At 32.9% G+C, this 115,343-nt stretch carries 100 protein-coding genes and 1 pseudogene (2 of these 101 cut by a window edge); 51 read left to right on the top strand and 50 right to left on the bottom strand.

Translation table 11 applies throughout. From position 1 onward, the window contains the following. Both ACHRVZ_RS03925 and ACHRVZ_RS03920 read right to left on the bottom strand, forming a co-directional pair. Positions 1-60, bottom strand: partial view of an RNA polymerase sigma factor gene (locus tag ACHRVZ_RS03925; RefSeq protein WP_395420874.1) — the 5' portion only. It extends 435 nt beyond the left edge of the window; 60 of the gene's 495 nt are visible here — the first part of the coding sequence; its start codon is at positions 58-60; the stop codon falls past the left edge of the window. A gap of 44 nt (positions 61-104) precedes the next feature. Next, positions 105-1,166: a DUF3810 domain-containing protein gene (locus ACHRVZ_RS03920; RefSeq protein ID WP_395420873.1), complete on the bottom strand. Its 1,062-nt coding sequence runs from the start codon at positions 1,164-1,166 to the stop codon at positions 105-107. 238 nt (positions 1,167-1,404) lie between these two features. Here ACHRVZ_RS03920 and ACHRVZ_RS03915 point away from each other — a divergent pair, with 238 nt between their 5' ends. Then, the gene (locus ACHRVZ_RS03915) at positions 1,405-2,865 is read left to right on the top strand and encodes an aminoacyl-histidine dipeptidase (RefSeq protein WP_395420872.1); all 1,461 of its coding nucleotides are present in this window, start codon (positions 1,405-1,407) and stop codon (positions 2,863-2,865) included. Between the two features lie 261 nt (positions 2,866-3,126). Here the strand turns inward: ACHRVZ_RS03915 and ACHRVZ_RS03910 are convergent, their stop codons facing one another. From ACHRVZ_RS03910 to ACHRVZ_RS03895, 4 genes are all read right to left on the bottom strand, one after another. Next, a complete protein-coding gene (locus tag ACHRVZ_RS03910) occupies positions 3,127-4,440 on the bottom strand; it encodes a TIGR00341 family protein (RefSeq protein ID WP_395420871.1) in 1,314 nt (437 codons plus the stop codon). 204 nt (positions 4,441-4,644) lie between these two features. Beyond that, the gene (locus tag ACHRVZ_RS03905) at positions 4,645-5,418 is read right to left on the bottom strand and encodes a carboxypeptidase-like regulatory domain-containing protein (protein ID WP_395420870.1); all 774 of its coding nucleotides are present in this window, start codon (positions 5,416-5,418) and stop codon (positions 4,645-4,647) included. Positions 5,419-5,626: 208 nt separating this feature from the next. Further along, entirely contained in the window at positions 5,627-7,552 is a 1,926-nt protein-coding gene (locus ACHRVZ_RS03900) for a DEAD/DEAH box helicase (protein WP_395420869.1), read from the bottom strand. Between the two features lie 204 nt (positions 7,553-7,756). After that, positions 7,757-8,335 carry a non-canonical purine NTP diphosphatase gene (locus tag ACHRVZ_RS03895; protein ID WP_395420868.1) on the bottom strand — a complete coding sequence of 193 codons (579 nt, stop codon included), beginning with the start codon at positions 8,333-8,335 and terminating at the stop codon, positions 7,757-7,759. Between the two features lie 83 nt (positions 8,336-8,418). Between ACHRVZ_RS03895 and ACHRVZ_RS03890 the strand changes: the two genes are divergently transcribed. Then, positions 8,419-10,197 carry an ABC transporter ATP-binding protein gene (locus tag ACHRVZ_RS03890; RefSeq protein WP_395420867.1) on the top strand — a complete coding sequence of 593 codons (1,779 nt, stop codon included), beginning with the start codon at positions 8,419-8,421 and terminating at the stop codon, positions 10,195-10,197. Here the strand turns inward: ACHRVZ_RS03890 and ACHRVZ_RS03885 are convergent. Further along, the gene (locus tag ACHRVZ_RS03885; protein WP_395420866.1) at positions 10,178-10,564 is read right to left on the bottom strand and encodes a DUF2809 domain-containing protein; all 387 of its coding nucleotides are present in this window, start codon (positions 10,562-10,564) and stop codon (positions 10,178-10,180) included. The two genes, ACHRVZ_RS03890 and ACHRVZ_RS03885, sit on opposite strands and share 20 nt — an antisense overlap. 136 nt (positions 10,565-10,700) lie before the next feature. Between ACHRVZ_RS03885 and ACHRVZ_RS03880 the strand changes: the two genes are divergently transcribed. Next, positions 10,701-11,108 (top strand): hypothetical protein, encoded by a 408-nt coding sequence (locus ACHRVZ_RS03880; protein ID WP_395420865.1) that lies wholly within the window; start codon positions 10,701-10,703, stop codon positions 11,106-11,108. 79 nt (positions 11,109-11,187) lie between these two features. Here ACHRVZ_RS03880 and ACHRVZ_RS03875 read toward each other — a convergent pair whose 3' ends face one another. Next, positions 11,188-12,699, bottom strand: coding sequence for an FMN-binding glutamate synthase family protein (locus ACHRVZ_RS03875; RefSeq protein WP_395420864.1), 1,512 nt, complete (start codon positions 12,697-12,699; stop codon positions 11,188-11,190). A 34-nt stretch (positions 12,700-12,733) separates the two neighbouring features. Then, positions 12,734-13,528 (bottom strand): NYN domain-containing protein, encoded by a 795-nt coding sequence (locus ACHRVZ_RS03870; protein WP_395420863.1) that lies wholly within the window; start codon positions 13,526-13,528, stop codon positions 12,734-12,736. 200 nt (positions 13,529-13,728) lie between these two features. On the opposite strand from ACHRVZ_RS03870, the gene ACHRVZ_RS03865 reads away from it, so the two are divergent. The 5 genes from ACHRVZ_RS03865 to ACHRVZ_RS03845 all read left to right on the top strand — a co-directional run bounded on the left by ACHRVZ_RS03865 (position 13,729) and on the right by ACHRVZ_RS03845 (position 19,102). After that, entirely contained in the window at positions 13,729-14,178 is a 450-nt protein-coding gene (locus tag ACHRVZ_RS03865) for an RrF2 family transcriptional regulator (RefSeq protein WP_395420862.1), read from the top strand. Positions 14,179-14,199: 21 nt separating this feature from the next. Beyond that, the gene (gene azu / locus ACHRVZ_RS03860) at positions 14,200-14,721 is read left to right on the top strand and encodes an azurin (RefSeq protein WP_395420861.1); all 522 of its coding nucleotides are present in this window, start codon (positions 14,200-14,202) and stop codon (positions 14,719-14,721) included. Between the two features lie 91 nt (positions 14,722-14,812). Continuing rightward, complete coding sequence (locus tag ACHRVZ_RS03855) at positions 14,813-17,050, top strand: nitric-oxide reductase large subunit (RefSeq protein WP_395420860.1); 2,238 nt, start codon at positions 14,813-14,815, stop codon at positions 17,048-17,050. A gap of 15 nt (positions 17,051-17,065) precedes the next feature. Beyond that, a complete protein-coding gene (gene ric / locus ACHRVZ_RS03850; protein WP_395420859.1) occupies positions 17,066-17,788 on the top strand; it encodes an iron-sulfur cluster repair di-iron protein in 723 nt (240 codons plus the stop codon). 78 nt (positions 17,789-17,866) lie between these two features. Further along, positions 17,867-19,102: a hypothetical protein gene (locus tag ACHRVZ_RS03845; protein WP_395420858.1), complete on the top strand. Its 1,236-nt coding sequence runs from the start codon at positions 17,867-17,869 to the stop codon at positions 19,100-19,102. Positions 19,103-19,134: 32 nt separating this feature from the next. Here ACHRVZ_RS03845 and ACHRVZ_RS03840 read toward each other — a convergent pair whose 3' ends face one another. From ACHRVZ_RS03840 to nirK, 3 genes are all read right to left on the bottom strand, one after another. Continuing rightward, a complete protein-coding gene (locus ACHRVZ_RS03840) occupies positions 19,135-19,737 on the bottom strand; it encodes an SCO family protein (protein ID WP_395420857.1) in 603 nt (200 codons plus the stop codon). Positions 19,738-19,754: 17 nt separating this feature from the next. Next, positions 19,755-20,453, bottom strand: coding sequence for a formylglycine-generating enzyme family protein (locus ACHRVZ_RS03835; protein ID WP_395421288.1), 699 nt, complete (start codon positions 20,451-20,453; stop codon positions 19,755-19,757). Positions 20,454-20,538: 85 nt separating this feature from the next. Then, on the bottom strand, positions 20,539-21,963 hold the full coding sequence (gene nirK / locus ACHRVZ_RS03830; protein ID WP_395420856.1) for a copper-containing nitrite reductase: 1,425 nt from the start codon (positions 21,961-21,963) through the stop codon (positions 20,539-20,541). 315 nt (positions 21,964-22,278) lie between these two features. On the opposite strand from nirK, the gene ACHRVZ_RS03825 reads away from it, so the two are divergent. Together ACHRVZ_RS03825 and ACHRVZ_RS03820 are read left to right on the top strand one after the other, a co-directional pair. Then, entirely contained in the window at positions 22,279-23,541 is a 1,263-nt protein-coding gene (locus ACHRVZ_RS03825) for an aminotransferase class I/II-fold pyridoxal phosphate-dependent enzyme (protein WP_395420855.1), read from the top strand. A 120-nt stretch (positions 23,542-23,661) separates the two neighbouring features. Further along, a complete protein-coding gene (locus ACHRVZ_RS03820; RefSeq protein ID WP_395420854.1) occupies positions 23,662-24,144 on the top strand; it encodes a hypothetical protein in 483 nt (160 codons plus the stop codon). A gap of 264 nt (positions 24,145-24,408) precedes the next feature. Here the strand turns inward: ACHRVZ_RS03820 and ACHRVZ_RS03815 are convergent, their stop codons facing one another. Continuing rightward, a complete protein-coding gene (locus ACHRVZ_RS03815) occupies positions 24,409-25,527 on the bottom strand; it encodes a GNAT family N-acetyltransferase (protein ID WP_395420853.1) in 1,119 nt (372 codons plus the stop codon). Between the two features lie 54 nt (positions 25,528-25,581). Further along, complete coding sequence (locus tag ACHRVZ_RS03810) at positions 25,582-26,580, bottom strand: transporter (RefSeq protein WP_395420852.1); 999 nt, start codon at positions 26,578-26,580, stop codon at positions 25,582-25,584. An 89-nt stretch (positions 26,581-26,669) separates the two neighbouring features. Here ACHRVZ_RS03810 and ACHRVZ_RS03805 point away from each other — a divergent pair, with 89 nt between their 5' ends. The 8 genes from ACHRVZ_RS03805 to ACHRVZ_RS03770 all read left to right on the top strand — a co-directional run bounded on the left by ACHRVZ_RS03805 (position 26,670) and on the right by ACHRVZ_RS03770 (position 35,298). After that, positions 26,670-26,990, top strand: coding sequence for a DUF4834 family protein (locus ACHRVZ_RS03805; protein ID WP_395420851.1), 321 nt, complete (start codon positions 26,670-26,672; stop codon positions 26,988-26,990). Positions 26,991-27,041: 51 nt separating this feature from the next. Next, positions 27,042-29,477: a YfhO family protein gene (locus ACHRVZ_RS03800; protein ID WP_395420850.1), complete on the top strand. Its 2,436-nt coding sequence runs from the start codon at positions 27,042-27,044 to the stop codon at positions 29,475-29,477. Between the two features lie 73 nt (positions 29,478-29,550). After that, the gene (locus ACHRVZ_RS03795) at positions 29,551-29,718 is read left to right on the top strand and encodes a hypothetical protein (RefSeq protein ID WP_395420849.1); all 168 of its coding nucleotides are present in this window, start codon (positions 29,551-29,553) and stop codon (positions 29,716-29,718) included. Next, on the top strand, positions 29,715-30,176 hold the full coding sequence (locus tag ACHRVZ_RS03790; RefSeq protein WP_395420848.1) for a DUF6036 family nucleotidyltransferase: 462 nt from the start codon (positions 29,715-29,717) through the stop codon (positions 30,174-30,176). The genes ACHRVZ_RS03795 and ACHRVZ_RS03790 overlap by 4 nt, the downstream gene beginning before the upstream one ends. A 44-nt stretch (positions 30,177-30,220) precedes the next feature. Beyond that, a complete protein-coding gene (locus ACHRVZ_RS03785; protein WP_395420847.1) occupies positions 30,221-31,510 on the top strand; it encodes a glycosyltransferase family 4 protein in 1,290 nt (429 codons plus the stop codon). 31 nt (positions 31,511-31,541) lie between these two features. Next, a complete protein-coding gene (locus tag ACHRVZ_RS03780; protein ID WP_395420846.1) occupies positions 31,542-33,011 on the top strand; it encodes a lipopolysaccharide biosynthesis protein in 1,470 nt (489 codons plus the stop codon). Positions 33,012-33,107: 96 nt separating this feature from the next. Continuing rightward, positions 33,108-34,760, top strand: a complete 1,653-nt coding sequence (locus ACHRVZ_RS03775; protein ID WP_395420845.1) for a mechanosensitive ion channel family protein — start codon at positions 33,108-33,110, stop codon at positions 34,758-34,760. 238 nt (positions 34,761-34,998) lie between these two features. Beyond that, positions 34,999-35,298, top strand: coding sequence for a hypothetical protein (locus tag ACHRVZ_RS03770; protein WP_395420844.1), 300 nt, complete (start codon positions 34,999-35,001; stop codon positions 35,296-35,298). A gap of 96 nt (positions 35,299-35,394) precedes the next feature. Here ACHRVZ_RS03770 and uvrA read toward each other — a convergent pair whose 3' ends face one another. Next, complete coding sequence (gene uvrA / locus ACHRVZ_RS03765) at positions 35,395-38,190, bottom strand: excinuclease ABC subunit UvrA (protein WP_395420843.1); 2,796 nt, start codon at positions 38,188-38,190, stop codon at positions 35,395-35,397. Positions 38,191-38,596: 406 nt separating this feature from the next. Here uvrA and ACHRVZ_RS03760 point away from each other — a divergent pair, with 406 nt between their 5' ends. From ACHRVZ_RS03760 to ACHRVZ_RS03725, 8 genes are all read left to right on the top strand, one after another. After that, on the top strand, positions 38,597-41,398 hold the full coding sequence (locus ACHRVZ_RS03760) for a triple tyrosine motif-containing protein (protein WP_395420842.1): 2,802 nt from the start codon (positions 38,597-38,599) through the stop codon (positions 41,396-41,398). A gap of 241 nt (positions 41,399-41,639) precedes the next feature. Further along, positions 41,640-44,705, top strand: a complete 3,066-nt coding sequence (locus tag ACHRVZ_RS03755) for a SusC/RagA family TonB-linked outer membrane protein (RefSeq protein ID WP_395420841.1) — start codon at positions 41,640-41,642, stop codon at positions 44,703-44,705. A gap of 11 nt (positions 44,706-44,716) precedes the next feature. Then, on the top strand, positions 44,717-46,216 hold the full coding sequence (locus tag ACHRVZ_RS03750; protein ID WP_395420840.1) for a RagB/SusD family nutrient uptake outer membrane protein: 1,500 nt from the start codon (positions 44,717-44,719) through the stop codon (positions 46,214-46,216). A gap of 11 nt (positions 46,217-46,227) precedes the next feature. Beyond that, positions 46,228-47,829 carry a hypothetical protein gene (locus ACHRVZ_RS03745; RefSeq protein WP_395420839.1) on the top strand — a complete coding sequence of 534 codons (1,602 nt, stop codon included), beginning with the start codon at positions 46,228-46,230 and terminating at the stop codon, positions 47,827-47,829. A gap of 57 nt (positions 47,830-47,886) precedes the next feature. Further along, positions 47,887-49,545 (top strand): family 16 glycosylhydrolase, encoded by a 1,659-nt coding sequence (locus ACHRVZ_RS03740; RefSeq protein ID WP_395420838.1) that lies wholly within the window; start codon positions 47,887-47,889, stop codon positions 49,543-49,545. An 82-nt stretch (positions 49,546-49,627) separates the two neighbouring features. Next, positions 49,628-50,386 carry a family 16 glycosylhydrolase gene (locus tag ACHRVZ_RS03735; protein WP_395420837.1) on the top strand — a complete coding sequence of 253 codons (759 nt, stop codon included), beginning with the start codon at positions 49,628-49,630 and terminating at the stop codon, positions 50,384-50,386. 319 nt (positions 50,387-50,705) lie between these two features. Next, positions 50,706-51,290 (top strand): RNA polymerase sigma factor, encoded by a 585-nt coding sequence (locus tag ACHRVZ_RS03730; RefSeq protein ID WP_395420836.1) that lies wholly within the window; start codon positions 50,706-50,708, stop codon positions 51,288-51,290. A 777-nt stretch (positions 51,291-52,067) separates the two neighbouring features. Continuing rightward, positions 52,068-53,132, top strand: a complete 1,065-nt coding sequence (locus ACHRVZ_RS03725; RefSeq protein WP_395420835.1) for a tetratricopeptide repeat protein — start codon at positions 52,068-52,070, stop codon at positions 53,130-53,132. 16 nt (positions 53,133-53,148) lie between these two features. Here ACHRVZ_RS03725 and nth read toward each other — a convergent pair whose 3' ends face one another. Further along, the gene (nth, locus tag ACHRVZ_RS03720) at positions 53,149-53,802 is read right to left on the bottom strand and encodes an endonuclease III domain-containing protein (protein WP_395420834.1); all 654 of its coding nucleotides are present in this window, start codon (positions 53,800-53,802) and stop codon (positions 53,149-53,151) included. 245 nt (positions 53,803-54,047) lie between these two features. On the opposite strand from nth, the gene bcp reads away from it, so the two are divergent. Continuing rightward, positions 54,048-54,500 carry a thioredoxin-dependent thiol peroxidase gene (gene bcp, locus ACHRVZ_RS03715; protein WP_395420833.1) on the top strand — a complete coding sequence of 151 codons (453 nt, stop codon included), beginning with the start codon at positions 54,048-54,050 and terminating at the stop codon, positions 54,498-54,500. 146 nt (positions 54,501-54,646) lie between these two features. On the opposite strand, the gene ACHRVZ_RS03710 is transcribed toward bcp, so the two are convergent. Beyond that, positions 54,647-56,107, bottom strand: a complete 1,461-nt coding sequence (locus ACHRVZ_RS03710) for a TonB-dependent receptor (RefSeq protein WP_395420832.1) — start codon at positions 56,105-56,107, stop codon at positions 54,647-54,649. Positions 56,108-56,197: 90 nt separating this feature from the next. Here ACHRVZ_RS03710 and ACHRVZ_RS03705 point away from each other — a divergent pair, with 90 nt between their 5' ends. From ACHRVZ_RS03705 to ACHRVZ_RS03695, 3 genes are read left to right on the top strand one after another with little or no spacing between them, the layout of a single operon-like run. After that, positions 56,198-56,962, top strand: a complete 765-nt coding sequence (locus tag ACHRVZ_RS03705) for an MBL fold metallo-hydrolase (RefSeq protein WP_395420831.1) — start codon at positions 56,198-56,200, stop codon at positions 56,960-56,962. Positions 56,963-56,975: 13 nt separating this feature from the next. Next, positions 56,976-57,479: a hypothetical protein gene (locus tag ACHRVZ_RS03700; RefSeq protein WP_395420830.1), complete on the top strand. Its 504-nt coding sequence runs from the start codon at positions 56,976-56,978 to the stop codon at positions 57,477-57,479. Positions 57,480-57,529: 50 nt separating this feature from the next. Then, positions 57,530-57,961: a hypothetical protein gene (locus ACHRVZ_RS03695; protein WP_395420829.1), complete on the top strand. Its 432-nt coding sequence runs from the start codon at positions 57,530-57,532 to the stop codon at positions 57,959-57,961. 50 nt (positions 57,962-58,011) lie between these two features. On the opposite strand, the gene ACHRVZ_RS03690 is transcribed toward ACHRVZ_RS03695, so the two are convergent. From ACHRVZ_RS03690 to ACHRVZ_RS03665, 6 genes are all read right to left on the bottom strand, one after another. Next, positions 58,012-58,605, bottom strand: a complete 594-nt coding sequence (locus tag ACHRVZ_RS03690; RefSeq protein WP_395420828.1) for a hypothetical protein — start codon at positions 58,603-58,605, stop codon at positions 58,012-58,014. Continuing rightward, positions 58,598-58,735 carry a hypothetical protein gene (locus ACHRVZ_RS03685; protein WP_395420827.1) on the bottom strand — a complete coding sequence of 46 codons (138 nt, stop codon included), beginning with the start codon at positions 58,733-58,735 and terminating at the stop codon, positions 58,598-58,600. The genes ACHRVZ_RS03690 and ACHRVZ_RS03685 overlap by 8 nt, the downstream gene beginning before the upstream one ends. Positions 58,736-58,805: 70 nt before the next feature. Beyond that, on the bottom strand, positions 58,806-59,450 hold the full coding sequence (locus ACHRVZ_RS03680; protein WP_395420826.1) for an alpha/beta hydrolase: 645 nt from the start codon (positions 59,448-59,450) through the stop codon (positions 58,806-58,808). 107 nt (positions 59,451-59,557) lie between these two features. Beyond that, the gene (locus ACHRVZ_RS03675; protein ID WP_395420825.1) at positions 59,558-59,884 is read right to left on the bottom strand and encodes a hypothetical protein; all 327 of its coding nucleotides are present in this window, start codon (positions 59,882-59,884) and stop codon (positions 59,558-59,560) included. A gap of 5 nt (positions 59,885-59,889) precedes the next feature. Next, positions 59,890-61,146, bottom strand: a complete 1,257-nt coding sequence (locus tag ACHRVZ_RS03670) for a dihydroorotase family protein (protein WP_395420824.1) — start codon at positions 61,144-61,146, stop codon at positions 59,890-59,892. Positions 61,147-61,320: 174 nt separating this feature from the next. Further along, positions 61,321-63,249, bottom strand: coding sequence for a BatA domain-containing protein (locus ACHRVZ_RS03665; RefSeq protein WP_395420823.1), 1,929 nt, complete (start codon positions 63,247-63,249; stop codon positions 61,321-61,323). 287 nt (positions 63,250-63,536) lie between these two features. On the opposite strand from ACHRVZ_RS03665, the gene ACHRVZ_RS03660 reads away from it, so the two are divergent. Next, positions 63,537-64,649: a lactonase family protein gene (locus ACHRVZ_RS03660; RefSeq protein ID WP_395420822.1), complete on the top strand. Its 1,113-nt coding sequence runs from the start codon at positions 63,537-63,539 to the stop codon at positions 64,647-64,649. 145 nt (positions 64,650-64,794) lie between these two features. Here ACHRVZ_RS03660 and ACHRVZ_RS03655 read toward each other — a convergent pair whose 3' ends face one another. The 3 genes from ACHRVZ_RS03655 to ACHRVZ_RS03645 all read right to left on the bottom strand — a co-directional run bounded on the left by ACHRVZ_RS03655 (position 64,795) and on the right by ACHRVZ_RS03645 (position 67,803). After that, positions 64,795-66,147, bottom strand: a complete 1,353-nt coding sequence (locus ACHRVZ_RS03655) for a DEAD/DEAH box helicase (protein WP_395420821.1) — start codon at positions 66,145-66,147, stop codon at positions 64,795-64,797. Between the two features lie 102 nt (positions 66,148-66,249). Further along, the gene (locus ACHRVZ_RS03650) at positions 66,250-67,014 is read right to left on the bottom strand and encodes a TIGR02757 family protein (RefSeq protein ID WP_395420820.1); all 765 of its coding nucleotides are present in this window, start codon (positions 67,012-67,014) and stop codon (positions 66,250-66,252) included. 123 nt (positions 67,015-67,137) lie between these two features. Further along, the gene (locus tag ACHRVZ_RS03645) at positions 67,138-67,803 is read right to left on the bottom strand and encodes an ABC transporter ATP-binding protein (protein ID WP_395420819.1); all 666 of its coding nucleotides are present in this window, start codon (positions 67,801-67,803) and stop codon (positions 67,138-67,140) included. Positions 67,804-68,120: 317 nt separating this feature from the next. On the opposite strand from ACHRVZ_RS03645, the gene ACHRVZ_RS03640 reads away from it, so the two are divergent. Next, positions 68,121-68,417 carry a hypothetical protein gene (locus ACHRVZ_RS03640; RefSeq protein WP_395420818.1) on the top strand — a complete coding sequence of 99 codons (297 nt, stop codon included), beginning with the start codon at positions 68,121-68,123 and terminating at the stop codon, positions 68,415-68,417. 58 nt (positions 68,418-68,475) lie between these two features. Here ACHRVZ_RS03640 and ACHRVZ_RS03635 read toward each other — a convergent pair whose 3' ends face one another. From ACHRVZ_RS03635 to ACHRVZ_RS03605, 7 genes are all read right to left on the bottom strand, one after another. Beyond that, the gene (locus ACHRVZ_RS03635; RefSeq protein ID WP_395420817.1) at positions 68,476-71,235 is read right to left on the bottom strand and encodes a T9SS type A sorting domain-containing protein; all 2,760 of its coding nucleotides are present in this window, start codon (positions 71,233-71,235) and stop codon (positions 68,476-68,478) included. Between the two features lie 470 nt (positions 71,236-71,705). Continuing rightward, complete coding sequence (locus ACHRVZ_RS03630; RefSeq protein WP_395420816.1) at positions 71,706-72,008, bottom strand: DUF6787 family protein; 303 nt, start codon at positions 72,006-72,008, stop codon at positions 71,706-71,708. A gap of 33 nt (positions 72,009-72,041) precedes the next feature. Beyond that, complete coding sequence (locus ACHRVZ_RS03625; protein ID WP_395420815.1) at positions 72,042-72,482, bottom strand: DUF6146 family protein; 441 nt, start codon at positions 72,480-72,482, stop codon at positions 72,042-72,044. A gap of 223 nt (positions 72,483-72,705) precedes the next feature. Further along, positions 72,706-73,263: a hypothetical protein gene (locus ACHRVZ_RS03620; protein WP_395420814.1), complete on the bottom strand. Its 558-nt coding sequence runs from the start codon at positions 73,261-73,263 to the stop codon at positions 72,706-72,708. A gap of 102 nt (positions 73,264-73,365) precedes the next feature. Further along, on the bottom strand, positions 73,366-74,316 hold the full coding sequence (locus ACHRVZ_RS03615; RefSeq protein WP_395420813.1) for a D-2-hydroxyacid dehydrogenase: 951 nt from the start codon (positions 74,314-74,316) through the stop codon (positions 73,366-73,368). 108 nt (positions 74,317-74,424) lie between these two features. Further along, on the bottom strand, positions 74,425-75,495 hold the full coding sequence (gene serC / locus ACHRVZ_RS03610; protein ID WP_395420812.1) for a 3-phosphoserine/phosphohydroxythreonine transaminase: 1,071 nt from the start codon (positions 75,493-75,495) through the stop codon (positions 74,425-74,427). Positions 75,496-75,587: 92 nt separating this feature from the next. After that, positions 75,588-76,661: an acyl-CoA reductase gene (locus tag ACHRVZ_RS03605; RefSeq protein ID WP_395420811.1), complete on the bottom strand. Its 1,074-nt coding sequence runs from the start codon at positions 76,659-76,661 to the stop codon at positions 75,588-75,590. Between the two features lie 136 nt (positions 76,662-76,797). Between ACHRVZ_RS03605 and ACHRVZ_RS03600 the strand changes: the two genes are divergently transcribed. After that, positions 76,798-77,148: a 4Fe-4S dicluster domain-containing protein gene (locus ACHRVZ_RS03600; protein ID WP_395420810.1), complete on the top strand. Its 351-nt coding sequence runs from the start codon at positions 76,798-76,800 to the stop codon at positions 77,146-77,148. Between the two features lie 170 nt (positions 77,149-77,318). Next, complete coding sequence (locus ACHRVZ_RS03595) at positions 77,319-78,482, top strand: hypothetical protein (RefSeq protein ID WP_395420809.1); 1,164 nt, start codon at positions 77,319-77,321, stop codon at positions 78,480-78,482. Between the two features lie 89 nt (positions 78,483-78,571). Here ACHRVZ_RS03595 and ACHRVZ_RS03590 read toward each other — a convergent pair whose 3' ends face one another. Continuing rightward, on the bottom strand, positions 78,572-81,274 hold the full coding sequence (locus ACHRVZ_RS03590; RefSeq protein ID WP_395420808.1) for a TonB-dependent receptor domain-containing protein: 2,703 nt from the start codon (positions 81,272-81,274) through the stop codon (positions 78,572-78,574). A gap of 316 nt (positions 81,275-81,590) precedes the next feature. On the opposite strand from ACHRVZ_RS03590, the gene ychF reads away from it, so the two are divergent. From ychF to ACHRVZ_RS03550, 8 genes are all read left to right on the top strand, one after another. Beyond that, positions 81,591-82,685 carry a redox-regulated ATPase YchF gene (gene ychF / locus ACHRVZ_RS03585; protein WP_041518049.1) on the top strand — a complete coding sequence of 365 codons (1,095 nt, stop codon included), beginning with the start codon at positions 81,591-81,593 and terminating at the stop codon, positions 82,683-82,685. Between the two features lie 298 nt (positions 82,686-82,983). Further along, positions 82,984-83,661 carry a TIGR02117 family protein gene (locus ACHRVZ_RS03580; protein WP_395420807.1) on the top strand — a complete coding sequence of 226 codons (678 nt, stop codon included), beginning with the start codon at positions 82,984-82,986 and terminating at the stop codon, positions 83,659-83,661. 134 nt (positions 83,662-83,795) lie between these two features. Continuing rightward, positions 83,796-84,710 (top strand): YihY/virulence factor BrkB family protein, encoded by a 915-nt coding sequence (locus ACHRVZ_RS03575; RefSeq protein ID WP_395420805.1) that lies wholly within the window; start codon positions 83,796-83,798, stop codon positions 84,708-84,710. 7 nt (positions 84,711-84,717) lie between these two features. Then, on the top strand, positions 84,718-85,242 hold the full coding sequence (locus ACHRVZ_RS03570) for an NADPH-dependent FMN reductase (RefSeq protein ID WP_395420804.1): 525 nt from the start codon (positions 84,718-84,720) through the stop codon (positions 85,240-85,242). Between the two features lie 3 nt (positions 85,243-85,245). Then, positions 85,246-86,226, top strand: a complete 981-nt coding sequence (locus ACHRVZ_RS03565; RefSeq protein ID WP_395420803.1) for a transglutaminase domain-containing protein — start codon at positions 85,246-85,248, stop codon at positions 86,224-86,226. A 77-nt stretch (positions 86,227-86,303) separates the two neighbouring features. Then, positions 86,304-87,479: a nicotinate phosphoribosyltransferase gene (gene pncB / locus ACHRVZ_RS03560; RefSeq protein ID WP_395420802.1), complete on the top strand. Its 1,176-nt coding sequence runs from the start codon at positions 86,304-86,306 to the stop codon at positions 87,477-87,479. Positions 87,480-87,640: 161 nt separating this feature from the next. Continuing rightward, the gene (locus ACHRVZ_RS03555) at positions 87,641-89,509 is read left to right on the top strand and encodes a DNA topoisomerase IV subunit B (RefSeq protein ID WP_395420801.1); all 1,869 of its coding nucleotides are present in this window, start codon (positions 87,641-87,643) and stop codon (positions 89,507-89,509) included. Between the two features lie 49 nt (positions 89,510-89,558). After that, the gene (locus tag ACHRVZ_RS03550; protein WP_395420800.1) at positions 89,559-92,276 is read left to right on the top strand and encodes a DNA gyrase/topoisomerase IV subunit A; all 2,718 of its coding nucleotides are present in this window, start codon (positions 89,559-89,561) and stop codon (positions 92,274-92,276) included. Positions 92,277-92,327: 51 nt separating this feature from the next. Here the strand turns inward: ACHRVZ_RS03550 and ACHRVZ_RS03545 are convergent. The 7 genes and pseudogenes from ACHRVZ_RS03545 to ACHRVZ_RS03515 form a co-directional block, all read right to left on the bottom strand. Then, positions 92,328-93,032, bottom strand: a pseudogene (locus ACHRVZ_RS03545) (AAA family ATPase); the annotation flags it as partial. Between the two features lie 78 nt (positions 93,033-93,110). Next, a complete protein-coding gene (locus tag ACHRVZ_RS03540) occupies positions 93,111-93,737 on the bottom strand; it encodes a PolC-type DNA polymerase III (protein ID WP_395420799.1) in 627 nt (208 codons plus the stop codon). A 2-nt stretch (positions 93,738-93,739) separates the two neighbouring features. After that, a complete protein-coding gene (locus ACHRVZ_RS03535; protein ID WP_395420798.1) occupies positions 93,740-95,659 on the bottom strand; it encodes a DUF294 nucleotidyltransferase-like domain-containing protein in 1,920 nt (639 codons plus the stop codon). A gap of 200 nt (positions 95,660-95,859) precedes the next feature. Next, positions 95,860-96,633 (bottom strand): TerC family protein, encoded by a 774-nt coding sequence (locus ACHRVZ_RS03530; RefSeq protein ID WP_395420797.1) that lies wholly within the window; start codon positions 96,631-96,633, stop codon positions 95,860-95,862. Positions 96,634-96,667: 34 nt separating this feature from the next. Continuing rightward, on the bottom strand, positions 96,668-97,039 hold the full coding sequence (locus ACHRVZ_RS03525; protein WP_395420796.1) for a DNA topoisomerase IV: 372 nt from the start codon (positions 97,037-97,039) through the stop codon (positions 96,668-96,670). Positions 97,040-97,170: 131 nt separating this feature from the next. Further along, positions 97,171-97,746, bottom strand: coding sequence for a DUF1572 family protein (locus ACHRVZ_RS03520; protein ID WP_395420795.1), 576 nt, complete (start codon positions 97,744-97,746; stop codon positions 97,171-97,173). A gap of 12 nt (positions 97,747-97,758) precedes the next feature. Beyond that, complete coding sequence (locus ACHRVZ_RS03515) at positions 97,759-98,109, bottom strand: winged helix-turn-helix transcriptional regulator (protein WP_395420794.1); 351 nt, start codon at positions 98,107-98,109, stop codon at positions 97,759-97,761. 157 nt (positions 98,110-98,266) lie between these two features. On the opposite strand from ACHRVZ_RS03515, the gene ACHRVZ_RS03510 reads away from it, so the two are divergent. Next, positions 98,267-99,070 (top strand): DNA alkylation repair protein, encoded by an 804-nt coding sequence (locus ACHRVZ_RS03510; protein ID WP_395420793.1) that lies wholly within the window; start codon positions 98,267-98,269, stop codon positions 99,068-99,070. A gap of 4 nt (positions 99,071-99,074) precedes the next feature. On the opposite strand, the gene ACHRVZ_RS03505 is transcribed toward ACHRVZ_RS03510, so the two are convergent. The 3 genes from ACHRVZ_RS03505 to murQ form a co-directional block, all read right to left on the bottom strand. After that, positions 99,075-99,647 (bottom strand): pentapeptide repeat-containing protein, encoded by a 573-nt coding sequence (locus ACHRVZ_RS03505; RefSeq protein ID WP_395420792.1) that lies wholly within the window; start codon positions 99,645-99,647, stop codon positions 99,075-99,077. A 72-nt stretch (positions 99,648-99,719) separates the two neighbouring features. Then, a complete protein-coding gene (locus ACHRVZ_RS03500; protein ID WP_264529601.1) occupies positions 99,720-99,941 on the bottom strand; it encodes a DUF6095 family protein in 222 nt (73 codons plus the stop codon). Positions 99,942-100,038: 97 nt separating this feature from the next. Further along, the gene (murQ, locus tag ACHRVZ_RS03495) at positions 100,039-100,863 is read right to left on the bottom strand and encodes an N-acetylmuramic acid 6-phosphate etherase (protein WP_395420791.1); all 825 of its coding nucleotides are present in this window, start codon (positions 100,861-100,863) and stop codon (positions 100,039-100,041) included. Between the two features lie 182 nt (positions 100,864-101,045). Here murQ and ACHRVZ_RS03490 point away from each other — a divergent pair, with 182 nt between their 5' ends. The 3 genes from ACHRVZ_RS03490 to ACHRVZ_RS03480 all read left to right on the top strand — a co-directional run bounded on the left by ACHRVZ_RS03490 (position 101,046) and on the right by ACHRVZ_RS03480 (position 106,031). Further along, complete coding sequence (locus ACHRVZ_RS03490; RefSeq protein ID WP_395420790.1) at positions 101,046-102,191, top strand: helix-turn-helix domain-containing protein; 1,146 nt, start codon at positions 101,046-101,048, stop codon at positions 102,189-102,191. Between the two features lie 156 nt (positions 102,192-102,347). After that, complete coding sequence (locus ACHRVZ_RS03485) at positions 102,348-103,493, top strand: helix-turn-helix domain-containing protein (RefSeq protein WP_395420789.1); 1,146 nt, start codon at positions 102,348-102,350, stop codon at positions 103,491-103,493. A 153-nt stretch (positions 103,494-103,646) separates the two neighbouring features. Further along, a complete protein-coding gene (locus tag ACHRVZ_RS03480; protein ID WP_395420788.1) occupies positions 103,647-106,031 on the top strand; it encodes a TonB-dependent receptor domain-containing protein in 2,385 nt (794 codons plus the stop codon). 72 nt (positions 106,032-106,103) lie between these two features. Here the strand turns inward: ACHRVZ_RS03480 and ACHRVZ_RS03475 are convergent, their stop codons facing one another. Together ACHRVZ_RS03475 and ACHRVZ_RS03470 are read right to left on the bottom strand one after the other, a co-directional pair. Then, a complete protein-coding gene (locus tag ACHRVZ_RS03475; protein ID WP_395420787.1) occupies positions 106,104-106,772 on the bottom strand; it encodes a ZIP family metal transporter in 669 nt (222 codons plus the stop codon). 111 nt (positions 106,773-106,883) lie between these two features. After that, a complete protein-coding gene (locus ACHRVZ_RS03470) occupies positions 106,884-107,648 on the bottom strand; it encodes a class I SAM-dependent methyltransferase (RefSeq protein ID WP_395420786.1) in 765 nt (254 codons plus the stop codon). Positions 107,649-107,782: 134 nt separating this feature from the next. Between ACHRVZ_RS03470 and ACHRVZ_RS03465 the strand changes: the two genes are divergently transcribed. The 4 genes from ACHRVZ_RS03465 to ACHRVZ_RS03450 all read left to right on the top strand — a co-directional run bounded on the left by ACHRVZ_RS03465 (position 107,783) and on the right by ACHRVZ_RS03450 (position 110,355). Beyond that, positions 107,783-108,001: a hypothetical protein gene (locus ACHRVZ_RS03465; RefSeq protein ID WP_395420785.1), complete on the top strand. Its 219-nt coding sequence runs from the start codon at positions 107,783-107,785 to the stop codon at positions 107,999-108,001. A 97-nt stretch (positions 108,002-108,098) separates the two neighbouring features. Beyond that, positions 108,099-109,262: a class I SAM-dependent RNA methyltransferase gene (locus tag ACHRVZ_RS03460; protein ID WP_395420784.1), complete on the top strand. Its 1,164-nt coding sequence runs from the start codon at positions 108,099-108,101 to the stop codon at positions 109,260-109,262. Positions 109,263-109,408: 146 nt separating this feature from the next. Further along, the gene (locus ACHRVZ_RS03455; RefSeq protein ID WP_395420783.1) at positions 109,409-109,645 is read left to right on the top strand and encodes a hypothetical protein; all 237 of its coding nucleotides are present in this window, start codon (positions 109,409-109,411) and stop codon (positions 109,643-109,645) included. Between the two features lie 17 nt (positions 109,646-109,662). After that, positions 109,663-110,355, top strand: a complete 693-nt coding sequence (locus tag ACHRVZ_RS03450; protein WP_395420782.1) for an aspartate/glutamate racemase family protein — start codon at positions 109,663-109,665, stop codon at positions 110,353-110,355. A 75-nt stretch (positions 110,356-110,430) separates the two neighbouring features. On the opposite strand, the gene ACHRVZ_RS03445 is transcribed toward ACHRVZ_RS03450, so the two are convergent. From ACHRVZ_RS03445 to rlmD, 3 genes are read right to left on the bottom strand one after another with little or no spacing between them, the layout of a single operon-like run. Next, positions 110,431-111,243 (bottom strand): DUF6048 family protein, encoded by an 813-nt coding sequence (locus ACHRVZ_RS03445; RefSeq protein WP_395420781.1) that lies wholly within the window; start codon positions 111,241-111,243, stop codon positions 110,431-110,433. Beyond that, positions 111,215-111,772: a DUF6452 family protein gene (locus ACHRVZ_RS03440; protein WP_395420780.1), complete on the bottom strand. Its 558-nt coding sequence runs from the start codon at positions 111,770-111,772 to the stop codon at positions 111,215-111,217. Before ACHRVZ_RS03440 ends, ACHRVZ_RS03445 begins: the two co-directional genes overlap by 29 nt. Before the next feature lie 7 nt (positions 111,773-111,779). Continuing rightward, the gene (gene rlmD / locus ACHRVZ_RS03435; RefSeq protein ID WP_395420779.1) at positions 111,780-113,192 is read right to left on the bottom strand and encodes a 23S rRNA (uracil(1939)-C(5))-methyltransferase RlmD; all 1,413 of its coding nucleotides are present in this window, start codon (positions 113,190-113,192) and stop codon (positions 111,780-111,782) included. Positions 113,193-113,377: 185 nt separating this feature from the next. On the opposite strand from rlmD, the gene ACHRVZ_RS03430 reads away from it, so the two are divergent. Continuing rightward, the gene (locus ACHRVZ_RS03430) at positions 113,378-114,391 is read left to right on the top strand and encodes a sensor histidine kinase (protein WP_395420778.1); all 1,014 of its coding nucleotides are present in this window, start codon (positions 113,378-113,380) and stop codon (positions 114,389-114,391) included. 86 nt (positions 114,392-114,477) lie between these two features. Here ACHRVZ_RS03430 and ACHRVZ_RS03425 read toward each other — a convergent pair whose 3' ends face one another. Beyond that, on the bottom strand, positions 114,478-115,343 hold the 3' portion of the coding sequence (locus ACHRVZ_RS03425) for an aldo/keto reductase (protein WP_395420777.1). Its footprint extends 121 nt past the window's final position; 866 of the gene's 987 nt are visible here — the last part of the coding sequence; its start codon lies off the right edge, out of view — the gene reads right to left on this strand; it ends in the stop codon at positions 114,478-114,480.

Genomic DNA, 115,343 nt, shown 5'->3' with positions numbered 1-115,343 from the left:
GATTATATTCTGATTTGACTGCAATTGCGCAACAAATGACTGCTCTAGATTTTCGCTCATATTTTATTAGTAGTATTGCAACCAGTTTTGTTACAAAAGATAAGTTATAAATTTCGGGTTTTATAATAATTCACCATCAAATCAATGAATTTGCTGTAGCTATCCATTCCGTCTTTTTGATTGTTTGATTTTAAGAAACTATCATAGACAAAATGAAAACCTTCATCAATAACAGTATCATATTGTTTCCAAAAATCTTGGCTTTCCTGATAGTTTTTTAAGATTCCAATGTGTACCGATTTCTTTAGTTGATTAAAAATTTTTTCGTTCTTGACTTGCCAAATTGCTAAGCAATAACGCAAAGCAAAACTATAACCGGAATATTGATAATATAAATTTTCGTTTTTAATAGAAGCTAAAACGCCAATAAAATTGCATTCATTTTCACTGGCAAAACCAATCTGATGAGCCATTTCATGAGTGGTTGTAACTGGAAAATTGTACATTGGTAATAAATCATTAATCTGAGCCTCGTTGGTAAATGGATTCAAATAACCACCAAAACCCATATAAGTAAGAGGTACGCTGAAAAGTGATTTTTTAACGCTTGGAATTTCATATTTAAAAAAAGGATATTCTTTGGCTAGATTGTCATAACCGTTCAAATTCATCTTGAAAGCTTCTTTTTGAGAATAAGGAAAAACAATTTTTGCACTTTCGTTTTTGGTGATTTTAAACTGAATTTCGTTAGTTTTTACTATTAATCTCTTTGTAAAGGCTAAAAGATCAGCATCAGAATATTCTCTTTTGATTTCCATTTTTTCAAAAAGAGGTTCCCGATAGTAATTGAAAGCCCAAAGCAGATGAAAGAAAAAGTAAAAAACGGAAACTTTACCTAAAATTTTTAAAAGATGATCTTTCCAATCTGTTCTCCATGTTTTTTGTATTTTCCAAAACCAGATTATTATAGATAAAATGAGTACCGCATATATGCAATCGCCTACAGAAAATGGAACTTTGCCTAAAAGTTTTCTTGATAAGTGCGAAATCCTAACAAATAGATTGTTGCTGTAAAAGCCTTCAACAAAATCAGGAAAAAAGGGTAGAAGTTTTAAAATAAAAATCTGTACAAGAAGTAATAAAGGTAAAATGTATTTTGATTTCACAGTATAAATTTTGGATAGGTAAATATAAATACAATATTGATTGATAAAAAAAGTTAGCTGCGAATTCCGCTAATTTTTACTAATTATTAATTTTCTAAATATAGAAAAGAGGTAGGTGTTTGTAAAATTGTATTTTAATTCAATATGATTATTGCTAATTCGTGAAATTCGTGGCGAAAAAAAAGATAAACTTTGTAACTTTGACAATCTTAATTGTTAAACTTCAAACAAAATATAAATGAGTCAAGAAATAAGAAATCTGGAGCCAAAAGCACTTTGGAATAAGTTTGCTGATTTGAATGCCGTTCCACGTCCGTCAAAGAAAGAAGAGCGTGTAATTGAGTTTATGAAAAACTTTGGAAACAGCTTAGGTTTAGAAACTTTTGAAGACGAAATTCGAAATGTAATCATTCGTAAACCGGCAACTCCGGGAATGGAAAATCGCAAAGCAATTGTAATGCAAGGGCACCTTGATATGGTACACCAAAAAAATGCAGACACTGTTTTTGATTTCGATACGCAAGGAATCGATATGTATGTAGATGGTGACTGGGTTCGTGCTCGTGGGACAACGCTTGGTGCTGATAATGGGCTGGGAGTAGCGACTATAATGGCAATTTTAGAAAGTAAAGATATCCCGCATCCTGCAATCGAAGCTTTGTTTACAATTGATGAAGAAACTGGAATGACAGGTGCTTTAAATCTAAAAGGAGGAATACTTCAAGGTCAGATTTTATTGAATTTAGATACTGAAGAAGATGATGAAATTGATATAGGCTGTGCAGGTGGAATCGATGTAACGGCGACAAGATCTTATAATGAAGAAGAAGTTCCGGAAGGTTCTGTTGGGCATATTATTACTGTAAAAGGTCTAAATGGCGGTCATTCAGGAATGGATATCAACAAAGGTTTAGGGAATGCTAATAAAATTATGAACCGTTTATTGTTTGATGCTTTTGAAAACTTTGGTTTGCAAGTGGCAGAAATTAACGGAGGAAGTTTACGTAATGCAATTCCGAGAGAAAGCGTTGCGAAAGTAATTATTTCTGAAATGTTTGATGAAGCCTATATTTTTGATATGCAGGAAATCATCAATGATATTAAAACAGAATACAAAACGACTGAACCAAACCTTACTATTGAAATAGTAAAATGTGATACGCCTGAAAAAGTAATGGATTTAGGAGTTCAGGAAGGAATTATCAGAGCGATTTATGCTGCTCATAACGGCGTTTACAGAATGAGTGCTGATATGGATGATTTGGTTGAAACTTCAAATAATATCGCTCGTGTTATTGTAAAAGATGGTGAAATATCTATTGGATGTTTGACACGTTCCTCTGTTGAAACGTCAAAATTTGATTTGGCAAATGCATTACGTTCAGCTTTTGAATTAGTGGGCTGCGAAGTAGAGCTTTCAGGTTCTTATCCGGGTTGGACACCAAATGTTAATTCCGAAATATTAGATACTTTGGTAGGTATTTATGAAAAACAAAATGGTGAGAAACCAAAAGTTGTGGCTTGTCACGCTGGTTTAGAATGTGGGATTTTAGGAACAAACTATCCTGATATGGATATGATTTCTTTTGGTCCAACGATTCACGGTGCGCACTCTCCAGACGAAAGAGCTAGTATATCATCGGCTCAGAAATACTGGAAGTTTGTTTTAGAAATTCTTTCTAATATTCCAGTAAAATAAAGTAATCAGTTTTCAGTCACAGTTTTCAGTTTCTTAGAGGCTGAAAACTGTGACTGCGACTGAAAACTAAAAATTAATCTCTTTTAGGAGAGTTTTTCTTTTCTCTTTTTTCTTCTTTCTTTTCTTTAGCAGTTTTTAACGGTTCTTTTTTAACCGTTTTTTTTGCGTCTTGACTTTTTGACATGAGTTCTGGTGTTAAATAATTAATTTACAAGTAAATGTAATCACTAATTTGGTTAGTCGATTAAAACAAGTGTGTTTTTATTTGTCATTTTGTTGATAGACTTCAATCGAATCTTTTTCGAGCCTTTCTTTTAGCCACATTTTCATTTTGTGTTTGGTTTCTAAATCTATTCTTTTCTTGCTTTCAAAAAGAATTACAGGAATTATTTTAGATTTATTGGCTTCGTTTTCAATGCTATAATTTCCAATTTTTAGCGAAGTGATAGCAGGGAAAAGTATCTTAGCTTCATTGCTAATTTGATTGTTGTTGAATTGAAATTGTGCTAATTGATTTCGGAGATTATTGATTATAATATCTTTTTGGTCTATTAGGCTCTGGTTATTATTAACCTGATTCATTATATCCTTTCTTAAATTAACCGTATCCTGTCTGATGATTAATTTTGTATTTGGTAAATCGTAAGTGATCAGTTTTTTATTGAGATCAATGATTTCGTTGTCATCAAATTTTTTAGCTAAAAAGGCCAATTCAATTCTTTTTGGATTAGTATTGTATCTTATTTTCTTATAAATAATGGGGTAATCTTTATCTAGGAATTCTTTTTGGATAAAAACTTCGGTTTTAGAATTATAACTTTTTTGAATGTACAATTGATAAGCAAAATAAATACTTGGTACAATTAAAAGTAAAATTAGGATCGTAACAATATATTTGACTCTTTTTTGATGTTTAAAATCCAATTGCTGAGTAATAGGATAATTTAAATATTTCACGATTACAAAAGTTGCAATACAAATAAACACACAATTGATTGTGTAGAGATATAAAGCACCAAAAAAATAAATATAATTACCTAATGCCAAACCATAACCGGCGGTGCAAAGTGGTGGCATCAAAGCAGTCGCAATGGCGACACCTGGAATTGGGTTTCCTTTTTCAACTCGTGTTACAGCAATGACTCCAACCAAGCCTCCAAAAAAGGCAATTAAAATATCATAAATGTTAGGAGATGTTCTGGCTAATAATTCAGATTGCGCTTCTTTAAAAGGGCTTATATAAAAGTATATTGCCGAAGTGGCTAAGCTAACCAATGTTGCAATCAGCAGATTTTTAGCCGATTTTTTTAAAAGTTCAAAATCGTACATTCCTAAACCAAATCCTGCCCCTACAATTGGTCCCATTAAAGGAGAAATTAACATTGCTCCAATAATTACCGCAGTTGAGTTTACGTTTAGACCTACAGATGCTATAATAATAGCACAAGCTAAAATCCAAATATTGGAACCTCTAAATGATACAGCACTCGTTATGTTTTCGATTACCGATTTTTTGTTTTCTTCACCTTTATGAAGATCAATAAAACTTAAAACTTTTTGAGTAATATCTTTCATGCTTTTTACTGGAATTATGTTCGAAATATTAAGTTTCGATCGAAGTAAGGATGTCTAATTTACTTGAAAAAAGATGAAAATACTTATTTTTTTGAAAAAGTATTTATGATAGTTGTTGTAAAAACTTCAGTCGCAGGCAGGTAAATAAAAAAATCCTCAATTTTTGAAATTGAGGATTTTGAATTTTTATCTGAAAGTAATTTTTTAATTCCTTTTAAGTACTTTATATTGTTCGTAACATCCGCTAATGGCATCCATAATCTGCAAGTCATTTGCAGTTTGGATAAATGAATCTGAGTAATTACAGCGTTGTAAAATATCTGGAATTTCATCTTTACTGATTCCTAAAAGTACCGAAATAGTTTCACGATCGTATTTTGATTCTAATAAATTTCTCACTGTATCATCCTTTCGCATTTCTTTAAGCTTCTTGAGTTCTTTTCCGTTCTTGCCAAAGAAACCATAGAGGACATCTGCAGGATTAAAAATAGAACCTAATACTTTTCCAAAAGCATTTGGAGAATATTCACCAGCTTCGTAGCCTTGTGTAAGGCCGGAAATACTGTAGCGATAGTTTTCTTTGGTAGGAATTAATTTTGAGTCAACTTCGAGATATCCGGTTAGATTAAAAGGAGCAATAATAACTTCTTCAAGCGCGATTGCCTTTTCAGTAAGTTGAATTCTTGTTACTTTGTTTTTTATCCAGTCATTTGTTACTCTAACTCTTAGGGATTGAAAACCTAAAATAGAGAAGTGAATGGTATCATTTGGTTGAACATCGATCTCAAAATATCCTTTTGCATCAGATTTTGCACCACGTACTTTGTTCGTGTTGATGATATTTACGTTTGCAAGAGGTTGCTTCGTATTATCGTTAATAACATAACCTGAAACTCTTTGTGGTACAGTAGACTCAACGTCTTGTGCAAAAGTTACGGCTGATAGTAATGTAAAAAAGAAAACTGCGAAATATTTCATATCCTGATTTAAAGCACTAAAAGTAGTAAATAGGGATTAAATATTTCGCAGTCTTCGAATATAATTATAAGAAAATTAACAAAGGATAGAAGTGTTGCTTTTAGTATTTAACTAAAAAGCGGTAAGGAGGAAGATTATTGGTATAAAAAAATCCCAAATTCCAATTATGTCTGGAATTTGGGATTTTGTATTTTAAGATATTGACTTATTAGTCTCTTCTTGGTCTTCTTGGTCTTGGTGAATCACCAAAGCTTTCAGAACGTCTTGGTGCTCTATCAGAACTACCTTCGCTTCTTGGAGCTGAGCTTCTAAAACCACCTTCTCTTTTAGGAGCAGATGAATTTCTGTCGCTTCTGAAACCACCTTCTCTAGGAGCAGAGTTTCTGTCGCTTCTGAAACCTCCACCACCAGAACCTTCACGTCTTGGTCCGAAACTTCCTCCGCCAGAACCTTCTCTTCTTGGTCCGCCAGAACTTCTTCCGCCACCAGAACGTCCGTTATGGTCACGTCTTCCGCCACCATCATTTTTAGAAATTTCAACATTAATACGACGTCCTTCTAATTGTACGTTGTTTAATACTTCCATTACTTTTTCAGTGTGCTCAGGATCTGTGTTAAAGAAAGAGAAACCTTCTTTTACATCTACTTTGAAAACGTCATCACGACCTAAGTCTAATGTTTCTTTCAAGTAATCTTTAAGTGTCATCCAATCGAAGTTGTCTCTTGAACCGATGTTTACAAAATAACGAACTGCTCCATTATTATTGAATTCTCTTGGCTCAGAATCACTTCTTTCACGTCTTTCACCAGCTTGAGATGAAATATCTCTATTCTTTTTATAGTAAGCAATAAAACGGTTAAATTCTACTGAAACCATTTTCTTAATCAACTCTTCTTTAGATAAACCTTCAAGAACATTGTTGATAGCTGGTAAATAGTTGTCAATTTCGTGATCAACTTCAGTATCTTTAATTTTGTTTGCTAAGTGCAATAATTGAATTTCGCAAATCTCAATTCCAGATGGAATAGTTTTTTCTTCAAATTTTTGTTTGATAATTCTTTCGATAGAAGAAATTTTACGCAACTCACTTTTTGTAACAATTACAATAGAAGTTCCTAATTTTCCAGCTCTACCAGTACGTCCTGAACGGTGATTGTATGTTTCAATTTCGTCAGGAAGTTGGTAATTTACTACGTGAGTAATATTATCAACGTCAATACCACGTGCAGCAACGTCAGTAGCAACAAGCATCTGAATTTGTCTTCCACGGAAAGATTTCATTACACCATCACGTTGCGCCTGAGATAAATCTCCGTGCAATGCAGCAGCGCTGTATCCATCTTCAATTAATTTTTCAGCTACAGCTTGTGTGTCTCTTTTAGTACGACAGAAAACCACAGAGAAAATATCTGGATTTGCATCGGCTAAACGTTTTAAAGCTTCGTAACGGTCACGTGCATTTACTAAGTAAAATTCGTGAGAAACTGTTGCAGAACCTGAGTTCTTAGCTCCAACAGTAATTTCAACCGGTTCGCTCATGAATTGTTTTGCAATTCTGGCAACCTCTTGTGGCATAGTTGCAGAGAACAACCATGTACTTTTTTGATCTGGAGTATCTGATAAAATAGATACGATGTCTTCATAGAATCCCATGTTCAACATCTCATCAGCTTCATCAAGAATACAGTAATCTATATTTTTAATGTTTACTAAACCTCTGTTGATCATGTCTTGCATTCTCCCCGGAGTAGCCACAATAATTTGTGCTCCTCTTTTAATCTCTCTAGCTTGCTCTGTAATACTAGCCCCGCCGTAAACTGCTACCACATTAATACCTTTTTCGTATTTTGAGTAGTTTTTAAGTTCGTTGGTAATCTGTAAACAAAGTTCTCGTGTTGGCGATAAAACTAATGCTTGTGTGTTTCTATTGTCAGCATCAATTTTTTGAATTAGCGGAAAACCGAAAGCTGCCGTTTTCCCTGTCCCTGTCTGAGCCAACGCAACCATATCTGTGTCTTTTTCCAATAATAGGGGAATCGCTTTCTCCTGTACCTCTGACGGATTTTCAAATCCTAGATCTAAAATCGCCTTCAGTAACGATTCATTCAATCCTAATTGTTCAAATTTATTCATATATGTATTTAAAATAGGGTGCAAAATTACTGTTAATTATTCATATAAACTAATGCAATTTTAAGAATTATGTATTTGTTATGATTTGATTATCAAAAAGTTATGTTTATGATAAAATCATTTGAGCAACAAATGGAAAAATTTTTAGAAAAAAAACGTCGTGAAATATCAATTTAGCGCTCTAAAATGTTGTATTTTAAACAATTATTTGGTTGTGTTCAGAAAATCAATTAGTTGCTGAGTTGCTTTTCCGCGATGACCAATTTTATTTTTTATTTCTAAAGGCAATTCGGCAAATGTCTCCGTGTAATTTTCAGGTTGAAAAATAGGATCGTATCCAAAACCATGATTTCCAGTTTTATTTAGCGTAATTTCTCCTTTTGCAATTCCGGTAAAAAGGTGTTGTTTGCCGTTTAAGTTTAGAGCAATAACGGTCTTGAACTGAGCGCTGCGATCTGATTTGTCTTTTAATGCCTCTAAAAGTTTGTTCATATTATCATCTGCATTGCGTTGTTCTCCGGCATATCTTGCTGAGTAAACTCCGGGTTCACCATTTAAGGCCATAACCTCGAGACCTGTATCATCTGCAAAACAATCGTAACCAAATTTTTCTGTCACGTAATTAGCTTTCAAAATTGCATTTCCTTCAATAGTATCAGCTGTTTCAGGAATTTCTTCGTGGCAGCCTATATCATCAAGACTTAATAATTGGATCGATCCGTTTAGGATACTTTGAATTTCTTTGATTTTATTAAGATTGTTTGATGCGAAAACAAGTTTCATAATAATAAGTTTAGTTGTAAGAGTAATTTGAAACACAAATTTAGAATTCTTATATTTGATATGTTGCCAAAAACAAAAAATAAATGGAGATATCTGTATTGTATAAAAAAATAACGCCTTTTGTTAAGCCTTATCGGAAAATGGTAATTGCGACATTATTGCTTACTTTTTTAGGTTCATTTGCAGCACAGGTAAATGCTTTGATATTAAAATATACTGTTGATACTATTAGTAATTTAATGGTTGCACATGAGCCATTGTCAAAAGGATTTCATTTATTAGGTATAATAAGTATTGTTTTACTTTCCAAAGAATTGATTTATTCGGTAGTACAATTTGGGCAAAAGTTTTATGGTGAGAAGTTGAGGATCTTTATCACCAGAGATATTTCTCAAACGATAGTCGAGAAAATTCTAAGCTACAGAATGGAATTTTATACTTCAAATGAAAATGAAAGCGGAAAACTTCAAACCAGAATCGATTTAGGTATAAGCAGCTTGACAAGATTAGTTCAGAACTTTTTTATAGATATCCTGCCTTTGTTTGCAAATGCTTTTGTCGCGTTGATATTGATGTTCTACGCTAACTTTTATGTTGGTTTAGTGAGTTTATGTATTATTCCTATTTATTTTTATGTAAGTCAATTGCAAGCTACTAAATTAAGTGGCTTTAGACGAAGAATGCGTAATTATCGAGAAACAAAGAATAACGGAATCATTAGTTTGATTGAATCGATAACGGTAATAAAATCTTTTGTTAGGGAACCAATGGAGGCTGATCGGCATAAAGAAATTCAGTTCGAAATGACCGAAAATCAGTTAGCGACCAGAAAAACGAGCTTTATTTTTGAAAGCATAAAAGGCTTTATAGAACAAATAGGTGTCGTAATTATCATTATTCTTACGGCATATTTTGTGTTGAATAATACAATGACTATTGGGGCAATTATGTTTCATATCATGTTGTTTAATAATGTTTCGTCTCCCATTAGACAGTTGCATCGTATTTATGATGAAGTAAATGATGCTTTAATTTATTCTGAAGGTTTTTTTGATATTTTAGAATCCGATAAGGAAAAAGAAACAAGCGGCAGTTATATTCCTGAAAAAATCGTTGGACTTATAGAAGTGAAGAATGTAGATTTTGCTTATCCAAACGGAACTAAAGCGCTTTCAGACATAAATTTCACAATTAGACCAAATGAAACGAGCGCATTGGTAGGATTAAGCGGTGCTGGAAAAAGTACAATTATAAACTTATTAGACAAGTTTTATTTGCCTTCATCAGGACATATTTACTTGGATGGAGTTGATTTAAATGATTATGATACTGACTTTCTGCGTAAAAACATTGGATTGGTATTGCAAAAGAATCACATTTTTAAAGGAACTATTGCAGAGAATATTCTTTACGGAGATCCTGACGCCTCAGAATCTGAAATTATTGATGCCGCAAAACAAGCTTATATTCACGAACAAGTAATGCAATTGCCAAAAGGATATGATTCTGACGCACACCTGCTTTCAGGTGGGCAGCAACAACGAATTGCTATAGCGAGATTATTCTTGAAGAATCCGCCAATTATTTTTTTAGATGAACCTACAGCCAGCTTGGATGCAATTGCAACCGAACAAATAAAAAAATCACTTGATGCAATTAAGAAAGACAGAACAGTAATTATTATTTCGCATAGTATTTCTCAAATTATTGACGCTTCTCACATCATAGTTTTAGAAAAAGGGAATTGTGTCGAACAAGGAACGCATGATGAATTGTATGATAACAAATCTGTATATTATGAGATATTTACTGCGATGGCAAATAGTTTAAATATTGATAAAATTACGCAGACACTTGATTAGTGGTGTATTTCAAAGTAATTTTTTCAATACTAAAAGCAAAGGCAATTCCAAAAGTGTAAGCTATAATGTCACTCCACAAAAAGCCTTGTCCTAAAACAGATCTTCCAAAAAGAGTATTTCTCAATTCGATCATCCAGTTTCCTTGGTAAAGCTGTAAAAACTCGATACAATAACAAGTTATTAAGGAAATCAGAAATATTAATTGGGCTTTTTTACTTGGATTGAAAATTCTGATCAGGAAATAAATCATTACCGCATATAGAAAGTCACCAATCCATAACGGAATTTGTGGAATTTTCCTTGAAAGTATTCCAAGAAAAATAATGAATACAAATACGAAGAAGTAATAGATTCTTGATTTTTTCAAACTTTAAATTTTGATTGTAAGTGTTACATTTTTTTAGCGAACAAAAATACAAAGTTTCGGATTGCTTGTACTTATTTCATAAATTTATCGGCTCTATAACTTTACTAATACTAATTAAATTAAAAACTAAGAGATTATGATGAAGAAATTAAGCCAAACTTTATTTGCAATTGTTCTTGTATTGATGTTGGTAAGTTGTAAAAATACCAAACAAAAACTTCAGGAATATGTTACTGAGTATAATAAAACAGCTGTAAATTTCAAAAGTGAAAATGTTACGCTTACCACCGCCAGAGGATATATTAATGACGATAAAATTGAATTGCGATTTGAAACTGATTTAGAACAAAACGAACCTAATAAACAGGAAGCTCAAAAGAAATTTCCTAAGTTGTTGAAAGAAATGATAAATAAGGATCAAAATCTAAAAGAATTAATTGATGAAGGAGTACAATTTGATGCTTATTTTTTGGCTAATGATAATACAGTTTTAGAGAAAAAGATAATTAATAAAGAAGAAATGTCTGAATTAATGAAGGAGTAATTTGAATTTATCGTGTAAATTTAAATATAGATTGTAAAAAAAGGCTTTTTGAATTATTTCAAAAAGCCTTTTTTTTGTTTTAATGTTTAGTGACACTTGTTAGATTATCAGGAAAATAAAGATCTGATAAATGCGCAAATTCATCACCACGCATAAAAATATTAATATCAACATCGGCAAAGTTTTTCTTGCCTGCTGCGGCTAAAAGTTCATTGGCTGAATGTAATGTGTTTTTATGAAAATGATAAACACGATCTGATTTATCGGTGACAACCAAACCTTTCATAAGCATTTTGTTTTGAGTTGCAACTCCTGTAGGACATTCGTTATTGTGGCAGCGTAATGCCTGAATACATCCTAAAGAGAACATAAAACCTCGTGCGCTATTGCACATATCTGCTCCAAGAGCAATTGCATGCAAAATAGAATAACCTGAGATAATTTTTCCACTACCAATGATTCGTATTTTGTCGCGAATATTTAGTCCTATTAAAGTTTTATTTACAAATATTAAGGCAGGTTCAAAAGGCATTCCAACGCCATCTGCAAATTCTAGAGGAGCTGCTCCGGTTCCTCCTTCAGCGCCATCAATAGTTATAAAATCAGGATAGATATCTTCTGCAATCATTTCGTGACAAATCGCTTCAAATTCTTTTGTATTTCCAATACAAAGTTTAAAACCAATTGGTTTTCCATTTGATAATTCACGCAATTGAGCAATAAAACGTATAAGTCCTTTAATGTCTGAAAATGCATGATGACCAGGAGGAGAGAGTATCATAGTATGAGGTTTAACGCCTCTTATTTTAGCAATTTGCTCCGTGTTTTTAGCGGCAGGAAGTACACCTCCATGGCCTGGTTTTGCACCTTGCGAAAGCTTAATCTCGATCATTTTGACATTTGGAAGATTCGCTTTTTCGGAGAAGTTTTCCGGACTGAAATTTCCTTCAGCATCACGACATCCAAAGTAGCCTGTACCAATTTGCCACGTAATATCGCCACCGCCGGCAAGATGAAATTCGGTCAAACCACCTTCTCCGGTATTTTGATAAAAATTTCCTTTTTTGGCACCAATATTTATTGCACGAACGGCATTTTCACTTAACGAACCAAAGCTCATTGCCGAAACATTGAACAAAGAAGCTAAGTAAGGTTGTTTGCAATCTTTTCCGCCAACAAGAATACGAGGTAATTCTTCGTTAACTTTTGCCGGAAAAATAGAATGTTTTATTCCTTCGTAACTATCGTGATTTAGGTTTTGTTGTGTTCCAAATGGCGTACTTGAGTCAATATTTTTTGCTCTTTGATATACTAAAGAACGTTGATTTCTTGAAAAAGGCTTTCCATCGGTTGATCTTTCGATAAAATATTGCTGAATTTCTGGAGCAATCATTTCAAATAAATATCTGAAGTAACCTAAAACAGGAAAGTTTCTTAGAATCGCATGCTTTTCCTGAATCGTATTATAAATACCAACAATTAATAATATTGGAATAATAATTACAAGTAAAAAACCGCGATCAGAATAATAATAAATTGTTGCAACAATTAGAAACAATAAGAATCCATAGATAAAGAATTTTTTTCTCATGTTTTCAAAAATTTAAAGGGTAATAGTTTAATAATTAATTGAATCTCAGGCGAACATAAACATGTTTGATGCCTTTTTTATCAGACTCTCTTTCATCAATTTCGAGTATATCTGTCAATGATTTGAGCATGGGTGTAAGTTTAGAAAATCCATAATTTCTAGGGTCAAATTCCGGTCTTTTTTTAACAATTAAGTTTCCAACATCGCCTAAAAATGCCCAACCATCATCATCTTCAATATCTTCTATTGTAGCTTCAATAAGTTCAATAGTTTGTTTGTCTATTTTGTGTAATGCTTTCTCTGCTGGTTTTTCAACAGGTTTTTTAGTATCGGCAGCAGTAGTTGTTGAAGTAGTAGTTTTTGGTTTTTTCTTCTGAATCGCTCCGTCCAGAACTTCAATGTAAATAAATCGATCGCAGGCAACAATAAAAGAGTTTGGCGTTTTCTTTTCTCCAATACCAATTACTTTCATTCCGGATTCTCTTAATCTAATTGCTAACCGGGTAAAGTCACTATCGCTTGAAACAATACAAAAACCGTCGAGTTTTCCAGAGTACAATAAATCCATTGCGTCAATAATCAATGCAGAATCTGAAGAATTTTTTCCTACGGTATAGCTATATTGTTGAATGGGAGTAATGGCATGTTCAAGTAAAACGGCTTTCCATCCGTTAGAATTAGGTTTGGTCCAGTCTGCGTAAATACGTTTTGTGGTTGGTGTCCCAAACTTTGTTATTTCTTCCATCATACCTTTTACATTGCTGTAGGGTACATTATCGGCATCAATAAGAACAGCTAATTTTAAATCTTTTGAGTTGCTTAAGGCCATTATTTAGGTGTTAGAAAATTAGTACTTCCAAAGGTAAAACTAAAATTGGTTTTATTTAGAACTTGACGCCGAATAAGTGCTGTGCAGTGTATAAATTATTTTGGTTATAAATAAGAGTTTTTTTATAAAAACTAATTAAAGATAAATTTGTCTTTTAATATAGATTTGAATATATTTGCATAGAAATAATAAATTAGTCTATGTTTTCAAAAGCGTGTGAGTATGGTATTAGAGCTTCAATATTTATTGCCACTAAATCATCAAAAGGAATTAGAGTTGGAATAAAAGATGTTGCTAAAGAAATTGATTCTCCGGAACCGTTTACGGCCAAAATCATGCAAATTTTGACTAAAAACGGAATTATAGAATCGACAAAAGGTGTTGGTGGTGGATTTGAGGTTTCAAATGATGCGATAAAATCTATAAAACTCATTCAGATTGTAGATGCTATTGATGGAGATAATATATATAAAGGTTGTGGCATTGGATTAAAAGAGTGTTCTGAGGTACATCCTTGTCCCGTTCATAATGAATTTAAAAAGATACGGGAGTTACTTTTAGAAATGTTAAAGAGTACAACACTGGAACAACTTGCTTTAGGTGTGAAATCAGGAGATTTTTTTCTTAAAGCTTTAAATAAGAGCGAATAATATTAATTTAAATACTTAGAAATGAACAAAAAAATCAAAATTTCGATCGTAGCCCTAATGGGATTTTTAGTAATAACTTCTTGTGGAAAAAAAGAAGCAAATCCGGCAGATCAGTCGACAGAAATAAATGAAACAACATCTGAGTCTGAAGGACAGGAAGCAGCTGTTAGTAATGTTTTGGTTATTGAAGGAAATGATCAAATGCAGTTTAGTACAAACGAATTAAAAGCAGTTGCAGGAAAACCAATTACTTTAACTTTAAAACATGTTGGTAAAATACCAAAAGAAGCAATGGGACACAATTTGGTTATTTTGCAAGAAGGTACAGACGAAGCCGCTTTTGCAGCGAAAGCAATTACCGCTAAAGAAACTGATTATATTCCGGCTTCAGAGAAATCTTCAATTGTTGCTCATACTAAATTAATTGGAGGAGGAGAAGAAGATACTATCGAATTTACTATCGATAAAAAAGGAACATATAATTTTTTATGCACTTTCCCTGGGCATGTTGCTATGATGAAAGGTGTTTTAATTGTTGAATAAGTAAAAAAAACTCTAATCCTGATTTTGGGTTAGAGTTTTTTATTAAACTAATAAAAGATAAAATTATCTTTTATTTGAAATTTATAAAAAGATGAAAAGAGAAAAAAAATTATGGATTGCGTTTTCACTTGTAATGACCCTTTCGTTTGCCGTTTTAGGCTATTATGGCTACGAGATTTATCAACAAGCGCCACCAATTCCTAAACAAATAATTTCAGAAAGCGGTAAAGTTATTTTTTCTGAAGATGAAATTAAAGATGGACAAAATATCTGGCAAAGTATAGGAGGGCAGGAAGTTGGCACTATTTGGGGACACGGTGCTTATGTTGCACCAGATTGGACTGCTGACTGGCTCCATAGAGAAGCTGTTTTTATTTTAGATCAATTGGCAATTAAAGATTTTGGTAAGAAGTTTAGCGATTTAGATAAAGAAAAACAGGAATTGCTTAAAGTTCGACTTCAGAAAGATGTGCGAACAAATCGTTATGACGAAAAAACAGGAACGATTACAATATCTGAAAACAGAGTTGCTGCCATCAAACATTTGAGTACTTATTATCAAGGACTTTTTACCAATGATCCTAAGTTTGATAAGTTAAGAGAAGAATATGCGATTCCTAAAAACTCTATAAAAGACGAGTCCCGAATGCACAAAATGAATGCCTTCTTTTTTTGGGCTACATGGGCAACAGTTACAGCACGTCCCAATTCAGATATTTCTTATACGCACAATTGGCCATCAGATGAATTGGTAGGAAACAGGGCAACAAAAGAACTTCTTGCCTGGTCAGGTGTAAGTATTATTTTATTGATTTTTAGTATTGGAATATTAGTTTTCTATCATGCAAAATCAGGAGAAGACGAAGATTTTCCCTTTCCATCAAAAGACCCGATTATTAATCAGGGCATGACACCATCAATGCATTTAATTAAGAAATATTTCTGGGTGGTAAGTTTATTGATGATTTTGCAAATGGCGTTAGGAATCATTACAGCACATTACGGAGTTGAAGGAAATGCATTATATGGTATTCCAATAGATCAAATTTTGCCTTATGCGGTTACACGAACATGGCACACACAATTGGCAATTTTCTGGATTGCAACCGCCTGGCTTGCGACAGGATTATATATCGCCCCTGCAGTTTCAGGTAAAGATCCTAAATTTCAGTGTTTTGGAGTGAATTTTTTATTCATTGCTTTATTGATTATTGTTTTAGGCTCAATGGCAGGGCAGTGGTTTGGAGTAATGCAAAAACTAAATTTAGTGCAAAATTTCTGGTTTGGACATCAAGGTTACGAATACGTTGATTTGGGGCGTTTCTGGCAGATTTTTCTTTTGGTGGGATTATTTTTATGGCTGGCCTTAATGATTCGTCCTTTAATTCCGGTTTTAAAGAAAAAAACAGAAGAAAAAAATCTAATCATTTTATTCTTAATTTCTTGTACAGCAATTGCGATGTTTTATGGAGCCGGTTTAATGTGGGGAAGACAAACCAATCTTGCTATTGCTGAATATTGGAGATGGTGGGTTGTTCATCTTTGGGTAGAAGGTTTCTTTGAAGTTTTTGCAACAGTAGTAATTGCGTTTTTATTTGTTAGACTTGGATTATTAAAGACTAAAACAGCGACTTTAAACGTATTGTTTGCAACAATTATTTTCATGTCCGGAGGTATTTTGGGAACTTTTCATCATTTGTATTTTTCCGGAACGCCAACTGCTATCATGGCATTAGGAGCTTCATTTAGTGCTCTGGAAGTTGTACCGCTTACTTTAATTGGTTTTGAGGCATATCACAATTATAAATTATCAAAATCGACACAATGGATTATAGACTACAAATGGCCTATTTATTTTATGATCGCGGTTGCTTTTTGGAATTTTCTTGGGGCAGGAGTTTTCGGATTTATTATTAATCCGCCTATTGCACTTTATTATGTACAAGGTTTAAATACTACGCCGCTTCATGGTCATACAGCATTATTTGGTGTGTATGGAATGTTGGGAATAGGTTTGATGCTTTTTGTTTTGAGAAGCTTGTACCGAAATGTTTCCTGGAACGAGAAACTTTTAAAAATCACTTTTTGGTCACTCAATATTGGATTGTTTTTAATGGCTGTTTTGAGTTTGCTTCCAATAGGAATTTGGCAGGCAATCGAAAGTATCGATCACGGAATGTGGTACGCACGTTCATCTGAATTAATGCAACAACCAACAATGATTACTTTAAAATGGATGCGAGCTATAGGAGATTCAATTTTCGGAATTGGAATTGTAACAATGGCATGGTTCGTATTTGAACTGACTATTAAAAAAAATAAGAATTAATAAAAAATAACAATCATGGAAAATTTAAAAGATAAAACAATTGGCTCTTTTGTAGCTCAGGATTTTAGAACGGCAGCAGTTTTTACAAAATATAAAATCGATTTTTGCTGTAAAGGAAACAGAACGCTAAATGAAGTTTGTGAAAAATCAAGTATTGATTCAGATGTTTTAGTACAAAATTTATCTGATGTCTTGCAGTCTGAAAATAATAATAATATCGATTTCAATTCATGGCCATTAGATTTGCTGGCGGATTATATCGAAAAAACACACCATCGTTATGTTGAAGATAAGACCACAATTTTACTGCAGTTTTTAGATAAATTGTGTAAAGTTCATGGAGAAGGTCATCCGGAATTATTTAAGATCAACCAGTTATTTACAGAATGTGCGGGAGAATTGTCACAACATATGAAGAAAGAAGAATTAATGCTGTTTCCTTTTGTTAAAAGAATGGTGAAAACGAAAGAAGCTGATGGGCCTTTATCTCAACCTTCATTTGGAACAGTATCTAACCCAATCGCTATGATGATGCATGAACATGATAATGAAGGTGATCGTTTTAGAGAAATTGCAAATCTCACCAATAACTATACTGCTCCAAGTGACGGATGTACAACTTATAAGGTAACATTTGCAATGCTAAAAGAATTTGAAGAAGATTTGCACAAACATATTCATCTTGAGAACAATATTTTATTTCCAAAATCAGTAATTTTGGAAAAAGAGTTCTCTTAAAAAAAACATAGAAATGAATGCGCCGGTAAGTCATCTTAAAAATGATTATTGGCGCATTTTTGCTTAAAAAAAATGAAAATGATATTCGATACAAATTCTCAGAGAAGCTGGATAATATGTTGCTTTTTTAATTTTCTGGTGGCGTCAATAATGGGATTATTGATGCGCTTTTATTATCTGCTTCCACTTAAAGCTGTGAATTATGCTTTTTTGTTGCATGCTCATTCACACGTTGCCATGCTGGGATGGGTTTATTTGATGATTTATGTTCTAGTTGTTCACTTCTTTATTCCAAAAGAAAAAAGCAGCAAGCAGATATATAATTATTTATTTTGGATAACAGAATTCACTGTTGTCGGAATGATGATTGCCTTTCCAATTCAAGGATATGCTTTGTATTCTATTGTATTTTCTACCCTGCATATTTTATTGAGTTATATTTTTTGCTGGCTGGTTTGGAAGGATTCTGTTAAAGACAGATCTTTTAGTCACAAACTTCTATTAACGGCTATTTTGTTTATGATTCTTTCAACATTTGGAATTTGGTGTTTAGGTCCGGCAGTAAAGATATTAGGAAAACAGAGTAGCTTTTACCAAATTGCAATTCAGTTCTTTTTGCATTTTCAATTTAACGGATGGTTTTTGTTTGCCGTTTTAGCGCTGTTTTTAAAACAATTTAAAACTAATTTCAGCGAAAGAAATAATAGAATATTTTATGTTTTACTTATTACAGCAACATTTTTAACCTTTGCTTTTCCCATAAGTTGGTATGTCAAAAATGATTTGTTGAATTGGATTAACAATCTTGGGATTTTGCTGCAATTGGGAGCTTTTATCTATTTCTATAAAATGTTGAAATCTCAGATAAATAGTTTAAGAGCTGTCTTAGATCCGGCAGTAAAACTAGTTTACAGTATGGCTTTATGTTCTTTGTTTTTAAAAATAGGAATTCAATTATTAGTATTGTTGCCTTATGTCGGTGAAGTTTCACACCAAATAAGAAGTTTTGTTATTGGTTTTATTCATTTAACAACGTTGGGAATCATTACGGGATTTTTGTTTGGTATTCTGATTCAGAATAAATTGCTTTCAGGTAGCTGTTTTATGATCCGTTCAGGAATAAAATGCTTTGTTTTTGGATATCTAATAACAGAAATTATCTTATTTCTTCAGGGAGTATTTTTTTATTTGGGTAAAGGAACATTAGCAAGGTACTATGAAATTATTTTTGGAAGCAGTGCCTTTATCGTTATTGGATTATTTTTGATTTTAGTATCACTTTTAAAAACAAAAAAACAAGAGTCGATTAAATAAAATCTCTTCTTGTTTTTTACTAATCAATCTATTTATATTTTTTTAGCTTCCTGGTTTATTGTTTCTACCGTTTTATCATTATTTACACCCAGACCCTCTTGTTGGTAAATTAATTCTCCTTCTGTATTAAAAACACTTATAATATTGGAGTGAGAGAAATCCATTGGAGATATTTGTTTATAATTTACAGCCAGAACGGCAGCAAATTCTCGGGTATTCTCCTCAGTAGAACGCAAGAAAATCCATGGTTCCTGATTCATTTTATTAGAAATGGCAAAAGATTTTAATTTCTGTGGAGTATCTGTTTTTGGATCAATGCTAACTAAAATGAGTTTTACATTTTTCTTGGTTTTTACATCCAGTTTTTTTTCAATATCTCTCATATCTGCAACTAATCTCGGACAAGCTGCTTTGCATGAAGTATAGATCATTACCATTACGAGAACATTTCCTTTGAGGCTTTTTAGCTCAATGTTTTTCCCGTCTTGTGTAGTCCATTGCGAAGGCAAATTGTAAATTGAGAGATCGCTAATTTCCTTGTTTTTAGGTGTAGAAATAGTATCTTCTTTTTTATCATTTTTACAGCTTTGCAGCGCGAACATCAGTGTAAATATTGCGATTGTTATTTTTTTCATTTGATGATTATTTAAAATTATTGTTTTGTTGTACTTGCGCATCGGAATCCTAAATTTCGGGTTGAATACTGTGCCTTAAGACTTCCTCTAAATGCATAGCGCATAAAAGCAGCATAATCCATTAAATCTGTTGCATTTACTGATGCTCCGCCACAAAACAAGTTTTTATCTTCACTCTTATCCTTTCTTGATTCTCCCGATAAAAAAATACTATTAAAATCGGCTGTCCATTCCCAAACTAATCCATGCATATCATAAACTCCCCAGTAATTTTTGAAAGTTTTTCCAACCGGATTTTCGTAGGTTTTAGATTTCTCGTACCAGGATAAAATGTATTGATTGAATTCAGCTCTGGTTCTCGCGTCAATTTTTTTTTCATCGGCCATAGCCACATATTCCCATTCATCCATAGTTGGTAAACGTTTGCCTTGACATTCACAATATTTTTTGGCAGTAAACCAAGATACATTCGTTACAGGCGATTTTGGATTTACATTCCCAAAATCGAAATCAGTTTTCCAATAGGACAAATAGCTTTTGTCGGCAAAAAGCCCTTTTATTTTGGATTTACTAAAGTTGTGATTCTTTTTAATAAAGTCTAAATACTCACTGTTGGTAACAGGATAAACATCGATGTAAAAAGATTTAACACTGACAGGTTTCTTTGCTGTAGCTCCGTAAAGAGGGACAAAAGAGCCCTCTTTTATCGGAACCATTTTCGATTCTTGCCCGTTTACAGATGGAATTAGGGCTAAGAAAAGAAGTGTAATTAAAATGCTTTTTTGCATATTATTGATGTGATTATCGTTGCGCTTTTACCATTTCGGGAGTGACTTCGGTTTTATTATTTCCCCAACTGTAATAGATATAAGTCATAACATTAGCAATTTCATCATCAGATAGATTTTGTGCCGGCATTACGCTATTAAATTTCTTTCCGTTTACTGTAACTTCTCCGCTTAAACCATGTAAAATAGCTTTAATGGCACGTTTCGAATCGGCATTCAAATAATCTGATTTTGCCAAAGGAGGAAATGTGTTTGGAATTCCTTGACCTTCAGATTGGTGACAGGCAAAGCAGGTTGTGCCAAAAATTTCTTTCCCAATGTTTATTTTTTCAGCGACAGTTCTTTTTGGAGATGCTGTTTTAGCCGTTCCATTACCTGGCATTTTCTGGATCGTTCCACCTTCCGGTAAATAAATACCTTCCTGAATTGTCCCTGAATAGATGTTTTTGTCTTCTGCACCTTCTACTTTTAGTATTCCTAGCGCACCTTTATTAAATGCTCTAAAAATGGAGTGATCAACAAGTATGAAATTACCTGGAGTTTCTACTTTAAAATCAACTATCGAGGCGCCTCCAGCCGGTATTAAGGTTGTCTGTACATTTTTATTAATTAGCTGTCCGCCTTCTACGTGAACATTGTCAAAAATTTCACCAATAACATGAAAAGAAGAAACCAGATTTGGCCCACCATTTCCAATAAATAAACGAACCGTTTCACCTACTTTGGCTTTAAGTTCATTTCCATTTGTTAAAGAACCTACTTTTCCATTGAAAACAACATAATCAGGAGTTTCTTTAACCGCCTTATTCATGTCAAAAGCTTGTAATCCTTTAGCACCATATTCTCCCTGAGTATAAAAATCCCCTTGCATTATGTAGTATTCCTTATCCACAGGAGGAAGTCCGCCTTCAGGTTCTACTAAAATTAAACCATACATACCGTTCGCAATGTGCATACCCACAGGAGCTGTAGCACAGTGATAAACATACAATCCGGGATTAATAACTTTAAAACTAAACACCTTCTCGTGTCCTGGCGCTACAAGTGATGATGTTGCTCCGCCACCGGGGCCGGTAACAGCGTGTAAATCGATGTTGTGCGGCAGTTTGTTGTGCGGATGATTTTTTAGATGAAACTCTACTTCATCACCAACACGCGTTCTGATAAAACTTCCTGGTACAGAACCGCCAAATGTCCAATAGGTATATTTAACGCCATCTGTCATTGTACCTTCTTGTTCCTTAATTTCCATGTTTACTTTTAATTTCATGGCAGTTCTGTTTCCAACGGGTTTTGGCACCATTGGTGGAGCTGTAAGTTCGGCTTCCATTTCTCCCTCAGTCATAATTGCAGAGTAATTGGTCGTTTCTTCAGCTTTTTTGCAAGCTCCAAAAACTAAAAAAGCAAAAAATAAACAAAGGAATGTTCTTGTTTTCATTGTAATGTTATGTTTCGTTTTCATAATAAATTTGATGTTATTCTAGGTTTGTTAATCAATGACAAATCTAAAAGACAATTTTGTCTTTTATTATGACAAAAATCATGTATTGTTTAGTAAGTAATTCTTAATTTGTATTCTCAATCATTTTTGAGTATTTAATTGTGTTTGAGAAAAAAGTTTTCAAAAAAATACTATTTTAAAGATTAAATTTTGGAATATTTTTTAATAAAAATATATGGCTAACTCAATTTTAGAATAATAATCATTATTTTTGCACCCTGTTTAAATTAAAATTATTACTTCAAATATATTATGGTAAAAGATTTATTCGAAAGAATCCAGAACAATAAAGGCCCACTAGGAAAATGGGCATCACAAGCAGAAGGTTATTTTGTGTTTCCTAAATTAGAGGGTGAACTTGGTCCTAGAATGCAATTTGGTGGAAAAGATATATTAAATTGGAGTTTGAATGACTACTTAGGTCTTGCTAATCATCCTGAAGTTCGTCAAGCTGATATTGATGCTGCAACTCAGTTTGGAGCAGCTTATCCTATGGGAGCACGTATGATGTCAGGTCATACTAAATACCACGAACAATTAGAAAACGAATTGGCTGATTTTGTAATGAAACCAGCGGCATATTTATTGAATTTTGGTTATCAGGGAATGGTGTCTATTATTGATGCTTTGGTTACTAAAAATGACATTATTGTTTACGACGTAGACTCACATGCATGTATTATTGATGGTGTTCGTTTGCATATGGGTAAACGTTTTACCTATAAGCATAATGATCTTGAAAGTATGGAGAAAAACCTGCAACGTGCTACTAAAATGGCAGAAGAAACAGGTGGTGGAATTTTGTTCATTACTGAAGGTGTTTTTGGAATGAGGGGTCAACAGGGAAAATTGAAAGAAATTGTTGCTTTAAAACAAAAATATAACTTCCGTTTATTAGTAGATGATGCACATGGTTTTGGTACACTTGGTAAAACAGGAGCCGGAGCAGGTGAGGAGCAGGGAGTACAAGACGATATTGATGTTTATTTCTCTACTTTTGCAAAATCAATGGCTAATATTGGAGCTTTTGTAGCAGCAGATAAAGATATTATTGATTACCTGAAATACAATTTACGTTCTCAAATGTTTGCAAAAGCATTGCCAATGATACAAACAATTGGATCTTTGAAACGTTTAGAATTATTGCGTAATCACCCAGAGTTGAAAGATAAACTATGGGAGAATGTAAATGCTTTACAAAACGGATTACGCTCTAGAAACTTCAATATTGGAGATACAAACACTTGTGTAACACCAGTTTATTTAGAAGGAAGTGTTCCGGAAGCAATGGTAATGGTAAACGATTTAAGAGAAAACTACGGTATTTTCTTGTCGATTGTAATTTATCCTGTAATTCCAAAAGGAATTATTTTGTTGAGAATGATTCCTACTACTTCACATACTTTATCAGACATTGATGAAACATTAACTGCTTTTGAAGCAATTCGTGAAAAATTAGAAAACGGAACTTATAAAGAAATTGCAAGCAGAACTACAGTTGACTTAGATGCTTAATTTCTATAAAAATAGATTCCTTATATGGGAATTATGTAAAAAAATCCATTCGCTATGCGAGTGGATTTTTTTTTATTTGTGTTAAATTTATAATTACTAAAAACTGAAAAAGTAAAAATTATGAAAAAAGTACTAGTAATAACGGTTGTTATGTTATCTGTTTTTATTTCTTGTAAAAAAGCAACAAATACTGATCCTGCAGAAATTGCTCCGAAACCACCAATGGAGGCAGAAGTTGCTGAGCCGGCAGGAGATCAATGTTATGCATGGAAATCTAATGGTAGTGTTATTGAAATGAGTTTTAATATAAATTCGCATCAGGAAGTAAATGGGAAACTGATCTACAATATAGTAGGAAAAGATAAAAATGAAGGAACTCTCATTGGTAACATGAAAGGAGATACTTTAATTGCCGATTATACGTTCAATTCTGAAGGAGTATCATCCGTAAGAGAAGTTGCTTTTTTGCAAAGAGGAGGAGCTTTTATTGAAGGATACGGAGATGTAGTAACAACAAATGATAAAGTAATTTTTAAAGATAAAACAAAATTGAAGTTTGATCAGAAAAATACATTGACAAAAATTGACTGCAAAGTAGAATAAACATAATTGTTTCGAAAAATAAAAAATCCATTCACGACAGTGAATGGATTTTTACTTTATGCCAGTAACTAATTTTTAGATTATTTACTCATTTTTATTTTATCTAAGTAATCACTTGAATTTCCATTCCAGTAACATTTTAAGCAACGTTGATTAGAAAATTTATGTTCGCAATTTTTGTAACCATATAAAATACTGGAACATTCAGGGTATAGATTTTTCTAATTTTATACAGTAAACTGCAACAGTAAATTGATTACTTTTTTAAAGGTATTTTAAAAACGTTTTTCTCTGACAGTGAACTTTCGGGTCAAAGTTTTTCCAAAGCAAGTGTATTGCTGTATTCTCAGCTAATTCAGGAGTTCTAATGCAATTTTTAATTCCTTTTTCGGAGAAAGTTTTAAAGTATTCATCAAAAATAATTGCTGTAACACCTTTGTTTTGGTAATCCGGATGAACTCCAATAAGATAAAAAACAACATCTTTACTCTTTTTTCGAGCTCTCAGCAAATGAATGAATCCAAACGGAAATAATTTTCCTTTAGCTTTCTGTAAAGCTTCAGAAAAACTAGGCATTACAATACTAAAAGCAACTAGATTGTCCTCTTTGTCCACTACAAACTTGATATACTCCGGATTGATAAAACTAATGTATTTCTTTTTAAAATATTCTTTCTGAACATCTGAAATAGCGACAAATGAAGATAATTTTGCATACGAGTCATTAAACAAATCAAACATTTTGTCTACATGAGGCATAATGTCTTTTGTTTTGGTAAAAGTCAATGCTCTCAATCCGTATCTTTTTTTGATTAATTCCTGCGCTTTCAGGAAAAACTCAGGTTTAACATTTGAAAACGGGAAAATACTTTCGATATACTCCTTTTCAACTTGAAAGCCTAATTGTTCGAAATGAGTTACATAATATGGATTGTTGTACCAGGTAATCATCGTTCCCATTTGGTCGTAACCTTCAGTAAGAACACCAACTTTATCTAAATTAGAAAATCCCATTGGTCCTTCGACATGTTCTAAATTATGTTGTCTGCCCAGTTCGTAAACTTTTTCAAGCAAAGCTTTTGTAACTTCGATATCATCAATAACATCAAACCATCCAAAACGAACTTTTCTTTTGTGTTGCGTATTTACTTCAGACCAATTTATGATGGCAGTAACTCGACCAACAATTTCATTGTCTTTGTAAGCCAAATAAAAATAGGCTTCGGCATTATCAAAAGCAGGATTTTTAGTTTTATCAAAAGACTCTAATTCATCTGCAATAATGGGTGGTACCCAATATGGATTGTCTTTGTATAATGAAAATGGAAATTTAATATAGTCAGTTAATTCCTTTTTTGTTTTGGCTTCTTTAATTGTAATCATTAAGATTCTTTATGTAAAAATGTCTCTTTATAAAGAGAAGTTGTTATTAAAATTTTATTCGTATTTGGCTTTACGCTTTCTTTCTTTTGCCTGATAATCGATTTCTCTTTGTTCTATCTGGTTATCTTTATTCTTTTTTGCTTTTTCATTACTTTTAAATTCCATTTGTTTCTCTTTGTATCTTCCGTCATAGCGCCATGAAATTCCAACTCCTCCATATAAAACTGAAGGTGTGTTTTTAAAGTTAGTACTTACAGAAGCATCAATCTGTAAGTCTGAATTGATAAGATAAGCAGCACCTCCACGAACAATAGCATCACTATACAAATCGCTTTTATAACCTTGATTTTCAACAAAACCAGACCATTTATTATTAAATCCATGTGTTAAAGTTAAAACATAACCATAACTAGGATAATCCGTTGTAATGTAATCGGCAATAAAATTGGTAACAAAAACCCATTTTCCGCCTCCAAATAAATTTTGCGTTATCAATACGACTTTTGGAGAGATGCTGGATTCTAAAGATGTATATTGTGAGTGTGAACCAAAAGCATAAGGATTGTCAGCGCCAATAAAATTTGCTCCCGCAAAAAGCGAAACCGCAGGAATTAATTCATGCCAATTGAAACTACGATTAGCTTTGTAACTGTAAATATTGACTTCCTTTTTGTAGTTTTGATAAGGATCATAAATTAAATATTTAGCTCCTAATACAGTTTGTCTAAAATTATTCTTTTTATAACTCGTATAGGGCGTATCAAAATTTTCCATTTGATATTGTAAATCCACGATAAATTCCAGTTTTTCCAGAAAAGCACCATAGCGCAAAGTTAAGTCTGTACCAAAACCATTTCCTTCATAATCTAATAAATCGTGCTTCTCTTTAATACCGTAAACGCCAAGCTCAGCCTGAAAAACTGATTTTCCCACTGCATATGCAGACATCGTTTCGCCTGGACGATTTGAATTGATGATATCTGTATATTGAGCGAAAAAAAACTGAGGTATAAAAAAAAGAGCTGTAAGAAATAAGTTTTTATTTTTTAACATAAACGTGTTTTTGGATTAAAAAGTAATAACGCATTTCAAATGTAATATATTTTATTATTTATTTAAGATTCATATTTTAATTTTAAACAATGGATTTATTAATTTTGGAAAAAAATTATATGATCATGCAAGAAGCATCTTTTACAAATTTGTTTAAAACGATAATGTGGATTATTGCGTTTTATTATATTTTTAAGTTTTTGGCTAAAATCTTTTTACCTGTACTGGTAAAAAAAGCAGTTGAAAAAGCGGGGGAGAATTTTCAGAGACAACAACAATATAGTCAGGATACTACATGGCAAAAAACACGTACAAACAATGATGAAATAATCATTGATACTGCCAATGCAAAAAAACCTCGTGAAACCAAAAAGGTGGGCGATTATGTTGATTACGAAGAAATAGATTAAGTTTGTGTCCTAGATTTGTAGGATTCATCATTTAACCCAAACCAGCCTAAATTGAAAATAGTAAATAAGTTCTATCCGCATGCCCTTGTTATACTTGGGTTTATTCTCGTTTCTTTAATTTATTTTTATCCAGTTTTACAAGGAAAACAAATATTCCAGTCGGATATTGCTCAATATACCGGAATGGCTAAAGAGCAAAATGATTTTAGAGCGACGGAACATTCTGAACCTTATTGGACAAATTCAGCTTTTGGTGGAATGCCAACGTATCAATTAGGAGCAAATTATCCTAACGATTATGTGGGGAAATTAGATGATGCTTTACGATTTTTACCTCGTCCGGCAGATTACCTGTTTTTATATTTCTTAGGTTTTTACGGATTGTTATTGGTATTAAAAACAGATCCTTTAAAAGCTTTTATCGGGGCGATTGCCTTCGGTTTTTCTACTTATTTAATTATAATTCTTGGCGTTGGTCATAATGCAAAAGCACATGCTATTGCTTATATGCCACTTGTTATTGCTGGATTTATAATGGTTTTTCAGAAAAAATATATTTGGGGAGGTTTACTCACCATGTTTGCGGTTGCGTTAGAAGTTAATGCGAATCACTTTCAAATGACCTACTATTTATTGATTTTCTTATTGATACTTTCAGGCTATTTTGCATTTAATTTTATTAAAGAAAAAGAATTTAAACCGCTTTTAACTGCAATTGGAGTTTTGGCTGTGGCCGGAATTTTTGCAATTGGTGCCAATGCTACCAATTTAATGGCAACAAGCGAGTATGCTAAATTTAGTACCAGAAGTAATAGCGAACTGACTTTTAATCCGGATGGATCTAAAAAGACAAATGAGAATGCTTTAAGCCGCGAGTATATTACTGAATACAGTTACGGAATTCCAGAAAGTTTTAACTTAATTGCACCAAGACTTTTTGGAGGTTCAAACCACGAAAATGTTGGAACTGATAGCCGTATGTATTCATTTATGATTGAGCAAGGAGTTCCGTCAGAACAAGCTTTGGATTTTGTATCAGGAATGCCAACATATTGGGGAGATCAGCCTATTGTTGCTGCTCCGGCTTACATAGGAGTTGTTGTTTTCTTTTTGGCAGTTTTAGCGCTATTTATTGATGATCGAAAAATAAAATACGTATTTCTTTCGGGAGCATTAGTTTCATTAGTGCTTTCATGGGGGAAAAACTTCCCATTGTTAACAGACTTTTTTATCGATTACGTTCCAATGTATGATAAGTTTAGAGCAGTTTCATCGATTCAGGTTATCCTTGAGTTGTGTTTTCCTGTTTTGGCTATTATGGGATTACAATCGTTTTTTAAAGCAAAAGATGAACCTAAATTACAACAAAAAGCTTTAGTACAAACGGGCGTTTTTGGTTTAGGAATTATTGTAATTCTAGTATTTGCTAAAAGTATGTTTCATTTTACAGGAAGTAGTGATAACTATTTCTTAGAAAGCTACGGACCTGATTTTGTTGATGCTTTAAAAGAAGATAGAAAAAGTCTATATTCTGCTGATTTATTGCGTTCAGGGTTTTTGATTGTAGTAACTTTTGGAATTTTATGGCTGTTTATCAAAAATAAATTAGCTCAAAATACAACTTTGATTATTGTTGGTCTAGTAATGATTTTTGATTTGTTTTTTGTGGATAAAAAATATGTTTCGGCTAAAGACTTTGTGAGTCCGGTGCAAATTGCAGCTCCATTTCAGGAAACACCTTCTGATGCTCAAATTCTTAAAGATACAACGCATTATAGAGTTTTTGAGGTTAATGGAAATATGTCAAGTGCTCGTGCTTCGTATTTTCACCATTCGTTAGGTGGATATCATGCTGCAAAACCTAGAAGAATGCAGCAGTTATTTGACTATCAGATTGCAAAAAACAATATGGAAGTTTTGGATATGTTGAATGTTAAATACATTATCCAAACTGATAAAGAAGGAAAAGAATTCCCTACCGTAAATCCAAACACAAACGGAAACGCATGGTTTGTCAGCACTGTAAAACTGGTAAACAAGCCAGACGATGTGATGAAAGCTTTAGATCATATTGATACCAAAACGGTGGCAGTTTTTAACGTTCATGACTACGAGGGAAAATTTAAAAGTGCACGCTTAAAGAAAGCTTGGGATACTACAGGAACTATTAAAGTGGTTCAATACAAGCCAAATTATATTAAATATCAAGCTGAGACTGCAAAAGATGGTTTAGCTGTTTTTTCTGAGATTTATTATAAAAATGGATGGAATGCTTATATCGACGGTAAGTTAACAGATCATTTTCCAGTTAATTATGTTTTAAGAGCAATGGAAATTCCGGGAGGAAAACATACAATTGAGTTTAAGTTTGAACCTCAGGTTGTAAAAACCGGAAGTACGATTGCTTTAATAAGTTCAATTGGAATGTTGTTTATTTTGATCGGTGGGATTTATTTTGAAAGAAAGAAATCTGATTTTAAAAAGTAAAATTTGATTTTATTTCATAATTTATGATTGTGTATCATTTATTATCTTTGCTACGTATTTAAAAGACTGAACAATGAAAAAGACTGTGTTAAGTTTTGGTACCCCACAAGAGTTGGAAGCTAAGAGAATATCTGAAATAAGATCACTTTCTTATTTGGAAAGATTAGAAAGATTAATGGCAATTATAGAAGTTTCTTACATGTTAAAAACTGCGAAAGTAATTCAATCTAAAAAACGATGAATGAGCAAATAATTGCTATTTGGAATAGTTTTTTTGAAAACAAGGTTAAATATATAACTATTGGAGGATTTGCAGTAAATATATATGGCTATAATAGAAATACTGGTGATATCGATATTTACTTAGAAGATACTATTGAAAATCGTATCAATTTAAGAAAAGCTTTAAAATCAATTAATTTAGGTGATTTTGAAACTATAGAAACAATGCAGTTTATTCCGGGATGGACTGACTTTAGCTTAAATTATGGTTTAAGGCTTGATATAATGACTACTGTAAAAGGTCTGGAAGATAAATCCTTTTCATCATTGTTAGAAGATGCAACAATCGTAATGATAGGTGAAACTCCTGTTTATTTTATTGATTACGATAATTTAATTATTGCAAAAAAAGCATCAAACAGACCGAAAGATATTTTAGATATTGAAGAACTTGATAAAGCTAATAATCCGGAATAAAATTCTTAATCTACATAAACTGATGTTTTCAGAAATTAAATAAATTGGAACAAAAAAAACTCTTAATCATTACTTATTATTTTCCACCGGCTGGAGGACCAGGTGTTCAACGTTGGTTGAAATTTGTAAAATACTTGCCTGAATTTGATGTTCAGCCTATTGTTTATGTTCCTGAAAATCCAACTTATCCAATAATTGACGAAGGTTTGGTGAATCAAATCTCTGACAAAGTAATTGTTCTTAAAAATAAAATCTGGGAGCCTTATCAATTGGCTTCTATTTTTTCAAAAAATAAAACAAAAAAAATAAGTTCAGGAATTTTTCCTCACAAGAAAAAGCAAACCTTTCTGGATAAAACCTTTCTTTGGGTACGCGGGAATTTATTTATTCCAGATGCACGTGTTTTTTGGGTAAAACCTTCTGTTACCTATCTCGAAAAATACATCAAAGAAAATAATATAGATACAATAGTAACTTCGGGTCCGCCGCATAGTTTACATTTAATAGGTCTTGAATTAAAAGAAAAACTGAATGTAAAGTGGTTCGCAGATTTCCGTGATCCATGGACTACAATTGGATATCATAAAGCTTTGCGTTTGTCTAATTATGCTGCTAAAAAGCATAAAAGTTTAGAACACAAAGTTTTAAATACAGCCGATACTATTATTGTAACAAGTAAAACTACTAAGACAGAATTTCAGGCTATTACCAATAAACCTATTTCGGTAATTACAAACGGTTATGATATCGAGAATGTCGAAAAGCAAACTTTAGATACCAAATTTACACTGGCTCATATTGGATCTTTTTTGTCAGATCGAAACCCTAAATTTTTATGGGAATCTTTAGTTGAGTTACTTCAGGAAATTCCAGATTTTAAATCGAATTTAGAAATCAAATTAATAGGAGCGGTAAGTCAGGAAGTTTTAGATGCAATTTCCGAATTTAATTTGAACGACTATTTGAATCTTCTTGGATATGTTTCGCATCATGAAGCAATTGCACATCAAAAAAAGTCTCAGGTTTTACTTTTAATCGAGATTAATTCTGAAGATACAAAAAGCATTATTCCTGGTAAATTGTTTGAATATATGGTCTCTAATCGTCCTATTATTGCTATTGGGCCACAAGGTTCTGATTTTGCAGATATTATAAAAGAAACCAATACAGGAGTATTTTTTGATTATTCTGAAAAAGCGAAGTTAAAAAGTGTAATTTTGGACTTTTATAATCAATTTTTGGAAGGTAAATTACAAGCAAATGGCGTTGGTTTACAGCAATATTCAAGAAAAAATCTTACCAAACAATTGGCACAATTGATTAAGGAATCATAGCATACTAAATCTAAAATTCATAAATCCGCAAATGGGTATTGTCTTAAATCAGTCTTTCAAAAATACTATTATTACCTATATAGGTTTCGGAATAGGAGCCATTAATACACTTTATTTATATCCTGTTTTTTTAGGTGCAACTTTTTATGGTTTAACTAATTATGTGACATCTTGCGCTAATGTGATTATGCCTTTATTTGCGATCGGAATGCAAAATACCTTGGTTAAATTTTATTCGCAATATAAAACTGAAGAAGAAAAATCTCGTTTTTTATCCTTTACTGTTTTATTTCCTCTACTATTAATAATTCCTATCTTACTAATTGGACTTGCTTTTTATGATGAGATTTTATTCTTTGTGTCAAAAAAGAATGCGATTGTAAAAAGTTATATCTGGTTAATTCCATTTATAGGATTCTGTATGGCATATTTTGAAATTTTTTATGCATGGTTGCGCGTAAATATGCATTCCGTTTTTGGAAACTTTGTAAAAGAAGTGGGTTTGCGATTGTTTTCATTATTTCTATTAATAGGCGTTTACTATAATTGGCTTAGCGTAGAAGGTTTTGTGTACGCGACGGCAGGTTTATATTTTTTGGCATTTTTGATAACCATGCTGTATGCATTTAGTATTCAAAAACCAACTTTTCAGTTTACAATACCAACAAATACAAAGGATATATTAGTATATACATTTTATATTATTTTATCTGGAAGCGTTGCTAATTTGCTTTTAGATGGTGACAAAATGATGTTGAATCAGTATATGAAGATTGAGAATATCGCCTTTTATTCTGTAGCTACTTATATTGCTTTGGTAATTTCTGTGCCAAGCCGTGCGATGCATCAAATCGTTTATCCGATTACGGCAAAATTAATGCATGAAAATAAGTATGATGAGTTGAATATACTTTATAAAAAGACTTCTATTAATTTACAAATTGTAGGCGGATTTGTAATGCTATGTATTTTTGTTAATATTAATCAGCTTTATGAATTGGTTCCTAAAGAATACAGCGGAGGAGTTTCGGTTGTATTCATGATTGGTTTATCAAAATATTTTGATTTGATTTTAGGAAACAATAATGCCATTATTTTTAATACAAAATATTACCGTATGGTATTGTATTTAGGGTTAATGCTAGTTGCTCTTACCATTATTTTAAACATGATTTTTATTCCTATTTTTGGAATTTTTGGTTCTGCATTTGCTACTTTATTGTCAATTACTTTATACAGTTTGGCAAAGTTACTTTTTGTGGTAAAAAAACTCCATTTATATCCTTTTACAAAGCAAACGGTATATTCGATATTATTGACTTCTGCGTTGTTTCTAATGTTTTATTTTTGGGAGTTTCCTTTTTATCAGTTGATTAGTATTGCTTTAAAATCTATTTTGGTAACCATTTTATACGTATACCTGAACTATAAATTTAAGATTTCTTCAGATATTAATAAATTGATAGATAATCTTTTGCAAAAAGTTGGAATTAAAATTTAGTACGATTTTTTTGAGAAAACGAAAGTAATTTAAAAACGAATCTATTTTGTTTTTATATTTGTTAGAAAGGATAATAAACTTCTTTACTAATAGAATATGAGAAAGAAAATACTTTGTTTTTTAGCGTTTTTCATTGTTGTGCTTTCATCGTTTGCAAATCCTCAAAAGGATAGTTTGCTTACGTCAAAAACAATTGTTCCGGAGGTAAAGCAAAAGCGTTATCCGGTTGCTCCTTTTAAGGATACCCTTTTTTATGTTTATAATAAAGTGGGTTCTTTTTCTGCTGAAAACAGAGCAAATGCAATTACCGAAAAAATCAGAAAACTTTACGAAGATTCTTTCTTTGAAAAAGATTCAATTGCGGTTGTTCCTTCTGATATTTCTCAGGATATTATCTATAAAAATGATTTTGTAATTATGTCTATTTTAGATGTAGATGCAAAGGCAGAAAATCAGACTGCCCATTTTATTGCGACCCGAAATTTAAATTTGATAAAAAGAGCTATTCTTTATCAAAATGAAAATTATTCATTACTTCCAAAAAGACTTGGTTATACAGCGTTATTAATATTAATTATTGGGATCGTCTTATATTTTGTTGGAAAAATTTTTAACCGAATAAAGTTACACATCTTAAAAAATAGCGATAAGTATTTTAAAGGTTTCAATTATAATAATATCAACATTCTATCGCCTCAAAAGCAACAATTTATATTAATGAAGTTGTACAGCTTTGTAAAAGGTCTTACGTTGATTTTGATTGTCTATCTTTCTTTACCTGTTTTGTTTAGTATTTTCCCTGCTACAGAAGCGTATACAACTACTTTATTACGTTGGATTCTTTCGCCTGCAAAGCTTGCAATTATGGGATTTGTTCGATTTTTACCAAGTTTCGTCACCATAGTAGTTATCATTTTTATTTTTAAATATACAATCAGAATAATCAGGTTCTTTTTTGAAGAAATTAAAAAGGAGAATATCAAAATAGATGGTTTTTACAGTGATTGGGCAATGCCAACGTTTAATATCATCAAGTTTTTGCTTTTAGCTTTTATGGTCGTTGTTATTTTTCCATACCTGCCAGGTTCAGATTCTTCAATATTTAAAGGAGTATCGGTATTTGTGGGTATCCTGTTTTCGTTGGGTTCATCAAATGCAATTGCGAATATGGTAGCTGGATTAGTAATTACCTATATGCGTCCGTTTAAAATTGGAGATTTTATAAAGATTGGAGATGTAAGCGGAGAAGTGATCGAGAAAACAGCTCTGGTTACCCGAATCAGAACACCAAAATTTGAGGATATTACCATTCCTAATGCGACAGTATTATCAAGCACTTCGACCAATTATTCGTCTAATACAAAAGTGATCAATAATGGTTTGTTAATTCATACGACAGTCTCAATTGGTTATGATGTTCCATGGACAGCAATACATAAAGCGTTAATTGAGGCCGCCTTAAAAACAGATATGGTAGAACAAACTCCGCTTCCTTTTGTTTTGCAAACAAGCTTAGATGATTTCTATGTTTCGTATCAGATTAATGTGTACACCAAACAACCGACCAAGCAACCTCTGATTTATTCGTCCTTGCATCAAAATATTCAAGATTCATTTAATGAGGCAGGAATCGAAATTATGTCTCCACATTACAGTGCACTTCGTGACGGAAATACAACTACAATTCCGCCAAATTATTTAAAAGATGACTATGAACCGTCTTCTTTTAATATTAAAAGTAAAGAGTAAGTTATTGGTAATCTGTGATTAGTGTTTTAAATTTAACACTGGTTTATTTTGTAATTCGTTTTTTAAAAATTAATTTTAGCTTAGAAATTGTCAACGCTTATATTTTATTAGAGGAAAAAACCTATAAATGAAATAAAAGTGCTTATTGTAGTGTTTATTTAGATTGTAATACTTTACTGAAACCTAAAATCTGTAAAGTAATTGTAGTAGTATTTGGATTAATTTTTAAAAAGTAATTATGAAGAGCAGTCAACTCAGTCAAGAACAAAGCTTACAAGTATTTTCTAACATGATATCAAATAAAGTTCAAAGCGGATTTACGCTAGAAGAACGAAATGATGAATTACTTTTTGCAGTTCTTTCTAAAGGTGGAAAAGTAGTCAATCATGGTTTAAATTTTATCATTTTTTGTCTAACTCTAGGATTATGGTCATTTGCCTGGCTTTATTTAACAATCGAAGCTTCAAAGCAAAAAAAAGTATTAGTGGCCATTGATGAAGATGGTTGTCCTTTCGAAGAGAAGTGTTTAGTCGCTTAAAAAATTAATTTTAAAACAAAAAAAGCTATAAATTAGATCATGTTTAATTTATAGCTTTTTTATTATCTTAGAACCTCAGCAACTTAGTGCCTTTTTCTAAAGTTTATCTTTTAAATAAATTCCTGTTACAGATTCTTTAACCTTAACAATCTCTTCAGGAGTTCCTACTGCTAATAAATGTCCTCCGTTTTCGCCGCCTTCAGGACCAAGATCGATAATCCAGTCGGCACATTTTATTAGGTCAAGATTGTGCTCAATAACAATTATTGAATGGCCTTTTTCTATTAAAGCATCAAACGAAGCTAATAGTTTTTTAATGTCATGAAAGTGTAAACCGGTTGTTGGTTCATCAAAAACAAATAACGCTTTATCTTTCGTTGCGCCTTTTACTAAAAATGAAGCTAATTTAATACGTTGTGCTTCACCACCGGAAAGTGTAGATGAAGACTGACCTAATTGTACATATCCCAAACCAACATCTTGTAAAGGTTGTAGCTTTTGAGTGATTTTAGTTTGTTTGTTTTTATCAAAAAAGGCAATAGCATCATCGATAGTCATGGTTAGAATATCGTTGATGTTTTTATCATCAAAATTAATTTCTAAAATTTCCTTTTTGAATCTTTTTCCGCCGCAAGTTTCGCAAGGAAGTGAAACATCGGCCATAAAGACCATTTCAACGTTTATAGAGCCCTCTCCTTTACAAGTTTCACATCTGCCTCCGTCAACGTTAAAAGAAAAATGTTTGGCCTGATAACCTCTTATTTTAGATAGTTTTTCTTTGGCGTACAAATCACGAATGTCATCGTAAGCTTTGATATAAGTTACAGGATTCGATCTTGAACTTCTGCCAATAGGGTTTTGATCTACGTATTCAATGTGCTTAATTTGCGAAAAAGAACCTTTTATTTCGCTAAACTGACCTGCTTTTTCGGCTGCGTTATCCAGCTTTTTCTGCATAGCCGGAAATAATATCTTTTTTATTAAAGTACTTTTTCCACTTCCTGACACTCCGGTAATAACCGTAAGAACATCTAATGGAAATGTAACATTAATATTTTTTAAATTATTTTCTCTTGCTCCAACAATATCAATATGGTTTTTGAATTTTCGTCTTTTTTTAGGAACTGAAATTTCTAAATCTCCATTTAAGTATTTTGCAGTAAGCGATTCTGATTTTAAAATTTCATCATAAGTTCCCTGTGCGACTAATTCTCCTCCAAAAGTTCCTGCTTCAGGACCAATATCAATAATCATATCGGCAGCTTTCATAATGTCTTCGTCGTGTTCTACCACAATTACAGTGTTTCCTAAATCACGAAGTGAAATTAGAACTTTGATCAAACGCTCAGAATCTTTAGGATGTAAACCAATACTTGGCTCATCGAGAATGTACATCGATCCAACCAAACTGCTTCCGAGTGAAGTGGCAAGGTTAATACGTTGAGATTCTCCTCCGGAAAGTGTTGCAGAATTTCTGTTTAAAGTAAGATAATCCAAACCAACTTCTGTCAAAAACGATAAACGATTGTTGATCTCGATCATTAAACGTTTTGCGATTTGTTGCTCGTAAACATTCAATTCTATATTTTGAAAAAACGTAACCAAATGTTTAATTGGTAAATCAACTAAATCTGAAACTGTTTTGCCGTTAATTTTCACATAGGAAGCTTCTTCGCGTAAACGTTTTCCGCGACAAGCGTGGCATTTTGTTTTTCCGCGGTAGCGCGATAACATTACTCGATTTTGAATCTTATAATTTTTTTCTTCCAATTCTTTAAAGAAATCATTTAAACCCTGAAAATATTGATTTCCTTTCCAAAGCAAATCCTTTTGTTCTTCTGACAGTTGGAAAAATGGCTTATGAATTGGGAAATCAAATTTGTAGGCATGTTTTACCAACTCATCTTTAAACCAGCTCATACTTTCGCCGCGCCAAGGATAAATGGCACTTTCAAAAACCGATAAAGAGGTATTTGGAACAACCAAATCAGCATCGATACCAATAATATTTCCGTAGCCTTCGCAAACCGGGCAAGCACCATAAGGATTATTGAAGCTGAACAAATGTACATTTGGTTCCAAAAACGTAATTCCGTCAAGTTCAAAATTATTAGAATAGGTGAATCTTTTATCTGAGTTTAATTCTTGTAAATAACAAATTCCTTTTCCTTCAAAAAATGCAGTCTGAACGGCATCAGCCAAACGATTGTAAAATTCTTCTTCTTCCTTAACAACGATTCTGTCAATAATCAGCAGGATATCTTTATTGTCTAATTGATGAAGATCTGTTGGTGTAAAATCATCTAAACGAATCGTTTCATTATTCACCAAAATACGGGCAAAACCTTGCTGAAGCAATACTTTTAGTTTGTCTTCAAGCTGTCTTCCTTCTTCAAGATGAATAGGGGCGAGAAGTAACCATTTACTGTCTAGCTCAAGTGTTTTTACATCAGAAACAACATCTGTAACGGTATTTTTTTTGACTTCTTGTCCTGAAATTGGCGAATAGGTACGACCAATTCTGGCAAACAAAAGTTTAATATAATCATAGATTTCTGTAGAAGTTCCGACAGTCGAACGCGCATTGGTTGTATTTACCTTTTGCTCAATTGCAATTGCCGGTGCAATACCTTTAATATATTCAACTTTTGGTTTGTCTAAACGTCCTAAAAACTGACGCGCATATGATGATAAGCTTTCTACATAACGGCGTTGTCCCTCGGCATACAAAGTATCAAAAGCCAAACTTGATTTACCTGATCCTGAAAGTCCTGTGATTACAACAAGTTTGTTTCGCGGAATCACCACATCTACATTTTTTAAATTATGTACTTGTGCTCCTTTTATTATAATATTATGTTTTGGGTCGAGTGTAGAAAGATCGATTTGCATAAAAAATGTCAATTTCTACAAAAGTAATCAATTTTGACTTGAATTTTGTTAATGAGATTGTTCCAAATTTTAACTAATTTTTTCATTGCGAATTTTTCTAATTCTTGTTTTTTGCCACAGATTTCAAGGATTAAAATGATTTTTTTCACCCCGGATCACCCCAATTATCACGAACTGAATTGGTAATAATTAGTGAAATTTGAGGCAAAAAGACAGCTACAGCATTAACCATTTTTATTCGTGAAATTTGCAGCAATAAATGCTTGCAACGTCAAATCTTTTTAATCTGTGAAATATGTGGCGTGTTTGCATTAAATGTTGAAAATAATTGGTTTTAACTTGTTGTTTCAATATAAAATAAGCTATTTTAGGACTGTTTTTGTATTAAATTAACACTAAGCCAAATTTGAAAACTAAATTTTCTCTTCTGTTTTTATTGATGAGTTTTCTCTTGTTTTCTCAAGAGTTTCCGCCAATTATTAAATATTCATCTGCCGTTTATGGCGCTGGAAATCAGAGTTGGATGATTTCTCAGGATGACCAAAACTATTTGTATTTTGCTAATAATGATGGGCTTTTAGAATATAACGGTACCAATTGGCAATTGTATCCTGCGCCAAACGAAACTATTATTCGGTCTGTAAAAGTAATCGGAAAGAAAATTTATACCGGTTCCTACATGAATTTTGGTTATTGGACGAGGCAGATCAATGGCAAATTAAAGTATACGTCACTTAGTGATGCGATTAAGAACAAAATTTTAGACGACGAGCAATTTTGGAATATCCTGCAATACGATCACTGGATTTTGTTTCAGTCGCTAAACCGAATTTATATTTATGATACAAAAAATGGAAAATTTAAAATCATTGCGCCCAAAAATGGAGTGGTCAAATCATTTGCAGATAAAAATGCGATTTATTTTCAAACCTTAAAAGAGGGACTTTTTGAAATTGAAAGCGGTAAAGCCAAATTAGTTTCGGATCATCCCATACTTAAAAAGTTTACAATCGTCAATGTATTTACATCAGAAGACGGTTTGGTGATTCAGACACAATTAGATGGGATTTACAAATTGGAACGAAATAATTTAACCCGTTTCTCGACTGATGTTGATGCCGAGTTAAAATCGAATTTTGTTTATAGCAGTCAATTGCTTCAGGATGGTAGTTTTGCGTTAGGAACGGTTTCTAACGGAATTTTTATTTTATCGGATAAAGGAAAACTAAAATATCATCTTTCGCAAAGTAAAGGATTAAGTAATAATACGGCTTTATCGCTTTTTGAGGATAAAGACCAAAATTTGTGGGTAGGACTTGATAACGGGATTAATTGTATAAATGTGCAATCGCCTGTGCATAGTTTTACTGACGATACGGGAGTTTTAGGAACTGTGTATGCTTCTGCAAACTTCAACGGAATGTTGTATATAGGTACAAATCAGGGCTTGTTTTGTAAACCCATTCAAAGTAATTCTGAGTTTAAATTTATTAGCGGAACAAAAGGACAGGTTTGGTCGTTGTTTGTGTATGATAATACGCTTTTTTGCGGTCATGATTCTGGAACTTTTATTGTTTCAAATGATTCGGCTAAAAGTATATTTTCAGCTTCAGGAACCTGGAAGTTTGAACCGGTTCCAAATGCTAAAAATCAATTGATTCAAGGAAATTATTACGGAATTTCGGTTTTGGAGAAAGTGAACAATCAATGGGTTTTTAAAAATAAAATCGAAGGATTTGGATATTCGTCACGTTATTTTGAAATCACGAATAGTTTGGATGTTTATGTAAGTCACGAATACAAAGGAATTTTTAGACTTAAGCTAGATCAGTCACTGCAAAAAACAGATGGTTTTTATACGTATAAATCTCCTCAAAAAGGAAAAAATGCAAGTTTAACCAAATTTAATAATTCGATTTATTACGCGTACAAGGGCGGAATTTTTAAATTGAATCAGAAAACCAAACGCTTTGAGAAAGATAATGTATTAAGTTCTATTTTCGAAAAAGACGAATATACTTCTGGTAAATTAATTGTAGACAATTCGAACAAAATCTGGTTGTTCTCTAAAAACTACATTCATTACTTCTCGGCAAGTAAACTGAGTAATCAGCTTAAACAAAATATTATTCCTATTCCGTCTTCGTTGACCAATTCGATGTTAGGTTTTGAGAACATTACCCAAATTTCAAAATCAACTTATTTAATAGGTACTACAGACGGTTATTATACTTTGAATATTGATGATTTGAGTTTTAAAAACTATACCGTTTACATTACCGATATTACAGTAAATAAACAAAATGAAATTGTAAAAAATGTAGCGATTCAGAACGAAGGAAACTTTCATTCAAATGAAAACAACATTACTTTAAATTATACAGTTCCGGAGTACAACAAATACATCAATTCAGAATATCAGTATTTATTAGAAGGCTTTCAGAACGAGTGGAGTGAATGGAGTACAAAAGCGACCGTAAATTTTAAAAACTTATCCCCGGGAAAATACACTTTTAAAGTAAGGGCAAAATATGCGAATACTATTTTGCAAAATACCGCGACTTATACATTCGTTATTTTAAAACCATGGTATCTTACCAATTTAGCTTATTTTGTTTATTTTCTTCTGCTGTTGGTTCTGGCTTATTTTGTAAACAAAGCTTATCGTAATTTTTATCAAAAACAGAAAGAAAAACTGATCGAAGAGAACAATCTTTTGTTAGAAATAAAAGAATTAGAAAACGAACAGCAATTGATGAAACTTAGAAACGAACAATTATCGCTCGATGTCGATAATAAAAACAGAGAGTTGGCAGTTTCGACCATGAGTTTGAATAGTAAAAATGAACTATTGGCTTTTATAAAAGAAGATTTAAAAAAGACAACTCAAAATGATAGTAATAATATCAAATCAGTAATTAGTACAATTAATAAAAATATTACTGAAGAAGATTCGTGGAATGTTTTTAAAGAAGCTTTTGATAATGCCGATAAAGATTTTCTGAAAAGAATTAAACAATTACACCCGGTATTAACTCCAAACGATTTGCGTCTTTGTGCTTATTTACGATTGAATCTCTCTTCAAAAGAAATTGCTCCGTTGTTCAATATTTCGGTTCGAAGTGTCGAGATAAAAAGATACCGTTTGCGTAAAAAAATGGACTTGCAGCACGAAAACGGTTTAGTAGAATATATTTTAGCTGTATAGTACATCAAAAAACGTTTCAAAAAAACTATACATTACCTCAACATTAAGGATTTGTTGTGATTTTATGGCGAGAATGTTAAAGAAATTAACATTCTCAATTTGTAGTTAAATAAGGTCATTTTTTAAGATATATTTAATTTAGTTCATGTTTTTTTAAGATGTATGTTTTTTGTTGAGGTTAATTTTGTTGTTTTCCTAAACGGATAGAATAAATTTATCTCTCAATAAAAACTAACTAATTATGAAATCTAAATTATTACTAACCGTACTATTACTGTTTACATCTTTTGCGTTTTCGCAATCTATTGATGTGAGCGGAACTGTACTAGATGGCTCGGGTTTATCGCTACCGGGCGTGAATGTAAAAGTTAAAAGTTCGTCACAAAGTACAACCACAGACTTTGACGGAACTTTTAAGTTATTAGGAGTTCCAAAAGGAACAATTATCGTATTCAGTTATATAGGTTTTCGAACGCAAGAAGTTGCTGTTTCAGGAACCAAGATAACGGTAAAAATGAGCGACGATGCAAGATCTCTTGATGAAGTCGTAGTTATTGGTTATGGAACTCAAAAGAAAAGAGAAGTAACCGGAGCTGTATCTGTAGTAGACAGCAAAACCCTTGAACTTTTAAAACCAATAAAAGTTGAACAAGCTTTGCAAGGAACTGTTTCCGGAGTAAATGTAACGACACAATCCGGAGCTCCGGGAGCAAAACTGGATATTCGTATTCGTGGTATTGCAACTAACGGAGAAAATGGTCCTCAGGCAATCATTGACGGTTATGTGGGCGATTTAAGTTTGCTTAATCCAAATGATATTGAAACTATTACCGTTCTTAAAGACGCACAAGCTGCTATTTATGGAACTATTGGTGCAAACGGAATCATTTTGATTACCACTAAAATGGGGAAAAAGAATTCTAAAACAAAAGTATCTTTTAACAGCTACTCAGGATTTCAGGAAGCATCGAGAAAATCACCAATGTTAAATGCTACTGAATATGCTTTATTATTAAACGAAAGTTATGCAAATGGAGGAAGAGCACTTCCGTATCCAAACGTAAGCGGTTTAGGCAAAGGTACAGATTGGCAGAAAGAAGTTTTGGGTAAAGGCGTACCTATATTAAATAGCGACATCACAATTTCAGGAGGTTCTGAAAAAATTACATATGCGATTAGCGGTTCACATTTAGATCAGGAAGGAATTGTTGGATCAGATAAATCGGGATTTTTAAGAAATACAGCGCGACTAGCTTTGGGTGTAGATTTGAGTGATAAATTCAAAATAAAAACCAATGTAATCTACACGTATTTTAATAGAAAAACGATTAATGAAAACGGATTAGGATCTGTATTGTTTAATGCTTTAAATGTACCGGCAACTTTTAAGCCATATGATGCAAATGGTGATTTTACTTTAGTACCAAGTACAACAGGTTTAGGAAACGAAATCATAAATCCGTTGGCACAAATTGCTAATACCTACAATGATTATAATTATAAAAAATTGAACGGAAATTTTGGTTTCGATTATAAAATTTTCAAAGGATTTACACTTTCCAGTTCAATAGGATTTAATACATCAAACAGTGAAGGCAAAACATTTGGAAAAAAGATTAGTTATGGCGGAAAAGTTTTTGATGTACAAAGAAGTTCTGTAACACAAACTGCAACAAACGACAATGATTATTCATTTGACCTTTACGGAACCTATACTACAAAAATAGGAGAGAATCATAATATCACGGCAACAATAGGAAATACCATTTATAAACAATGGGGAAATCAAGGTTTTGGAACCGGTTTCGATGTGCCCAACAATTCATGGGATTATGCAGATCTTTCTTTAACCAAAGGAATACCAACGGCTTTAAATACCGGAGGTTATGTTTACGATCAAAGAAGGCTTTCTTATTTTGGAAGAGCGCAATACGATTATAAAGGTAAATACCTTCTTTCTGCAATGATCAGACGTGATTCTTCTACAAAATTTGGCCCGGATCATAAAACAGGATACTTTCCGTCATTTACAGCAGGATGGGTAATCTCTGATGAAGGTTTCTTTGGAGAATCAAAAACGTTTAATTTTCTGAAATTAAGAGCCAGTTATGGAACATTAGGAAACGACCAAATTCCCAACAATGGTTTCTTAAGTCTTTTAAATGGAGAAGCTACTTATGTGTTTGATGGCAACTTACTAAGCGGAGTAGCAACAGGACAAATTCCTAATCCTAACTTGAAATGGGAAGAAGCTAAAAAGTTTGATGTTGGTTTAGATTTAAAACTATTCCACGATAAAGTTTCTGTTGTTGCAGATTATTTTATTGATACAAGAAAAGATCTATTGATACCGGATATTCCTGTTTCTGGAATTACAGGAGTTGGTGCTCCAGGTGCGCTTCCTCCAACTTTAAATGCCGGTACAGTTAGAAATTCAGGAGTTGAGTTTGCTATAGATTACAAAGAGAAATTTTCAGATTCATTCAGTTTAAGCATAGGTTATAATGTAACCTTTATTAAAAACGAAGTACTCGAAGTAAATAACGGAACCGGAATTATCGAACAAGGCGGTTTTGGAGTAGGGCAACCTGCCGCATCGCGCATGGAAGCAGGAAAACCAATAGGATATTTTTACGGATATAAAACAGACGGATTATTTCAAAACCAAGCCGAAGTTGATGCACATCCATCACAATTGGCCTTAGGAGCAAATGCAGTACCCGGAGATATTCGTTTTGTAGATGTAAATGGCGATGGTGTTATTGATTCAAAAGATAAAACCAATATTGGAGATCCAATTCCCGAGGCTACAATGGGATTTAATGTACAATTAAATTACAAAAATATTGATTTTGCACTTTATAGCTTTGCTTCAATAGGAAATGATATGGTGCGCAACTACGAAAGAGTACTTTCTGATGCCAATCGATTGGATTATGTTTTAGACAGATGGACAGGCGAGGGAACAAGTAATACCGTGCCGCGAGTAACAACAGGAGCAACAGCAAACAACGTTTTGTCATCATATTTTGTTGAAGACGCTTCTTACTTCAGAATTCAGAACATACAAATTGGATATACTATTAATCCAAAAGTAACTCAAAAAGCAGGAATTACTAAACTAAGACTTTATACCGGAGTAAATAATCTATACACTTTTACTAAATATAAAGGTTTCGATCCAGGCGCTTCATTTGGACCTACAAATAAAGATGGAGTTTCACAATCGCCAATTGGTGCGGGAATCGATTACGGGTTCTACCCAGTTCCAAGAACCTATTTATTGGGTTTAAACATTAATTTTTAATTTCAATAAAAATGAAAAAATATTTAATCACCACCATTATAACACTTACACTATTCTCGACAATAAGTATTTCTTGTTCAGACGAATTTGTAAGTCCAAAACCGAAGTATTCTATAGATTCTGAAAATTATTTCAATTCAAAAGAAGACTATAATGATGCACTGGTTGCCGCTTATGATTTATTGCAATCCTCTTATGCAAATGTTTTGTTAGGCGAAATTGCCTCAGACAATACATTATGTGGAGGAGAAAGCCCAACAGACGTAATTGGCTGGCAGCAAATTGACGACATGATTCATACACCCGTAAACAGCAATTTAAGAGACATCTGGAATTGGATGTTTGCAGGAGTTCAAAGAGCCAATTACATTCTTGAATTTAAAGATAAAACCGATTTTGAGGGAAAAACCCAGCTACTTGCAGAAACACGTTTTCTGAGAGCATATTACCAGTTTGAGTTAGTGAAATGGTTTGGAGGAATCCCGATGAAAGGAGATGCAAGATTTAAAGTTGGAGATGAAAAAACAGTTCCGCGTTCATCAGCTGCAGAAGTTTATGCTGCTATAGAAACAGATCTGATTTTCGCAATTGCTAATTTATCTCCAACTGCATCTCAAAAAGGAAGAGTAACAAAAGGTGCAGCGCAGGCATTGTTAGGAAAAGCTTACTTATATCAGGATAAGTTTTCACAAGCCGCTACAATATTTGAAAGCGTAATAACTTCTGGAAAATATTCATTAGAGTCAGATTACAATGCAATGTTTGAATTAGACGGAGAAAACGGACCAGAATCTGTTTTTGAAGTACAATATACCGATGTTGAAGGAGCTGCATTTACATGTTTACAATGCAGCGAAGGAAACGTTGCAGTAGGTTTTAGTGGAATCAGAAATTATTCAGGGCCACTTTTTTCTTCCGGATTTAGTTTCAATGTTCCAACCAAAGAAAGCGCCGACTCTTTTGAACTAGGTGATAAACGTAAAGACGTTGCCATACTTGATATTACAGCGTGGGCAGAAGCAAATAAATCTTTTAACGATGGAAAAGGGATCACGTTTGGAAAAGGAAACGAAGATACGGGCTACTTTAATAGAAAATATTTGCCAAGAAAAAGAAGCACAAATGCACAAGGCGATTTGAACTTAACAAATCCAAACAATTACAGAGCTATTCGTTATGCAGATGTTTTATTAATGGCAGCAGAGGCTTATAACCGTGGAGGAATTGACGATACAAAAGCTAGAAAATATTTAAATGAGGTTCGAAGACGTGCTTTTGGAGATGTAAATCATGACATATTAGTGTCTGGAGCCGCATTGACCGATTTTATTTGGGCAGAAAGAAGATCAGAACTTTTTGGAGAAGGACATCGTTTCTTTGATTTAGTGAGAACTGGAAAAGCAGTTGGAAAAATACCAGGTTTTAAAGCAAATAAAAATGAATTATTTCCACTTCCAATAGAGGAAATTCAATTTGCAAACGGAAACTGGAAACAAAACCCTGGATACTAAAAAATACGATTATGAAAAAAATACATTTTATTATAAGTCTTTTCGTTTTAACAATACTTGTAGGTTGTTCAAGCGATGACAACGGTAATATTGATATAGATGGTGTTAGTGCGCCAACCAATATTTCTGCTTTAGTGACAGTAACGCAGGATAATACTGGTAATGTAACATTTATACCAAAAGGAGAAGGAGTTACCCAGTTCAAAATAAACTTTGGTGACGGAACTACAGAATCTAATTATGTATCGCCGGGAACTACTGTACCACACATTTATAAAGAAGGAGTTTATAAAGCCAAAATAAAAGCAATGGCAATAAACGGAAAAACGACAGAAGTTGAGCAGGAAGTAGTGGTTTCTTTTAAAGCTCCAGAGAATTTAAAAGTGGTAATAACAAATGATCTCTCCGTATCTAAACAAGTAAACGTAAAAGTAACCGCAGATTTTGCTCTGTTTTACGATGTTTATTTTGGAGAAACCGGAAAACCGGAACCCGTTTCGGCAAATATTGGTGCATCAGTTTCATATGTTTATAAAGATGCCGGAGTTTACAGCATTCGTGTAGTAGCAAAAAGCGCTGCAATAAAAACAACTGAGCATACAGAAAACTTTACAGCCAAATTGGTACTCAATCCAAGTGCATCAGCACCAACGCCGCCTAACAGATCGGCTGGAAATGTAATTTCTATCTACAGTTCAAAATATACGAATATTGCCGGAACAGATTTCTTTCCAAATTGGGGACAATCAGGCAGTTTTACAGAATTTGATTTGAACGGTGATAAAATATTGAATTATACGAATTTAAATTATCAGGGAATTGCATTGGCAAGTGGCGTAACAGTAGATGTTTCAGGCATGGATTATATTCACCTCGATGTTTGGACAGCTGATTTAGCAAAATTAGAAACTTCACTAATCAGCAAGACAAATGGCGAAAGACCAGTAACAAAAGATCTAATAGCAAATCAATGGACAAGTATTGATATTCCGATTTCGGCATTTACGAGCCAGACTGGATTTACAGTAGCCGATATTTTTCAATTGAAATTGGTTGGAAATCCTGCTGGTAAAAATGTTTTTATCGATAATATTTATTTTTATAAAAATGTAGAATCTTTAACAACTGCAGCGCCAACGCCTACAAAAGCAGCAACAGATGTTATTTCATTGTTTAGCGATGCCTATTCAAATGTTGCAATAGCAACGTGGCGCACAGATTGGTCGGCTGCAACCTTAGAAGAAACAGCTGTAGCGGGAAATGCAGTAAAAAAATACTCAGATTTAAACTTTGTAGGTATCGAGCCAGTTTCAACAATCGATGCTTCAGGTATGACACACTTTCACGTAGATGTTTGGTCAGCTGATTTTACAGAATTCAGAGTAAAACTAGTCGATTTTGGTGCCAATGGAGTTTATAATGGAGGAGGAGACGACAAAGAACATGAACTTAAATTCACTGCACCGGCAAAAGGAAGCTGGGTAAGTCTGGATATTCCTTTAAGTGATTTTACAGGATTGACAACGCGAGGACATATAGCGCAGCTCATCTACTCAGGAAACCCAAGCGGAACACATACTATATATATTGATAACGTTTATTTTCATAAATAGAAAATAATACTTATTGATGCGTTTGAAATGAATTTACATTTTATAAAAAAAATCAAAATGAAAAAATATAATAAATACTTCGTATTACTTTTTGCATTTCTCCTGGCAATAAGTTGTCAAAAAGACGATTATTCTTTTGGAGATATCAATGCACCGACAAATTTTAAAGTAACGGCTGAAATCATCGGAAAAACGGCCATTGCACCAGACGGTGACGGATCAGGATCTGTAAAACTTGTTGCAACAGCAGATAATGCTATTTCGTACCAATATGTATTCTCAGATGGATCGTCTGTAAGTTCTCCAAGCGGAATTTATACCAAACGTTTTACTAAAACAGGAGTAAATAAATATATTGTAACGGTAATCGCTAACGGAAAAGGAGGTGTTTCAACAACTACAACAACTGAGGTTCAGGTTTTAAGTAACTTTAGAGATGACGAAGCAGTTGGATTCTTAACAGGCGGCACTTCTAAAAAATGGTATTGGTCAGCCTCTGAGCCAGGACATTTAGGAGTAGGTCAAAATGATGGTGATGCCACCAAAAACTTTTTCCCAAACTATTACTCGGCTGGAGCTTTTGAAAAAGCAGCTTCGCCAGCAAGCAGCTGTTTATACGAAAACATATTGACATTCTCTTTAGAAGGCGATCAGTTGAAATTTGAATTGAATAATGGCGGAGCAACATTTTTTAATGCATCTTTTGCAAATGTTGCAGGAGGTAGCGGACCAGATGATGCTTGCTTAACATACAACACCGCAGGAAAGAAAACAGTATTGTTAAGTCCATCAGAATCTGTTGTAATGAAAAATCCAAATCATGCAACGCAAACCAGAGGTACAATGTTGAACTTTACTGATGGAGGTTTTATGGGGTATTATATTGGTCAGAGTTCTTATGAAATCCTATCAATAACAGCCAACAGAATGGTCGTTAGAGCCGTTATGGGTGGAAATACAGGATTAGCATGGTACCATACATTTACAACATTACCTCCAACTCAAACTCCGGCCGTAGATTATAAAAATCTGGTTTGGTCAGATGAGTTTAATACAGACGGAGCACCAGATACTGCAAAATGGAATTATGATCTGGGGAAAGGTGATAATGGCTGGGGAAATAATGAAAAACAAAATTATACCAACGCCGCTACAAACGTAATTGTACAAGGCGGAAGTCTTAAAATCACGGCTAAAAAAGAAGTTTCAGGGGGAGCAGATTATTCTTCGGCACGATTAAAAACAGATGGTAAATTTAAGTTTACTTACGGAAAAATTGAGATTAAAGCCAAGCTGCCAACTGGCGCGGGAACCTGGCCGGCAATCTGGATGTTAGGACAAAACTATGCAACAAAACCATGGCCAGCCTGTGGAGAAATCGATATTATGGAACATGTTGGAAACAATCAAAATGTTATTTTGAGTACGCTTCATTATCCCGGACATTCAGGTGGAGGCGGAAACACAGGTTCTAAAACAATACCAAATGTATCAACAGAATTTCATGTTTACAAAGCGATTTGGAGTCCGGCATCAGTAACAACATTTGTTGATGATGTGCAGATTCATTCCGTTCCAAATGATGGCACATTGCCTTTCAATAGCGACTTTTTCCTGATCTTAAATGTAGCAATGGGAGGTAATCTAGGCGGGAATATTGATGCAGCTTTTACACAATCTTCGATGGAGGTTGATTATGTTAGAGTATATCAGTAGATTACAGATTAATTAGTAAGAATGAAGAGAGAAGGTCAGTTACGACTGGCCTTCTTAATTTTAGCAATTTAAAAATGATATTATGCAAAAAGTAATTATACTCTTAATGATTACCACTTTTAGCTTCGCACAAAACGGAAAAAGAAAATTGGTGTGGGAAGAAAATTTTAATAAAAAAACTATAGATGAAACCGTTTGGAATTTCGAACTTGGCGATGGATGTCCGGATTTGTGTGGTTATGGAAATAATGAAAGACAGATTTATACCAAAACAAATCACGAAATTAAAGATGGAAATTTAATTATCGAAGCCAGAAAAGAAGGCAATAAATATACATCGACAAAAATCACTACAAAAGGCAAAAAAGAATTTAAGTATGGCCGAATCGAAGCCAGAGCAAAATTGCCTGTTGGTCATGGTTTATGGCCTGCATTCTGGATGTTGGGCGCTAATATTGATGAGGTAAAATGGCCAAAAGCCGGAGAAATTGATATTCTTGAATACATAGGAAGAGATCCTCATATGGTATACACGACGTTGCATACACAAGACAGCCACGGAAATACAATCAATACCAAAAGAACCGCATTTCCTAAAATTGAAGAAGGATTTCATGTTTATGCGATAGAATGGACAAAAGATAAAATTGAATTTTTTGTCGATAAAACTTCCGTTTACACCTTCAATCCAGAGGTTAAAAATGAAAACACTTGGCCATTTGATAAACCATTTTATATTATTGTTAATCTGGCAATTGGAGGTAATTTTGGAGGACCAGAAGTAGATGATAATGTGTTTCCCCAAAGATATTATATCGATTATGTTCGAGTTTATCAATAGTAAAGTTAGTATATAAGAAAAGTCCTAAAACAAGACATAAGTGATTTAATTGTTTAATTGTAAGTTATTTACGTCTTGTTGACCGAACTTAAAATTAATCCAATTTTTAGTTTTTTTTAATGTTTTTGGGATTAAGCTACTTTTGTACTGCAATAATTAACAATTTATTGTTAATTATTATTGTATTTATTTGCTTTTTAAAATTATAATTTGTTAAATTTGGTCGAAATATTAACATAACAAAAAAAGATCCGCCTATACAATAAAATTACTTTTTAGAAAAATTACTTCAAATTAAAGAAACTAAAAAAGTAGTATTATGGCTGATCTGCATATTCCAGACGCTCTATTAGTAAAAAATTATGTTGATGGCAACGAAATTGCCCTTTCGACGTTAATTAAAAGGCACGAGTCTAAGATATATGGATTTATATATTCTAAGATAGCTGATAGAGATATTTCAAACGATATTTTTCAAGACACTTTTATAAAGGTTATTAGAACCCTTAAAAGTAATTCATACAATGAAGAAGGTAAATTTTTACCTTGGGTAATGCGTATTTCCCACAACTTGATTGTAGACCACTTTCGTAAAACCAAAAAAATGCCAATGTATAGAGAAACCGAAGAGTTTTCGATTTTTTCTATCATGTCAGATGACTCTCTAACAATCGAAAATAAAATGATTTTTGATCAGGTTGAGGTCGATTTGAAAAAGATAATTGAAGAACTTCCGGATGATCAAAAAGAAGTTTTGATAATGCGTATGTATCAGGATATGAGTTTCAAAGAGATCTCAGAACTTACAGGCGTTAGTATCAATACTGCATTAGGCAGAATGCGTTATGCTTTGATGAATTTGAGGAAAATAATCGACAAACATCAAATTATTTTGACCAACTGATACTATTTTGAAAATTAGTCCGTTATACTATAATAAAAACATTTTCATAGTATGGGGAAAATTTACTCAAAAAAGGCATTAGCTGCACAGAATTTAAAACCTAAAAAAGAAGTAGTTTCTTTTTTACTAAATTATTCACAAGCATTAACAATTGTGAAAATTGAAAACAAAAATTTTGAAATTATAGCTAATTAAACAGCCCACTACTTTGGTCGGATGTTTATTCGAAAGAAAAACCAAATGGTCGTTTTGGTTGAAAACTCACTATTTGTATGCAAATACATCTAGTGAGTTTTTTTTTAAGGCAATTCCAACTCCTTACTCTGCCATCAAAAATACTTGTTGGTCCAATTTTTAGCAATTGCCTCCTAAGATTTTGCATTTTTGGCTTTGTCCGTAAATTTGTTAAAATTTCATATTATAATTGGATTTCAATTATTTATTTTATATTTAGCTTTATTTTAGTTAAAAATTGAATTTATATTCAATGAATTAGCTGTGAAAAAGAATTTTATGTATTAAAAATCTTTCAATAAACTAAAGTATTCAAACCAAAGTAAACCAATAAATAAATGTCTAACCAACTAACCAGTTAATACATGAAGAAAAACTACCCTTACATTGTTTTGTTTGTTGTACGTCTTAATACTTTATAAAGAGTATTAAGATTGTTTTGGATTTGGCTAAAATTTCTTAGAAATATTTAGTTTACATCTTTTTGATAAAATCCAACATAGAAAACCCTTAAATCTATCTAGCAACCAAACTTAACTGAAAATGAAGAACAAACTTATGGTATTGTCATTACTATTATTGACGAATATCGGAGCATTCGCTCAAAAAGAAGAGATAAAAGAAGCGCAATCTCTTTACGGCAAAGGAAAAATCCAAGAGTCTTTGACGATTTTAAAGAAAATAGAATACCTTATCGTAAATGCATCAGATGAGGTGAAATCTGATTTTTATTTCACGAAAGGAAATGTGTACAAAGAGTTGGCAACCAAGAATATTGATGCAGTAACTAATTTTGCTTTGGCCTCCAGTGCATATCAGGATATTCTTTTGTATGAAAACGATTCTCGAAATTATAAATATGCATTTAAAGCGAACTTAGCTCTAAAAGAAATGAAATCTACATTAGTAGATGGTGCTTTTAGCGATTATAAAACTGGAAAATTCAAAGAGAGTGCCGGTAAAAGTTATGAAGTTTATTTAATAGATAAAAAAGATACTTTAAACTTACTTAACGCTGCAGCTGCTTCATTGGCAGGCAAAGACTTTATTAACGGGATTAAGTATTACGACGAACTTAGAAAAATGAATTATACAGGTAAAGGAACTGTTTACTACGCCACGAATAAAAAAACAAAAACAGAAGAAACTTTTATCTCAATGAGTGCAAGAGAATCTAATATTCAGGCGGGTTTTTATGAGAAACCTAGAAATTTTTCGCCACCTTCTAAAAAAGAAGAAGTTTTAGTTTCGTTAGCTTTTTGCTATATGGAAAGAGGCGATTATGCAAATGCCAGCAAATATTATGAAAATGACCTTCAAATAAATCCGAGTTGTATAGATTGCTATATTAATCTTGTTTATGTCAAAATGCAGCTAAAAAAAGCATTGGTTGATCAAATGGATCTGCTTGGTAATAGCCCGAAAGAAATGAAAGAATATGATAAATTAAATGCTCAAAAAAATGAGCTTGTAAAAAGCACAATTCCGTATCTTAAAAAGGCATTGACAATCGAACCAAAAAATACAGACGTAATAAAGTCGCTTTTAGGTGTTTATAGAACACTAGATATGACAAACGAATATAATGCTCTAAAAAGTAGTATGTAAAATGAAACAGAAGCTACTATTTCTTTTTAGTAGCTTCTTCTATTACAGATTTTTTACCAACAGTTCGGGTAATAATATCTTTGTCTAAATCCCAACCGCGAGCGGGCGAATATTCACGTCCGTACCAAATAATCTGCAAGTGCAAATCATTCCATATTTCTCTTGGAAATAATCTTTTGGCATCTTTTTCCGTCTGCACTACATTTTTTCCGTTCGAAAGATTCCACCTGTACATCAATCGATGAATATGCGTATCGACCGGAAAAGCAGGAACACCAAAGGCTTGTGACATCACGACACTTGCTGTTTTATGGCCAACAGCAGGTAATTCTTCAAGTGCTTCAAAACTTTGCGGAACTTCACCATTGTGTTTATCAATCAAAATATGTGACAAACCATGAATTCCTTTCGATTTCATTGGCGACAAGCCACAAGGGCGAATAATTTCCTTAATTTCCTCCACCGACATTTTAATCATGTCATACGGATTATCAGCTTTCGCAAAAAGCAACGGAGTAATCTGGTTCACACGAACGTCTGTACATTGCGCCGAGAGTAAAACCGCTATCAATAAAGTATATGGATCCTTATGATCAAGAGGGACAGGTATAGTAGGGTAGAGTTCTTTTAACGTATTTATAACAAATTGTACGCGAGCTTCTTTATTCATTTCCGTATTTTTAATCCCGTAAAAATAGCATTATTTTAATTGTTAATTGTAAATGGTTAATTATAAGCTATAGTTGTTTTTAAGTTATAATCTAAGAAAAAAAATAAATAGGTCTCAAATTCTAGCGCCCTAATAATCGCAATATAAAAAATCCAATAAAAAAAATCAACAGTCTAACAATCCAACAGTCTAAGAAGTCTAACAATCTGAGTAAGTCTAATAATCTAACAATCTAAAATTAAAATATGATAACATTAAAAGCCGGTGATAAAGCACCAAATTTTTCAGGAATAGATCAAGACGGAAAAACACATAAATTGGCAGATTATGCCGGAAAAAAAATAGTAGTTTTCTTTTATCCAAAAGCAAGTACACCAGGTTGTACCGCTGAAGCTTGCGATTTAAGAGATAATTTTGAGCGTTTTAAAGCCAATAATTACGAACTTTTGGGTGTAAGTGCCGATAGCCAAAAAGCACAGGCAAAATTCAAAGACAAATACGAATTCCCTTTTCCGTTATTGGCTGATGAAGACAAATCAGTAATCAACGCATTTGGAGTTTGGGGACCTAAAAAGTTCATGGGGAAAGAGTACGACGGAATACACAGAACTACTTTCGTAATCGACGAAAACGGAATCATCGATGAGGTAATCGAAAAAGTAAAAACCAAAGAACACGCATCGCAGATTTTGAAATAAAAGATTTTTGTTTCAGGTTTCTTTTGTTTCAGGTTGTTAATCTTTGTCAAAGTTTCACGTTTAGTAAAAAGCTGAAACCTGTAACTAAAAAAACTTGAAACTAAAAAAAAAGTCCAAAAAAGAAATTTCTTTTTTGGACTTTTTTTTTAGTTATTCTGTTCCAATTCTATTTCCGGATGATATCCAAATAGATGGTGTTCTTTTATAATTTCGGCAACTCCAGACGGAAGCATCGGTTCCCAGCCAGATTTTCCTTGGCTGATCATTTTTAGAACTTCACGAGAGAATACATTTAATATGTCAGGGTTATAATCTACAATGTCAACCACTTTTCCGTTGAACTTAAAGAATTTATACAATTCCTTCATTCTAGGATGTACTTTTAAATTGGCAGATGTGATAACTTCATTATTTTCACCCAACATCGGATATAAAAATACTTTCATATCGCGGTAAAATAATTTACCAAAAGCTTCCAGAATTCCACCACTTAAATGGCGGTAGTATTTCTCATCAAAAATATCAACTAAGTTGTTTACACCCATTGCCAATCCCATTCGGGCTTTGGTATAATTAGAGAAATATTCAACTACTTTATAATATTCCTGAAAATTAGAAATCATAACAGTTTGACCTAAAGAGCAAAGCAATTCGGCTCTGTCCATAAAATCGCGTTCATCAATTTCACCATCCGAGCGTAAATTCGAAAGTGTAATTTCAAAAACCACCAAAGTGTTGTCTTTTTCTACTTTATTTTCTTCGAGAAACATTTTTAGTGATTTCTCGTACATATCAAGATTTACATTCGTAACCGGACGAAAACTTCCTCTAAAAGCAAGAAGATTCTTTTTGTATAAAACCGCTGCAGGCAAAACATTTTTACCGTCAGGGTTGAACATTACGGCATCAGTCATTCCGTTTTTAACCAATTGTAAGCTCATTAAACGATTATCAACATCAGCAAAACGAGGTCCTGAGAAGTTAATAGTGTCAATTTCAAGTTGGTCTTTGTCTAAGTGATCGTATAAATAACGAAGTAATCGTTTTGGATCGTTGTATTTGTAAAAAGCACCGTAAATTAAGTTTACTCCTAAAATCCCTAGTGTTTCTTGTTGTAGTCGAGCGTCAGTTTCTTTAAAACGAATGTGCAGAATAATTTCGTTGTAAGCTTCGTCAGGTTCAATTTGGTATCGGATTCCAACCCAACCGTGACCTTTAAATTGTTTAGCAAAGTCGATAGTTGCAACGGTGTTGGCATAACTAAAGAAAAGTTTTGTAGGATGTTTTTCTCTGCTTAATCGTTCTTCGATTATTTGACCTTCAAGAGTCAGCATCTTTTTTAACCTCTCTTCGGTTACATAGCGGCCATCTTTTTCGATTCCATAAACCGCATCACTGAAATCTTTGTCGTAGGCAGACATTGCTTTTGCAATTGTTCCCGATGAACCTCCGGATCTGAAAAAATGCCTAACAGTCTCTTGTCCAGCGCCAATTTCAGCAAATGTTCCGTAAATATTCTCGTTTAAATTAATGCGTAGCGCTTTGTCTTTTATGGAAGGAATCTGTTCGATGACCTTGTCACCTTTGAGTTTTATTTCTGTACCCATTTTATTTTAAATAGATTTGTTACAAAGTTAGCAAATTAGGCTTCTAATGAAAGAGAAATAATCCTATTTTTGTAAAAAAATTAAGTTCAATTGAAGGTCTATTTTTTAGGTACTGGTACATCTCAAGGCATTCCGATCATCGGAGTCGATCATCCCGTTTGTAAAAGCACTGATGCTAAGGACAAAAGGCTCCGCGTATCCATCTGGATTACCTGGAACGATCATTCATACGTAATTGATTGCGGACCCGATTTCAGGCAGCAAATGCTTTCTTGTGGGTGTCGTAAACTCGATGCTATTTTATTTACGCATGAACATGCTGATCATACGGCCGGTTTAGATGATATTCGTCCGTATAATTTTCGTCAGGGCGAAATTCCTGTTTATGCGCATCAGCGTGTCATTGACAATCTAAAACGTCGTTTTGACTATGTTTTTGAAACTGTAAACAAATATCCGGGTGCTCCAAGTGTAAAAACTATTGAAGTAATCAATGACGAACCGTTTGCTGTTGGCGATAAAATAGCCATTCCGGTAAACGTAATGCACGGTGATTTGCAGGTATTTGGTTATCGTATTGATGATTTTGCTTATTTGACCGATGTTAAAACTATTGATGAAGCCGAAGTTGATAAACTAAAAAATCTTAAAGTTTTAGTTGTAAATGCTTTGCGTGTTGAACCTCATGATACGCACTTTAACTTACAGGAAGCACTTGATTTTATTGATTTGGTAAAACCTGAAAAAGCTTATTTAACACATATTAGCCACGTTTTAGGCTTTCATGAAGAAGTACAGAAACAATTACCTAAAAATGTCTTTCTGGCTTACGATAACTTAGAAATTACAATTTAATTATACCTCGAAAATGAAAAAATCCTTAATGCTTTATCTTTTTATCCTTGCGATATTAATGAATGTTTTTACTTATATGTTTTATAGCCGTGAAGTAAAATTTGGTGAAGAAAGATATGAGAAAACGACAAAAAAGCTAAGAGATAGCATCAATTTAGTAACATCAAAATTGGCAGACGCTGACTATTTTTCTTTAGAACACAACGAAAATGCACAAAACTATTTTGATAACAGTGCTTCTGGCGGAAAAGTAATTTTGTTCGAAAAATTAATTCCGGTTGTTACGGAGAAATTGTTAGACTTAAATTCGAATCCAAACGGAAATCCTTATACAGGACAAGATAAAATCGACGGGAAGAAATTTATTATCAATAAAGTAAAACTGCTGAATCATAGATGGATCATTGCAGATTATAGCAATGGAGAAATGTGGGGAGAAGTCTTGTTAAAATACTTTGTAGATAACGACGATAATATTACCTTTGAAGTAAATCAAACTTGGTTGTACCAAAAATAGGATTTTAAAATCCTATTTTTTTTTTATCAAGTATTAAAAAAATAAGGTTTATGAAAAAGATATTTTTGTTTTCGATTATTGTTGGTCTTTCGTTTTCTTGCGCAAAGAAAATTTCGGAAGAAAATAAAACTTTAGACAAAAAAGAAGAATCAAAGCCAGTTGTTGTTGGCGGAGATTCAGACGCTCACGGATGTAAAGCTTCTGCAGGTTATACTTGGTCTACATTAAAAAAAGAATGCGTTCGTATTTTTGAAGTGGGTACAAAATTAGCTCACGCTGAAGATGGAAAAACGTATTCGACAGTTGCTTACGTAATTTTTGATGGAAACAAAGCAGAGCTTTTTCTGGATACTCAAAAAGACCCCATTATTTTAGAAAGAAAATCTGAAGGTGATTCATGGACTAAAGACGATTTACAATTGATTCCCTGGAAAGGATATGTGCTGAAAAAAGCAGGAAAAATTATTTATACAGGAGAGTAAAAGTTTACAGAATACAGTCGCAGTTTTCAGTTTGAAGGCTGCGATTTTTTTTAGAATTGTTTAAAAAACTCTTTGATCATTTTTGAGCTTTCTTCGGGGCTTCTTAGTGATAGAAATTCACCATTCTTATCTATTGTAAAATGTCCTTTAAAAGTATCAGGCATCGCATTATATTGTTTGTTTACTTGATTTAGAGTTTCTTTAAAACAATTGTAATTGTATTTTTCGATTAAATAAGGCAAAGAATTTTGTCCTCTTAAAAGTTCGTATTCCTGATAATTATAAGGCGTTGTTTCTTGTCTTTTTAGTAAAGTAAGATTGAATTTTAGTAACAATTTTTCGATTTCCTTTTCTCTTACGAACAAAGAAAGACCACGAAGGGCATAGATTTTCATGTCGAGATAACGTTCTTTCTTATATGCACCATCAAAGAAAATCTTTAATTCAGGAAAATCAAAATCATATAATAGTCTCAGTATCTTGTTTCTAATGTCAAGTTGCTTTGTAGTAAAATAAATCCTTGTTAAGTGAAGATAATTATCCTTGTCAATGAATTTCTTATCTAATGAAAATAATGAATTTCTGAAGTCTTTATTGCTATCTTTAATTTTTTCGTCAGTTAATATAGCTGGAAATTTACTCATTGTTTTTTGCAATTGAATCATTTAGGTTTAATAATTCTAATTTTAAATCAGCTTCAAATTTAGCTCTATTTTGTGTTCCAATTTTTCCAATTAATTCATTTGTTACTTCTTCTAATGTATATGTTTTCATTTGTTTAAAATAAAAAATAAAAAAAGAATCTCTTGAAAGAGAACTGAAAACTGCGACTGAAAACTAAATACTACTCAGCCAGCCAATTCTTGAAATCAAAGAAATTCTGCGGTGCAACACCGTGACCAACTGGGTATTCTTTATAAGTAACCGGAATATTTAGGTTTTCTAAAATTGCCGGAGTTTTTCTAGCCCATTCGACAGGAATTACTTGATCTACAGTTCCGTGCGAAGCGAATATTTTTAGGTTTTTAAAGTCATTTTTCTCAAAACCCTCTTTCATGATTTCTTCATTAAAGTATCCACTCATTGCCACAACTCGCTGAATTTTTTCAGGATAAGAAAGTGCCACTGAATAACTCAAAATGGAGCCTTGACTAAAACCAACCAAAGTAACATTATTAGGATCGATTGGGTAATTTGCAATTAATTCATCTACAAAAGTAGCGATCAGATCACGAGAAGTTTTTGCTTGTTCGTTATCTGAAAATTTATTCTGATCAGCATCAAAATTAATAGCATACCACGCATAAGCACCGTATTGCAAATCGTAAGGCGCTCGGGCCGAAATAATGTAATAATTATCAGGAAGTTCTGTGGCGAACGAAAACAAATCGGCTTCGTTGCTTCCGTATCCGTGTAACAAAAGTAAAACTGGGTTTTTGGCTAAAATTACTTTTGGTTCTTGTATTTTATATTCTAAAGATAGATTCATTTTTAATTGTGAATTGTAAGTTGTGAATTGTAAATTTTCAATTTTGTCAAGGCTTAAAACTTTGACAAAGTTTTTCAAGTTTGGATTTTTAAAAAATTTGAATTTTCCTAACCTATCGATTTAAACCATTTTTGAAAAAGATTTCCAACTAACGGAATAGGTCTTGTTTGACCTTGAATGGCACTAAAAATTCCGTAAGTCCATAAGATTGAAATACAAATCCACATTGGGAAAGTGATCATAAAACTATCAAAATTGCTAATGATAGCTCCGAAGGAAATAAAAGACAAAGACAATCCTAAAGCCTGACGAATATGAAAAGAAGCAAAACTATTTTTATTTTCAGAGTTCATCGACATTGCAATTAAAACGCCAATTATTAGAATATAACTGGTAATAGCGATTGATTTTCCCTCTTCGATTGAATTATTCATTGTAATTATTTTGTGATAACAAGTTTATTTTGGTTGAAGATTCCGTAAACAGAACCTCTGGTTTCAGTTCCTAAAAAAGCAGAATTTTTAGACTTTGAAAGAATATTTTCTTTTGTAAAAGTAGATTTTCCTTCAGGTGTAAAGAAAGTAAAGTTTGCTTTCGAACCTTCGGCAATTTCATTATTTTCAATTCCGAAAACCGCTTTTCCTAAAGTTAATTTTTCAATTATAGTTTCTAAAGGTAAAACAGTCAATAAAGCTCCAAACGCACTTTCAAGACCAATTGTTCCGTTTTTAGCAGTATCAAATTCCATTTTCTTAAACTCAATATCGATCGGATTATGATCTGAAGTAATCATATCAATCGTTCCGTCTAAAACGGCACTTACGAGCACGGCTCTGTCAGCTTCTGTTCTTAAAGGTGGCGTAACTTTATAACGCGTATCAAAGCCTTCTAATTGAAGATCTGTAAGTGTCAAGTGATGTACAGCAACACTACAAGTTACTTTCAAACCTTTTGCTTTGGCTTCTTTAATTAGTGCTACAGATTTTGCTGTAGAAACTGTTGGAATATGTAGTTTTCCACCTGTATATTCTAACAAAAATAAGTTTCTTGAAACTTGTAATTCTTCTGCTAAAGTCGGAATTCCTTTTAAGCCTAATCGGGTAGATACAATTCCTTCGTTTACAACTCCATTTCCTTTTAGATTAGCATCCTGCGTATAAGTAATTACTAATCCATCAAAATCCTGTACGTATTGCAAAGCAATTTTTAATAGATTAGCATTGTCGATGCTTTTATTATAGTCTCCAAAAGCTACGGCTCCGGTATTTCTCATATCGAATAATTCGGCCATATCTTTTCCTTCGCTGGCTTTTGTTAAAGCACCAATTGGGAAAAGCTCTGTTGCGAAACCATTTGCTTTATTTTTTACAAAATTTACCTGAGATTGATTGTCTATAATAGGGAAGGAGTTGGGTTGTAAAGCAATTGCAGTAAAACCGCTTTTTGCAGCAACATTCAATCCGTTGGCAATTGTTTCTCTGTCTTCATAACCTGGTTCACCAAGAGAAACACTACTGTCAAACCAACCTTGCGAAAGATGTAAATTATCAAATTTCACCTCAGTTGCTTCTTTATTTTCAGGAAGCGAAGTTCCTATTTTTTCTATAATACCATCTGCAATTAAAAGATCAACCGTTTGGTTATGAAACGGACTTTTTGAATCGATAATTTTGGCGCTTCTGATGATTATTTTCATATGTAGAGAAATTTATTTTGTATTTATAGGTTCTTGCTTTGTCATTTCGACGAAGGATAAATCTCGCTCGATATTTCGTTTAGAATTTTCTCTGCATGTGTGATTTACTTCGTCTATTCGCTTTCGCTCGGGCCTCCTTCGTCGAAATGACAAACTAAACGAATCGTTTGTAAACTATTTCACGAATTTAATAATTGCCATTTCTAATGCTAAAAATAACAGTGCAAAGATAACAAACCATTTCCAAATTTGGCTGTCTGTTCGCTCAGTTTGTAGCGTATTAAAAATGGTCGAAATTGTGTCGGCAGTTTTAAAATCTGAAACTACATTTGTGTTTACCTGACTTAAATCGCTTTCGCTTCTTTTGTAATTGAAACTCAGATTTTCAACCCATTCTTTTTTGTCAAAAATGCTATAGTTTCCAGCTGTTTCAGGGAAATCATTAAATGTTAATTTTACTTTACTATTCAATATTTGCTGAATCGGAATAAATGAATCATCATTTCCTCTTACTTCTAAAATGGCATCTTTAGTCAATAAAACATCTACAAAATAAGGCTGATTATTGCCAATTGTCAATGCATTTACGCCTGTTTTTTGATTGTTTTGTCCCATTTTATAAAATAAAGGAACAATTAAAGGCGATTGCTGAAAGTTAGAATTCGTCGTGTTTATTGGTGCCGAGAAAATAGTGATCCCTGAAACAGGATTTTGAATCATAGTTACAAAAACACTTTGATCTTCATACGATAATACTGCGGGATAAGGACTTGAAACAGGGAATGAATTAGCCGTTTTTGGATATTGAAAATTTGTGATTTTATTTTCGAAAACGCCTGAAAACAAAGGATGATCAAAATTAATTTTTGTAATTAATTTGTTTTTATTTTCAAGACTGCCAAATTGAATTTTTCCGAAATTACCTAAAAAGGAATTTAAATTTGAAACAGAACTTTTTTCAGAAGGAATAACAACTAAATTGCCGCCCTTTGTGACAAAAGCTTTCAAAGTAGTTTGTAAAGCTTGTGGAATTTCAGCTAATTCATTTAGAATAATTGTATTTTGTTTGTCAAGGCTGTTATAATCTAAGTTGCTAATCGGGTAATTATTATAATTGAATTCTGCCGAAGTATAAATTCTTGATAAGAAATTACTTTTCTCAGGTTCTCCAATACTAATAACGTTGGTTTTTTTAGTTTTAGAGATACTGAAATACAATTTGTTATCATAGGTCAAACCATTGTCTTCAATAGTCACATATCCGTGAAAGGCTTCTTTCGGAATTGTAAAGTTGATTTTCTTTTTCTTCGTATCAAAATTGATAATCGTTTTGGCAATCAGTTTGTTTTGATTGTATAATGCCATTGAAACGGGCTTGAAATCTTCTCCGTACGCTGATAAATTAACAGCTATTTCGTAGAAGTTTTCTAAAGTCTGATTGATAAAAACGCTGTCAATTGCAATATTGTTTTTTTGTTCGGCTTCAGGAATAATGAAATATGGTTTTTCTTCAGTATCAATGTTTTTGATATCTTTTTCGGCTAAACCAACGGCATCAGTAATGATAACAATATCTTTTTTATACGCTGATTTATGAGCTTTTATCTTCGCCATAATTGACGGAAGTTCAAAAGGAGTTGCACTATATTTCAGATTTTGTAAAACACTTTTTGATGATTTTATATCAGTATTCCAAAAATTCTCAGTGTTGGTCAGTAATGAAAATTGTGTATTTTCAGGAGTGTTTTCTAATAATTCCTGAACAGCACGTTTTAGCAATTCGCCTTTTTTGCCTTTGGCTTGCATACTAAACGAGTTGTCAAGGATAATATACATTTCGTTTGTCGCATTTTTGCTGTCTTTGGCTTCAAAAAAAGGCTGAGCAAAAGCCAGAATAATACAAGTTAAGAGTAGTAAACGAGTGGCTAATAATAATCTTTTTTTTATTTTAGAACTTTTTCGGGTTTGGATGGAAAGTTCTTTTAAGAAACGAACATTACTAAAATAAGAGATTTTAAAACGTCGTAATTGAAATAAATGAACCAAAATAGGAACAATCAATAAAAACAGAAAGTATAGAATTTCGGGATGTTTAAAGTGCATTCTGGCTTCGATTTACTTCACTACATTTTGTAGATACTGGTCAAAAATACAAATTTTTAATCAAACCATGTAAGGAATATTTAGTTAAACTATATATGCAATACATGAGATTATGAGCAAACATTATTACACGAAAATTAATGAACTTAAATGACTTATATGATTTGATTTTTTGCAGGATCTAGTTTCAGAAATGTTGGTTCTGTTAGTTTATTTTGTAATAAAAAATGCTATATCTATTGATATTATTGAGTATTTTAGCATATTCAAAAAACAAATACAATACTATGAAAAGATTATATATACTTCTTTTTTCAGCTTTAGCTTGCTCGAGTTTGCAGGCACAGAATAAATTTAATTTATTAGTAGGAACTTATACTAATACTTGTCAAAGTAACGGAATTTACGTTTATGAGTTTGATGCTGATTCTGGTAGCTTTAAAGTAAAGAATTCTTCTGAAAATGTGATAAGTCCGAGTTATTTATCGGTTTCTGCAGATAATAAATTTGTGTACGCCGTAAATGAAAATGGCAATCAGAGTGCTGTTAGTGCATTTGGATATGATTCGCCTACCGGAAAACTTACTTTCTTGAATAAAAATGATGCTTTGGGTGCTGATCCTTGCCATTTAATTAATGATGATAAAAATGTAATTGTTGCCAATTATTCTGGCGGAAGTATCGTTGTTTTTAAAAAGAATCCGGATGGAAGTATTTCTGAAGTGCAACAATTAATTCAGCATGAAGGAAAGGGAGTAAACGCTGCACGTCAGGAAAAAGCACATGTGCATATGGTTGTTTTTTCTCCTGATAATAAGTTTGTTTTGTCTAATGATTTAGGTTTGGATAAGGTCTTTATTTATAAGTACAATCCGAATTCTAAAAACGAAATGCTGACATTAAAAGGCAGTGTTGATGTAAAACCAGGAAGCGGACCAAGACATCTAACTTTTAGTAAAGATGGTAAATTTGTGTATTTAGTTCAGGAATTAGATGGAACATTAACAACATTTAGTTACGATAAAAGCGGAAGTTTGAAAGCAATTGCGGAAACAAGTATTTTGCCAAAAAGTTTTACTGGAGGAACTGGAGCTGCAGCGATTAAAATTTCACCTGATGGTGGTTTCTTATATGTATCAGATCGCGTTGATGCCAATAATATATCAGTTTATAAAATCCTTAAAAACGGGAATATTGAATTGGTAGAACAATTGAGTACTTTAGGAAAAGGACCGAGAGATTTTGCTATCGATCCAACAGGAAATTACCTTTTAGTTGCGCATCAATATACCAATGATATCATTGTTTTTAAAAGAGATAAAGCAACAGGAAAACTTACAGATACCGGAAAAAGAATTGAATTATGTTCGCCGGTTGGGTTGGTTTTTACGAAAATATAATTTTAAAAGGTTCTGAGGTTCTAAGTAGCTAAGGGACTAAGGTAAAAAAGCTCAAAAATGCAAATTTAATTCTGCATCTTTGAGCCTTTTTTATGTTTTAAAACTTAGAACCTTAGCAGCTTAATGTCTTAGTCTCTAAAAAAAACTATTTATTCTTATCTTTTCTCTTTTTATCTCTCGTTTTCAACATATTTCGATTGACAGATCCGTGGGTTTTCTTTTTTGTTTTAGATGGTCCACCAAGATTTACTTTTTTATTCTTTTTGTCTTTTTCGTGGAAAGCACCATCACCGCTAAGTTTTTGTTTTTTCATCAAAAACTTAATTGGTTGTTTGTCTTTTTCAGGCTCGATTAATTTGGTTGAAATTTCAACTTCTTCAGGAAAATCAGCTATTTCAAGTTCCTGATTCATTAATACTTCGACTTCGACTTTAAATTCTTCTTCACGAGGCGTGATAAAACTAATTGCAGTTCCTGTTGCATCAGCACGACCTGTACGACCAATTCTGTGCATGTATAATTCAGGAAGTTCAGGAAGTTCAAAGTTGATTACGTGCGAAATGTTCGAAATATCCAAACCTCTCGCCATAATATCAGTAGTAATCAATCCACGAAGATTTCCTTCCTGGAATTCTGCCATTGTACTCAAACGGTAATTTTGAGATTTATTTGAGTGAATAACTCCAAACTGACCTTCAAAATCTTCTTCGATACGGGTATGAAGCATGTCTGAAATCTTTTTATTATTCACAAAAACCAAAACACGTTCCATGTTTTCGTTTGTTTCTAATAAATGTTTTAACAGATTAACTTTTGTATTAAAGTTGGGTACGTTATAGGTAATTTGAGTAATGTTTTCTAATGGAGTTCCTGATGCAGCAAGTGTAACTTCTTCCGGGAAATCAAAAAAGTCATTCAAAACAGCATCAACTTCGTCAGTCATTGTTGCAGAGAATAAAATGTTCTGACGTTTGTTTTTCATCATAGCCAAAAGTGCAGTCAATTGCGTACGAAAACCTAGATTAAGCATTTCATCAAACTCATCGATAACTAATTTTTGAGTTTCATCAAAACGAATTACAGCGTCAAGCGCTAAATCCATTGTTCTACCAGGTGTTCCGACCAAAATGTCAACTCCTTCGTAAACTGCTTTTTTTTGTGTATTGATATTTACTCCACCAAAAATTCCAAGTGTGCTAACAGACATATATTTTGTTAGTTTCTCGATTTCTTCTACTACCTGAACTACTAATTCACGTGTTGGAACTAGTACAACTATTTTAGGTGTATTAGTTGGTGTAAATTTGTATAATTTTAAAAGTGGTAATAAGTAAGCAAATGTTTTACCGGTACCAGTTTGCGCAATTCCCATCATATCGCGACCTGACATAATCACTGAAAAGGATTTTTTCTGAATTGGAGTAGGCGTAACAAAGCCTAATTCATCGATTGCTTTTTGTACTGATTTTGGAAGATTGAATTGTTCGAAAGTGCTCATTTACATTAAATTTTGTGCAAATGTACGTTAAAATGACGGTTAGATCGCTAAAATTTTCGAATCATCTAATAATTAGATAGTATAATTATCTAGTTTTCAATATTAAAAGCCTTCGAATACGCCCAACCCAAAAAGTGCAAAATCGTATTTTACAGGATCTTGAGCATCCATTTCTCTTAGTTTTAGATCTAATTCGGTAAGCGCTTTTCCGTCGTTTTGTTTTCTGGTCAAAATACCTAATTTACGGGCAACATTTCCTGAATGAACATCTAAAGGGCAAGACAATGATGCCGGCGAAATGGTTTTCCAAATTCCTAAATCGACTCCTTTTGTATCTTGGCGAACCATCCATCGCAAATACATGTTGATTCTTTTTGCTGCAGAATTATTGAGAGGATCTGAAATGTGTTTTTGAGTTCGTGGTAAATGATCGATTTCGAAAAATATTTTTTTGAATTCGCTGATACTTTTTTGTAGGCTATCTGCTTCTTGATTTTTGGCAAAAACAGTTTCTAAACCATTATGATTTTTATAAATATGCTGTAAACCTTTTATGAAACCGCCAAAATCTTTTCCGTTGAAAGTACGGTGAACAAAATTTTCAAGTCGGGACAAGTCTTCGTCAGAATGTGACATGACAAAATCGTAAGGTGTATTACCCATTAATTCCATCATTTGATGTGAATTTTTGATAATCATTTTACGATTTCCCCAAGCGATTGTGGCGCTCAAAAAACCAGCAATTTCAACATCCTCTTTTAATGAAAACAAATGTGGAATTTGTACTGGATCACTTTCAATAAAATCTTGATTGTTATACTGAATGACTTTTTCGTCGAGGAATTCTTTGAGTTCTTTTTGGTTCATGTTTAAAATGAAAGTTCTTATTATTCGAGGGTTCTAGCCCTGATAGTCCCGAAGTTTCGGGAGTTTCCATTTTTCTTGCTTCTTTAGCAAGGAAAAGATATAGCAGATAGCAGGAAATAGTTCCTAATTACTTATTTGTCCGTCGACCATAATTAATTTTCGGTCGGCCATGTTGGCTAATTCTTCGTTATGAGTTACAATTACAAAAGTTTGCCCAAATTCGTCACGAAGTTTGAAAAATAATTGGTGTAAATTCTCGGCAGAATGGGTGTCTAAATTTCCAGACGGTTCATCGGCAAAAATAACATCCGGTTTATTGATCAATGCTCTCGCAACGGCAACACGTTGTTGTTCTCCACCTGAAAGCTCGTTTGGTTTATGATTTATACGATGTGACAATCCTAAAAATGTTAATAGTTTTTTGGCTTCAGCTTCTGTTTCAGCTGGTTTTTTGCCTCCAATGTAAGCTGGAATACAAACATTTTCTAAAGCTGTAAATTCGGGTAATAGTTGATGAAACTGAAATATAAAACCCAAATTCAGATTTCTGAATTTCGATAACGCTTTGTCATTAAGACCAAGTATATTTTCTCCGTTTATGGTTAATGAAGTATCTGTATTTGATTTTGAGGGCTTGTCTAATGTTCCTAAAATTTGCAATAAAGTTGTTTTTCCGGCTCCTGAAGCACCAACTATTGAAACAATTTCTCCTTTTTTAATATGCAGGTCAACTCCTTTTAAAACTTCAAACTGGTCGTAGAATTTATGTATATTTTTTGCGTGTATCATTTTGAAACTGTTTTTACAAAGAAACAAAGATTCTACCGATATAAAAATGCCATATAACAGAATTTTAAGAAGAAATAATTTCACATGACAATCTCGATGTCAAAAGGTAAATGTGAGTTGCAATGGCAAACACAATGGTAATTTTAAAAAAAAGTGGAAGGCAAATGAAATTGGGTCTGGTTTTTGGTATAGAGTAAAAAAAGTAATGATTTTAGATTTAAAATCATTGATTAGGTGTGAATTAAGTAATAAATTGTTTCAGTGAAATAAGTGAGTTTTAATGAATTCTCTTTAATTTTATAAAATATCTAAATAACATGAAAATGGAGGACGTAAAAGCAGTGAATGACGATAGAACAAAGAAGCTTCTTTTGGGATTAATTTTTGATGCGATTGGAATGTTAACATACAGTATTCCAGGTTTTGCAGAGCCTGCCGATTTGATTTGGGCGCCAATTGCGGCTTTTATTATGACCAGAATGTATAAAGGACGCGTAGGGAAAGTGGCCAGTGTTTTGACTTTTGTCGAAGAGATTCTTCCTGGTACAGACATAATTCCGTCATTTACCATCACTTGGATTTATACCTATTATTTTCAAAAAGGAAATAATTAACTTTTATTGATCAAATAAAAAAATGGCAACTTTTATGGTTGCCATTTTTCATTTAGTTTTATTGTATTACAATTTTTTTGACGTGTAAAACTTTTTTCGTTTCGGGATTTGAAACTTTTATTATGAAAACACCTTTTGATTGGAGATGAATGTTTTCCTGAGTTTTTCCGTTAATGGTTCGTTTTAAAAGTTCTTTTCCTAAAATGTCGTAAATTTTAAGATCAGCTTTTTCCAGATCATTTTCCATTAAAACTGAAAAATAGCCATTACTTGGCACTGGCCAAACTTTAAAATTATCTGTCGCTTCTTTGGTTATTTCATCAACTTTTAATGTAGAGTATCCACTCACAATGTTTACTTTTCTAGTCATAGTTCCTCCTTCAGAATCAGTAACGGTAAAGTTAAAAGAACACAGACCTTTTGCATTAGGAGTAAAATCTACGGTATCAGAGGATAAAACAGCGCTTCCGTTTACAATATTTGAAATGCTGTATGAAACTCCGCTCGTAAATCCTCTTGAAAGCTTTTGAATATTAATATTTAATTTACTTCCTGTCGGAGAATCATAGTGTGGTTGAGACATCCATTGTAAATACTTGTCAAGATTTGTGTAACCGCTTTGATCAGTGTCAGCATTAGAGTCTGAGAAATCACCGGTTCCAGAATTTACGTTTGTGCCAATGATAGTTTCCCACCAGTTTGGTAATCCGTCCTGGTCAGTGTCCCAATTTGCGTCTCTGTTTATAGTTGGATAAGATTCGAAACCGCCAACGTCAGCTTCGTTATCCGGAAACCCGGGTTTATTGGTAACGCTTCCTTTAATTGAATAAGTTCCGTTTAGAGTTTCATTAATGATTCTTTGATCGTGATCGTCAAATTCCGGTTGTGTACAGCCAACATCTGAAAGGACAATTTTATAAGCATTTTTAGCTGATTGTGTTGTTACATAAGAAGGGAAAAACGGCGCATTTACAAAGTTCTCAAATGTAATTGCAACTCCCGAAGCTTTTCTTCCGGCTTCCTGATTGCTTTCGTCAAAATAACCGGGCATAACATTTCCTTTAAAATACACTTGCTGCATTCCGGTTCCGGCACCTTCATTTTGTTGATTTACAGCAACAAATATTTTTGATCCGGCTCCGGGTTTGTAATAATTGTTGACAAAATTAAGTTCTTTAGTTCCGCCGTCGGTCGTTCTTGAGCCCCAATTGTAAACGACATTATTGGTAATATCCATTCGTCCTGCATAAGCGCCGCTTCCGTCTAAGCCTCCGCCTAAACTCCAGTTACGTCCGTAATTATGGGCTAGTAGATTATGATGAAAACTGCCAATGTCACCGCCAATTGTAGCAGCATAACCATGTTCTGTTCCAGCAGGATAATTTTGATGTCCTGCGGCATTTAAAGCTTCTGAGATTAATGTTCTTTGCAGTGTAATATTTTTTCCTGAACGAGAACTAAAAGATTCGTCAATAGTCCAGCTTATAGAGCAATGATCAATAATACTATTATCAGCTCCTGTTAAGCCCATTCCGTCATAAGTAGGACCGCCTCCAACTCTTACTCGCACGTTTTGCACAACAGCGTCGTTGCCGGTTATACCAAAGGGAGCAGAGCGAATCGTAATTCCTTTTCCGGGAGCAGTTTGTCCCGCAACAGTTACATAAGGCTGGCTTAAAACCAAACGTGAATTAAGCTGAATGATTCCTGATGTACTAAAAACAATTGTTCTAGGTCCAATATCGTTTGTTACTGCTTCGCGTAAACTTCCCGGACCGCTATCATTTAGATTGGTTACCGCGACCACTTTTCCGCCTCTTCCTCCACGTGCAAAACGACCATAACCTTCGGCATCCGGAAAAGCAAGTTGTGCAGGGCGAAAACGCCATGTATTACCTTTTTCTACAGCATTATTAGCCAAGACTTCATCAACACGCCAAAAATAAGTCGCGCCAGTATATAAACCGTTTATTTGATACGATGTGTTTGCCTTAATTTGATTGCCTTTGAATTCTGGTGATGATGTTGTAGCTGCTTCCACGGCAGCTTGATCTGTTCCAAAATAAATATTGTGAGACAGGGCGTTTGTTGCTCCCGTCCATCCTAAAAGTTTTCCTGCAGATGTCAATTCAACATGTTCATCATTGTGTTTTGGAGATGGATTTGTTGATTGGTAAAAAATGTTTGGAGTGTTGAGTTCAAAACCGTTTAATATGAAGTTTTTTATATTTTCAGTACCCGATGTTTCGGCTGCAAATAATAAAACAACATCAGTATTTGCAACAGCCTGAAATTTCAAATAAGCTGATTGTGCATCTGCTGTTTTTGTAGCTCTTACACTCGGAATTAAATTATTGACTGCTAAATTGCCATTGATTGAAATATCAATTGGACTGAAAACATTTCCTGACGGGCTGTCAACATTATTAAAAAAAGCAAGCAGTGTATGTTGTCCTGCCTCTAAACCACTTATTTTAAGTTCGATTTGTGCGCCTAGATTTGCGGTTGTACCTTTTACAGTAAGTCCGTCAGAAATTAATCTGGCATAATACGGAGCTTGAATTCCGGCTTTGTACCAGTTGGTTCCTAGCGCATCTCCTTTGTCTCCAACTCGGGTTATTGTAAAAGTAACACCATTTTCGGTGTATGTGCTGGTATTGCCAGAGGCGATTACCCAAGCCGTATAATCAGGTTCATTTACTTCGGTTTTAGGTCTTCCTGATTGATCAAAATCAATTTTCACTACGGGGTTTTGGGCAAAGAGGGTAGTAACTGACATTGTAAAGCATACTACTGCCATTACAAAGGGTAGTTTCATAGTAGAGTTCAACATTTTAATACTTTTTTGGTTAGTTAGTTTAGTAAAATCAAAGATTTCTGTAAGTACTCTTTTGAAAAGTTTAGTGTTTTTTACAAAATGATAAAGAAGCTGTTTTTTAGGCTAATTCTTATTTGTTTAAAAATTTAACTTTATGGTTATGAGTAATGTAAAGATTGAGAATACACAACATAAAACTATCCTGCACCATCCTGCATGAATGGTTTTCTAATATAAAATAGGGAGTATTATTTGTTGAAATGTATTTTTTATCACAAATTTTTAAATATTTTAGATTTAAAATGTAAAATTGGTGAATTGGTGTGTGGTTTAGATTGAAAACAATCTGTAGAACATGACTTAATTAAAAAAAGATTAATTTTTAATGTAGAAGGAAAAGAGAATTTTGGAAGGAATGAAAAAAAATGAATTGAACAATAGAGAAGACTTCAATTTAGTTTAACGAAAGACTATTTTTTGAACAAAAAGCCAAGTCCCATATTTTTCAGCATTTTCTTTTCGAAATCCCAAAAGAAACGGAATTGTCCAAAAAGAGTTCCAATTCCAACTAATAAAACTTGATAAATAGGGAAAATGATCAATAATCGAATTAAGGTAAACCAACCGCCAAAATCTTCTTTCGTGATGCCCAATAATACACAAAAAGGTTTAGAAAGCCAGGCTGATGCCGATCCTGTGATGGCAAAAACAATGAGTATAATAATGGCTTGTATATTTGAGGTAATTCCCCAACGTTTCTTTAATCGATTCATGCTTTATTTATAACGATTACAAATATAGCAAGATTATCGCATTGGAACATAACCTGCGAGCTTTTGTTTGTATGTATTTTGAAAGTAAATCATATAGTTGTAAATTAAATAATTTACTTCGTATCCGTAACGAATACCTGGTTGATAATCAATTCTCATTTCGTATAAATTTGGATCGTAACGTTGTGGTTGTGAAACACGGTTGTTCCATTCTGTTACGTATTGATAATTCTTGTTTTCAAGATAAGATAAGGAGTGATAATTTCGAGGAAACGCTCTCGAAGCTAGCCAAGTGCTAAAACCGTTGTCTATAATGATAACTTCATATTCTAAAGAATCATTTGCAATGCGTACAGTATCATTTACGGTTTTATTTTGTGTAGAAGGCGTGTTTGTTGCAACAGCATTTTTTGAAGCTGTAGAACATGCTATTATGGTAAACAAAAGAAGTAATATGTAAATACATTTTTTCATAACGCATAGTTTCGAGCTTAAATTTACGAATAAATGAGTAAAAGGAGTTGTTATTTAACAGTTTGTAATGAAAGGTTCTGAGTTTTAAAGGTACTGAGGTTATAAGATTTTTACTCTCAACTCTTAAAAGAAAAAGCTGTTTACGTCTTGTAAACAGCTTTTTTATTATTTTTAAATGACTTAGAACCTTAGCTTCTTAGAGCCTTAGTTCCTCAAAAAGAACTTATTTTCCAAACAATTTCCCTAGTAATCCACCTAAGCCTCCGCTTTTGCCTAAAGCCATTGCGTCTGCAACATCTACTTTTCCATCGGCATTTTGATCAAGGCCAAATTGCATTCCGTATTTATTAATGGTTTCCATAATGCCAGAAGCTTGTCCGCCATTTCCTGAAATAGCTCCGATAATATCAGATATTTGGAAACTACTATCATTAGGATCTTTTGCTTTGTTTACTAATGAACTTAAAATCTGCGGAATCATGCTTGAAGCTACACCAGATGATGTATCGCTGCTTAATCCAAATTTTTCACCAAGACTACCAGATAACTGTTGTGTTATTTGTTGAACAACAGGATTTGAACTGTCGATAGGTGAGTTTCCGCTAAACAGACTGGCAAGTTGTTCTCCGCCACCTTCTGAAGCAATTTTTTGCAATCCTGCAAATATTGAAGTACTCGTTTCGCTTATTACAGCTTCATTGTGTTCATTTGGGATAGCTGAATTGTTTACAACAGCAGACCCCCCGTATTGTTGTACTAATTGTGTTAATTGTTCAAACATGATTTAAAGAGTTTAAATTATACGCCAAATTTAATAAAAAAAGAAAGGGATTTACTACAAGCAAGTAGTAAATCCCTCTAAAGTTAATCTTTTTTTATTTACTTAGCTCAACAAAGTAATAATTTGTGAAGCTAATTCTGTACCAATTCTGTCTTGTGCCTCTCCAGTTGCAGCTCCAATGTGCGGAGTCAATGAAATTTTAGTGTGCATTAAGATTGCCATTTCTGGTTTTGGTTCACTTTCAAAAACATCTAAACCTGCAAAAGCAACTTTTCCAGAATCTAAAGCTTTTACTAAAGCTACTTCGTCAATAACACCACCACGAGCACAGTTTACGATTCCAACACCATCTTTCATGATTTCAAATTCTTTCTCACCAACGATGTAACCGTTTTGAGCAGGAACGTGTAATGTAATGAAATCAGCTTCTTTAAATAAAGACTCTAATGATTGAGAAACGATAGTTGTAGTGATAGATTGACCATCAAAAAACTCAACTTTTACATCAACTTGTGGGATAAAACTATCTGCAGCGATAACTTTCATACCTAAACCAAGCGCCATTTTTGCAGTAGCCTGACCAATACGGCCAATACCAACAATTCCTAGAGTTTTTCCTCTTAATTCAGTTCCGTTTGCATATGCTTTTTTCAAACCGTCAAAGTTTGAATCTCCTTCAAGAGGCATATTTCTATTAGAATCATGTAAAAAACGAACACCTGAAAATAAGTGTCCAAATACCAATTCAGCAACAGATTCTGATGATGAAGCCGGAGTATTAATTACATGAATTCCTTTGCTTTTTGCATAATCAACATCGATATTGTCCATACCAACACCACCACGACCAATAATTTTTAATCCTGGGCAAGCGTCGATAATATCTTTACGTACTTTAGTTGCACTACGAACTAAAACGACATCTACATTATTTTCATTCACAAAGTTAGCTACTTGTTCTTGAGCTACTTTTGTAGTTATAACTTCAAATCCACCTTTTTCTAAAGCTAGAATTCCACTTTTAGAAATTCCGTCATTGGCTAATACTTTCATTTTTGTGATATTTTGTTTATTTGGTTAATCGTTAAATTGTTTAATCGATGAACCAAGTATTATAGTTTTTCTTTTTTTTTGTTGTAAACTGAAAACAGAGAACGAAAACTAAACTTTAGATTCCAATGCTTTCATCACATCAACTAATACCTGAACACTTTCGATAGGCATAGCGTTGTAGATAGAAGCTCTGTAACCACCAACTGAACGGTGTCCTGGCAGTCCTGAAATTCCTGCTTCTTTCCATAAAGCATCAAAAGTTGTAGTATGATCAGCGTTGTTTAATAAGAAAGTAACATTCATTTTAGAACGATCTTCAACAGCTGCAGCACCTTTAAATAACGGGTTTCTGTCGATTTCAGTGTAAAGTAAATCAGCTTTTGCGTCGTTTAATTTTTCAACAGCAGCAATTCCACCTTTTTCTTTAATCCATTGTAAAGTTAATAACGAAACGTAAACAGCAAAAACAGGAGGAGTATTGTACATACTTTCTGCTTTAATATGTTTAGCGTAGTCTAACATACTTGGAATTGTTCTTCCGTTTTTCTCTAAGATTTCTTCTTTGATTACTACCAAAGTAGTTCCTGCAGGTCCCATATTTTTTTGAGCTCCGGCGTAGATTAAATCAAATTTAGAGAAATCTAAATTGCGAGAAAAGATATCAGAACTCATATCGCAAACAACAGGAATGTTGGTTGCTGGAAATTCTTTCATTTGAGTTCCAAAAATGGTATTGTTACTTGTACAGTGAAAATAATCAGCATCACTTGGTATTTCGTATCCTTTTGGAATATGGTTATAATTTTCTTCTTTTGAAGAACCTACGATAACAGTTTCTCCAAAAAACTTTGCTTCTTTTATAGCGGCAGTTGCCCAGGTTCCTGAATCTAAATAAGCAGCTTTGCCGTTTTCTTTCATCAAGTTATAAGGAGCCATTAAGAATGCTGTACTTGCACCACCTTGTAAAAATAATGCTTGATATCCTTTTCCTTGAAGTCCTAATAATTCTAAAGCAAGCGAACGAGCCTCATCCATAACAGCAACGAAATCTTTGCTTCGGTGCGAAATTTCAAGAATTGACAATCCTGAATCATTAAAATTTAAAACTGCTTTTGATGCCTTCTCAAAAACTTCCTGAGGTAAAATACTTGGTCCTGCGCTGTAGTTGTGTTTTTTCATGGTTGTTGTAAATAGTCGAAATTTTAAAGACGCAAATTTCGGCAATAGGAGCTTAAAAAGCGATAAATTATTCGAAATAATTAAACATATTTTTACTTTGTTGTTAACAAAAACGTTATAGTATCTACGTTATCTGCATAATCCCACAATTGAGGATTTTGAGTTTGCCCGAATGGAATACTATTTTTGATTAAATCATTGCTAACAATACACTGAATTTGTTCAGCATCAGCTTCAAGGCGAGTTTGTAAATCTTCGATATTTTCGTAGAATTCATAAAAAACACTCGAAATAGGTGAGGCGTAACTTGTGTCTTCTTTCAGGGTTAAAAAACCATTGTCTAACAACTTGAAATTACTCATTAAAAAAACGGCTTTATTATAGTCGTAATTATTGGCATATTTTTCATAATGAATGACATCCTGGTATTTGAAAATAGCTTCAAAAAAAGCAACAAATGAATAGTCCTTTGGAACAAAAAGCTTAGAAACATTGCGGCATCCTAAACCAAAATATCTAAAAATATCTTCGCCTAAAGCTTCCAGTTCTTCGTGTGTTTCTTTTCCGTTCAAAACCGCAACCGAATTTCTGTTTTTACGAATGATTGACGGTTTATCTTTAAAGTAATATTCAAAGTATCGGGCTGTATTATTACTTCCAGTGGCAATTACAGTATCGAAGTTTTCTAATTTGCCTTCCACGAAAGTGATTTTGTCTTTTAGACTTTCATCAACGGCAATTAAGTATTTAGCTAAAAAAGGTAATAAATGCTGATCGTTTGAAGATGTTTTAATTAATGCCTTGTTTCCGGTAATTAAAACCGATAAAAAATCGTGAAAACCAACTAACGGGATGTTTCCTGCTAAAATTAATGCAACAGTTTTTTCTGTTTTATTATCATTAACAGAGTCAACGGAATAGTTTGAAATCCATTTTTCAATGTTTTCTTCTGTTAAAGCGTTTGCCCATGATTGTATCGAAAAATACACTTGTTCAGGTGTGTACCAGCCATTATGAGATTGTGATAAATGTATCAGCTTTTCGAAATCTTCAAAAAATAAATCGTTGTGTAAAACATCCGATTTTTTAATTGTATTCGTTTCAGAGAATTGTTTTAAAAATTTCCCTAATTCAACAAAAACACTTTTTTTTGTTTCTAATGTCATAATGTTTGTTTATGAATTGTTTTGATTGTAATTTTGCACAAAAATAAGCTATATTACGTTATAAGGCAAAGTAGAATGAAATCTTTAGCATTTTAAACTCAAAGCCTTTAACTTTTAACATGTAACCAAGAACAAGATGGCAATAATTATAACTGACGAATGCATAAACTGTGGAGCTTGTGAACCAGAGTGCCCAAATACAGCAATTTATGAAGGAGCTGATGATTGGAGATATAAAGATGGAACCAAACTTTCAGGAAAAATAATTTTACCGGACGGAACTGAAGTGGATGCTGAGGATGCACAAACTCCAATTTCTGACGAGGTATATTATATCGTTCCGGGTAAATGTACAGAGTGTAAAGGTTTTCATGATGAGCCTCAATGTGCTGCTGTATGTCCTGTTGATTGTTGTGTACCAGATGATGATCACGTAGAAGATGAAGAAACGTTGTTGAATAGACAAGCGTTTTTACACGGTGAATAATACTATTTAAACTTTGAATATAAAGGAATCCTGAGCTCAATGCTCAGGATTTTTTTTATAAATATTTTTTTGTTTATACTCTATTGTATTGGTATTTAGTTATTTGTTGTGTGAATTTTTAATTTATTAATAATATTTTAATACTTTAGATGAAAAATTAACAACAGCCTATGAGGAGACTGATACTTTTATTGATTTTGGTATTTAATGCCAATGTTTTTGCTCAAAGTACAGAATATTCTATAATTGTAAAAGATATAGAAACGCAGTTGCCAATAGATAATGCAATGGTTGTAATAATGAAAACCAAGCAAGTCTTATTGAGTAATGAAGAAGGTAAGGTAACTTTTGTCTTAAATGGAGCTTCAAACGTTCAGATTTCTGAAATGAATTATGAAAATCTCACTGTTCGATGGGCTACTTTAAAAGAAGATGAATTTGTAGTTTATCTCAAAAACAAGAATAATAAGTTAGATGAAATTGTTTTGTCTAAAGAATCTCCACAAAAAATACTTCAAAAAATTGTTTCTACTTCAGCCAAAAAATTAACCACGCCTTATCGACTCAAAGTTTATGTTAGAGAGTTTTTTATGCTCGACAATAAATACTCTTATTATAATGATGGACTGGTAAATTTTCAATTCTCAGGCAACAAGAAAAAAGCAACGACAACATTGTTAGTTGAGCAAAACAGATCTTATGGTTTGCTGGAGACAGATGTAAGCGCTGATTTAAGAGGTTATAATTTGAATAATATAATGGAGAATTATTGTAATCTCAATTATTTTCAGCCTGTTTTAAATCCAAAAAATAAAAAGGAATACGATTATATTATAAAAGGACATCCTAATAATAAAAACTATTATATAATGAATATTACGCCTTTTGATAAAACTAAAAAAGGATTAGATAGTTTTGAGGTTGTTTATGATCCTGAAAAAAAGATAATTATAGAGTTTAGCTGCATTTTAAATCCTGCCAATCTTGATAAAATTGATGAAAAACCGGTGATAGGTTCTAAGAATGTGATAAAATCAATTGTAAAAGTAAATTATAGATTAGACGGCGCAGATTATTATGTTTTGAGTTCTAATGAAGAAATAGCGTACAATCTTACTTTAAAAGATCAAGTTAAAAACATTCAGGTTCGAAATAGTTTTGTAACGACCAATTTTAATAAGCAAAATTTCACTTATAATGAAAGCGACGTTTTTAAAGAAAAAACACTCTTTAATAAAAGGAATAAAATTCTAACGAATTACTGGGATATTTCAGGATTTACAGCCACCGACGAAGAAAAAGCGATAATAAAGGCATTAGATTTTAAGATGTAACGATTACAATCGAAACAAAAAAACCTGAGTATTGCACTCAGGTTTTTTGTTTTGTCTCTCAATTAAGAGATGTGTTGAGATTGTTTTGTTTAAAAATTAAATCCAAGTCGGGCATAGTAATAAGCACCGCTGAACCCCATTTGTACTGCATCCCAATATCCTCCGGCTTCAACCCAGTCATCTTGTTGGTCAGGATAAATGTTTAATAAATTGTTTGCACCGATGCTAATTTTAGTAGATTTTGAAACTTTAAAACCTAAAGTTAAATCGGTTACAATTTTTGCTCCATATGTATCAGTTGCTGCTTTCTTTTGATTAGCAAATACTTGTGCATCAGTTTCGGTTGGCGAAGTTCTGTAGTCTTCCGGGTCTTCATCCATTTGATAATCCAGCAGTTTTACTTCACTAAATCTTGTAAAAGCCAATCCTGCATCAAACCATTTTCTTCCGTAATTAAGGTTTAGTCCAAACTTACTTGGTGGTGCAGAAGCTAGTAAAAAGGCTTTATCACGTTCTCCAAAGAATGTTTTTTCGTCTAAATTGCCGTTTTTTACTTTGTCGATTTTCATATCGTTAATGTTTCCAACGAGAGTAGCTCCAAATCTGTTTTCGTTTATTGTTTTTTTCCAGGCAAAAACAACGTCCAAACCTGTTGTTTTTGTGTCAACACCATTTACAAAGAATTGAGCTTTGTCAATATTTCCAGGCAAAGCTGATGCATCAAAATAACCTGTTAATACAATTCTGTCTTTTACATTAATTAGATATCCGTCAATAGTAGCAGTAAAATCTCCAAAGTTGGCTGTAAAACCTAGAGAAGCGTTTACGGCCTTTTCTTCATTTAACTTCTGAATTCCAAAAGCTCTTGTTATTTCGCTATCATTAGGTGCCAGTAAAACTTCAGTTGCGCCTGCGGTGCTAAAATTTGTAAAACGCAAATTATAATAAATTTGCGCTAGTGATGGCGCGCGGAATCCGGTACTTACAGATCCTCTTAAATTAATGTGATCAGTAATTTTAAGTCGTGAAGCTAATTTTCCGTTAACAGTACTTCCAAAGTCACTATAGTTTTCGTAACGAACGGCTCCGCTAACCATCCAGGCTTCGGAGATATCTAACTCAGCATCTGTATATAAAGAAAAATTGGTGCGGCTTTTATTTACTTCGTTCAGCGGACTATATCCAGGAAAACCTTGAGAACCTCCTGGTCTAGGTTCACCAGATATTGGATCTATAGGTGCGCTTTGACTTGTTGGATCAGTAATAGGTTTGCCATTTGTGTCGTAAGTAGCATAAGAGCCTTCTTCTCCAGCAAAAATTTCAAATTTTTCCACTCTGAATTCAGCTCCAAAGGCTAAATTTAATCCACTAAGAATATCGCCATAGTTTTTAGAAACATCAAAATTGGTTGTGTTTTGGAGTAAACTATGTCCTCCGGCATCAAATTCAAGTGGAGATTTGTCTTCAAGAGAAGCATTTATAGTTCCCTTTATGTCATAATGAAATTTGTTTTGTCCTAAAGTATTACTGAAATCCATTTTCCATCCGCCGGAAGTTTCAGTTCTGATTCCTGCCGCAATAGAATTATCATTTATTTTTGATGTAATTCTAGGAGTATATCCTCCCGGATATATTGATTCTACAACTCTTTCGCCATCATTTCTTGTAAAAGCGTAGGCATCAGTATCTCTAAAATTACTTCCGCCAAAAGCGTAGAATTGTGTTTTTTCAGAGATTGGAACAGCGAAATTTACAAATAAATTTACACCTTGAATTTCAGCTTCTCCAAAACCTTTTCTAAAATCAAAACCGGGACGTAATGTTTTGTTTTTATTCAAAAATTCACCGGTAACATTAACATAACCACCTTTAGTTCCAATTGGGAGACCATAATTAGCGGATACTTTTAGAGAACCACCATCAAAATTTTGATCTTTGCCAAATGTATTTCCGTTACCGTGTTTGTCTAATCTGAAACCTTCTGTATTTGCAGTTCCTACAGGGAAATCTCCTTTTGCATCTGTGTTAAATGCACCATAAGTTACGGCTCCGGTAAATTCATTTACGTTATCGTTAGTTACAATATTGATAACTCCGGCAATCGCATCAGAGCCATATTGAGCAGCAGCACCATCTCTTAAAATCTCAATTCTTTTAATCGATGCAGCAGGAATAGCATTCAAATCTGTTCCTGTATTTCCGCGTCCGCGAGTTCCAAATAAATTGATAAGTGATGATTGATGTCTTCTTTTTCCGTTAATCAAAACCAAAGTCTGATCAGGACCCATACCTCTCAAAGAAGCCGGGTCAACGTGGTCTGCACCGTCAGAGCCTGATTGTTTGTTGGCATTAAATGAAGGGGCAACATATTGAAGTAACTCATTAATTTCCAGCTTACCGCTTTGTGTTGTAACATCCTTCACGTTAATTACATCGATAGGAACAGCAGAGTTCACAACTGTTCTTTTGGCATTTCTGGATCCAACGACAACAACATCATTCAAAATTTGGCCGCCACTTTGGTCTAATGTAATGTCGGTTTTATTGTTCGTAGCCGATTTTTCGACTGACGAGTAACCGATATAACTAAAAATTAACACTGCGCCTTCTTTTACTTTAATGATGTAACCACCTTCAAAATCAGTAGATACACCATTAGTAGTTCCTTTTTCAAGGATGTTTACACCAGGTAAAGGTGCGCCTGACTTGTCTTTTACAACTCCCGAAATTTCTTTTTGAGCAAAAAGAAACATCGTATTTAATAAAAATAGAAATAATGCAATCTTTTTCATAGTTACTTGAGTTTGGTTTGTTTTTTGGTTTTGTTCATTGTTAAATGTAGTGCTTTTTAACATAATTTTAATAAAAAGTTAAATTTTTTTAAAGTAACTATTTATAAAATACATTAATCGTCATATTTACTTCACTTACGAGCTATTAAATCTTATATTTGCAAAATTTTAAAGCCAAAAAATATCATTTTGGCAGAAACAGAAAAGCAATACGTAAATTATAAATCATTGAAGCAAGCTGTTATATATTAAGACAGAAGCATTAATGGGGAGACCTGAGAAATTTAGGTTTAAATAAAATAAATAGAAACAACAGATGAAAGCAGGAATTGTAGGATTACCAAATGTTGGAAAATCAACATTATTTAATTGTTTATCTAATGCAAAAGCGCAAAGTGCAAACTTTCCGTTTTGTACAATCGAACCTAATATTGGTGTTGTAAACGTTCCGGATCCAAGAATCAACAAGTTAGAAGAATTGGTAAAACCAGAGCGCGTGCAAATGGCAACAGTGGATATTGTTGATATCGCTGGTTTGGTAAAAGGAGCAAGTAAAGGCGAAGGTCTTGGAAATCAGTTTTTAGGAAACATTAGAGAGTGTAATGCTATTATTCACGTTTTGCGTTGTTTTGATAACGATAATATTGTTCACGTTGACGGAAACGTAAATCCAATTCGCGATAAAGAAACGATTGATATCGAATTGCAGTTAAAAGACTTAGAAACTGTTGAGAAACGTTTAGAAAAAGTAAACCGTGCTGCAAAAACCGGAAATAAAGAAGCGCAAACTGAAAAAGCACTTTTAGACAGAATTAGAGAAGCATTATTGCAAGCTAAATCGGCTCGTACTATTGTACCTCAAGGTAATGATGAAGAAGTTTTAATGGAATCTTTTCAATTGATTACTGCAAAACCAGTTTTATACGTTTGTAATGTTGACGAAAATTCAGCAGTAAACGGAAACAAATATGTAGATCAGGTTCGTGAATTAGTGAAAGACGAAGATGCTGAAGTTATTATTCTTTCAGTAGGAGCAGAGGCTGATATTACAGAATTAGAAAGCTACGAAGAGCGTCAGGTTTTTCTTGAAGATATGGGATTAACTGAGCCGGGAGCATCAGTTTTAATTCGTGCAGCTTACAAATTATTAAAACAACAAACGTATTTTACAGCAGGTGTAAAAGAAGTTCGTGCCTGGACAATCAACATTGGTTCTACAGCGCCACAAGCAGCTGGAGTTATCCACACTGATTTCGAAAAAGGATTCATTCGCGCAGAAGTTATTTCATACGAAGATTACGTTCAATACGGTTCAGAAGCAAAAGCAAAAGAAGCAGGAAAATTCAAAGTAGAAGGAAAAGAATATATCGTAAAAGACGGTGATGTAATGCACTTCCGTTTCAACGTATAATTTTTCTTTTTAGAAAATAGAATCAAGAATAAAGAGAATAGATTAAACTGCTGGAGAAATTCAGCAGTTTTTTTATGTTTTAAAAATAAACGTACTTATATCTTTGCATACAGTTTGTCATTTCGAAGAACGAGAAATCACACGCAAAACTCTACAATGATTGGCGATTTACTTTATGGATCTTCTAGTGTGATTTCTCGTTCCTCGAAATGACAAAAAAATGAGAGTTTGAATTTTTGGCTCAAAAATTGGTTACAACAAAAAAGACCTTTTTAATAACCTTAAAACAACCAAACAAATGCTAAAATCAACCTTTAAATTTCTAGGCTGGACATTCCTCGGAATCATTACTTTTCTAATTCTTTACATGATCTCAGTTTATCTGATTTCTAAAATCACCGTCAATTCAGATATTGCGCAAGTCGACGAAAAAGAGGCAATTCCTATTTACATACTTTCCAACGGAGTTCATACTGATATTGTCGTTCCTGTTGTTAACGAAATAAAAGACTGGCGTAACCAAATTCAATTCAGTCAAACACAATCTAAAGACAGTTTAGGGAATTTTATCGCATTTGGCTGGGGAGATAAAGGATTTTATCTCAATACTCCGGAATGGTCAGATTTAAAAGCAAGTACAGCTGCTAAAGCAATATTTGGAGTAAGTTCGTCAGCGATGCATACCACATTCTATAAAGGACTTGGTGAGAACGAAAACTGCAAACGTATTTTAATTTCAAAAGAAAACTACCAAAAGTTAGTCGACTATATAGCTGAAAGCTTCAATAATTCAGCAAATCCAGAATGGATTCAGGGCTACAGTTATGGAAAGAAAGATGCTTTTTATGAAGCAAAAGGAAGTTACAATCTTTTTTATACTTGCAATACTTGGGCAAATAGCGCATTAAAAGCGGCTAATCAAAAAGCAAGTTTATGGACAGTTTATGACAAGGGGATTTTCTGCCATTATAAATAAACTGGTTATTGAAGATTAAAATAGAAGTAGAAAGCAAAAGTCAACATGGTCAAAATGTAATATTTATCCAAAAAACAACAATACAGTTTTTTGGATTATTCCCTAAATTTGAGAGAATATCAAAAACTAGCCCTGTGGAAAAGCAAAATATTTTATCAAAAACCTGGTATTTACTAAAAACGACTTTTTTAGAATTTAACGATGATAATGCTATTAAACTTAGTGCGGCATTGTCATATTATACCATATTTGCATTGCCTCCTTTATTGATTATCATCATTACAATTTGTGGATTCTTTTTTGGAGAAGAAGCAGTAACCGGAGAACTCTACGGACAAATTAACAGATTAGTAGGTAACGAGGCCGCAATTCAAATTCAGGATGCGATAAAAAATGTTCAGTTGTCTGATAGTAATGTTTTTGTAACTGTTTTTGGAGTTGTAATGCTACTAATAGGAGCTTCCGGAGTTTTTGCTGAAATTCAAAGTTCTATTAATTTTATTTGGGGATTACGTGCTAAGCCCAATAAAGGTTTAAAAAAGTTCATTCAAAACAGAATCATGTCTTTTTCGATGATCGTTTCAGTTGGGTTTTTAATGTTGGTTAGTTTAATGGTAAATGCAACTTTAGACCTCTTAAACTCAAGGCTAAAAATATATTTAGAAGACAGTACCGTATATTTATTTTATGTCTTAAATTTAATAATCGTTTTAGCCAGTATCACATTGCTTTTCGCAATTATATTCCGAACTTTACCAGACGGAATCATAAAATGGAAAGATGCTTTTATTGGTGCCGGATGTACAGCTGTACTTTTTATGATTGGTAAATTTGCAATCGGATTTTATTTAGGAAATTCGACTATTGCAAGTGTATATGGCGCAGCAGGTTCTATTATAATAATATTGGTTTGGGTATATTATTCGGCTATTATTTTATATTTTGGAGCCGAGTTTACTAAAGTGTATGCCAAATCATATGGAGGGCAAATTGCTCCAAACGAATACTCTGTAGAAATAAAAAAAGAGATTTTTGAAATTAAAAAATAAAACCATTATGAAAATTGTAGCCTTTGGAGGAAGTAACAGTCAACATTCGATCAACAAACATTTGGCTACTTATGCCGCAAGTTTATTTGAAAATGCCGAAGTTGAAGTTTTAGATTTAAATGATTTTGCGATGCCCCTTTTTAGTGTCGATCTTGAAAAAGAAGTTGGTCAGCATGAACTTGCAAAAGCATTTCTAAAAAAAATAGAAAGTGCAGATCTTTTAGTAGTTTCTCTGGCAGAAAATAATGGAAATTATTCGTCAGCCTTCAAAAATCTATTCGACTGGTGTTCCAGAATAATGAAAGATATTTTTCAGCAGAAACAGATGTTATTACTGGCAACTTCACCAGGAGCAAGAGGTGGTGCATCAGTTTTAGAAATTGCAAATAATGCGTTGCCAAGATATGGAGCACAAATAAAAGCTACTTTTTCGTTACCTGCTTTCAATGCTAATTTTGATTTAGAGGAAAATAAAATCTCAAATACAGAGTTAGATAAAGAACTAAAAGACGTAATAAAGTCCAGTTTTTAATCCATGATTCTAAAAAAGTTTGTTTTTATATTTCTTTTCATAAATGTTGTTTTTCTGCATTCATCGTATGGTCAAAAATACAATGAGGTTGACAGGATTGTCGCAAAATATCCAAAGAACTTTAGTACAATTGAACAATTAGCCGATAAAATCAAAATTGATTTTACTTCTGATTATGATAGAGCAAGAGCAATTTATACTTGGATTGCTCTCAATATAAAGTATGATTACGCTTCTTTTTTAAATCCGCCAAGATCGCAAGGTTTCAGTTATTCTACGGAGGCAGAAAAAAGAAGAAAGATTCAGCAGCTCAAGGATAAATTGATTCTAAAAACATTTACTTCTCAAAAAGCAGTTTGCGAAGGCTTTACGGCCTTGTACCAATATTTGGCAGAACTTACAGGATTAAAATCAGAAATAATTCGTGGAGATTCTAAAACAAGATTAGAAGATATTGGTCGAAAAAACACTTCTTCAAATCATGCTTGGAATATAGTTTTGATTGATAAAAAATGGAGATTGCTAGATGTTACCTGGGGACAAGGTTATTATGATAGTGGTAAAGGAAGAATGGTAAATGACTTTAATGCTGTTTATTTTGATACAAATCCGGATTATTTTTTTGCTAAGCATTTTCCTGATTCGGGTTCTTATTTGGGAAATAAATTAAGTAAAGAGGAGTTTTTGAACGGACCATTACTTTATAATAAAACTATTGAACGCGATTATAAAATTGAATCACCAAATTCCGGAATAATTGAAGCAAAATATGGCGATAAAATAACGATTGAAATCAAAAATATTTCAAAATCGGATGTTGTTTTCTACTTGAATAAAAAAAATCAGCCAGTTAAAATTCAAAATTCAAAAGAAAAACGTGGTGGTTTAGAATTTCAAATTGCTTATAGTAAAAGTATAGGTGATTATATTACGATTTATGTAGATACATTTAGTATCGTGTCATTTAAAGTAATTCGAAAATAGTTTTGCAGAGATAAGATGTTCTACTTTTATTGATTTGCCGTATCTTTAGCAATTAAGAATATTATAGTAGCCAGAATATGGAAACAACTTTTTTGAAATCGATTTTAGATAATGATTTCTATAAATTTACAATGCAGCATGCTGTAATAAAGCTTTTTCCGAAGGCAAAAGTGCGTTATGGTTTTATTAACCGCGGTAAACATATTTTTCCGCCAGGTTTTGCAGATCAACTTAGAAAATCAGTTGATGCATTGGCAGATTTACGACTGACAAAAGAGGAAAAAAAGTATTTATCACATCATTGTCCTTATCTTGATCCCACTTATTTAGATTTTTTACAAGGATATAGTTTTGATCCGTCTGAAATTGAAATTACTCAGGAAGGTTCAGAAATTCAGGTTGTTATTGAAGGATTTTGGTATCGTACTATTTTGTGGGAAGTGCCTTTAATGGCATTAATTTCAGAACTTTTTTATAAAGCCAATCATCTAATTCGTCTCAATGATGAAGCTATAAAAAAACTTACCAAAGATAAAATTGATAATTATAACAAACTTGGAGTTTCGATTTTAGAGTTTGGTACAAGACGACGCCATTCATACGATGTTCATGTTTTGATAAATGAGACACTGCAGACTTTTGGTGCGCAAAGCTTCATAGGAACGAGTAATGTGCATTTTGCGATGGTCAATAATAAACGACCTTTAGGAACTCATGCGCATGAATGGTTTATGTTTCATGCGGCTCAATTTGGGTTTAAAATGGCAAATTTAATAAGTCTCGAACATTGGACACAAGTTTACGGAGGTGATCTCGGAATTGCCTTAACAGATACCTACACAACAGATGTTTTTTTCGAACAATTTGATAAAAAATATTCTAAACTTTTTGATGGAGTTCGTCACGATAGTGGAGACCCTATAGAGTTTGCGCAAAAAGTAATTTCGCATTACATCAAAATGGGAATTGACCCAAAGTCAAAAGTGATTGTTTTCTCGGATTCTTTAAATTTTGAAAAAGTAAAAAGCATAACTGATTTTTGTAAAGATAAAATTAAAATGTCGTTTGGAATTGGAACCAATTTCACCAATGATGTAGGTTTACCAGCAATGAATATGGTGATAAAATTGACAGAAGTTAAGCTTGATAATACCCATTGGCAAGGAGTAGTAAAACTTTCTGACGAAAAAAACAAAAATACGGGAACTCCCGAAATGATTGCTTTGGCAAAAGAAGTACTCGGAATAAAATAGATTTTTTTGTTGAAAATGCAGTTTTTTTATAATTTAACGCCACTATTATTTTAAAATCAATTTAAATAGAATTCAAAACTGTTATTATTCATAACAAAAAAGTAATACGCTTTTATTTTTTGACTATAAATGGTACATTAGCCAAAAATCCAATTTACTTTATGCTAGAGCAAAATCAATATACCGAAGATAACATTCGATCACTCGATTGGAAAGAACATATTCGTATGCGTCCCGGAATGTATATCGGGAAATTGGGAGATGGATCTTCGCCGGATGATGGTATTTATATTCTTCTAAAAGAGGTTTTAGATAACTGTATCGATGAATTCGTTATGGGTTCTGGAAAAACTATTGAGGTAACGATCAAAGACAAAACGGTTTCAGTTCGTGATTACGGACGTGGAATTCCGTTAGGAAAAGTGGTTGATGTAGTTTCTAAAATGAACACAGGAGGAAAGTACGATTCTAAAGCTTTCCAGAAATCAGTAGGTCTAAACGGTGTCGGAACGAAGGCAGTAAACGCTTTGTCTAACTATTTTCGTGTAGAATCTGTTCGTGATGATAAACAAAAAGGAGCAGAATTTTCAGCAGGAAATTTAGTTTTGGAAGAAGATATAATTGAGACAACGAAGCGAAAAGGAACAAAAGTAACTTTTACGCCAGATGAATCAATTTTTAAAAATTACAAATTCCGTATGGAATATGTAATTAAAATGGTTAAAAACTATTGTTACTTAAACAATGGTTTGACAATCATTTTTAACGGAGAAAAATATTACTCAGAAAATGGACTTCGCGATTTATTAGAAGAAACCATCAATGAAGATGATTTAGAATATCCGATTATTCACTTGAAAGATCATGATATTGAAATCGCTTTAACGCACAGTAAAACGCAATATAGCGAAGAATATCACTCTTTTGTCAATGGTCAGAATACAACGCAGGGAGGAACGCACTTAGCGGCTTACAGAGAAGCGATTGTTAAAACCATCCGTGAGTTTTACAACAAAAACTTTGAAGCATCTGACGTTCGTAAATCGATTGTGAGTGCGATTAGTATCAAGGTTATGGAACCTGTTTTCGAATCGCAAACCAAAACCAAGTTAGGATCAACAGACATGGGTTCTGATGATGGAACTCCGGCGATTTCAGTCCGTACTTTTGTAAATGACTTTGTAAAAAATAAATTAGACAATTATTTACATAAAAATCCTCCAACTGCAGAAGCTTTATTGCGTAAAATTCTACAGGCCGAAAGAGAACGTAAAGAATTATCAGGAATTAGAAAGTTAGCGACAGATCGCGCTAAAAAAGCGAATCTTCATAATAAAAAATTAAGAGATTGCCGCGCGCATCTTCCAGATACAAAAAACCCAAGAAACTTAGAGAGTACGCTTTTTATCACCGAGGGAGATTCGGCTTCCGGATCGATTACAAAGTCGCGTGACGTGAATACACAAGCTGTTTTCAGTTTACGTGGAAAGCCTTTGAACTCCTACGGAATGAGTAAAAAGATTGTGTATGAAAATGAGGAATTTAATTTATTGCAAGCCGCTTTAGATATTGAAGACGGACTGGAAAAATTGCGTTACAACAACATCGTAATCGCAACCGATGCCGATGTCGATGGAATGCACATTCGTTTGTTGTTGATTACTTTCTTTTTGCAATTTTTTCCTGAATTAATCAAAGAAGGACATTTATATATCTTGCAAACACCACTTTTCAGGGTTCGAAATAAAAAAGAAACAATCTATTGTTATTCAGACGAAGAAAGAAGAGATGCGATTGAAAAATTAAAACCAAAACCAGAAATCACCCGATTTAAAGGTTTGGGAGAGATTTCGCCAGATGAGTTCAAGAATTTCATTGGAGAAACCATTCGACTTGACCCAATTATGATGGATAAAAATACTTCGATCGAGCAATTACTGTCTTTCTACATGGGGAAAAATACTCCGGACAGACAAGAGTTCATTATCAAGAATTTGAAAGTGGAGTTGGACGCGGTTGAGGAAGTTTAAAAGATAGAATTATAGAAGAATTTTTTAGTAGTTATACTGAACAAAATATATGAAAGACGAAGAAGACGATAACATAATTCCAAACGACGACGAGAATAATTCAGAAGAAAATCCGATTGATGATAATCAAGATGGAGAAGAAGATGAAATTATTAACGTAGATGCTAAACATTTTGAAGGACAGCATTTTTACGAGAATAACGAAGAAGATGGTCAGGATACGATTACGAAAGTAACCGGAATGTACAAAGACTGGTTCTTAGATTATGCTTCGTACGTAATTCTAGAGCGTGCAGTTCCGGCAATTGAAGATGGTTTTAAACCAGTTCAGCGTCGTATTATGCACTCGCTAAAAGAGTTGGATGATGGTCGTTACAATAAAGTTGCCAATGTTGTAGGACACACTATGCAGTATCACCCACACGGAGATGCGAGTATTGGTGATGCAATGGTACAAATTGGTCAAAAAGATTTATTAATTGATTGCCAGGGAAACTGGGGAAATATCTTAACAGGCGATGGAGCTGCGGCTTCTCGTTATATTGAGGCACGTTTATCTAAATTTGCTTTGGAGGTTCTGTATTCTCCAAAAATTACCGATTGGGGTGTTTCGTATGATGGTCGTCGTGCAGAACCAAATAATCTTCCGGTAAAGTTTCCGTTGCTATTAGCACAAGGAGCTGAGGGAATTGCGGTTGGTCTTTCGACTAAAGTTTTGCCTCACAACTTCAATGAATTAATTGATGCTTCAATCAAGATCTTAAAAGGAAAAGCATTTACATTATATCCTGATTTCATGACACAAGGTATTGCTGACGTGTCTAATTATAATGACGGATTGCGTGGTGGACGTGTACGTGTACGTGCAAAAATTGCGCAATTAGATAAGAATACGTTGGTGATCACGCAAATTCCATTTTCTACCAACACTACGACTTTGATTGACAGTATTTTGAAAGCCAATGAAAAAGGTAAAATCAAAATCAAGAAAATCGAAGACAATACAGCGGCCGATGTTGAGATTTTAATTCATCTTTTTCCGGGTGTTTCACCAGATAAAACAATTGATGCTTTGTTTGCCTTTACAGCTTGCGAAACATCTGTTGCGCCTTTAGGTTGCGTTATTGAAGACAATAAACCTTTGTTTATAGGAGTTTCTGAAATGTTGAAGATTTCGACACATAGAACAGTTGATTTACTTAAACAAGAATTAGAAATTCAATTAGAAGAATTAAAAAACAAATGGCATTTTTCTACTTTAGAAAAAATCTTCATTCGTGAAGAGATGTACATTGATTTCAAATTATATTCTGACAGAGAATCACTTTATAAATATTTATACGACCGATTTGAGCCTTTCAAAAAATCATTCGTCAGAGAAATCAACGATGAAGATTTACAGCGTTTGACTCAAATTCCGATGATTCGTATTACTCGTTTCGATTCTGATAAAGCCGATGATTTTATCGCTAAGTTAGAAGATGAAATGAAAGAAGTAGAGCATCATCTAGAAAATCTAACTGATTTTGCAATTGCTTATTTTACGAAATTAAAAGAGAAATACGGAAAAGGCCGCGAACGCCAGACCGAACTTCGTGTTTTTGATAACGTTGAGGCTACAAAAGTAGTTTTGCGAAATACAAAACTATATGTAAACCGCGAAGAAGGCTTCGTAGGAACGAGTTTGAAGAAAGATGAATATGTAGGTGATTGTTCAGATATTGATGATGTAATTGTGTTTTTACGCGATGGAACATTAATGATTACAAAAGTCGATTCTAAAACATTTATAGGAAAAGATATTATACATGTTGCCGTTTTTGATAAGAGCGATAAACGTACCATTTATAATATGATGTATCGTGATGGTAAATCAGGTCCTTCATATATCAAACGTTTCAATGTTAGTGGAGTAACACGTGATAAGGCTTACGATTTGACAAATGGAACAAATGGTTCGCAGGTCGTTTATTTTTCACATAACCCGAATGGTGAAGCTGAGGTTGTTACCATTTTATTACGCCAGATTGGAACAATTAAAAAACTAAAATTCGATATTGATTTTGCAAAATTGGCTATTAAAGGCCGTGCGTCAAAAGGAAATTTGGTTACCAAATATCCAATCAAGAAAATAGAATTAAAAGAAAAAGGAATTTCGACTTTACTGCCAAGAAAAGTTTGGTTTGATGATACCGTAAAACGTTTAAATGTAGATGCAAGAGGTGAATTATTGGGTGAATTTAAGCCAAGTGATAAAATTTTGATAATCAGTCAGACGGGGAAACTAAAAGTTATTATTCCGGAATTATCAACTCATTTTGAGGAAGATATGATTGTTTTAGAGAAATGGAAGCCTAAGAAACCAATTTCGGCTATTTATTATGATGGAGAAAAAGAGCGCTATTACTTGAAACGTTTCTTGGTTGAAACCGAAAAGGAGGAAAGCTTTATTACCGAACATCCAAATTCGCAATTAGAAATTGTATCAACAGATTATCGTCCGCTGGCACAATTGGTTTTTGCAAAAGTAAAAGGAGTTCAGAAAGAAGATTTACATATTGATGTTGAAGATTTTATTGCTGTAAAAGGAATTAAAGCATTAGGAAATCAACTTACAGCTGATAAATTAAAGCAAGTTAATTTGTTAGATCCATTACCTTATGAAGAACCAATCGAAGAAGTTCCTGAAAAACCTGAATTACCAGAAGATGATTCAGTTGAAACAGAATTAGATGATGACGGCCAAATTGGATTGGTTTTAGAATAAAAACAGAAAAAGCGCTAAGAAACCCTTAGCGCTTTTTTTATATAACGAATTTTACAAAGCAATAATTTGCTTTTCTTTGTTCCATTGTACTTCTTCATTTTCAATAGTAACGATTATTTTGTCACCATCTACTATTTCGCCTGAAATTATTTTTTTAGCCAGAGGTCTTCTCAAATGGCTTCTAATAATACTTTTTATTGGCCTTGCTCCATATTTTGCGTTGTATCCGTTTTCTGCCAGATAAAGTTTAGCTTCCATTGGAATCTCGACCTCAATATTTAGATTCTTCAATAAATCCATAAACTCTTTTTTGAGATGGATCTCAAATATTTTCAAGGCATTTTCTTTGCTGATAGGCGCAAAAGGTACAATTTCAGTAAGTCGGCCAAGAAATTCAGGTCTGAAATAATTTGCCATAATTTCCATCAAAGAAGATGAATTTGGAATTTCTCCATTATTAAAGGTATTCACAATATGATCTGCTCCAATATTTGAAGTAAAAAGGATGATTGCATTAGAGAAATCACCTTCTTTTCCTAAACGATCATGCAGTTTTCCTTCATCCATAATTTGAAGAAAGACATCAAAAACAGAAGGATGTGCTTTTTCGATTTCATCAAATAAAACTATTGAATACGGTTTCTGTCTAATTTTATTAACGAGTAGGCCTCCAGCCTCATAACCAACATATCCTGGAGGCGCACCATAGAGTGGGAGTATTTGTGCGATAGCTTCATGAAACAGCTTAAAAATAGATCATCCAACGTATTCCCATATAGACTTTTTATAGAAGATTAATTTTTACAAACAAGTATGATTTTAAAATCAGGCTTTTTATTTAAACAAAGCATTCAAATTAGTCTCTTTTTTTTCTTTTAATTTTTTTACAATTTTAAGAAACGCAATGGCCGTTATATACGCATCGCCCAAAGCTGTGTGACGGTCTTTTTTAGAGATATCAAATTTATCGGCAAGGTCATCAAGCGTGTAGTGATCTTTTCGCTCAAACAAATGCGATTTAATTAATGTTTTTTTATATAAATGTGCAGTATCTAAAGTTTTATTGGTTAATTGAGGTAAACCATTTCTTTCTAATGCTTTATTAATCATTGTAACATCAAAAATAGTATGATGTGCAATGATTATTGAATCTCCAAGAAAAACTAAAAATTGCTGTAAAGCTTCTAATTCGGTTGGGCGTTTTAAAATAAAGTCTCTTAAAATTCCGTGAATCTGGGCCGTCGATTTATCGTAGTGATCTTGTTGTAAATATACTTCAAAACTGTTCTGAATTGAGATTGTACCATTTTGTAAAACAAGTGCACCGATGCATAAAATTCGGTCGTTTTCGTAATCAAAACCTGTAGTTTCAGTATCTACAACAACAAATCTAGTTTCTTCGATAGTAACATTTTCATCGAATATATTTTCTTCTTTCTTCCAAAAATTGAATAAACTCATGATTATACCAGATTTGAAATATTAAAACGTACCGAAATAAGTTCCTGAAGTTCTTTAATGGTTTTAAAAGTACGTTTCAGCTTAATTTTTTCCATTTTTGATAAAGTTTCCAGCGCAATAAATTGACCAGAATCGTTGTGTAAAAGTCCTTGTTTGGTTCTAAATTTTAATAAAGCTTTAAAGGAGTACGAACAAGACAAATACAACTCACGATTATTTGGTTCGAGTTCGGCTAGTTTCTCGAATCGTTCTGCAGTATTGCTTATTGATTTAACCGAATGAGATAAAATTAAAACCCGTGCAGCATCAGTCAAAGGCATTAAAGCTCTTCTTTTAATATCAAAATGGTCTTTGTTAGCTCCGTCTTGTTCCACTAAAAACTGTCTAAAAAATCCTGTTGGAGATGGACTTTGCAAAGCACCACTCACCAAATGAACATAAAAAACCGGATTTGCTTTTACATCTTCAAAAATAAAGTCTGAGAGTTCGTTCACAATTTCGGCATCGCCATATGTCAAACTATAATCAAAAAATATAAATGACAGCAAAACTTCATTTTTTCCGGGATTAGTAATCCAATAATGTACTTGTTTTTTCCATTCGTCAAGGCTCATGCACCATTTTGGGTTCGAAGCCATCATTTCGGCAGGACAATAATCATAGCCTATATCAAATAGACCTTTGTTGACAAGAGCAGCAAATTTTAAAAAGTATATTTTTGTTTCATCTCTAAATACCTCCGACACATTTTCATAAACAATAGCATTATCCTGATCTGTGTGCAGCATTTGTTCGCTTCGGCCTTGACTTCCTAAAGCCAGCCATGCAAATTTTACTGGCGGTGGACTGCTCATTTTTTTTAAAGACATTTCGATCACGCGTGTCGTACAAGCTTCGTTTAATTCGGTTATGATCTTAGAAATTAAAGTCATCGGAATATTTTGATCTAAATATCCTTGAAGCAATTGCATTATTCTAGCTCGAATGGGTTTGATTTCTTTAACCTTCTTAACCCTTTTTAGCGCTTTTATTAAAACAGCAGGATTATTTCCAAGAGCCACCATAACATCGTGTTTCGATAAAATCCCGACCGCTTTAGTATTGTTTGTACCATCTTTAGTAAGACATAAATGGCTGATATTACTTTTCATCATTGCCATTTGTGCCTCAGTAACGGTCATTTTTTTGGGATACGTAATAACAGGCTTCGTCATTATTGTTTCGGCAGTTGTCATAATTGAATAATCTCCGGTAACAATTTTATTGCGCAGATCTTTATCCGTCAGAATTCCAATTGGAAGCATTTCATCTACAATTAATATTGCTCCAACTTTATTCTGATTCATAATCTTAGCAGCATCCTTAACGGTTGTTGAAGGGCTGCAGGTGATGATTTTTTTTGAATATTTTATTGGAGCTAAATCAAATGAATCATGGTTGGAATGCAAATTTTCATGGAGCAAATCGTCACCATATAGTTTATCTTTATGAATATCTGAATAAGGATTTCGGGTATTAGAAGCGTAACTTTCTATTAAAAAATTACCAACGGTTCTATTTTCAAGAGCATAAGGTTTAAAAACGGCAATAGGAATGGCATATAATATGGTTTCTTCGATCGCTACAGCCTCCATAATATAATTTTCCTGTGCCAAAAGTGGACGAAGACCAAAAATATCACCTTCGTCACACATGTCTAAAACATTGTTTTTAGCACTTTTTTTAAGAGCAACTGCGCCTTTATGCACAACATAAAAGGAATCGTGTGTTTTTTCATTTTCAGCAAAAATCACGGCATCTTTATCTTTGTAAACAATAGAGATTTGTTCAGATAGTTTTTCCAGGTTAGTTTGGTGCAAAAAATTAAAAGGAGGGAAGTCCTTTAAAAAATCGGCAACTCTATGCGAAATGGTATTTTTCATGCTTAAGATTTAGGTTCTAATGTACTATTTAAAATAGAAATGTAAAAGAAACACCTTTGATATTTTTTGAAGAGGCTCAAAGTGATAAAGAGATATAGGGACAAAGGCTTTTTTACAGTTTGAGAATAAAATATTTGTGTTGTTTTACCTTGTTCACATTTCAAAAAAAAAGTTCCAAAAATGGAACTTTAAATGATGATTTAGGATTGTTTTTTCCGAATTCGCATATTGATAAATTCAACAGCAAGGGAAAAAGAAATAGCAAAATATAAATATCCTTTTGGTACTGCGCCAATATGCTCGCCTGCAAGTGCGGCACCTGATAAGTGCATGCTTTCTGTAATTAACATGAATCCGATCAATATTAAAAACGACAGGCCTAAAATTTGAATAGATGGATTTTTATTGACGAAATTTCCAACTGGAACTGCGAATAGCATCATCACTAAAACCGAAATTACAACAGCTGTAATCATAATAGTTAGAGCGCCATGTACTCCGTTAGTCATACCAACTGCGGTTAAAATAGAATCGACGGAAAAAATTAAATCGATCAGTAAAATTTGTACGATAACATTCGAAAATGATTGTTTTGCAGCCGACTTTATTGTTTTTTCTTCTTCACCTTTATGATCTACTTTTTCGCTGATTTCTTTAGTACTTTTATAGATTAAAAATAAACCTCCTAAAAATAGAATTAATGCCTGACCTGTAAAGTCGCCTTCAAACCAACCCCAGTGAATACTAAAGATTGTTGCTTTCATGGCGATTAAATAAGAAATTCCCATTAACAAAGCAATACGCATAAACATAGCCAGAAATAAACCAATTCGAGTAGCTCTTTTGCGCTCTTCTTCAGGTAATTTTCCTGTTACAATCGATATGAAAATGATATTGTCAATTCCTAAAACAATTTCAAGAAAAGTCAAAGTTAATAAAGCGATCCACGCATCCGGATTTAAAAATACTTCCATTCTAAAAAGAGTTTAGTTGTGTTAATTCGACTATTTATTCCACTTTTACAACCGTTCCTCGTTGCTTTTCTTCAGAACCTACCATTCCAAATTCAAACGTGTAAGAATCTTTAGAAGTGGTTAAAATTTTCATACTAATAGCCTTTTCTTCAGCCATATTTTTTGGATGTTTTTTCTCCAAAATATATTCACAATCGCTTACCCAACGTACTGTTGAGGTATCAGTTTTCCCTTCAAAAGTTTCAATTTCAATACCGTCTTTACGTTCAAAAACAGTTGTTTTTTTTACACCATTTACTTCAAACTCAAATTTGAATTTTCCGTTTTTAAAATCTTTACAATTGTGCTCTGCATTATAGCAAGAAACTAAGGCAAGAAATGGCAATAAGAATATAATTTTTTTCATGATTTAATTTAAGTTATTTTTTTAAGAGCTAATAGTGATCTCCATTTCTGTCTTTTATTTTTTATTTAAAAAAAACAAAAAAGATCTTTCCCAATATTAGGGAACTATCAGGATCAGAAAATAGAAATGGATCATTTCAATCTTTTCAACTCGTCATCGGTAAAGTTCTTAATTTCTTTTTCCTTAGCAAATTTTTCGGCATTATAATTCCCTGATTTATTTCTGGGAATCGATAAACTGTCCCAACTGCTGTTTTTTAATTGTTTGGCATAAAAAACAATTTGTCCAACATGATATGGATAATGCGCTAATTGTCGGTTTATAGCTTCGATAACGGTATGACCTTCATTACGAATATAAATAATAGTTGAAAGTTGTTCCGGTTTTAAGCTGTTCAAAGCATTTTCAAAACAATCCCAGCCTTTATTCCAAACAGAAAGAACCTCCTCTTTTGATTTTAAATCATTTTCGAATTCGGCATCACGATTTCGCCACTCTTTCTCTCCATCAGAAGTTAGGAAATCGGTCCATCTTGAGAGCATATTTCCTGAAATATGTTTGACTATTGTAGCAATGCTATTTGTGTCTTCGTTAATAGAAACAAAAAGCTGTTCAGGCTCTAATTGATTTATCGCTTTTTCGCCTAACATTTTATAATATAAAAATTGCTTTTTTACACTTTCTAAGTATGACTCATCTGCTTTCATAATTTGTATATTTTAGGATTGAAGTTCAATTTTATTTTCAGAAATCAATACTTTCCCCCAGTTATTAAGTTTCCAGAGTATTTCAACCAATTCTTTGCCTGTTTCTGTTAACGAGTATTCGACCCGCGGCGGAAGTTCGTTAAATGACTCTTTTATTAAAATACCATCCTGAACCATTTCATTCAGCTGTAAGTTTAAAACGCGTCTGTCTACTTTTGCAATGCCGCGCAAAAATTCGCTGGGTCTTTTTTTACCTTCATTAATTTGCCAGACAATAGGAATTTTCCATTTTCCGCTAATAGTGTTTACAGCAATTTCTAACGGACAAATTTTATTTTCTGTATTTCGTTCCTTTGTTTGCATAAAATTGATTTTTATATCCCTATGGGATAAAAATATGCGGTATTGCTCAGTTTATTGAGCTTTCCGATATTTACAAAAATAATCAAAATTTTATGCAGAATGAGTGATTTGATCTGTCAAATTGAATAATGCAGTTTTGAAATTTAAATTTATTTTCATGAAAGATATAAAGCGAAAAGGAGCAAGATCAACAAAAGACATTCCGGATTTTATTTTAAAACAACTTAATAATGGAGAAATTGAGACTGCTAATTTGGTCGAATGGTTGGCAGTCAACCAGATTGTTTTGCTTGAAAATATTTTAAAGCAACTTAATAGATTTAGATATTTTGAACCCGTTTTAATAGCGGTCAATAATTTAAAGAAACAAACAGTCAACACTATAAATGAGGTCATTGGAACTGAATTATTGAAGCAGTCGATCTTAAATGATGATACTGATTTGATAACCAATATTTCTACGCATGAATCTGATTTAGTGCGTTGTTGGGCAACTTATAGCATTGGTAGAAATGAAAAATTGAAGATCGAAGACATGTTGGAGCAAATTCAGTTTTTTGCTGCCGATACACATTTTGGCGTTAGAGAAATTTCGTGGCTGGCTGTTCGGCCTGCCATTATGAGAAATTTAAATCAAAGTCTTGAAATTTTATTAAAATGGACTTTTAACGACAATGAAAATATTAGGCGTTTTGCAACGGAATCGATCAGACCAAGAGGTGTTTGGTGTGAACATATTGCAGCGCTTAAACAAAAACCGGAATTAGGATTAAGTATTTTAAATTCGTTAAAAGCAGATCCCTCCAAATATGTTCAGGACAGTGTTGGAAATTGGCTTAATGACGCAAGCAAGACCAGACCTGACTTTGTAATAGATTTATGTAAAAGATGGAAAGTTGAAAGTTCCGTAAAAGAGACTACTTACATTATAAAAAAAGCTTTGCGAACAATTGAAAAGTAATTACTTATACGATCTTAATATCATATTTATCTAAAAGTCCTACGATTCCCTGAGTTGAAAATTGTGCTTTTCGCATTGGATTAAATTCAGGGTCAATTTTATAATTATAAGCTGTTCTAAAATCTACACTGGCCAATTGTGTATCATTAAAAATAGCACCTTCTAAGTTGCAATTATCAAATAAAGAACTTGTTAAATTGCATCCTATAAAAGTAACATCTCGCAAAGATGAATTAACGAACTTTGTTTTAGGCATTTTTTTGTTCGAAAATGCGGCATAATCTAAAGTGCTTTCTTCAAAATAAACCTGAAATAAAAAATCATCACATTCGTTAAAAGCAATTCCAAGAAGTTTACAGTTTTTAAAAGTTACATTTTTTAAACTCGTACCAGATAAACTTGTCATTGATAAATTACAGTCTATAAATTCGCAATCTAAAAAAGTATTGTAGGCGAAATTACTGTTCGAAAAATCACAGTTTTTAAAAACACAATCTTCAAACTCCCGATTGTTTATTTTTTTGTCAATGTAAACGACTTTTTCGAAGGTTTTTTGAATATGAATTAGACTTTCCATTATTGGATTTAGATATATAATGTGTTAAAATGTAATTTTTGAATAACTTGCCTGGTTTATTTAGACAATTAATTAGTCATTAAACAATCCTTTCATGATAACTTTCAAACCATAAAAAATTAAAAACATAGCGCTTAAACAAGCTACAATTCCGATTCCTAAAACCAAATAATGCCAGTTTGTATGCTGATTCATAAAGGCATTATAAATCAATGATGGACCAATAAATAATAAAGGCAATGAACCTGATAGATATTTAATGCCTTTTCCTAATAATTCTTTATTTGTTGCCATTTTTTTTTGTTTTGAAAGGTTTCACGTTTTTTTAGTTTCAGGTTTCAAACTTTGCGAGCACATCGTCTTTGTCAAAGATTGATAGGAAAACCTTATTTTATAAAATCCTTTTACTTATATAGTTGTCAACAGCGTTTCTCACACTGCCGTATTTTTTTAATAGCTCAGAAGCTTCTTCATATGAAACTGGAATTTCTCCCATAATCATTTTTACTCCGCGATCTACCAATTTTATATTACTTAGTTGCATATCGACCATTTTATTCCCCTTTACTTTTCCAAGTTGAATCATTGTGGCAGTCGAAATCATGTTTAAAACTAATTTTTGAGCAGTTCCGGCTTTCATTCTCGAGCTTCCAGTAACAAACTCAGGACCTACAACGACTTCAATAGGGAATTGAGCCGTAAGAGCAAGCGGACTTCCTTGATTACAAGTTATACAACCGGTGATGATATTTTTTTGATTACAAGTTTCCAGACCACCAATAACATAAGGAGTTGTTCCGGAAGCTGCAATACCTATTACTACATCATTTGCACCAATTTTATGGGCTTGTAAATCGATCCAGGCTTGAGTGGCATTATCCTCAGCATTTTCTACCGCGCGACGAATGGCTTTGTCTCCACCGGCGATAATCCCATTTACTAAGTCAAACGGAACGCCAAAAGTAGGGGGACATTCTGAGGCATCAACAATACCTAAGCGTCCTGATGTCCCGGCTCCGATATAGAATAATCGTCCGCCCAATTTTAATTTAGTTACCACTTGAGCAACCAAAGCTTCAATTTGAGGCAAAGCTCTTTCGACAGCATCAGGAACGGTTTTGTCTTCTTTATTGATGTTAATTAGCAATTCATGAACCGACATTTTTTCTAAATGCTCGTATTTTGAAGCTTCCTCAGTAATTTTCGTAAATGTCATTTTTATATGTTATTGGACGGGTCAAAATTAATCTTTTTTATTTCAATCGCGAAATTTAGAGCATAAAGTCACAATGATTTACGATCTTTTTTTTGTCTTATTTTTTTATTTATAAGGACAGCTTTTTTGAAGCAATGTTACATAAACTAAAATATTATATTTGTTACATATTTTAACTTTAAATGGATAAATTAAGCTTTTTGGATAGCATTGCTCATATTGCTGTTTTTGTTTCATTACTATTGGCATTATTTTTACTAACGGTAAAAACCGAAAATAAATTGGCAAACCGTCTGTTTGCTTGGTTTATTATTTTTTCAGCAATTGATTTTACGGGGCTCTTTACTTATTCATTTCCCCAGAAATATGCAGATTTAGAGCTTATAAGAAGTACCATATGTTTGCTGGAAATGCCTTTGATTTATCTTTACGTTTTAGCAGTTTGTTACAACAATTTTCGCTTAAAATGGAAACATTTAATATATACGCTTCCTTTTGTTGTTATGAATTTAGTTCTTGTACCAAGATTTTATTTGAAATCAGGTATAGAAAAAGAGCAATTCATTGCTAATTTTAGTCAAATGCCTGAGATTTACTTTTTTCAGATTTTAATCGAATTTCAATATTGGTTTTATATCATTAGTATTTTTTTGGTTTTGAAGAAGTATAGAAAAATCTATCTTGAAAATTATACCAATCCCAGTTCGTCTACTTACAAATGGCTTTTTCAGATGAATTGGGTCTTTGCGGTGATGCATTCTATTACGGCGTCTAAAAATTTATTGCGCTATACTTCTTCAAGAGAGATTTTTCTATGGGGAAATGTCTTTATGGTTTGCGCGGCCTTATTTGTGATCTGCTGGTTTGTAATGAAAGCATTAAAACACCCCGAGCTTTTTAGAGGAATTAATTCTAATATACAACTGGCAAAAGATTTTCTTCCGCAAGAAAGGGATGCTACAGACAAAATAATAAGCAATCAGGATGAAGTTACATCTTCTAAAATTTTGGCATTAAAAAAGTACATGACAGAGAAGGAGCCTTATCTTGATCCGTCCCTTACGATTCAGGAACTTTCGAACCAAATTGATATTCCGGTTCGGGATTTATCAGTTTTGATTAATCACCATATGGATCAGCACTTTTTTGATTTTGTAAATGAATATCGAATTCAAAAAGCAATGAATATTTTAAAAGATCAGTCTAAAAGTCAGCTTACCGTTTTAGAAATTTTGTATGAAGTTGGATTCAATTCAAAATCATCTTTTAATACTTCTTTTAAAAAATACACCAATCTTACTCCTACAGCTTATAGAAATGCTTCATAATGTAAGGCTTGATTTTCTTTTAAAGTTTTAGATTTAGATTAAAAAAAATTAGTTTTTTTAATTTAAACTCTTAATTTTTTTGTAATAATGCTACATCTTGTGAATAGTGTTAAAAGAAGTAAAATATTATATTTGCTTAAATAATTTAATTAGATAATGGATATAATAAGCATTTTAATTGGAATGTCCTGGATGTCAGCTTTTGTTGCTCTTTTACTTGCATTCTTTTTGCTGACCGTAAAAACAAACAATAAAGTTGCAAATAGACTATTTGCTGCCTATTTACTGCTTTTTGCAATTGACAATAGCGGTCTTTTTATTAGTGAGAGTTTCATTAAAGAACATCTAAATTTAGAATTTTTCAGATGGACTACCAGTGCCTTAATATTACCTGTTTTCTACTTGTATATAGTATCGGTTTGTTTTGCTGATTTCCGATTAAAACCCAAGTATTTACTTCATGCAATTCCGTTTATAGTTCAAAATCTTGTTTTTGCTAGGCTCTACTTTGTTATTGATGCAGAAAAAATGGATTTTTATAATCATCATAATCAAATGCCGGAATTTTATTCTTTGCTGACTATGGGAGCAATTCAAGTTGTGTTTTATAGTATCGCAGTATTTTTGGTTTTGAAAAAATATAGAGCCATATATCAGGAAAATTATGCTAATCCCAGAACTTCTCTTTCTAAATGGTTAATCCAGATATCTGTCGTGTTATTTACTTTGTATTATTTATCTATAGCCAAAAATAGTTTAAGATATGCTAATTATGAATTGCTATGGATTTGGGCAAATGTAATATTGCAATTTTCACTATTAGTGATAATCTGTTGGTTTGTATTAAAGGCTCTTAATTATCCTGAACTTTTTAGAGGTGTCGATTCAAAATTGCAATTGGCAAAAGATATTCTTCCTAAGAAAAATGAAAATAGTATAACAATAAAAGACAATCAAAATGATGTAATTACATCTCAAATTTCGACATTGAAATACTATATGAAAGAAAAAGAACCATTTCTTGATCCGTCGCTTACGATATTGGAACTTTCTAACCAGATTGAGATTCCGGTTCGGGATTTATCAGTTTTGATTAATCATCATATGGATCAGCATTTTTTTGATTTTGTAAATGAATATCGCATTGAAAAAGCCATGAGTATTTTAAAAAATCCTCTAAAAAGTGATTTAACTGTTTTAGAAATTTTATATGAAGTAGGTTTTAATTCAAAATCATCTTTTAATACTTCTTTTAAAAAGTATACTAATTTAACGCCCACAGCTTACAGAAACGCTTCATAATAAGCGATTTGTAAAAAGTCGTACTTCACGTCTAATAAAGTCGAACTGATTTCCTGAACAGAAATTGGTTCGACTTTTTTTTGTCGGTCGCGTATCGAAGATTTCTAAGGCAATTTTGCTTCAAATTAATCAAACAAGTTAAAATTAGAAATCATGAAAAAAGTAAACCTCCTTATCTTTTTATTATTGCCATTATTTTGTCTATCGCAATCAACAGTAAAATTAAAAGGAAAAATAGCCAGCGAAACAACTTCATTAGAATGGGCTGATATTTCAATCTCAAATTCCGAAGGAAAAATAATAGGCGGAACAACAAGTACGCAAGACGGTACTTTTGAAATCAATATTATAAAAGGTTCTTATAAAATCGAAGTAAGTCTTTTAGGATTTAAGGAGTACAAGAAAGATGTTACGATTGAAAAAGACACCGATTTAAGTACAATTACTTTAATAGAAAACGCAACAAACTTAGGCGAAGTGGTTATTCAATCCAGAAAAAATACAATTGAACAAAAAATTGATCGTTTGGTTTATAATCCTGAAAATAATGCGAACACGGTTGGAGGTGACGCTTTGAGTGCCATAAATACTGCACCGGGTGTCGTAGTAAAAAATAATGCGATCAATATTTTAGGAAAAGGAACTTCTCGTGTTATGATCGATGGAAGAATGGTTGAATTAACAGGCGAAGAACTGAATATTTTCTTGAAATCCATTTCAGCCAGCGATATTAAAAACATCGAAATCATTAGTAATCCCTCATCAAAATTTGAAGCTGAAGGAGATGGCGGACTGATTAATATTGTTATGAAAAAGGGTGCTCGAAATTCCTGGAAAAACACAACCACAGCCTCGTATGATCAAAATAAATATGGAATTTATGCTTTAAGAAATAATTTCTTTTACAATAAAAATAAGTTTAGGTTTTCAGCCAGTATTAATGGAAAAACGGGTTATAGAAATATTACGGAATCTCTTGATATGTATTTTATTGAAGGACCTTCGAAAATGAAGGCTATAACTAAATTAAATGAGCAAAACTTATCTGGAAAACTAGCTTTAGATTATGATTTTTCGGAAAAAACAACCATAGGTTTTCAATTTTTAAAAGACAAAAGTAATCCTGATTTTGACTCGGATATCAGAATAGATAAATATAATGCTCAAAATGATTTAGAAAGTTACATAATCAATGAGAGTTTTTTAGATAGAAAAACGGGTAACGAAACTTATAATTTACATTTGATTACGAAACTGGGGTCTCTAAATCGAAAGTTATCATTTGATGTCGATTACTTCAATTATGATTCAAAATTTGACAGAGATTTTATTGCGAAAAATTATTCATCAGATGGAACTTTTGTCGATGTAAACCAGTCAGGGCGAAATATATCGAATCAGGGAATTGATAATGTGAGTTTCAAGGCCGATATGGAACATCCGCTTGAAGCCCTAAACTTGTCATATGGAGCGAAAGCAAGTTTTACAACAAGCAATAGCGATGTGGTATTTTTTAATACAATTACCGGAACACCGGTTTTAGATACAAATCAAACCAATCAATTTAAATACAACGAAAATAATCAGGCGGTCTATATTAGTGCAGATAAAAAAATCAATGAAAAATGGAATTTTCAATTGGGATTGCGTTTAGAAAATACGCAGACAAATGGTTTCTCGGAAACTTTAAATCAGGAAACTATAAATAATTATTTAAAATTGTTTCCAACTTTTTATAGCTCTTATCAAAAAAACGAAAACAATAGTTTTAGTCTAAATTATGGAAGGAGAATCCGCAGACCAAGTTTTAGTTTGTTAAACCCGTTTCGAATTTATATTAGCAGTAATAGTTATTCAGAAGGGAACCCGTTCTTAAAACCATCGTTTAGTGATAATTTTGAATTTGCGCATTCGTATAAAAAAATATTAAAAACCAGTGTTTTCTTAAACTCAATTACAGACGGTTATGGTGTAATATTTACTGCAAATCCTGAAACATTGACACAAATTGTATCGAGAGAGAATTATTTTAAAGGTATTAATTATGGAATTGGAGAAACATACTCAGCTAATTTTGCAGATTGGTGGCAGAGCGAAAATTCATTGTATTTTTCCGGTTCAGATATAAAATTTATAAAAGATATCAATGCAACACCAGAAAACAGCCTTCAGGTTGATTTTTCTACAAATAATACATTTTCATTGGGTAAAGCAACTAAATTACAAGTAGATTTTAACTATACTTCACCTTATAAAAGCGGTTTGTATGATACAGGATATACGTCAAGTTTGAATATTGGTTTTAAACAAGATTTGTTCAACAAGGCAATGCAAATTTCGGTTTTAGTAAATGATATTTTTAATACTTCTTATTTAAAGAATGATGTCTCGATCGTAAATGGCGTGAAACAGGTTTATAACCAAAATGAAAGTAATAGATTTGCTCGCTTATCAGTGGTTTATAATTTTGGAAACAAAAAAATCAATGTGAATGAGCGCGCTTTTGGAAATCAGGATGAGAAAAAGAGAGCGAATTAATTAGATAATTAGATAATGTGTCAATTAGAAAACTATTTCATCATGTAATTGACACATTATCTAATTAACTTACTATAATAAAAATGCCAATAAAATACCGAGAACAATCATAGAAACTTTGGCAATATTGAATTTATGACCTTCACTGCTTTCAAAAATAATAGTTGATGAAATGTGGAATAAAATTCCAATTACGATTGCCGTTATTTCAGTGTAATAATCATTTAAAAAAGGCAAATATTCAGATGCAATTGTACCAAGCGGCGTCATAAGCGCGAAAGTAAGCATGAAAGCAAAAATGGCTTTTTTATCCAGACTTGCGTTAATGAAAAAAGTGGTTAGAATCACGGCAATTGGCAAGTGATGAATGGCGATTCCGAGTGCTAAATCATGATGATGACTTACAGGAAAACCTTCTAAAAAAGCATGAATACACAAACTTATAAAAAGTAACCACGGAATTTGATACATTTTTGCATGTCCGTGAACGTGTCCGTGTTCAGCTCCTTTTGAGAAAAACTCTAATATGATCTGGAACAAGATTCCAACCATAATAAACAGGCCAATATTGTGATTGTGAGACTCGTAAACTTCTGGCAGAAGATGCATTACAGTCAACGATAATAAAAATGAACCGCTAAAAGCTAATAATAGTTTTAGATTGGTTTTGTTTTTTGGTTTTAAAAACAAAGCCACGCCATAGCCTAAAAGTACAGAGAATAAGGGTAATAGATAATTCATTTCTTATTGTTTAATCGTTTTTTATGGTTTAACCGTTTTTTGTTTAATCATTTTAAAGGTCGTTTACAGAAATACTCAGGTAAACGATTAAACGATTTAACAATTGAACAGTTATTTAAAAATCATGATTAATCGTTCGCTTTCGGTTTTGTGAAATTTTTTGAGTTTATAATCTCCAAAAATATCTAACAGAAAAATTCCGGCCTCGGCCATTAATTCTTCAAAATCTTTTAAAGTTAAAGCTTTTACTTTTTCGGTAAAATGAAATTTTCTGCCTTGATCTTCAAAATCTATTTCTTTAAAAATATGTCCATCTTCAACATATCTTTTGATTTTAAAATCGATTCCGTCAACGGTTTTTATTTCTTCGGGAACCAAAGTTTCAATTACCTGATTTACATTCATAAAATCAATAACGGCAAAACCATATTCAGATAAACTTTCTTTTATAGCTTTAAGAGTTGTTAAATTATCATCGTCACTTTCAAAATATCCAAAACTGGTAAATAAATTAAAAATAGCGTCAAATTTCTCTTCAAAAGGTTCACGCATATCGTGCACTTTAAAATGCAGGGTTTCGTTACTGTTTTTGCTGGCTTCGGCAATACTGTTTTCAGACAAATCTGCGCCTAAAACATTAAATCCTAATTGATTCAAATAAATAGAGTGACGGCCTTTTCCGCATGCAAGATCAAGAACCTTTGCTTTTTCAGGCAAATTAAGATAATGCGTAAGATTATCCATGAAAATCTGAGCTTCGCGATAATTTCGGTCTTTATAAAGAATGTGGTAATAAGGAGTGTCAAACCACGACGTAAACCAATTTTCGGTGTTACGTTCCTGATTTGGTGTTGATGAGTTTGCTGCGTCAGACATTTATTCTATTTCAATTAATTCAAAGTACCGCAAATTTAGTGTATTTTTGCCGAAAAATAACTATTTCGTGATGATACCTAAATAGATGTTCACCAATACATCTTTGTGGAAGGCCTTTTTTAATTCAAAAAAAGATGAAAGAAAATATATGTGAATATGTGTATGTCAATTTAGATGGTACAATTCGAGAATTAACAAAAGATGAAGTTGAATATTTAAGTGAAAAATTTCATCCTAATGATGGTGATCGACCATATATTAAAAGTAGTTATAAACAATTAACACCAGATAATAAGATTTGGGGATTTTTAAAAAGAAGTAAGATTCCAGAAGGTTTTGATTTAGTGAACTAAAAAAGTTTCACATGACTTTATTGTATTGTGATTAATAATAAAAAATTTATTACAGATTTGTTTTTGTTTCAAAATCTGTTTTAATTCAAATAAAAAGATGGAAGAAAATTTTAGAATGATTGCCAAATGTTTTTTTGGTTTCGAAGAAATATTAGAAAAAGAATTGAGAGATCTTGGTGCTCAGGATGTCGAAAAAGGAGTGAGAATGGTAAGTTTTAAAGGCGATAAAGGTTTTATGTATAAAGCCAATTTATCGTTGCGTACCGCGCTTAAAGTTTTAAAACCAATTTACTCGTTTAGAGCAAACAACGAGCAGGCATTATATAAAGGAATTTCAGGCGTAAACTGGTCTAAGTTGCTAAATGCTAATCAGACTTTTGTAATTGATGCAACGGTTCACTCAACTTATTTTAATCACTCAGAGTTTGTTTCTCAAAAGTGTAAAGATGCAATTGTAGATCAGTTTAGAGAAAGAACAGGTCAACGCCCAAGTATTGACAAGGCTTTTCCAGATTTACGAATCAACATTCATATCGACAAAGATCAGGTTTCAGTTGCTTTAGACACATCTGGAAATTCGCTGCACCAACGTGGTTATAGAACCGCTACAAATATTGCGCCTATCAATGAGGTTTTGGCAGCAGGAGTTCTATTATTATCAGGTTGGGAAGGACAATGTCACTTTTTGGACCCAATGTGTGGTTCAGGAACTTTCTTGGCAGAAGCAGCTATGATTGCTTGTAATATTCCAGCAAACATTAATCGTAAAGAATTTGCTTTCGAAAAATGGAAAGATTGGGATAATGATTTATTCGAGCAAATTGTAAACAGTTTGATGAAAAAAACAAAGGAATTTCATTATACTATAAAAGGTTTTGATAAAGCGCCAAGTGCTGTAAATAAAGCCAAAGACAATATTAAAAATGCCAATTTAGAAGATTATATTACCATTCAGGAAGAAAACTTTTTTGATACTGAAAAAGCGGTTGAAGGAAAACTGCATATGGTATTTAATCCGCCTTATGATGAACGTTTGGATATTCATATGGAAGAATTCTATAAAAACATTGGCGATACTTTAAAGAAAAGCTATCCGGGAACAAACGCTTGGTTTATTACCGCAAATCTTGAAGCCTTGAAATTTGTTGGATTAAAACCTTCACGCAAAATCAAACTTTTCAATGCAAGTCTTGAAGCTCGTTTGGTAAAATACGAAATGTACGAAGGAAGTAAGAGAACGAAGTTTCAGGTTTCTGAATAAGGTTCTAAGGCGCTAAGTTTCTAAGTTACTAAGGTTTTTGCTTAGTAACTTAATAATTATAAAAATAAATTTTAGGTTCGAGAATTTTGTTCTAAAAGTAAAACCTTAGAGTCTTAGCATCTCAGAACCTTAGCAACTCTAAAAAAATGACAAAACTACAAGTAAGAGCTTTTTTATACCAATTAGGATGTTTCGCAATTTTGTTTATTGCCGGAAGATATTTAGTTGCCGTTTACACAGGATTAACAGGACTTTGGATTCCCGTAACTGCTTTTATAGCGGCAACGTTGATTTCTCCTAAATTTCAGGCGGTAAAAACTAAAGACGGAGAAAAACTTTTTATGAAATGGATTTTTCTAAAAGGGATTAAAGAAATTGGATAAATAATTTTGGTTTTTATATGAAGATAATTGGACTTATAGGAGGAATTAGCTGGGTTTCTACAGCAGATTATTACAAACTTATAAATCAGGGAATAAATGACCGGCTGGGAGATCTTAATTTCTCAGAGTGTTTGATTTATTCTTTTAATTATGCTGATATAAAAAGAAATAACGAAAACAACGATTGGGATTCAACTTTTAAAATGCTTTTTAAAGCTTGCGAATATTTAAAATCGGGTGGAGCTGAAGCGATTGTTTTATGTGCGAATACGATGCATTTTATTGCTGAAAGACTTGAAAAAGCAGTTGGTTTACCTATTATTCATATTGCAACGGCTACAGCTGTTGAAATTCAGAAACAAGAAATTAAAAAAGTAGGTTTATTGGGAACGAAGTTTACAATGGAACTTGATTTTTTTAAAGATAAACTTACTGAGAAAGGAATTGAAGCAATTATTCCACAAAGTCAAGAAGACAAAGATTTTATTCACACCACAATTTTTGAAGAATTAGGAAAAGGTCTTGTAACCAAGGCTACTAAGGAACGTTATTTAGCAATCGCAAATCAATTAATAAAAGAGGGAGCTGAAGGAATTATTTTAGGTTGTACCGAAATTCCTTTAGTGATAAAACCGGAAGATCTTTTGGTTCCTGTTTTTGATACTACATTAATTCATTCAAATGCAGCGATTGAATTTCAATTGTCTTAGAGAATGTTGTAAAAGAGAAAGCCACGAATTCATTTTTTAATGATGAATTCGTGGCTTTTTTATTTGAAAAAGATATTATTTTTTCGGAGTAGGTTTTACGATTTCCGGAATAATAGTTTTCTTCTTATATATCGGAATAAAGTATGAAACTGTGTAGTTAAATCCTATACCAAAACTACCATCATATGTTCTGTTAAAACCTGGAATGTAAAGGTTATCAAAACCACTAGGTTTTGCATTTGCGACCAGCATTTTTAGTTGAACACCAAAACCAACAAATACATTATTAAAAACTTTGGCTTTTACACCCATAACAACTTCGATCCATCCAGCTGTAAGACCATTGAATTTTTCACCTGAAACAACAGGTGGCTGTTCTCCCCAATACGGATTTGGATTGTAAATTTTGTACGTATTTAATTGTTGACTAAAAGTACTAAAACCACCTCGCATTCCAATTGTAATTAAGTTCTCCATATCAAGCCAGTTTTGATACATGTTGTAATCAAAACCACCTTTAATATAAGTTCCCGTTGCAGTCGAATTTAATCTGTCATCGTCTGTAGTTTTGTCTTCAAAACCAAGTTCAGCCGCCAAATAGTATTTTTTTGTTAAGCGAAAATCTGCTGTAACCTCAATACCTTTATAATCTTTGTCGTATAAACCACGAGTTAATTTGTATAAATCAACTCCAACACGAAGACCGTAACGATCAGTTTTGATACTGTCGGGTTTTGCTTCCTGAATTTCCGGTTTAGCAGTTTGAGTCTTGGGCTTCTTTTGTGTAGTTTCTTTTGTTATTGTTGTCGTCGATGTTTCCTGAGCCTGACTCAAAAACATTGAAAACAATAAGCAAAGACTAAAAGTAAACTTTAATATGTATTTCATTTTCATTATCAATGTTATATTTTTGAACGATAACTCTTTGCATCCATAAACCATCACCAGCCGGATCTGTTTGCTCAAAAGGAGCTGATATTGGCGGAATAGTCGAAGACGGGTTTAAAGTGAAAATAGTTTTAAAACCGCAAGCTCTTGATACGTACACATTCTGAGGTGTATAATTGAATTTTATAACGTCAGTATTTACAGCAGCCGGATTGGGATTTCCTGAATCATAAATAAAGCTATATGTAGTGCTTTTTTCAGTCGTTTTTAAGGGAATCGAAATTTTGTTACCACTTGTTAAGTATTTTGTAGTTTCATTTCCGGCCTCATTAAAAATAATTCCTTGAGCTGCACCTTCACCAATTACTTTTAAATTGACTACATTTTTAGGTACCAGTGGAGTAGTAATTTCATAAAATGCAATTACTAAACGTGGAGTTGTAGGTGTATTTGCGTCGCAAATATCATCTTTCTCGCAGCTTGATAGACCAAAAGTAAAGACCAATAAAAGAGCTATTATTTTTTTCATTAATTTGTTATCTAAGTTCTAAAAGTACAACATTTTCGACATGATGCGTTTGCGGAAACATATCTACTGGTCTAACGCGTGTTACTTTGTATTTTTCGTCCATTAAAGCTAAATCACGGGCTTGTGTTGCCGAATTACAACTTACGTAAACTACTTTTTTAGGTGCAATTTTAAGTATTTGATCAATAACAGCTGCATGCATTCCGTCTCTTGGCGGGTCAGTAATGATTACGTCCGGTTTTCCGTGCTGTGCAATGAAACTTTCGTTAAATACAACTTTCATATCACCTACAAAAAACTCACAATTCGTAATATTATTGCGTTCAGCATTTGCTTTTGCATCTAAGATAGCTTCAGGAACGCTTTCAACTCCAATTACTTTTTTTGCTTTTTTAGAAACGAATTGAGCAATAGTTCCTGTTCCTGTATATAAATCATAAACAGTTTCATCTCCAGTAAGTCCTGCAAAATCACGTGTTATTTTGTATAATTCATATGCCTGATCAGAATTGGTTTGGTAAAAAGATTTAGCATTGATGCTGAACTTTAAACCTTCCATTTCTTCCAGAATATAATCTCTACCTTTATATAGTTTGATATCCTGATCGTAAATTGTATCGTTTTGTTTTGAGTTTACAACATATTGTAATGAAGTAATCTGAGGAAATTTCTCGTAAAGATGATCTAAAATTAGTTCACGATTTTTCTTGTCATTTTCATAGAACTGAATCAAAACCATGATTTCTCCGGTAGAAGCCGTACGAATCATAAAGGTTCTCAATAAACCAGATTGTTCTCTTGGATTGAAGAATGCTAAATTATGTTCGTTTGCAAAATCTCTAATTTCATTTCTTATTGCATTTGAAGGATCTTCTTGTAAATAACATTTTTGAATGTCAAGAATTTTATCCCACATTTTAGGAATATGAAATCCTAACGCATTTCTGTTACCTAAATCTTCAGTACTTTCAATTTCTTTTTCAGTTAACCAACGACTGTTAGAAAATGAAAATTCCATTTTGTTTCTATAGAAAAACTGTTTCTCTGAACCCAAAATAGTTTCGAATTCAGGAAGCTCAACTTTTCCTATACGCTGCAAATGATTTTTTACTTCGTTTTGTTTGTAATACAGTTGTTGACTGTATTTCATATTTTGCCATTTACATCCACCACAAACTCCAAAATGATCGCAAATTGGCTCAATGCGATGTTCTGATAATTCATGAAATTTAACGGCTTTGCCTTCATAATAGGCTTTTCTTTTCTTAAAAGTTTGTACGTCTACCACATCGCCAGGAACGACATTCGGAATAAAGATTACTTTTCCGTCTGGAGCCTTTGCTACTGATACTCCTTTTGCGCCAGCATCAAGAACTTGAATCTGGTGAAAGACAACTTTGTCTGTATTTTTTCTTCCCATAGCGCAAAAATAAGGGTTTATAAATTTAATTTTTAAAATATTTTATCAAATTCTTTAATTTAATAGTTTAATTGAGTTTAAAAGTTAACTTTGTTTTTATCAATAGTCCCTAAAAGCTATATTTTTAACCTATCGTATTGTTATTTTTTATGAAGTTGTATCATAATCTTTCACAAATTAGCTTTTTGAAAAAAAGTTATGCCTTCAAGTTTTTGTTTGTTGCTTTTATAGGTATACACATCCCCTTGATTGGAATTTTGTTTTTTGTACTTTATTACAATCATAGTGTTTCGCCTACTTCAATTTTGGTTTTCTCTTTGATAATGACTTTGTTGGCAACCCTTATAACGCTTTTAGTTTTAAACCAACTGATAAAACCGATTTCCATTGCTTCAAAGGCATTAGACGATTATAGAAATAATAGAAGATTATCAATTTTGCCTACAGAGTATAGTGATGAGGCGGGTTTATTATTGTGTAATATTCAGGAATCTATTTATGAAGCCGAGAGTTTTATAAATGAGAAGCAAGATTTGATTTATATGCTTTCTCACGATCTGAAAAATTTCGCTGGAAATCCTCAAGGCTTGGCAAAACTAATTATAAGCGAAAACCCTTCGGATTCAGTTCGTCAATTGGCTGAGCTAATTTGCGAATCGACTAATTTGCAATTTCGATATATTGAAAATTTCATTAAGTTATTGCAAGAACAAGACAGAGTTGTAAAAGGAAATCAGGAATTGAGAACAATATCTTTTCCGGGTATTTTACCTTTTATAAATGAGCAGGTTGAACAGCGTTTGGTAGATAAAAATATAAAACTGAGTTTAAGTTTAGAATTATCTGAAGCAAAACTTAAAATTGATGAAGGCTTGTTGGTGCAGGTTTTAGTAAATTTGATTAGCAATGCTGTTAAATTCTCTTATTTTGATAGTGAAATTAAAGTTAGGATTTACAGTGATAATTCAAAAGTAATAATGACAGTTGTTGATAACGGAATTGGTTTCGATAAAGATCAGATTGATGAATTGTTTAAAAAATTTACAAAAATGAGCCGATTAGGAACTGCTAACGAATCTTCGACGGGAATTGGTTTGTATTTGTGTAAAAAAATCATCGAAAAAAATAACGGCAAACTTTCTGCGACCAGCGACGGAAAAAATAAAGGAGCTGAGTTTAGAATTGAGTTTGAATCTTAGTTTTTTTAAGCTTCTAAGATATTTTCTTAATCAAACTTTAGAAAAACTTAGAACCTCAGAATCTTAGTGCCTCAGTACCTTTTTAATTACCATAAATGATGTACAGAAGGTTTTATGTATTCTTCGTAAATAGCATTCATTGCAGAGATTTTGTCAGGAGTTAATTTTGGTAAATCATAAACCGACAAATTAGACAAAACATGATTTTTTGTTGAAGCTCCCGGAATAATGCAGCTAATATCCTCAAAACTCAAAATCCATTGTAAAGCAATTGGGGCAAGATTGGTTGTTTCAGGAAATAAAGCTTTTAATTTTTCAACCGCTTTTAATCCTAATTCATAATCAATGCCGGAAAAAGTTTCGCCTTTGTCGAATGCATCTCCGTTTCGGTTAAAATTACGATGATCTTGTGCGTCAAAAGTAGTTTTTGCATCAAATTTACCCGTTAAAAGTCCGCTGGCTAAAGGAACTCTGGCAATGATTCCGATATCTTTTTTTCTGGCTTCAGAGAAAAACAATTGAGAAGGACGCTGACGAAACAAATTAAAAATAATCTGAACGGTAGCTACATTCGGATATTCGATTGCTTTCAGCGCTTCTTCGACTTTTTCTACGCTTACACCAAGATTTAAAATTTTGCCTTGTTCTTTTAAACGATCAAACATTTCGAAAATTTCCGGGCGGTAAAAAACTTCAGTAGGAGGACAGTGCAACTGAACTAAATCCAGTGTTTCTAATCCTGTTCTTTTTAAGCTGTCTTCAATATATTTCTGTAACACTTTAGGTTGATATCCTTCACTCACATGCGGATTAATATGGCGCCCACATTTTGTAGCCACATAAATACGCTCAGATCGCGATCGAACTACACGTCCAACAGCAGTTTCGCTTAAACCATTTTCGTAAACATCAGCAGTATCAATAAAATTTACGCCATTGTCAATTGCAGTAT

The sequence above is a fragment of the Flavobacterium sp. FlaQc-57 genome (assembly GCF_044007395.1).
Taxonomy (GTDB): domain Bacteria; phylum Bacteroidota; class Bacteroidia; order Flavobacteriales; family Flavobacteriaceae; genus Flavobacterium.
The sequence above is the reverse complement of the archived record's forward strand: the minus strand, read 5'-3'. Positions and strand labels throughout refer to the sequence as shown.

What these genes read in the sequence shown, in the direction of transcription:
- ACHRVZ_RS03685 (WP_395420827.1), bottom strand. Translation starts at nt 58,735, where the DNA reads ATGAAAACATATACATTAGAAGAAGTAACAAATGAATTAATTGGAAAA.
- serC (WP_395420812.1), bottom strand. Translation starts at nt 75,495, where the DNA reads ATGAAAAAACACAACTACAGCGCAGGACCAAGTATTTTACCTCAGGAA.
- ACHRVZ_RS03630 (WP_395420816.1), bottom strand. Translation starts at nt 72,008, where the DNA reads ATGAATCGATTAAAGAAACGTTGGGGAATTACCTCAAATATACAAGCC.
- ACHRVZ_RS03600 (WP_395420810.1), top strand. Translation starts at nt 76,798, where the DNA reads ATGGCAATAATTATAACTGACGAATGCATAAACTGTGGAGCTTGTGAA.
- ACHRVZ_RS03900 (WP_395420869.1), bottom strand. Translation starts at nt 7,552, where the DNA reads ATGAATAAATTTGAACAATTAGGATTGAATGAATCGTTACTGAAGGCG.
- ACHRVZ_RS03455 (WP_395420783.1), top strand. Translation starts at nt 109,409, where the DNA reads ATGACAAAACTACAAGTAAGAGCTTTTTTATACCAATTAGGATGTTTC.
- ACHRVZ_RS03895 (WP_395420868.1), bottom strand. Translation starts at nt 8,335, where the DNA reads ATGAAACTTGTTTTCGCATCAAACAATCTTAATAAAATCAAAGAAATT.
- ACHRVZ_RS03735 (WP_395420837.1), top strand. Translation starts at nt 49,628, where the DNA reads ATGCAAAAAGTAATTATACTCTTAATGATTACCACTTTTAGCTTCGCA.
- ACHRVZ_RS03565 (WP_395420803.1), top strand. Translation starts at nt 85,246, where the DNA reads ATGATTCTAAAAAAGTTTGTTTTTATATTTCTTTTCATAAATGTTGTT.
- ACHRVZ_RS03875 (WP_395420864.1), bottom strand. Translation starts at nt 12,699, where the DNA reads ATGAGAAAAAAATTCTTTATCTATGGATTCTTATTGTTTCTAATTGTT.
- ACHRVZ_RS03910 (WP_395420871.1), bottom strand. Translation starts at nt 4,440, where the DNA reads ATGAAAGATATTACTCAAAAAGTTTTAAGTTTTATTGATCTTCATAAA.
- ACHRVZ_RS03625 (WP_395420815.1), bottom strand. Translation starts at nt 72,482, where the DNA reads ATGAAAAAATGTATTTACATATTACTTCTTTTGTTTACCATAATAGCA.
- ACHRVZ_RS03535 (WP_395420798.1), bottom strand. Translation starts at nt 95,659, where the DNA reads ATGAAAAATACCATTTCGCATAGAGTTGCCGATTTTTTAAAGGACTTC.
- ACHRVZ_RS03810 (WP_395420852.1), bottom strand. Translation starts at nt 26,580, where the DNA reads ATGTTAAAAAATAAAAACTTATTTCTTACAGCTCTTTTTTTTATACCT.
- ACHRVZ_RS03750 (WP_395420840.1), top strand. Translation starts at nt 44,717, where the DNA reads ATGAAAAAATATTTAATCACCACCATTATAACACTTACACTATTCTCG.
- ACHRVZ_RS03825 (WP_395420855.1), top strand. Translation starts at nt 22,279, where the DNA reads ATGGTAAAAGATTTATTCGAAAGAATCCAGAACAATAAAGGCCCACTA.
- ACHRVZ_RS03725 (WP_395420835.1), top strand. Translation starts at nt 52,068, where the DNA reads ATGAAGAACAAACTTATGGTATTGTCATTACTATTATTGACGAATATC.
- ACHRVZ_RS03710 (WP_395420832.1), bottom strand. Translation starts at nt 56,107, where the DNA reads ATGGGTACAGAAATAAAACTCAAAGGTGACAAGGTCATCGAACAGATT.
- ACHRVZ_RS03745 (WP_395420839.1), top strand. Translation starts at nt 46,228, where the DNA reads ATGAAAAAAATACATTTTATTATAAGTCTTTTCGTTTTAACAATACTT.
- ACHRVZ_RS03555 (WP_395420801.1), top strand. Translation starts at nt 87,641, where the DNA reads ATGCTAGAGCAAAATCAATATACCGAAGATAACATTCGATCACTCGAT.
- ACHRVZ_RS03655 (WP_395420821.1), bottom strand. Translation starts at nt 66,147, where the DNA reads ATGAGCACTTTCGAACAATTCAATCTTCCAAAATCAGTACAAAAAGCA.
- ACHRVZ_RS03620 (WP_395420814.1), bottom strand. Translation starts at nt 73,263, where the DNA reads ATGTTTGAACAATTAACACAATTAGTACAACAATACGGGGGGTCTGCT.
- ACHRVZ_RS03915 (WP_395420872.1), top strand. Translation starts at nt 1,405, where the DNA reads ATGAGTCAAGAAATAAGAAATCTGGAGCCAAAAGCACTTTGGAATAAG.
- ACHRVZ_RS03530 (WP_395420797.1), bottom strand. Translation starts at nt 96,633, where the DNA reads ATGGAAGTATTTTTAAATCCGGATGCGTGGATCGCTTTATTAACTTTG.
- ACHRVZ_RS03485 (WP_395420789.1), top strand. Translation starts at nt 102,348, where the DNA reads ATGGATATAATAAGCATTTTAATTGGAATGTCCTGGATGTCAGCTTTT.
- rlmD (WP_395420779.1), bottom strand. Translation starts at nt 113,192, where the DNA reads ATGGGAAGAAAAAATACAGACAAAGTTGTCTTTCACCAGATTCAAGTT.
- ACHRVZ_RS03660 (WP_395420822.1), top strand. Translation starts at nt 63,537, where the DNA reads ATGAAAAGATTATATATACTTCTTTTTTCAGCTTTAGCTTGCTCGAGT.
- azu (WP_395420861.1), top strand. Translation starts at nt 14,200, where the DNA reads ATGAACAAAAAAATCAAAATTTCGATCGTAGCCCTAATGGGATTTTTA.
- ACHRVZ_RS03880 (WP_395420865.1), top strand. Translation starts at nt 10,701, where the DNA reads ATGATGAAGAAATTAAGCCAAACTTTATTTGCAATTGTTCTTGTATTG.
- ACHRVZ_RS03520 (WP_395420795.1), bottom strand. Translation starts at nt 97,746, where the DNA reads ATGAAAGCAGATGAGTCATACTTAGAAAGTGTAAAAAAGCAATTTTTA.
- ACHRVZ_RS03645 (WP_395420819.1), bottom strand. Translation starts at nt 67,803, where the DNA reads ATGATACACGCAAAAAATATACATAAATTCTACGACCAGTTTGAAGTT.
- ACHRVZ_RS03670 (WP_395420824.1), bottom strand. Translation starts at nt 61,146, where the DNA reads ATGAAAATAATCATCAGAAGCGCCAAAATTATCGATTCAAAAAGTCCG.
- murQ (WP_395420791.1), bottom strand. Translation starts at nt 100,863, where the DNA reads ATGACATTTACGAAAATTACTGAGGAAGCTTCAAAATACGAGCATTTA.
- pncB (WP_395420802.1), top strand. Translation starts at nt 86,304, where the DNA reads ATGGAAACAACTTTTTTGAAATCGATTTTAGATAATGATTTCTATAAA.
- ACHRVZ_RS03755 (WP_395420841.1), top strand. Translation starts at nt 41,640, where the DNA reads ATGAAATCTAAATTATTACTAACCGTACTATTACTGTTTACATCTTTT.
- ACHRVZ_RS03680 (WP_395420826.1), bottom strand. Translation starts at nt 59,450, where the DNA reads ATGAATCTATCTTTAGAATATAAAATACAAGAACCAAAAGTAATTTTA.
- ACHRVZ_RS03515 (WP_395420794.1), bottom strand. Translation starts at nt 98,109, where the DNA reads ATGCAAACAAAGGAACGAAATACAGAAAATAAAATTTGTCCGTTAGAA.
- ACHRVZ_RS03700 (WP_395420830.1), top strand. Translation starts at nt 56,976, where the DNA reads ATGAAAAAATCCTTAATGCTTTATCTTTTTATCCTTGCGATATTAATG.
- ACHRVZ_RS03475 (WP_395420787.1), bottom strand. Translation starts at nt 106,772, where the DNA reads ATGAATTATCTATTACCCTTATTCTCTGTACTTTTAGGCTATGGCGTG.
- ACHRVZ_RS03690 (WP_395420828.1), bottom strand. Translation starts at nt 58,605, where the DNA reads ATGAGTAAATTTCCAGCTATATTAACTGACGAAAAAATTAAAGATAGC.
- ACHRVZ_RS03865 (WP_395420862.1), top strand. Translation starts at nt 13,729, where the DNA reads ATGTTTTCAAAAGCGTGTGAGTATGGTATTAGAGCTTCAATATTTATT.
- ACHRVZ_RS03840 (WP_395420857.1), bottom strand. Translation starts at nt 19,737, where the DNA reads ATGAAAAAAATAACAATCGCAATATTTACACTGATGTTCGCGCTGCAA.
- ACHRVZ_RS03580 (WP_395420807.1), top strand. Translation starts at nt 82,984, where the DNA reads ATGCTAAAATCAACCTTTAAATTTCTAGGCTGGACATTCCTCGGAATC.
- ACHRVZ_RS03525 (WP_395420796.1), bottom strand. Translation starts at nt 97,039, where the DNA reads ATGAAAAAAATTATATTCTTATTGCCATTTCTTGCCTTAGTTTCTTGC.
- nirK (WP_395420856.1), bottom strand. Translation starts at nt 21,963, where the DNA reads ATGAAAACAAGAACATTCCTTTGTTTATTTTTTGCTTTTTTAGTTTTT.
- ACHRVZ_RS03615 (WP_395420813.1), bottom strand. Translation starts at nt 74,316, where the DNA reads ATGAAAGTATTAGCCAATGACGGAATTTCTAAAAGTGGAATTCTAGCT.
- ACHRVZ_RS03465 (WP_395420785.1), top strand. Translation starts at nt 107,783, where the DNA reads ATGAAAGAAAATATATGTGAATATGTGTATGTCAATTTAGATGGTACA.
- ACHRVZ_RS03770 (WP_395420844.1), top strand. Translation starts at nt 34,999, where the DNA reads ATGAAGAGCAGTCAACTCAGTCAAGAACAAAGCTTACAAGTATTTTCT.
- ACHRVZ_RS03675 (WP_395420825.1), bottom strand. Translation starts at nt 59,884, where the DNA reads ATGAATAATTCAATCGAAGAGGGAAAATCAATCGCTATTACCAGTTAT.
- ACHRVZ_RS03740 (WP_395420838.1), top strand. Translation starts at nt 47,887, where the DNA reads ATGAAAAAATATAATAAATACTTCGTATTACTTTTTGCATTTCTCCTG.
- nth (WP_395420834.1), bottom strand. Translation starts at nt 53,802, where the DNA reads ATGAATAAAGAAGCTCGCGTACAATTTGTTATAAATACGTTAAAAGAA.
- ACHRVZ_RS03650 (WP_395420820.1), bottom strand. Translation starts at nt 67,014, where the DNA reads ATGAACCAAAAAGAACTCAAAGAATTCCTCGACGAAAAAGTCATTCAG.
- ric (WP_395420859.1), top strand. Translation starts at nt 17,066, where the DNA reads ATGGAAAATTTAAAAGATAAAACAATTGGCTCTTTTGTAGCTCAGGAT.
- bcp (WP_395420833.1), top strand. Translation starts at nt 54,048, where the DNA reads ATGATAACATTAAAAGCCGGTGATAAAGCACCAAATTTTTCAGGAATA.
- ACHRVZ_RS03730 (WP_395420836.1), top strand. Translation starts at nt 50,706, where the DNA reads ATGGCTGATCTGCATATTCCAGACGCTCTATTAGTAAAAAATTATGTT.
- ACHRVZ_RS03470 (WP_395420786.1), bottom strand. Translation starts at nt 107,648, where the DNA reads ATGTCTGACGCAGCAAACTCATCAACACCAAATCAGGAACGTAACACC.
- ACHRVZ_RS03595 (WP_395420809.1), top strand. Translation starts at nt 77,319, where the DNA reads ATGAGGAGACTGATACTTTTATTGATTTTGGTATTTAATGCCAATGTT.
- uvrA (WP_395420843.1), bottom strand. Translation starts at nt 38,190, where the DNA reads ATGCAAATCGATCTTTCTACACTCGACCCAAAACATAATATTATAATA.
- ACHRVZ_RS03790 (WP_395420848.1), top strand. Translation starts at nt 29,715, where the DNA reads ATGAATGAGCAAATAATTGCTATTTGGAATAGTTTTTTTGAAAACAAG.
- ACHRVZ_RS03665 (WP_395420823.1), bottom strand. Translation starts at nt 63,249, where the DNA reads ATGCACTTTAAACATCCCGAAATTCTATACTTTCTGTTTTTATTGATT.
- ACHRVZ_RS03795 (WP_395420849.1), top strand. Translation starts at nt 29,551, where the DNA reads ATGAAAAAGACTGTGTTAAGTTTTGGTACCCCACAAGAGTTGGAAGCT.
- ACHRVZ_RS03500 (WP_264529601.1), bottom strand. Translation starts at nt 99,941, where the DNA reads ATGGCAACAAATAAAGAATTATTAGGAAAAGGCATTAAATATCTATCA.
- ACHRVZ_RS03845 (WP_395420858.1), top strand. Translation starts at nt 17,867, where the DNA reads ATGATATTCGATACAAATTCTCAGAGAAGCTGGATAATATGTTGCTTT.
- ACHRVZ_RS03780 (WP_395420846.1), top strand. Translation starts at nt 31,542, where the DNA reads ATGGGTATTGTCTTAAATCAGTCTTTCAAAAATACTATTATTACCTAT.
- ACHRVZ_RS03490 (WP_395420790.1), top strand. Translation starts at nt 101,046, where the DNA reads ATGGATAAATTAAGCTTTTTGGATAGCATTGCTCATATTGCTGTTTTT.
- ACHRVZ_RS03540 (WP_395420799.1), bottom strand. Translation starts at nt 93,737, where the DNA reads ATGAGTTTATTCAATTTTTGGAAGAAAGAAGAAAATATATTCGATGAA.
- ACHRVZ_RS03635 (WP_395420817.1), bottom strand. Translation starts at nt 71,235, where the DNA reads ATGAAACTACCCTTTGTAATGGCAGTAGTATGCTTTACAATGTCAGTT.
- ACHRVZ_RS03805 (WP_395420851.1), top strand. Translation starts at nt 26,670, where the DNA reads ATGGATTTATTAATTTTGGAAAAAAATTATATGATCATGCAAGAAGCA.
- ACHRVZ_RS03775 (WP_395420845.1), top strand. Translation starts at nt 33,108, where the DNA reads ATGAGAAAGAAAATACTTTGTTTTTTAGCGTTTTTCATTGTTGTGCTT.
- ACHRVZ_RS03590 (WP_395420808.1), bottom strand. Translation starts at nt 81,274, where the DNA reads ATGAAAAAGATTGCATTATTTCTATTTTTATTAAATACGATGTTTCTT.
- ACHRVZ_RS03815 (WP_395420853.1), bottom strand. Translation starts at nt 25,527, where the DNA reads ATGATTACAATTAAAGAAGCCAAAACAAAAAAGGAATTAACTGACTAT.
- ACHRVZ_RS03550 (WP_395420800.1), top strand. Translation starts at nt 89,559, where the DNA reads ATGAAAGACGAAGAAGACGATAACATAATTCCAAACGACGACGAGAAT.
- ACHRVZ_RS03855 (WP_395420860.1), top strand. Translation starts at nt 14,813, where the DNA reads ATGAAAAGAGAAAAAAAATTATGGATTGCGTTTTCACTTGTAATGACC.
- ACHRVZ_RS03695 (WP_395420829.1), top strand. Translation starts at nt 57,530, where the DNA reads ATGAAAAAGATATTTTTGTTTTCGATTATTGTTGGTCTTTCGTTTTCT.
- ACHRVZ_RS03510 (WP_395420793.1), top strand. Translation starts at nt 98,267, where the DNA reads ATGAAAGATATAAAGCGAAAAGGAGCAAGATCAACAAAAGACATTCCG.
- ACHRVZ_RS03505 (WP_395420792.1), bottom strand. Translation starts at nt 99,647, where the DNA reads ATGGAAAGTCTAATTCATATTCAAAAAACCTTCGAAAAAGTCGTTTAC.
- ACHRVZ_RS03640 (WP_395420818.1), top strand. Translation starts at nt 68,121, where the DNA reads ATGAAAATGGAGGACGTAAAAGCAGTGAATGACGATAGAACAAAGAAG.
- ACHRVZ_RS03905 (WP_395420870.1), bottom strand. Translation starts at nt 5,418, where the DNA reads ATGAAATATTTCGCAGTTTTCTTTTTTACATTACTATCAGCCGTAACT.
- ACHRVZ_RS03605 (WP_395420811.1), bottom strand. Translation starts at nt 76,661, where the DNA reads ATGACATTAGAAACAAAAAAAAGTGTTTTTGTTGAATTAGGGAAATTT.
- ACHRVZ_RS03480 (WP_395420788.1), top strand. Translation starts at nt 103,647, where the DNA reads ATGAAAAAAGTAAACCTCCTTATCTTTTTATTATTGCCATTATTTTGT.
- ACHRVZ_RS03890 (WP_395420867.1), top strand. Translation starts at nt 8,419, where the DNA reads ATGGAGATATCTGTATTGTATAAAAAAATAACGCCTTTTGTTAAGCCT.
- ACHRVZ_RS03460 (WP_395420784.1), top strand. Translation starts at nt 108,099, where the DNA reads ATGGAAGAAAATTTTAGAATGATTGCCAAATGTTTTTTTGGTTTCGAA.
- ACHRVZ_RS03870 (WP_395420863.1), bottom strand. Translation starts at nt 13,528, where the DNA reads ATGGCCTTAAGCAACTCAAAAGATTTAAAATTAGCTGTTCTTATTGAT.
- ACHRVZ_RS03835 (WP_395421288.1), bottom strand. Translation starts at nt 20,453, where the DNA reads ATGGTTCCGATAAAAGAGGGCTCTTTTGTCCCTCTTTACGGAGCTACA.
- ACHRVZ_RS03570 (WP_395420804.1), top strand. Translation starts at nt 84,718, where the DNA reads ATGAAAATTGTAGCCTTTGGAGGAAGTAACAGTCAACATTCGATCAAC.
- ACHRVZ_RS03820 (WP_395420854.1), top strand. Translation starts at nt 23,662, where the DNA reads ATGAAAAAAGTACTAGTAATAACGGTTGTTATGTTATCTGTTTTTATT.
- ACHRVZ_RS03440 (WP_395420780.1), bottom strand. Translation starts at nt 111,772, where the DNA reads ATGAAAAAAATAATAGCTCTTTTATTGGTCTTTACTTTTGGTCTATCA.
- ychF (WP_041518049.1), top strand. Translation starts at nt 81,591, where the DNA reads ATGAAAGCAGGAATTGTAGGATTACCAAATGTTGGAAAATCAACATTA.
- ACHRVZ_RS03445 (WP_395420781.1), bottom strand. Translation starts at nt 111,243, where the DNA reads ATGAAATACATATTAAAGTTTACTTTTAGTCTTTGCTTATTGTTTTCA.
- ACHRVZ_RS03450 (WP_395420782.1), top strand. Translation starts at nt 109,663, where the DNA reads ATGAAGATAATTGGACTTATAGGAGGAATTAGCTGGGTTTCTACAGCA.